Annotated in this window: 111 protein-coding genes, 1 tRNA gene and 1 pseudogene (1 of these 113 only partly in view); 62 read left to right on the top strand and 51 right to left on the bottom strand. The window is 56.9% G+C overall.

The annotated features are described in order from the left end of the window. From P0G09_RS08375 to P0G09_RS08360, 4 genes are all read right to left on the bottom strand, one after another. On the bottom strand, positions 1-796 hold the 5' portion of the coding sequence (locus tag P0G09_RS08375; RefSeq protein WP_156058907.1) for a DUF5685 family protein. Its footprint begins 44 nt before the window's first position; the window shows 796 of its 840 coding nt (coding positions 1-796); it begins with the start codon at positions 794-796; the stop codon falls past the left edge of the window. Positions 797-799: 3 nt separating this feature from the next. Further along, complete coding sequence (locus tag P0G09_RS08370; RefSeq protein ID WP_156058909.1) at positions 800-1,195, bottom strand: hypothetical protein; 396 nt, start codon at positions 1,193-1,195, stop codon at positions 800-802. A 150-nt stretch (positions 1,196-1,345) separates the two neighbouring features. Beyond that, complete coding sequence (locus P0G09_RS08365) at positions 1,346-3,751, bottom strand: glycoside hydrolase family 2 TIM barrel-domain containing protein (RefSeq protein WP_275252426.1); 2,406 nt, start codon at positions 3,749-3,751, stop codon at positions 1,346-1,348. 159 nt (positions 3,752-3,910) lie between these two features. Continuing rightward, a complete protein-coding gene (locus tag P0G09_RS08360; protein WP_035393384.1) occupies positions 3,911-4,531 on the bottom strand; it encodes a flavodoxin family protein in 621 nt (206 codons plus the stop codon). A 196-nt stretch (positions 4,532-4,727) separates the two neighbouring features. Here P0G09_RS08360 and rsmD point away from each other — a divergent pair, with 196 nt between their 5' ends. The 11 genes from rsmD to P0G09_RS08305 all read left to right on the top strand — a co-directional run bounded on the left by rsmD (position 4,728) and on the right by P0G09_RS08305 (position 18,169). Further along, the gene (gene rsmD, locus P0G09_RS08355; protein WP_005930078.1) at positions 4,728-5,297 is read left to right on the top strand and encodes a 16S rRNA (guanine(966)-N(2))-methyltransferase RsmD; all 570 of its coding nucleotides are present in this window, start codon (positions 4,728-4,730) and stop codon (positions 5,295-5,297) included. Continuing rightward, on the top strand, positions 5,294-5,755 hold the full coding sequence (locus P0G09_RS08350) for a hypothetical protein (protein ID WP_005930075.1): 462 nt from the start codon (positions 5,294-5,296) through the stop codon (positions 5,753-5,755). The genes rsmD and P0G09_RS08350 overlap by 4 nt, the downstream gene beginning before the upstream one ends. Before the next feature lie 274 nt (positions 5,756-6,029). Next, a complete protein-coding gene (rsmH, locus tag P0G09_RS08345; RefSeq protein WP_005930069.1) occupies positions 6,030-6,998 on the top strand; it encodes a 16S rRNA (cytosine(1402)-N(4))-methyltransferase RsmH in 969 nt (322 codons plus the stop codon). A gap of 38 nt (positions 6,999-7,036) precedes the next feature. After that, the gene (locus P0G09_RS08340; protein WP_005930066.1) at positions 7,037-7,525 is read left to right on the top strand and encodes a hypothetical protein; all 489 of its coding nucleotides are present in this window, start codon (positions 7,037-7,039) and stop codon (positions 7,523-7,525) included. A 60-nt stretch (positions 7,526-7,585) separates the two neighbouring features. After that, complete coding sequence (locus P0G09_RS08335) at positions 7,586-10,141, top strand: penicillin-binding transpeptidase domain-containing protein (RefSeq protein ID WP_275252425.1); 2,556 nt, start codon at positions 7,586-7,588, stop codon at positions 10,139-10,141. Positions 10,142-10,155: 14 nt separating this feature from the next. Next, positions 10,156-11,520, top strand: coding sequence for a UDP-N-acetylmuramoyl-tripeptide--D-alanyl-D-alanine ligase (gene murF / locus P0G09_RS08330; RefSeq protein ID WP_249259700.1), 1,365 nt, complete (start codon positions 10,156-10,158; stop codon positions 11,518-11,520). 9 nt (positions 11,521-11,529) lie between these two features. Beyond that, the gene (locus P0G09_RS08325) at positions 11,530-12,573 is read left to right on the top strand and encodes a glycosyl transferase family 4 (RefSeq protein ID WP_275252424.1); all 1,044 of its coding nucleotides are present in this window, start codon (positions 11,530-11,532) and stop codon (positions 12,571-12,573) included. A 13-nt stretch (positions 12,574-12,586) separates the two neighbouring features. Continuing rightward, positions 12,587-13,861, top strand: coding sequence for an FtsW/RodA/SpoVE family cell cycle protein (locus tag P0G09_RS08320; protein WP_275252423.1), 1,275 nt, complete (start codon positions 12,587-12,589; stop codon positions 13,859-13,861). Positions 13,862-13,873: 12 nt separating this feature from the next. Then, positions 13,874-15,001 carry an undecaprenyldiphospho-muramoylpentapeptide beta-N-acetylglucosaminyltransferase gene (murG, locus tag P0G09_RS08315; protein ID WP_156068967.1) on the top strand — a complete coding sequence of 376 codons (1,128 nt, stop codon included), beginning with the start codon at positions 13,874-13,876 and terminating at the stop codon, positions 14,999-15,001. Positions 15,002-15,037: 36 nt separating this feature from the next. After that, complete coding sequence (locus P0G09_RS08310) at positions 15,038-16,675, top strand: FtsQ-type POTRA domain-containing protein (protein WP_275252422.1); 1,638 nt, start codon at positions 15,038-15,040, stop codon at positions 16,673-16,675. 15 nt (positions 16,676-16,690) lie between these two features. Continuing rightward, complete coding sequence (locus P0G09_RS08305; RefSeq protein ID WP_098923478.1) at positions 16,691-18,169, top strand: UDP-N-acetylmuramoyl-L-alanyl-D-glutamate--2,6-diaminopimelate ligase; 1,479 nt, start codon at positions 16,691-16,693, stop codon at positions 18,167-18,169. Between the two features lie 123 nt (positions 18,170-18,292). Here the strand turns inward: P0G09_RS08305 and P0G09_RS08300 are convergent, their stop codons facing one another. The 3 genes from P0G09_RS08300 to P0G09_RS08290 are packed head-to-tail and all read right to left on the bottom strand — an operon-like array spanning position 18,293 to position 21,413. After that, positions 18,293-19,612 (bottom strand): SLC13 family permease, encoded by a 1,320-nt coding sequence (locus P0G09_RS08300; protein ID WP_156067403.1) that lies wholly within the window; start codon positions 19,610-19,612, stop codon positions 18,293-18,295. A gap of 9 nt (positions 19,613-19,621) precedes the next feature. Continuing rightward, a complete protein-coding gene (locus tag P0G09_RS08295; RefSeq protein WP_097770172.1) occupies positions 19,622-20,347 on the bottom strand; it encodes a response regulator transcription factor in 726 nt (241 codons plus the stop codon). After that, positions 20,337-21,413 (bottom strand): ATP-binding protein, encoded by a 1,077-nt coding sequence (locus P0G09_RS08290; RefSeq protein WP_275252421.1) that lies wholly within the window; start codon positions 21,411-21,413, stop codon positions 20,337-20,339. The genes P0G09_RS08295 and P0G09_RS08290 overlap by 11 nt, the downstream gene beginning before the upstream one ends. A 229-nt stretch (positions 21,414-21,642) precedes the next feature. Between P0G09_RS08290 and glmM the strand changes: the two genes are divergently transcribed. From glmM to P0G09_RS08275, 3 genes are read left to right on the top strand one after another with little or no spacing between them, the layout of a single operon-like run. Further along, on the top strand, positions 21,643-23,028 hold the full coding sequence (gene glmM / locus P0G09_RS08285) for a phosphoglucosamine mutase (protein WP_117476435.1): 1,386 nt from the start codon (positions 21,643-21,645) through the stop codon (positions 23,026-23,028). 25 nt (positions 23,029-23,053) lie between these two features. After that, positions 23,054-23,488 carry an InlB B-repeat-containing protein gene (locus P0G09_RS08280; protein WP_275252420.1) on the top strand — a complete coding sequence of 145 codons (435 nt, stop codon included), beginning with the start codon at positions 23,054-23,056 and terminating at the stop codon, positions 23,486-23,488. Between the two features lie 11 nt (positions 23,489-23,499). Further along, complete coding sequence (locus P0G09_RS08275) at positions 23,500-23,781, top strand: hypothetical protein (protein ID WP_117535611.1); 282 nt, start codon at positions 23,500-23,502, stop codon at positions 23,779-23,781. A 75-nt stretch (positions 23,782-23,856) separates the two neighbouring features. On the opposite strand, the gene lepA is transcribed toward P0G09_RS08275, so the two are convergent. Genes lepA through P0G09_RS08255 form a run of 4 tightly spaced genes read right to left on the bottom strand, consistent with a single transcriptional unit; the run spans position 23,857 to position 28,243 of the window. Next, complete coding sequence (gene lepA / locus P0G09_RS08270) at positions 23,857-25,668, bottom strand: translation elongation factor 4 (protein ID WP_097770166.1); 1,812 nt, start codon at positions 25,666-25,668, stop codon at positions 23,857-23,859. A 22-nt stretch (positions 25,669-25,690) separates the two neighbouring features. After that, a complete protein-coding gene (gene alr, locus P0G09_RS08265; RefSeq protein ID WP_275252419.1) occupies positions 25,691-26,896 on the bottom strand; it encodes an alanine racemase in 1,206 nt (401 codons plus the stop codon). After that, a complete protein-coding gene (locus P0G09_RS08260; protein ID WP_005930004.1) occupies positions 26,877-27,677 on the bottom strand; it encodes a tRNA 2-thiocytidine biosynthesis TtcA family protein in 801 nt (266 codons plus the stop codon). Before P0G09_RS08260 ends, alr begins: the two co-directional genes overlap by 20 nt. Beyond that, positions 27,674-28,243, bottom strand: coding sequence for a hypothetical protein (locus P0G09_RS08255; protein ID WP_275252418.1), 570 nt, complete (start codon positions 28,241-28,243; stop codon positions 27,674-27,676). Before P0G09_RS08255 ends, P0G09_RS08260 begins: the two co-directional genes overlap by 4 nt. Positions 28,244-28,530: 287 nt before the next feature. Between P0G09_RS08255 and rplM the strand changes: the two genes are divergently transcribed. After that, entirely contained in the window at positions 28,531-28,959 is a 429-nt protein-coding gene (gene rplM / locus P0G09_RS08250) for a 50S ribosomal protein L13 (protein ID WP_005929998.1), read from the top strand. 17 nt (positions 28,960-28,976) lie between these two features. Beyond that, positions 28,977-29,375, top strand: a complete 399-nt coding sequence (rpsI, locus tag P0G09_RS08245; protein ID WP_005929995.1) for a 30S ribosomal protein S9 — start codon at positions 28,977-28,979, stop codon at positions 29,373-29,375. 124 nt (positions 29,376-29,499) lie between these two features. Here rpsI and P0G09_RS08240 read toward each other — a convergent pair whose 3' ends face one another. From P0G09_RS08240 to asnS, 6 genes are all read right to left on the bottom strand, one after another. Continuing rightward, the gene (locus P0G09_RS08240; RefSeq protein ID WP_275252417.1) at positions 29,500-29,985 is read right to left on the bottom strand and encodes an RNA polymerase sigma factor; all 486 of its coding nucleotides are present in this window, start codon (positions 29,983-29,985) and stop codon (positions 29,500-29,502) included. 4 nt (positions 29,986-29,989) lie between these two features. Beyond that, complete coding sequence (locus P0G09_RS08235; RefSeq protein ID WP_275252416.1) at positions 29,990-30,676, bottom strand: zf-HC2 domain-containing protein; 687 nt, start codon at positions 30,674-30,676, stop codon at positions 29,990-29,992. Between the two features lie 89 nt (positions 30,677-30,765). Next, the gene (locus P0G09_RS08230) at positions 30,766-32,070 is read right to left on the bottom strand and encodes a M23 family metallopeptidase (protein WP_275252415.1); all 1,305 of its coding nucleotides are present in this window, start codon (positions 32,068-32,070) and stop codon (positions 30,766-30,768) included. 165 nt (positions 32,071-32,235) lie between these two features. Further along, entirely contained in the window at positions 32,236-32,442 is a 207-nt protein-coding gene (locus tag P0G09_RS08225; RefSeq protein ID WP_005929737.1) for a hypothetical protein, read from the bottom strand. 127 nt (positions 32,443-32,569) lie between these two features. Beyond that, positions 32,570-33,625, bottom strand: a complete 1,056-nt coding sequence (locus tag P0G09_RS08220) for an A/G-specific adenine glycosylase (protein WP_275252414.1) — start codon at positions 33,623-33,625, stop codon at positions 32,570-32,572. Positions 33,626-33,793: 168 nt separating this feature from the next. Next, positions 33,794-35,182: an asparagine--tRNA ligase gene (asnS, locus tag P0G09_RS08215; RefSeq protein WP_097772833.1), complete on the bottom strand. Its 1,389-nt coding sequence runs from the start codon at positions 35,180-35,182 to the stop codon at positions 33,794-33,796. 467 nt (positions 35,183-35,649) lie between these two features. Here asnS and P0G09_RS08210 point away from each other — a divergent pair, with 467 nt between their 5' ends. Further along, positions 35,650-37,134: a hypothetical protein gene (locus P0G09_RS08210; protein WP_275252413.1), complete on the top strand. Its 1,485-nt coding sequence runs from the start codon at positions 35,650-35,652 to the stop codon at positions 37,132-37,134. A gap of 20 nt (positions 37,135-37,154) precedes the next feature. Here P0G09_RS08210 and P0G09_RS08205 read toward each other — a convergent pair whose 3' ends face one another. After that, the gene (locus tag P0G09_RS08205; protein WP_275252412.1) at positions 37,155-38,273 is read right to left on the bottom strand and encodes a stage II sporulation protein P; all 1,119 of its coding nucleotides are present in this window, start codon (positions 38,271-38,273) and stop codon (positions 37,155-37,157) included. A gap of 153 nt (positions 38,274-38,426) precedes the next feature. Continuing rightward, positions 38,427-39,212 (bottom strand): GPR endopeptidase, encoded by a 786-nt coding sequence (gpr, locus tag P0G09_RS08200; RefSeq protein WP_275252411.1) that lies wholly within the window; start codon positions 39,210-39,212, stop codon positions 38,427-38,429. Between the two features lie 176 nt (positions 39,213-39,388). Between gpr and rpsT the strand changes: the two genes are divergently transcribed. Continuing rightward, positions 39,389-39,649, top strand: coding sequence for a 30S ribosomal protein S20 (gene rpsT / locus P0G09_RS08195; protein ID WP_005929709.1), 261 nt, complete (start codon positions 39,389-39,391; stop codon positions 39,647-39,649). A 1-nt stretch (position 39,650) separates the two neighbouring features. Here the strand turns inward: rpsT and P0G09_RS08190 are convergent, their stop codons facing one another. The 4 genes from P0G09_RS08190 to P0G09_RS08175 form a co-directional block, all read right to left on the bottom strand. After that, positions 39,651-39,932, bottom strand: coding sequence for a peptidoglycan synthetase (locus tag P0G09_RS08190; protein WP_275252410.1), 282 nt, complete (start codon positions 39,930-39,932; stop codon positions 39,651-39,653). Positions 39,933-40,038: 106 nt separating this feature from the next. Beyond that, a complete protein-coding gene (locus tag P0G09_RS08185) occupies positions 40,039-40,395 on the bottom strand; it encodes a SpoVA/SpoVAEb family sporulation membrane protein (protein ID WP_005929703.1) in 357 nt (118 codons plus the stop codon). Next, positions 40,392-41,420, bottom strand: a complete 1,029-nt coding sequence (locus tag P0G09_RS08180) for a stage V sporulation protein AD (RefSeq protein ID WP_207684400.1) — start codon at positions 41,418-41,420, stop codon at positions 40,392-40,394. The genes P0G09_RS08185 and P0G09_RS08180 overlap by 4 nt, the downstream gene beginning before the upstream one ends. A gap of 135 nt (positions 41,421-41,555) precedes the next feature. Beyond that, the gene (locus P0G09_RS08175) at positions 41,556-41,996 is read right to left on the bottom strand and encodes a SpoVA/SpoVAEb family sporulation membrane protein (RefSeq protein WP_275252409.1); all 441 of its coding nucleotides are present in this window, start codon (positions 41,994-41,996) and stop codon (positions 41,556-41,558) included. A gap of 75 nt (positions 41,997-42,071) precedes the next feature. On the opposite strand from P0G09_RS08175, the gene P0G09_RS08170 reads away from it, so the two are divergent. The 19 genes from P0G09_RS08170 (at position 42,072) to P0G09_RS08080 (ending at position 58,829) form a co-directional block, all read left to right on the top strand. After that, a complete protein-coding gene (locus tag P0G09_RS08170; RefSeq protein WP_275252408.1) occupies positions 42,072-42,992 on the top strand; it encodes a M15 family metallopeptidase in 921 nt (306 codons plus the stop codon). Positions 42,993-43,140: 148 nt separating this feature from the next. Continuing rightward, a complete protein-coding gene (locus tag P0G09_RS08165; RefSeq protein WP_238078062.1) occupies positions 43,141-43,713 on the top strand; it encodes a DUF4358 domain-containing protein in 573 nt (190 codons plus the stop codon). 139 nt (positions 43,714-43,852) lie between these two features. Next, positions 43,853-45,271 (top strand): MBOAT family O-acyltransferase, encoded by a 1,419-nt coding sequence (locus P0G09_RS08160; RefSeq protein ID WP_275252407.1) that lies wholly within the window; start codon positions 43,853-43,855, stop codon positions 45,269-45,271. 13 nt (positions 45,272-45,284) lie between these two features. Continuing rightward, positions 45,285-46,454, top strand: a complete 1,170-nt coding sequence (locus P0G09_RS08155) for a DHHW family protein (RefSeq protein ID WP_275252406.1) — start codon at positions 45,285-45,287, stop codon at positions 46,452-46,454. 192 nt (positions 46,455-46,646) lie between these two features. Next, positions 46,647-46,991, top strand: a complete 345-nt coding sequence (locus tag P0G09_RS08150; protein ID WP_275252405.1) for a hypothetical protein — start codon at positions 46,647-46,649, stop codon at positions 46,989-46,991. Positions 46,992-47,080: 89 nt separating this feature from the next. Further along, a complete protein-coding gene (locus P0G09_RS08145) occupies positions 47,081-47,425 on the top strand; it encodes a hypothetical protein (RefSeq protein ID WP_005929673.1) in 345 nt (114 codons plus the stop codon). A gap of 215 nt (positions 47,426-47,640) precedes the next feature. Continuing rightward, positions 47,641-47,949: a thioredoxin gene (trxA, locus tag P0G09_RS08140; protein WP_035393488.1), complete on the top strand. Its 309-nt coding sequence runs from the start codon at positions 47,641-47,643 to the stop codon at positions 47,947-47,949. A 121-nt stretch (positions 47,950-48,070) separates the two neighbouring features. Continuing rightward, positions 48,071-48,454, top strand: a complete 384-nt coding sequence (locus tag P0G09_RS08135) for a type II toxin-antitoxin system RelE/ParE family toxin (protein WP_097770093.1) — start codon at positions 48,071-48,073, stop codon at positions 48,452-48,454. Then, positions 48,426-48,731 carry a helix-turn-helix transcriptional regulator gene (locus P0G09_RS08130; RefSeq protein ID WP_035393348.1) on the top strand — a complete coding sequence of 102 codons (306 nt, stop codon included), beginning with the start codon at positions 48,426-48,428 and terminating at the stop codon, positions 48,729-48,731. The genes P0G09_RS08135 and P0G09_RS08130 overlap by 29 nt, the downstream gene beginning before the upstream one ends. Before the next feature lie 244 nt (positions 48,732-48,975). Further along, on the top strand, positions 48,976-50,568 hold the full coding sequence (hisG, locus tag P0G09_RS08125) for an ATP phosphoribosyltransferase (protein WP_275252404.1): 1,593 nt from the start codon (positions 48,976-48,978) through the stop codon (positions 50,566-50,568). Continuing rightward, positions 50,565-51,845, top strand: coding sequence for a histidinol dehydrogenase (hisD, locus tag P0G09_RS08120; RefSeq protein WP_156068346.1), 1,281 nt, complete (start codon positions 50,565-50,567; stop codon positions 51,843-51,845). Before hisG ends, hisD begins: the two co-directional genes overlap by 4 nt. Positions 51,846-52,011: 166 nt before the next feature. After that, entirely contained in the window at positions 52,012-53,073 is a 1,062-nt protein-coding gene (gene hisC / locus P0G09_RS08115; protein ID WP_275252403.1) for a histidinol-phosphate transaminase, read from the top strand. 3 nt (positions 53,074-53,076) lie between these two features. Beyond that, positions 53,077-53,667: an imidazoleglycerol-phosphate dehydratase HisB gene (hisB, locus tag P0G09_RS08110; protein WP_005929650.1), complete on the top strand. Its 591-nt coding sequence runs from the start codon at positions 53,077-53,079 to the stop codon at positions 53,665-53,667. Further along, positions 53,664-54,272 (top strand): imidazole glycerol phosphate synthase subunit HisH, encoded by a 609-nt coding sequence (gene hisH, locus P0G09_RS08105; RefSeq protein WP_275252402.1) that lies wholly within the window; start codon positions 53,664-53,666, stop codon positions 54,270-54,272. The genes hisB and hisH overlap by 4 nt, the downstream gene beginning before the upstream one ends. A gap of 79 nt (positions 54,273-54,351) precedes the next feature. Beyond that, the gene (gene hisA / locus P0G09_RS08100; protein ID WP_275252401.1) at positions 54,352-55,071 is read left to right on the top strand and encodes a 1-(5-phosphoribosyl)-5-[(5-phosphoribosylamino)methylideneamino]imidazole-4-carboxamide isomerase; all 720 of its coding nucleotides are present in this window, start codon (positions 54,352-54,354) and stop codon (positions 55,069-55,071) included. A gap of 16 nt (positions 55,072-55,087) precedes the next feature. After that, positions 55,088-55,843: an imidazole glycerol phosphate synthase subunit HisF gene (hisF, locus tag P0G09_RS08095; RefSeq protein WP_097772821.1), complete on the top strand. Its 756-nt coding sequence runs from the start codon at positions 55,088-55,090 to the stop codon at positions 55,841-55,843. A gap of 66 nt (positions 55,844-55,909) precedes the next feature. Beyond that, the gene (gene hisIE / locus P0G09_RS08090; protein ID WP_005929638.1) at positions 55,910-56,545 is read left to right on the top strand and encodes a bifunctional phosphoribosyl-AMP cyclohydrolase/phosphoribosyl-ATP diphosphatase HisIE; all 636 of its coding nucleotides are present in this window, start codon (positions 55,910-55,912) and stop codon (positions 56,543-56,545) included. A gap of 7 nt (positions 56,546-56,552) precedes the next feature. After that, on the top strand, positions 56,553-57,377 hold the full coding sequence (locus tag P0G09_RS08085; protein ID WP_097772820.1) for a histidinol-phosphatase HisJ family protein: 825 nt from the start codon (positions 56,553-56,555) through the stop codon (positions 57,375-57,377). An 81-nt stretch (positions 57,378-57,458) separates the two neighbouring features. Further along, entirely contained in the window at positions 57,459-58,829 is a 1,371-nt protein-coding gene (locus P0G09_RS08080; protein WP_275252399.1) for an MATE family efflux transporter, read from the top strand. A 77-nt stretch (positions 58,830-58,906) separates the two neighbouring features. On the opposite strand, the gene P0G09_RS08075 is transcribed toward P0G09_RS08080, so the two are convergent. The 4 genes from P0G09_RS08075 to P0G09_RS08060 form a co-directional block, all read right to left on the bottom strand. Beyond that, a complete protein-coding gene (locus P0G09_RS08075) occupies positions 58,907-59,542 on the bottom strand; it encodes a hypothetical protein (protein WP_005929631.1) in 636 nt (211 codons plus the stop codon). Positions 59,543-59,792: 250 nt separating this feature from the next. Continuing rightward, on the bottom strand, positions 59,793-60,326 hold the full coding sequence (locus P0G09_RS08070) for a twin-arginine translocation signal domain-containing protein (RefSeq protein ID WP_117534257.1): 534 nt from the start codon (positions 60,324-60,326) through the stop codon (positions 59,793-59,795). Between the two features lie 159 nt (positions 60,327-60,485). Then, on the bottom strand, positions 60,486-61,109 hold the full coding sequence (locus P0G09_RS08065; protein ID WP_275252398.1) for a twin-arginine translocation signal domain-containing protein: 624 nt from the start codon (positions 61,107-61,109) through the stop codon (positions 60,486-60,488). 119 nt (positions 61,110-61,228) lie between these two features. Next, positions 61,229-61,924: a helix-turn-helix transcriptional regulator gene (locus P0G09_RS08060; protein WP_005929618.1), complete on the bottom strand. Its 696-nt coding sequence runs from the start codon at positions 61,922-61,924 to the stop codon at positions 61,229-61,231. A gap of 282 nt (positions 61,925-62,206) precedes the next feature. Here P0G09_RS08060 and P0G09_RS08055 point away from each other — a divergent pair, with 282 nt between their 5' ends. Next, positions 62,207-62,881 (top strand): histidine phosphatase family protein, encoded by a 675-nt coding sequence (locus P0G09_RS08055; protein WP_005929611.1) that lies wholly within the window; start codon positions 62,207-62,209, stop codon positions 62,879-62,881. A gap of 146 nt (positions 62,882-63,027) precedes the next feature. Next, positions 63,028-63,633: a twin-arginine translocation signal domain-containing protein gene (locus P0G09_RS08050; RefSeq protein ID WP_097770080.1), complete on the top strand. Its 606-nt coding sequence runs from the start codon at positions 63,028-63,030 to the stop codon at positions 63,631-63,633. A gap of 57 nt (positions 63,634-63,690) precedes the next feature. Here P0G09_RS08050 and P0G09_RS08045 read toward each other — a convergent pair whose 3' ends face one another. Beyond that, positions 63,691-64,776, bottom strand: a complete 1,086-nt coding sequence (locus P0G09_RS08045; RefSeq protein WP_275252397.1) for a DUF3048 C-terminal domain-containing protein — start codon at positions 64,774-64,776, stop codon at positions 63,691-63,693. A 34-nt stretch (positions 64,777-64,810) separates the two neighbouring features. Further along, positions 64,811-66,070: a DUF3048 domain-containing protein gene (locus P0G09_RS08040; RefSeq protein WP_275252396.1), complete on the bottom strand. Its 1,260-nt coding sequence runs from the start codon at positions 66,068-66,070 to the stop codon at positions 64,811-64,813. Between the two features lie 245 nt (positions 66,071-66,315). Between P0G09_RS08040 and P0G09_RS08035 the strand changes: the two genes are divergently transcribed. Next, positions 66,316-66,391 (top strand) — tRNA-Lys (locus P0G09_RS08035). Positions 66,392-66,546: 155 nt separating this feature from the next. Here P0G09_RS08035 and P0G09_RS08030 read toward each other — a convergent pair. The 7 genes from P0G09_RS08030 to P0G09_RS08000 form a co-directional block, all read right to left on the bottom strand. Beyond that, positions 66,547-67,950, bottom strand: a complete 1,404-nt coding sequence (locus tag P0G09_RS08030) for a site-specific integrase (RefSeq protein ID WP_117530134.1) — start codon at positions 67,948-67,950, stop codon at positions 66,547-66,549. Positions 67,951-67,964: 14 nt separating this feature from the next. Then, positions 67,965-68,270, bottom strand: a complete 306-nt coding sequence (locus tag P0G09_RS08025) for a helix-turn-helix domain-containing protein (RefSeq protein ID WP_006735272.1) — start codon at positions 68,268-68,270, stop codon at positions 67,965-67,967. A gap of 371 nt (positions 68,271-68,641) precedes the next feature. Continuing rightward, the gene (locus tag P0G09_RS08020; protein ID WP_005928977.1) at positions 68,642-69,988 is read right to left on the bottom strand and encodes a phage/plasmid primase, P4 family; all 1,347 of its coding nucleotides are present in this window, start codon (positions 69,986-69,988) and stop codon (positions 68,642-68,644) included. After that, the gene (locus P0G09_RS08015) at positions 69,951-70,403 is read right to left on the bottom strand and encodes a CHC2 zinc finger domain-containing protein (RefSeq protein WP_256266048.1); all 453 of its coding nucleotides are present in this window, start codon (positions 70,401-70,403) and stop codon (positions 69,951-69,953) included. The genes P0G09_RS08020 and P0G09_RS08015 overlap by 38 nt, the downstream gene beginning before the upstream one ends. Before the next feature lie 192 nt (positions 70,404-70,595). Next, positions 70,596-72,158, bottom strand: coding sequence for a relaxase/mobilization nuclease domain-containing protein (locus P0G09_RS08010; RefSeq protein WP_275252395.1), 1,563 nt, complete (start codon positions 72,156-72,158; stop codon positions 70,596-70,598). After that, positions 72,121-72,567: a plasmid mobilization relaxosome protein MobC gene (mobC, locus tag P0G09_RS08005; RefSeq protein ID WP_117535524.1), complete on the bottom strand. Its 447-nt coding sequence runs from the start codon at positions 72,565-72,567 to the stop codon at positions 72,121-72,123. The genes P0G09_RS08010 and mobC overlap by 38 nt, the downstream gene beginning before the upstream one ends. A gap of 304 nt (positions 72,568-72,871) precedes the next feature. Continuing rightward, complete coding sequence (locus P0G09_RS08000; protein WP_154256067.1) at positions 72,872-73,021, bottom strand: hypothetical protein; 150 nt, start codon at positions 73,019-73,021, stop codon at positions 72,872-72,874. A 456-nt stretch (positions 73,022-73,477) separates the two neighbouring features. Between P0G09_RS08000 and P0G09_RS07995 the strand changes: the two genes are divergently transcribed. From P0G09_RS07995 to P0G09_RS07980, 4 genes are all read left to right on the top strand, one after another. Further along, positions 73,478-74,158 (top strand): response regulator transcription factor, encoded by a 681-nt coding sequence (locus tag P0G09_RS07995; RefSeq protein WP_275252394.1) that lies wholly within the window; start codon positions 73,478-73,480, stop codon positions 74,156-74,158. A 9-nt stretch (positions 74,159-74,167) separates the two neighbouring features. Next, positions 74,168-75,205, top strand: coding sequence for a HAMP domain-containing sensor histidine kinase (locus P0G09_RS07990; protein ID WP_275252393.1), 1,038 nt, complete (start codon positions 74,168-74,170; stop codon positions 75,203-75,205). A 101-nt stretch (positions 75,206-75,306) separates the two neighbouring features. Then, a complete protein-coding gene (locus tag P0G09_RS07985) occupies positions 75,307-75,990 on the top strand; it encodes an ABC transporter ATP-binding protein (RefSeq protein ID WP_097793055.1) in 684 nt (227 codons plus the stop codon). After that, positions 75,987-78,341, top strand: a complete 2,355-nt coding sequence (locus tag P0G09_RS07980) for an ABC transporter permease (RefSeq protein ID WP_275252392.1) — start codon at positions 75,987-75,989, stop codon at positions 78,339-78,341. Before P0G09_RS07985 ends, P0G09_RS07980 begins: the two co-directional genes overlap by 4 nt. Before the next feature lie 73 nt (positions 78,342-78,414). Here P0G09_RS07980 and P0G09_RS07975 read toward each other — a convergent pair whose 3' ends face one another. Continuing rightward, entirely contained in the window at positions 78,415-78,663 is a 249-nt protein-coding gene (locus P0G09_RS07975) for a DUF6061 family protein (protein WP_275252390.1), read from the bottom strand. Between the two features lie 377 nt (positions 78,664-79,040). Continuing rightward, a pseudogene (locus P0G09_RS07970) lies at positions 79,041-79,211 on the bottom strand (transposase); the annotation flags it as partial. Positions 79,212-79,562: 351 nt separating this feature from the next. On the opposite strand from P0G09_RS07970, the gene P0G09_RS07965 reads away from it, so the two are divergent. Further along, positions 79,563-80,153, top strand: coding sequence for a hypothetical protein (locus P0G09_RS07965; protein ID WP_275252389.1), 591 nt, complete (start codon positions 79,563-79,565; stop codon positions 80,151-80,153). A 73-nt stretch (positions 80,154-80,226) separates the two neighbouring features. On the opposite strand, the gene P0G09_RS07960 is transcribed toward P0G09_RS07965, so the two are convergent. Next, on the bottom strand, positions 80,227-81,183 hold the full coding sequence (locus tag P0G09_RS07960) for a glycerophosphodiester phosphodiesterase family protein (RefSeq protein WP_249259741.1): 957 nt from the start codon (positions 81,181-81,183) through the stop codon (positions 80,227-80,229). A 32-nt stretch (positions 81,184-81,215) separates the two neighbouring features. After that, positions 81,216-82,649: a 6-phospho-beta-glucosidase gene (locus tag P0G09_RS07955; RefSeq protein WP_275252388.1), complete on the bottom strand. Its 1,434-nt coding sequence runs from the start codon at positions 82,647-82,649 to the stop codon at positions 81,216-81,218. Positions 82,650-82,960: 311 nt separating this feature from the next. Between P0G09_RS07955 and P0G09_RS07950 the strand changes: the two genes are divergently transcribed. Then, positions 82,961-83,830 (top strand): phosphoribosylaminoimidazolesuccinocarboxamide synthase, encoded by an 870-nt coding sequence (locus P0G09_RS07950; protein WP_097770041.1) that lies wholly within the window; start codon positions 82,961-82,963, stop codon positions 83,828-83,830. A gap of 152 nt (positions 83,831-83,982) precedes the next feature. On the opposite strand, the gene P0G09_RS07945 is transcribed toward P0G09_RS07950, so the two are convergent. Further along, positions 83,983-85,143 carry a phosphoglycerate dehydrogenase gene (locus tag P0G09_RS07945; protein WP_275252387.1) on the bottom strand — a complete coding sequence of 387 codons (1,161 nt, stop codon included), beginning with the start codon at positions 85,141-85,143 and terminating at the stop codon, positions 83,983-83,985. Between the two features lie 24 nt (positions 85,144-85,167). Continuing rightward, positions 85,168-86,250 carry a 3-phosphoserine/phosphohydroxythreonine transaminase gene (gene serC / locus P0G09_RS07940; RefSeq protein ID WP_227611574.1) on the bottom strand — a complete coding sequence of 361 codons (1,083 nt, stop codon included), beginning with the start codon at positions 86,248-86,250 and terminating at the stop codon, positions 85,168-85,170. A gap of 316 nt (positions 86,251-86,566) precedes the next feature. Here serC and P0G09_RS07935 point away from each other — a divergent pair, with 316 nt between their 5' ends. From P0G09_RS07935 to P0G09_RS07925, 3 genes are all read left to right on the top strand, one after another. Beyond that, a complete protein-coding gene (locus P0G09_RS07935; RefSeq protein ID WP_275252386.1) occupies positions 86,567-86,989 on the top strand; it encodes a BlaI/MecI/CopY family transcriptional regulator in 423 nt (140 codons plus the stop codon). Positions 86,990-87,334: 345 nt separating this feature from the next. Beyond that, the gene (rlmD, locus tag P0G09_RS07930) at positions 87,335-88,750 is read left to right on the top strand and encodes a 23S rRNA (uracil(1939)-C(5))-methyltransferase RlmD (RefSeq protein WP_275252385.1); all 1,416 of its coding nucleotides are present in this window, start codon (positions 87,335-87,337) and stop codon (positions 88,748-88,750) included. A gap of 10 nt (positions 88,751-88,760) precedes the next feature. Beyond that, positions 88,761-89,006 (top strand): DUF6061 family protein, encoded by a 246-nt coding sequence (locus tag P0G09_RS07925; RefSeq protein ID WP_015538088.1) that lies wholly within the window; start codon positions 88,761-88,763, stop codon positions 89,004-89,006. 82 nt (positions 89,007-89,088) lie between these two features. Here P0G09_RS07925 and P0G09_RS07920 read toward each other — a convergent pair whose 3' ends face one another. The 7 genes from P0G09_RS07920 to P0G09_RS07890 all read right to left on the bottom strand — a co-directional run bounded on the left by P0G09_RS07920 (position 89,089) and on the right by P0G09_RS07890 (position 95,536). Beyond that, a complete protein-coding gene (locus P0G09_RS07920; protein ID WP_055149786.1) occupies positions 89,089-91,311 on the bottom strand; it encodes an ABC transporter permease in 2,223 nt (740 codons plus the stop codon). Further along, positions 91,301-92,068 carry an ABC transporter ATP-binding protein gene (locus P0G09_RS07915; RefSeq protein ID WP_015538086.1) on the bottom strand — a complete coding sequence of 256 codons (768 nt, stop codon included), beginning with the start codon at positions 92,066-92,068 and terminating at the stop codon, positions 91,301-91,303. The genes P0G09_RS07920 and P0G09_RS07915 overlap by 11 nt, the downstream gene beginning before the upstream one ends. 101 nt (positions 92,069-92,169) lie before the next feature. Next, the gene (locus tag P0G09_RS07910) at positions 92,170-93,183 is read right to left on the bottom strand and encodes a sensor histidine kinase (RefSeq protein WP_015538085.1); all 1,014 of its coding nucleotides are present in this window, start codon (positions 93,181-93,183) and stop codon (positions 92,170-92,172) included. Then, positions 93,180-93,851: a response regulator gene (locus P0G09_RS07905; protein WP_015538084.1), complete on the bottom strand. Its 672-nt coding sequence runs from the start codon at positions 93,849-93,851 to the stop codon at positions 93,180-93,182. The genes P0G09_RS07910 and P0G09_RS07905 overlap by 4 nt, the downstream gene beginning before the upstream one ends. Positions 93,852-93,877: 26 nt before the next feature. Next, positions 93,878-94,519 (bottom strand): sigma-70 family RNA polymerase sigma factor, encoded by a 642-nt coding sequence (locus P0G09_RS07900; protein ID WP_082419129.1) that lies wholly within the window; start codon positions 94,517-94,519, stop codon positions 93,878-93,880. Next, positions 94,500-95,327 carry a helix-turn-helix transcriptional regulator gene (locus P0G09_RS07895; RefSeq protein ID WP_055149782.1) on the bottom strand — a complete coding sequence of 276 codons (828 nt, stop codon included), beginning with the start codon at positions 95,325-95,327 and terminating at the stop codon, positions 94,500-94,502. The genes P0G09_RS07900 and P0G09_RS07895 overlap by 20 nt, the downstream gene beginning before the upstream one ends. After that, positions 95,327-95,536, bottom strand: a complete 210-nt coding sequence (locus P0G09_RS07890) for a helix-turn-helix domain-containing protein (RefSeq protein ID WP_015538080.1) — start codon at positions 95,534-95,536, stop codon at positions 95,327-95,329. The genes P0G09_RS07895 and P0G09_RS07890 overlap by 1 nt, the downstream gene beginning before the upstream one ends. A gap of 231 nt (positions 95,537-95,767) precedes the next feature. Between P0G09_RS07890 and P0G09_RS07885 the strand changes: the two genes are divergently transcribed. The 8 genes from P0G09_RS07885 to P0G09_RS07850 all read left to right on the top strand — a co-directional run bounded on the left by P0G09_RS07885 (position 95,768) and on the right by P0G09_RS07850 (position 103,667). Further along, positions 95,768-96,385, top strand: coding sequence for a CHC2 zinc finger domain-containing protein (locus P0G09_RS07885; protein WP_015538079.1), 618 nt, complete (start codon positions 95,768-95,770; stop codon positions 96,383-96,385). Next, complete coding sequence (locus P0G09_RS07880) at positions 96,360-97,733, top strand: phage/plasmid primase, P4 family (RefSeq protein WP_015538078.1); 1,374 nt, start codon at positions 96,360-96,362, stop codon at positions 97,731-97,733. The genes P0G09_RS07885 and P0G09_RS07880 overlap by 26 nt, the downstream gene beginning before the upstream one ends. Positions 97,734-98,082: 349 nt before the next feature. Then, positions 98,083-99,351, top strand: coding sequence for a plasmid recombination protein (locus P0G09_RS07875; protein ID WP_217285248.1), 1,269 nt, complete (start codon positions 98,083-98,085; stop codon positions 99,349-99,351). After that, positions 99,341-99,505 (top strand): hypothetical protein, encoded by a 165-nt coding sequence (locus tag P0G09_RS07870; protein WP_165852585.1) that lies wholly within the window; start codon positions 99,341-99,343, stop codon positions 99,503-99,505. Before P0G09_RS07875 ends, P0G09_RS07870 begins: the two co-directional genes overlap by 11 nt. A gap of 136 nt (positions 99,506-99,641) precedes the next feature. After that, positions 99,642-100,631 carry a virulence RhuM family protein gene (locus P0G09_RS07865; protein ID WP_155220044.1) on the top strand — a complete coding sequence of 330 codons (990 nt, stop codon included), beginning with the start codon at positions 99,642-99,644 and terminating at the stop codon, positions 100,629-100,631. A 55-nt stretch (positions 100,632-100,686) separates the two neighbouring features. Beyond that, positions 100,687-102,375, top strand: coding sequence for a recombinase family protein (locus P0G09_RS07860; protein ID WP_275252383.1), 1,689 nt, complete (start codon positions 100,687-100,689; stop codon positions 102,373-102,375). A gap of 11 nt (positions 102,376-102,386) precedes the next feature. After that, positions 102,387-103,481, top strand: a complete 1,095-nt coding sequence (locus P0G09_RS07855; RefSeq protein WP_275252382.1) for a GGDEF domain-containing protein — start codon at positions 102,387-102,389, stop codon at positions 103,479-103,481. Between the two features lie 30 nt (positions 103,482-103,511). After that, the gene (locus P0G09_RS07850; protein ID WP_275252381.1) at positions 103,512-103,667 is read left to right on the top strand and encodes a hypothetical protein; all 156 of its coding nucleotides are present in this window, start codon (positions 103,512-103,514) and stop codon (positions 103,665-103,667) included. A 57-nt stretch (positions 103,668-103,724) separates the two neighbouring features. Here P0G09_RS07850 and P0G09_RS07845 read toward each other — a convergent pair whose 3' ends face one another. Next, positions 103,725-104,045, bottom strand: a complete 321-nt coding sequence (locus P0G09_RS07845) for a type II toxin-antitoxin system RelE/ParE family toxin (protein ID WP_275252380.1) — start codon at positions 104,043-104,045, stop codon at positions 103,725-103,727. Continuing rightward, positions 104,042-104,347, bottom strand: a complete 306-nt coding sequence (locus P0G09_RS07840) for a type II toxin-antitoxin system RelB/DinJ family antitoxin (RefSeq protein WP_275252379.1) — start codon at positions 104,345-104,347, stop codon at positions 104,042-104,044. Before P0G09_RS07840 ends, P0G09_RS07845 begins: the two co-directional genes overlap by 4 nt. A gap of 210 nt (positions 104,348-104,557) precedes the next feature. Between P0G09_RS07840 and P0G09_RS07835 the strand changes: the two genes are divergently transcribed. From P0G09_RS07835 to P0G09_RS07815, 5 genes are all read left to right on the top strand, one after another. Beyond that, positions 104,558-106,504, top strand: a complete 1,947-nt coding sequence (locus P0G09_RS07835) for an AAA family ATPase (protein ID WP_275252377.1) — start codon at positions 104,558-104,560, stop codon at positions 106,502-106,504. Between the two features lie 28 nt (positions 106,505-106,532). Continuing rightward, positions 106,533-107,672 (top strand): hypothetical protein, encoded by a 1,140-nt coding sequence (locus P0G09_RS07830; RefSeq protein WP_275252376.1) that lies wholly within the window; start codon positions 106,533-106,535, stop codon positions 107,670-107,672. Positions 107,673-107,733: 61 nt separating this feature from the next. Next, positions 107,734-107,916, top strand: a complete 183-nt coding sequence (locus tag P0G09_RS07825) for a hypothetical protein (RefSeq protein ID WP_342760525.1) — start codon at positions 107,734-107,736, stop codon at positions 107,914-107,916. A gap of 169 nt (positions 107,917-108,085) precedes the next feature. Further along, positions 108,086-109,825, top strand: coding sequence for an ABC transporter ATP-binding protein (locus P0G09_RS07820; protein ID WP_317851076.1), 1,740 nt, complete (start codon positions 108,086-108,088; stop codon positions 109,823-109,825). After that, positions 109,822-111,597: an ABC transporter ATP-binding protein gene (locus P0G09_RS07815; protein WP_098923360.1), complete on the top strand. Its 1,776-nt coding sequence runs from the start codon at positions 109,822-109,824 to the stop codon at positions 111,595-111,597. The genes P0G09_RS07820 and P0G09_RS07815 overlap by 4 nt, the downstream gene beginning before the upstream one ends. The last annotated feature ends 318 nt before the right edge of the window (positions 111,598-111,915 follow it).

The raw sequence follows: 111,915 nt of genomic DNA, 5'->3' as shown, positions 1-111,915 counted from the left end.
TGAGCCACACGCCCGAATACAGGATGTTGCGCAGAAGGTCAACGTCCTCCACACAGGGCAGGCGCTCAAAGCTGCGGGCGCAGTTGGCCAGCAGCAGCTCAAAGATCTCCCGCATCTCTTCCTCGTACCCGGGCTCTCTGCTCAGGGTGCGCAGGGGATTGTATGCGCCCTTGCGCTCGTCCCGGGCCAAGTCGTCGTAGGCATCCAGCAGGTAGATATACTTGCCCAGATTGAAGCCGATGCTGCGCAGCTCCGGCGACCAGTGGTCCTGCCTGTAATCGAACAGCTCGGCCATCAGTTCCCCAAAGCAGCCGGAAACGGCATCCAGATCCTCGCTGCCCTCGGCTTCGTACCGGGCCAGCCGATCCAGACAGGTGCGGATGGCGCTGCACTGGCGGGGCCAGCGGGCGGCGGCCTGCTGCGTGGGGGCAGCAAGCAGCTTTTCAAAGCCCAGGCCCAGCAGGCTGTGGTCATCGTTCCACTTGTCCTGCGCGTTGTAGTAGTGCAAAGCCACGCTCAGGTCCGCGCAGTAATCGGTGGGGCCGCTGGAACGCCACTCCACCTTCCGGATGGGGTGGATGGGGCAGTGGTCACAGCCTGTCGCACAGGCGCTTTCGCCCTCATACAGGCTGCACAGCAGCAGATCCAGAAAGGTCAGGTCATAGCTCAGGGTCAGCCGCCCCCGGGTGCCGTGCAGCGCGCCAATGCGGCGGCAGAGCCCGCAGTAGGCCGCGCGGTACCGCGCCTGTGCCTCCGGGCTGAGTGCGGCCTGATTCGGGATAACATATCCGAACATGGCTCAGCTCTTCTTGATGAACTGGGTGCCGCAGCGGGGGCAGGAGATCTGGATGCGGCCGCGGCCGCGGGGCACGCGCAGCTTCTGGCGGCACTGGGGGCAGCGGTAGTAGTGATAGACCCTGCGGTTGGCCCACTGCTCTTTCCAGCCTTTGAACTTGTTGTCCACCCGGTCCTTCAGGGTGTAGAACTTGTAGTTCTCCTCGGTGCGCTTGGAGATGTTCCGGCTGAAGGTGCGGTAGTAGCAGAAGATCAGCAGGGCCGCGCCCAGATAGGTGAACAGGTTGACCCGGCTGATGATGGCGATGAGGAGCAGCACCAGCGAGGCAATGCTCAGGAATTGGTTCAGGCCATCGGTGCCATAGCGGCCGATCATAAACTGACGAAGTTTCTCTCTCATAGATTTCCGGTCCTTTGTCCTCAAGAATAACCCTCTCAGCCACGCGGACGCATGGACGGAGAGGGCGTTTGATTGTTCACAACAATAGAATATCAGCCAACCATGATAAAACTTTGAACAGATTGCAAATCTACCATGAAAGGACGAAATTTAATTGGCATTCTCTGCACCGGAGCGCTTGCGCACGGTCAGGGCGGCCTCCACATCCAGCGCGCCCTCCATCCGGCAGTGCAGCACGGCACGGCCTGCTTCACCGGTGGTGGCAAGGTAGGTGCCCGCCATGCCGCCCCGCAGGGGGACGATGGACGGGCCCAGGATCTTTACCGGGCCTTCCACGCTGAGCTGAACGGCTTCGCCGCAGTAGGGCAACAGGTTGCCGTTCTGGTCGATGGCCCGCAGGCTGACCGCCGCGCAGTCCCAGGTGGGGCCGTCGGTCAGGATGGGGTTGTGCACCACGCATTCCAGCCGGACCGACTGCACCGGCTCCTTGACCACGGTGCGGACGGTGCGCCCGTGCCAGACTGCCTCAAACCGGTAAACGCTGGACGGCCCGCCCAGCACGCCGATGTATTTGTAGTACATCCGGAGCAGGTCGTTTGCGCTCAGCCGCAGGGAGAGCATCCGCGCCCGGGAGAGAGGCGAAAGGTTCAGAGCGTCCCGGCGCATCTCGTTGAGGATGGCCGCCACCTGCGGGGCCGTGCTCTGGTCAAGGCCCTCATACTTTTCCAGCAGGGAGCCGACGAAATCCTGGATCTCGATGGGCGGGTGGGGCAGGGCGGCAAAGCGGCCCCGGCGGTCGGGGGTGAACTCGGCAATGAAATCGTTGCCCCGGTAGAGGCGGACGCTCTCGGCGTTGGTGAACACCCAGCAGGCCCCGGCAAAGCCGCCGGGGTGGTCGCCCAGCGCCATGCTGGAAGAGACCTCGAACACCACGTCCGAAGGGGAGCGGGGCGTTTTCTGGCTTGCGTAGACGGCGGCAGAGAGCTTCGGGTTGCGGAACAGGTCCGTCACGCCGTGGTAGCAGATGCGGTCGCCGCTGCCGAACTCGCGGTGGGTGTTGTAATCGGCCATGCACCAGCCAAGGGCACCGGCCACGCCCTGCTGGGCAATGGCATCGTTGAGGACGGCGGCGTGGCGCAGAGCCTGTGCCAGCCGGTGCGGTTCGTCGTCAAAGGCTTTGGCCGGGAACTGCTGGCCCCCGAACTCGCTGATGAGGTAACCCTTGCGCAGGTCAGGCGTAACGGCAGACCGGGGCTCGCAGCCCGGGCCCCGGCCGGAGTAGGAGTAATCGTTGTAGGCGTAAACATCCTCGAGCAGCTGGCTCTTGCGGGCAATCCGCACGCCGCCGGTGGGGCGGGTGGGGTCCAGCCGATGGACGGCTTCGTTGGTGCGCTTGTAAAAGGTCTCGTTGTCGGAACTGCCGTTCACCCGCACGCCCCACAGGAACACGCTGGGGTGGTTGCGGCACTGGCAGACCATCTCGCGGCAGTTCTGCAATGCCTGGGCCTGCCAGGCTTCATCCCCGATGTGCTGCCAGCCGGGCATCTCCACGAACACCAGCAGGCCCAGCTCATCGCAGGCATCCAGAAAAGCCGGGCTCTGGGGGTAGTGGCTGGTGCGCACTGCATTGCAGCCCAGCTGCTTTTTCAACAATTGGGCATCCAGCTGTTGAATGCTGTCCGGCATGGCATAGCCCTGATAGGCGTAGCTCTGATGCCGGTTCAGGCCCCGCAGCTCCACCCGCTGGCCGTTCAGATAAAAGCCCCCGGCCACGAACTGGATGGTGCGGAAGCCGAACCGGGTGCTCTTTTCGTCCAGCACCCGGTCGGGCAGGCCGCTGGTGCCGGGCCGGATGAGCCGGACGGTCAGGGTATAGAGGAAGGGGTGCTCCACGCTCCAGGGGTGCACGCCGTTCAGGGTGCCCACAATGGGCAGGCTGAGCTCACCGCTGTACAGGGCTCTGCTCCCGGCGGGGCTGCGGATCTCGGCCTGCAGGGTGCAGCCGATGGTCTCGCCCACTGTGGAGGAATAGATGCGGAAATCGCCCTCGGCCTGCGCCTCGATGAAGATGTCGCGCAGGTAGGCGGGCTCCTTCACGTCCAGACTGACGGCCCGGTAGATGCCGCCGTAGGTCAGAAAATCGATCTGCCCGCCGAAGGGAGGAATGTTCAGGTCCTCCCGGCTGTCGCACCGGACAGCCACCACATTTTTTTGGCCCAGCAGCAGCGATTCGGTCAGGTCCACAGTAAAGGCGGTGTAGCCGCACCCGTGGTGGAACACCCGCCGCCCGTTGCAGAACACGGTGGCATCGTGGGCCACGGCTCCAAAGGTCAGCAGCACCGTGCGGCCCTGCCACTCTTTGGGCGCAAAAAACTCCCGCCGGTAGCCGGACACCCGCTGGTATTCGTTCTCGTTGCAATAGTTGTAGGGCAGCGTTTTGACCGTGTGGGGCAAGCGCACCGGCTCCAGCTCCACCCCGGTGCATTCGGGGCGGACGATGGCGGGATCAAAGGTGGGGGCAAACAGCCAGCCGTCGTTCCAATCGTAGTGTTCCATAGCCTGTCTCCATCGCTCTGCACAAAAAAATTCTTGCCCTTATGCTACCACAAAGTTGTGAACGAAAAAAGCACTCGCTCCCTTATTTTTTCCGTTTTTGCAGAAAAAGCTGTTAAAATCAAAAAAGCCCCCGCCGGGCAGGCGGGGGTGACATGAAACTCAGCGGATGAAATTGGTCATGGGGCGGCGGGGATTTTCGGGGTGGGTGATGCCGTTTGCCTTGCCCAGTTCGATGCACTTGAGCAGCCAGGCCATGTTCCGGCCCAGCTCCCGCATCACGGCGCAGCCCTCTTCATCCTCCAGCACCTGCTCGGGCTTGGAGCCGTGAACCATGGGCCAGTAGGAACCGCTGACCAGCGGCATGTGGAAGAACTCGGGGTACTTCACCAGCTGGTCCAGCGTGGTGGTGGTGCCGGCGCGGCGGGCCGAAGCGCAGATGGCGGCAGGCTTGTAGGCCAGATACTTGCCGCCCGCGTAGGCCAGACGATCCATGAAGCTGGTCATGTTGCCGGAGGCGGACGCATAGTGGACAGGTGTGCCGAACACAAAGGCATCGGCAGTCTTGGCCTTTTCGATGGCCTCGTTGACCACGCCGCCGAACACGCAGCCCTTACCGGCGGCACAGCCGCCGCAGCCGATGCAGCCGCCCACCGGCTTTGTGCCGACGTTCAGGATCTCGGTCTCGATGCCGCTGGCGTTCAGCTCCCCGGCGATCAGGGACAGGGCGGTATAGGTGCAGCCCTTCTCGTGGGGGCTGCCGTTGATGAGCAGGACTTTCATAAGCAGATACTCTCCTTTTTTGGCAAAACGCGCCGCACATGGGGCGCTTTGCCCTGATTTTAGCACAATTGCACCCTGAGTGCAACGCGCGCCCTTGACAAAGAGTTGCGTTTTGACGATAATATGGAGATACGAAAACACGAAACAGCTGCTGGCCGGGCAGGGGGCCCGGACAGCGGGAGAAGGAGGCAGATACATGCGCGTTATTGCAGGAGAAGCACGGGGCCGCAGGCTGGAAGCCCTGCCCGGCACCGAGATCACCCGCCCGACGATGGATCAGGTCAAGGAGGCCATGTTCAGCATCGTCCAGTTCGACCTGCCCGGTGCCCGGGTGCTCGACCTCTACGCAGGCAGCGGCCAGCTGGGCATCGAGGCCCTGAGCCGGGGTGCGGCCCGGTGCGTGTTCCTGGACGAGAACCGGGAGGCCGTGAACATCGTGATGAAGAACTGCAAGAACTGCGGCGTGTTTGACCGCAGCCGGGTCAACATCGGCGAGGCAGCACGGTATCTCTCCGCCTGCCATGAGCAGTTCGACATCGTGCTGCTGGACCCGCCCTTCCACACCGGAACGCTGGAAAAGATCTTGCCCGGCGTGGACAAATGCCTGGCTCCGGGCGGCATCGTGATCTGCGAGAGTGAGACCGGCCTGGTGCTGCCTGCCGAGGTGGGCGGCATGACCCTGAAAAAACAGTATAAATACGGCAAAGTCCTGCTGTGGAAGTATGGTAAGCCCCGGCAGAGCACCGGAGAGGGAGATGCGGAATGAACGTAAACGAGCTTTTGGATACCATTGAGGATACGCTGGAGGAGAGCGCCGGAATGCCTCTTTCGGGCGGCAAGCGCATCGTGGATGTGGAGCAGATCCGGGATTATCTGGACGAGATCCGCCAGAACCTGCCTGTGGAGCTGCGGCAGGCCCAGTCCATTGTCAGCGACCGTGCCCAGCTCATCGAATCGGCCAACGCACAGGCGCAGGCCATTGTAAAAAAGGCCGAGGAGCGCGCCCGTGTGCTGGTGAGCGAGGCCGAGATCGTCAAGGCGGCCCAGCAGCGCGCCGGAGAGATCGTCTCCGCCGCTCAGACCGAGGCCCGCACTGTCCGCCAGACCGTGACCGACTACTGTGATAATATGCTCAAGACCACGGAAGAGACGATGGCGGAGAACGCCGCACAGGTCAAAAATGTCCGTGCAAACCTGCGCCAGAGCCCCAGGAAACAGCTCTGATGCGGGAATGTGAATTTTCCCGGTGAGAGCTTCCGGCCCCTGCAAGCAAAAACGACGGCTTGCAGGGGCTTTTTTTGGTACATTTTGAGAGAAAAAACAAAAGGGAAACTCTTGCAATCAGGGGCCTGTTTTGTTACAATAAAATTGTATCCTCAAGGCTGACCGGGCCACAAACTCCCGGCAGGCCGCAGGCCGCTTTCCCGGGCAGCAGCTCCGGGCAGAAAAGGGCGGCAGATGCAGGATCTTATCTGAGTTTTGAAAGGAGGCTGGGAACATGGACACAGAAAAAACAGCACAGCCCTTTGACCCGGCCTCGTTTGAGCATGTCCCGGTGCTGCTGAACGAGTGCCTGGACGGCCTGAAGATCGACCCGGCGGGCACCTATCTGGACGGCACGGCGGGCGGCGCGGGGCACTCCCGCCAGATCGCCCTGCGGCTGAACGGCGAGCAGGGCGGCAGGCTCATCTCGCTGGATCAGGACCCCGATGCCGTGCAGACGGCCCGGGCCCGGCTGGCGGGCCTGCCTGCCACCGTGGTGCAGATCAACTTCCGCTATGCCGGACAAGCTCTGGAGCAGCTGGGCATTGAAACGATCAACGGCGCGCTGCTGGATCTGGGCGTGTCCAGCCATCAGCTGGATGACGCGGCCCGGGGCTTTTCCTACCGGGCAGATGCCCCGCTGGACATGCGGATGAGCCAGGAGGGTGAGACGGCCGCCGATCTCGTGAACAGCGAGAGCCGGGAGGAGCTGGCCCGCATCCTGCGGGATTACGGCGAGGAGCCCTTCGCCTGGCAGATCGCGGGCAGGATTGTGGAAGCCCGGGAAACTGCCCCCATTGAAACGACATTGCAGCTGGCGGATATCGTGGCCAGCGCCATGCCCCCGGCGGAGCGCCGGAAAAACAAAAACCCCTCCCGCCGCACCTTCCAGGCACTGCGCATTGCGGTAAACCATGAGCTGGACGCACTGGAAGAGGGGCTGGACACCATTTTTGCGCATCTCGCACCGGGGGGAAGACTTTGCGTGATCACCTTCCACTCGCTGGAGGACCGGCTGGTCAAAAACAAGTTCCGCCGCTGGTCCACCGCCTGCACCTGCCCGCCGGAGTTCCCGGTGTGCGTCTGCGGCGGCAAGGCCAAGGCAAAGCTGATCACACGCAAACCCATTGAAGCCAACACGCAGGAGCTGGAAGAGAACCGGCGCAGCCGCTCGGCCCACCTGCGGGTTTTGGAAAAGATCTGAGGGCGGCAAAGCCCCGGAGATGTGAGGAGGAGATCACCATGGGTCAGGCAGCATACGATATGACAGAGGTTCGGCGCAGAAGAGCGCCGCAGGCACAGCCCAAAGTCCCGCTGCGGGTAGAAAAGGGCGGCAAAAAGCGGCTGAACCCCGTGCGGGCCGCCATGCAGCACGCGCTGCAGCTGGTGGGCGCGGCTTTGCTGGTGGGCTTTGCGGTAAGCCTGCTGTGGAGCGAGGCACAGCTGGTGGAGCTGAACTCTCAGATCCAGAGCGCCAAGGCAGAGCTTGTGAGCGAGCAGAGCCAGTATACATACTACAACAGTGCCCTGAACAGCCGCACCAACATCACAAGTGTTGAGGAGACCGCCACCCGCTTGGGGCTGATGAAGATCGACCAGAGCCAGATCACCTACATCCGGCTGGATGAGGGCAGCGTTCTGGTGCGCAAGGCATCCGCTGTGCGGCAGTGGTCGGATCTGCTCCACGATGGGGCAATGACCATTCTTGCCTCTGTCAGAACGGCAAAATAAACCAAACAACGAAAAGCGTGCGGCAGCGCACGCTTTTTCGGTTTTCTTCGGGAGTACGCAATGCAAACACCATCCTCCAATCCCAAAAAGAACAGTGCCCGCCGCCGCAGTGCGGACCCGCACGCACGGCTCAGTGCCCGGCTGCGTCATATCAGCTTTGGTGCCGCCGTGCTTCTTGTGGTGGTCGCCGCGCTGACCGTGATCTACAGCCTGTACAAGATTCAGATCCGCGACGGTGCCACCTACCGCCAGTACGCCGCCGAGCAGCAGCTGCTGGACAGCACCATTCAGGCCACCCGCGGTGAGATCTACGACACCAGCGGCATCACGCTGGCTTCCACCAGCGTGGTCTGGACCATCTGGGCCGACCCCTCTTACAGCACGGCCCTGTATACCACCACCACCGATCAGGATACCAAGGCGGAGACCCGCACCATCGATGAGGCCGCCATGAAGGAGGTCTGCACCCAGATCACCCTGCGCCTGCTTTCGGGCGATGGCGAGAGTCTGGACAGCGTGGACACCACTTCGGCAGAGTACCAGACCCAGTATCAGGCGGTCTGCGATGCCCTCTCCCAAAACGAAAGCTCCTATCAGGTGCTGGCCACCAAGGTCAACAACGCCATCAAGCTCTCCATTGAGGAATACGTCAAGACCTACAACAAGGCCCACAGCAAGAGCGGAAAATCCGCCGGTGCACTGGAAAAGATCCTGGCCAAGCTGGGCCTGGGCCAGCAGGAGAGCGACGACGGCACCCCCACTGTCCGCAAGGGGCGGGTGTCGGTGTCGGCCTCCAAGGGCTTCCAGCGGGATTACCCCTACGGCCGCTTTGCCGCCGCCGTGCTGGGTTTCTGCAATGCGGATGGTCAGGGCGTGTACGGTCTGGAAAACTCCTATGAGTCCACGCTGGCCGGTGTGAATGGCCGCACCATCACCCTGCGCAACGCCTACGGCAACGCCATTGCCGATGAAAACGCCACCACCTACGCCGCCAAGGACGGCTCCAATCTGGTGCTCTCGCTGGATGTGAACATTCAGGAGGTGGTGGAGCGCTACCTGAACGAGGCCGTGGCGGCCAACACCGTTGAGAACCGCGGCTGCGCCATTGTGATGAATGTCAAGACCGGTGCCATCCTTGCCATGGCCTCCAAGCCGGACTTTGATCCCAATGACCCGCAGGATTTCAGCGCCAATCTGGCCTACCTGACGGAGCAGGTGCAGGCCGAGCCGGAGCTGTACACCATCTACAAAAAAGATGAGAACGGCAACTACCTGAGGGACGAGAACGGCCAGAAGATCGCGGATGCGGAGGCCGACTACACCGGCACCTACCGGGATATCCAGTGGAAGAACAAGACCATCACCGAGCTGTACTACCCCGGAAGCGTGTTCAAGGTCATCACCGCCGCCATGGGTGTGGACAGCGGCAAGGCGACCTATTACACCACCCTGAACTGCTCCGGCGCGTACAGTGTGGCAAAGCAGACCTACCACTGCGCCGGCAGAAAGACGCACGGGGCCCAGAATCTGGCCGAGGCCCTGCGCAACAGCTGCAACATCTACTTCATCCAGCTGGGCCAGCGTGTGGGCTCCAGCCTGTTCTATGATTACTTTGATGCCTTCGGCTTTACCGAGCGCACCGGTGTGGACCTGCCCAATGAGACCAGCTTCATGCAGTATTACAGCAAGAGCCGTCTGGGCGAGGTGGAGCTGGCCTCCTCCGCCTTCGGTCAGGCCATGGCCGTGACCCCGCTGCAGGTGTGCACCGCCATCTCGGCGGCAGTCAACGGCGGCTATCTGGTCACCCCCCATGTGGTGGATAAGATCACGGACCAGAACGGCAATGTGGTGCAGGAGATCGGCACCAACATCCGCCGTCAGGTCATCAGCGAGAGCGCCAGCGAGACCATCCGCCAGATCATGGAGTTTGAGGTGGGCGACGGCACCCAGGGCGGCGGCGGCAACGCCTACGTTGCAGGCTACCGCATCGGCGGCAAGACCGGCACCACCGAGCAGCTGAACATGGACCGCCGCGCCGACGGCGACTACAAGAAGGTGGCATCCTTTGCGGCTGTCCTGCCCGCCAACGACCCGGAGATCCTGGTCTATGTCATGCTGGACGACCCCAACAATGCCCGCACCGACTATTCGTCCATTCTGGCTGCCCCTGTGGTGGGCAACATCATCAGTGAGATCGCGCCCTATCTGGGCATTGCCACCGATGGCGTGGACCGCAGCGGCACCACCGTCAAGGTGCCCAACCTGACGGGCAAGGAGTGGAGCAACGCGCAGGTGCAGCTGAACATCAAGGGTTTGAAGCATCAGCTGGCTGAGAGCGAATCCGACCAGACCGCCGCCCTTGTTACCTACCAGTACCCCCGCGCGGGGGCAGAGGTGCCCTACGGCACCACTGTTTATCTGTATACCGATACCTATGAGGGCAAGCACGCCGAGGTGCCGGACGTGACCGGCAAGAGCGCGGACTTTGCCCGGCAGATGCTGAACGCCGCAGGGTTCAACTGCACAGTCGAAGGCTCCGGCACGGTCCAGAGCCAGAGTGAGGCACCCGGCTCCAGCGTCCAGCAGGGAACCATCGTACATCTGATCTGTGGATAAAGGGGAATGAGAGTATGGAAGCAATTGCAGCAAACATCCTGTTGGAGGGCCTGGCGGTCAACGCGCTGGCCCAGTGCGAGACCCCGGTCACGCTGGTGACCACCGACAGCCGTGAGGTCTGCCCCGGGTGCATCTTTGTGGCGTTTCCGGGCGAAAAATTCGACGGCCATGATTTTGCCGCCAAGGCGCTGGAAAACGGCGCGCTCTGCGTGGTGCTGAACCACCCCGTGGAAGGCGTGCCGGAGGAGAAGAGTGTGATCTGCCCGGACAGCTACCACGCCATGATGGTGCTGGGTGCCAATTATCGCAGCCAGTTCCACCCCAAAGTGGTGGGTGTGACCGGCAGCGTGGGCAAGACCACCACCAAGCAGATGACCTACGCCGCCATTGCAGGCTTTGGCAGTACCATCAAGACCGAGGGCAACCAGAACAATGAGCTGGGCCTGCCCCGCACCATGTTCCGCATCGGCAAGGAGACCCAGTACGCCGTGGTGGAGATGGGAATGAGCCACGCCGGGGAGATCGAGCGCCTGAGCAAGTGTGCCCGCCCGGATGTGGGCATCATCACCTGCATCGGGGTGTCCCACATCGGCAATCTGGGCAGTCAGGAGAACATCTGCAAGGCAAAGCTGGAGATCTGCGCCGGTCTGCCGGAGGGTGCTCCGCTGGTGCTGAACGGGGACGACCCCTTCCTGCGCAAGGCCGTCCTGCCCGACCATGTCCGTCCGGTCTGGTTCAGCCTGGGCGATGAGAACGCTGATGTCTGTGCCCTGTCCATCCAGCAGGATGAAAAGGGTATGAGCTTTGTGCTGGAGGATCACGAGGAGGGGACTTTCCTCGTAAAGATCCCCGCCATGGGCCGGCACAACGTGGCCAACGCACTGGCTGCCTACTGCGCCGCCACCCGTCTGGGGCTGAATGCCCGCCGGGTCATTGCCGGTCTGGCCGACTTTGAGCAGACCGGAATGCGCCAGAAGGTGGTGCACGTCAGAGGTGTGGATGTCATTGAGGATTGTTACAACGCCAACCCCGACAGCATGAAGGCCGCGCTGGCCATGTTCAGGGAATATCCCTGCAAGCGCCGCTTTGCCCTGCTGGGCGATATGCTGGAGCTGGGCGATATCAGCCGCGCCGCTCACGAGGAGGTGGGCCGTCAGGCCGTGGAGAACAAGGTGGACTACCTCGTCACCTATGGCGAGCAGGCCAAGCGCATTGCCGTGGTGGCTGCTGCCAAGGGGCTGCCCACCCTCCATGCCGACACCTACGCCCAGGCCGCCGAGACCCTGCTGAACAAAATGCAGCCCGGCGATGCCCTGCTGGTCAAGGCCAGCCGCGGCATGGCACTGGAAAAAGTGCTGGAGATCTTTTACAAGGAGTAACATCGAGCTATGATTCGTTTCGCCTTGATCGCCGCCTCAACGCTGGGGTTCTTCCTCACGGCGGCGCTCGGGAATCTGATGGTGCCGCTGCTGCGGGCGTTCCAGGGACGCTGGGATGAGCCCAAGGCCCGGCAGGCACCATCACCCAAGCAGGAAGCGCCGGATGCCGAGCCGGAGCGCCCGCCGCAGGCTCCCACCATGGGCGGGCTCTGCCTGATGGTGGGGGTGCTGGCTGCTGTGGGCGTGGGCTGGACAGCCGCCTGTGTGGCTCAGCCTGAGCTGCTGGGGGCCGAGAACCTGTTCTCGGTCCGGCTGCTCACAGCGCTGCTGGGAGCTTTGCTCTTTGGCGGCGTGGGTCTGCTGGAGGATCTGGCCCGCATCCGCAGCCGTTCTGTGCTGGGCCTGCGGCGGCACACCCGCCTTGGGCTGGAAGCCGCTGCCGGTGCCGTGGTGCTGGTGCTGCTGGGAGCCAAAGGCTGCCTTGCAGCCGGGATCACCCTGCCGGGTGTGGGCTATGTCGATCTGGGCATTGCCGCCCCGCTGCTGTGGGAAGGACTGCTGGTCGCACTGGCCGAGTGTGCCCGCATTGCCGATGGCATGGACGGCATCGTCTGCGGTACATCCTTTGCGGCCATGCTGGGCCTGATGGGGGTGATGACCCTGCTGGGCTGGTTCCCGCTGGGCGTTCTGCCCGCTGCGCTGGCCGGTGCCCTGATGGCATTCCTGCTCTGGAACTTCCCTCCCGCAAAGCTGCGGCTGGGCAGCGTGGGCAGCCTGTTTCTGGCCGGGATGCTGGGGTGCGTGCCCCTGTGCATCGGCTGGCCTGACCTTACCCTGCCGCTGGCCCTGCCCTTCTGGCTGGAGGGCGGAATGGTGGCTCTGCAGATCCTGGTCTGCAAGGCCAGCCGGGGCCGCAGGCAGCTGTTCCGCTCGGCACCGCTCCACCGTTGGCTGGAGCTGCGGGGCCAGAGCGCGGAACAGATCTTTTATACCTTTTGTGTCATTGCCATGCTGGGCGTGGCGCTGACCGTTCAGCTGGCAAAAATCAGTTAAGGAGGGGTGCAGTTTGGCAACACTCCGCAGAAAAAAAGCAGAGCCGTTTTCCGTCTTTCAGCGGGATCCCGGCCCCTGGCCGCCCATCCTGCTCAACTGGATGGCGACCCTGGCCATCATCATGGTGTTCGGGCTGGTCATGCTGTTCAGTGCAAGCTATACCACGGGCTATCTCCGCTTTGGGGACAGCTTCCATTACATCAAATCCCAGCTGCTCTGCACGGTGCTGGGCCTGGGCATGATGTTCCTGTTCTCCTATTTTGACCACCGTTTCCTGCGCAGAATGGTCAAGCTGGGCTATGTTGTCTGCCTGATCCTGCTGGTGCTGGTGCTGTTCAGCAGCCCCATCAACGGCTGCCGCCGGTGGATCAGCTTCGGAGGCCTGACCTTACAGGCCTCCGAGGTGGCAAAGTTTGAGATGATCCTGCTCACGGCAGACATCGCCGCCAGGACCCCGCAGATCAAATTCGGCGAGGTGCCCCTGCGCAAGTGGGTCCACCACAGCATCGTGGTGGAGCTCATCCGGCCCATCCTGTGGCTGGTGCCTGTCCTGATCCTGCTGGTGCTGGAACCCCATATGTCGGGCATCCTGCTGACCACGGCCATCGTGGGCACCATCCTGCTGCTGGGCGGCAGCGGCGGCATCATTACCTGGGGCTGCGCCGGTGCCGCACTGTTCCTGCTGGAGACTTTGCTGAAGCATGTGGACTCCATCGACTACCTGCAGAGCCGTCTGGACGGCTGGACGCAGGATCTTGACCGGATGACCAGCCAGACCAAGCAGAGCCTGTACGCCATTGGCTCAGGCGGTGCCACGGGGCTGGGCCTTGGCAACAGCATCGAAAAGCAGCTCTGGCTGCCGGAGAGCACCAACGACTTTATCTTCAGTGTCGTGTGCGAGGAACTGGGCTTCGTCGGCGCGGTGATCGTCATCGTGCTGTTCGTCCTCTTTCTGGTGCAGGGCTTCTGGATCGCCTTCCATGCCGAAAACCGGTTCTGCACGCTGGTGGGCATCGGCATCATGGCGCAGATCGCCTGGCAGGTGTTCTGCAACATCGCCGTTGTCACCAACACCCTGCCCAACACCGGCATTTCGCTGCCCTTCTTCTCCTCCGGCGGCACCAGTCTGATCCTGCTGCTGGCCGAGATGGGCGTTATGGTCAATATCGGACGCAACGGCGAACGGGCCCGTCTGGAACGGGAGGAAGCCCACGCCGAGCGGGAGCGCCAGTGCAAGGCAAAGACCATTGTGCTGGATACCGCGCGCAGAACGCAGACAGAACAGTAAGGAGGAACCAAGATGCGTGTACTCATTGCAGCCGGCGGCACTGCCGGCCATATCAACCCGGCTCTGGCCATTGCGGGAGCCATCAAAAAGGCCGACCCCACCGCCGAGATCCATTTTGCGGGCCGGAAAGAGGGTATGGAGTACCGTCTGGTCACACAGGCGGGCTATCCCTTCCATCACATCGAGATCACCGGCTTTCAGCGGAAGCTGAGCCTGAACAATATCAAGCGGAATCTCATTACCCTGTGGAATCTGGCACTCTCCGGCCCCAAGGCCAAAAAGATGATGAAGGACATCCAGCCCGACCTGGTCATTGGCTGCGGCGGCTATGTGTCCGGCCCGGTGGTGCGCTGCGCCGCCAGACAGGGCATCAAGACCGCCCTGCATGAGCAGAACGCTTTTCCCGGCGTGACCAACAAGCTGCTGGCCCCGGATGTGGACATCGTGTTCGCCGCCGTGCCCGCCGCCGTGGAAAAGCTGGGCGCACCCGAAAAGACCATCGTGGTGGGCAATCCCGTCCGGCCTGAGGTGTTCACCCAGGCGAAGAACCGGGAAGCCATCCGTGCCGAACTGGGCGCGGGCGACCGCACCGTGATCCTCTCCTTCGGCGGCAGTCTGGGTGCCCGCCGCGTGAACGAGGTGGTGGCCGACCTCTGCGCATGGGAGCAGAAAAACCACAAGCCCGTCCTCCATCTCCATGCCACCGGCCAGTACGGCGTGCAGCTGTTTCAGGATCTGGAAAAGGAAAAGGGCTTTGCCCCCGGCGAGAGCCTTGTGGTGAAGGAATACATCAACAATATGCCCGAGCTGCTGGCTGCAGCGGACCTTGTCATCAGCCGCGCCGGTGCCCTGACACTGGCCGAGCTGGAGGCTGTGGGCCGTGCCGCCGTGCTCATCCCCAGCCCCAACGTGGCAGAGAACCACCAGTATTACAACGCCATGGAGCTGCAGAAGGCCGGTGCCGCTGTGGTCATTGAGGAAAAAGACCTGACCGGCGAAAAGCTGGTGCAGACCGTTTCCGGGATGCTGGCCCAGCCCGGCAAGCTGGCTGAGATGGGCCGCAATGCCCGGAGCCTGTCGGTGGACGACAGCCTGGACCGCATTGCGGATGCCCTGCTCAAGCTGGTCAAGACCCCGTAACGGAAGGAAAAAACAGAGGAAAGGAGGTGCAGCCGGATGCCGCAGAATGACCGGAACAGCCGGAACCGCAAGCGCCGCCGGGCCTACGATCAGGCCCGGGATGACCGGCGCGGCGGGCAGAGCACCCAGCGCCGCAGCAGCGCGGGTGCTGGCAGTGACCTGGGGTACAGCGGGTACGCAGGATATTCCTCCGGCGGCCACCCCATCACGAACCCCAATTATGATCCCGATGCGCCCCGCCCCAGCCGGTATACGGAGCGCACGGTGAACTACGGCTCCTACCCGGATAACAGCATCACCTTTCCCACCGGCGGGCGGAGCAGCCAGAGCGGCGCACAGCGCCCCCGCAGCGGGCAGAGCGGCCAGCGGCGCACCTCCGGGGGCAATCAGCGGAACCGCCGCCCGTCTGGCGGCCAGAACCGGAACGCCCAGCGCCGCCCGCAGAACGCCCAGAGCCGCAGCGGCCAGCGGATGCGGCCGGTGCAGGGGCAGAACGCCCGGCGTGACCCCGTCCGGCGGGAGGGCAGGAAAAAGCGGAAGCTGACCCGGGCCGCCATCCGGCGGCGCAGGCTCATGCGGCGGCTCACGGCCCTTGTCATGCTGCTCTGCGTCATCGGCGCGGGAGTCTACCTCACCGTGACGATGCTGTTCAAGATCAGCTCCATTCAGGTGCAGACAGCAGACGGTGTGGTGCAGGAGGCCGGCGGCTATACCAGCGACCAGATCCTGCAGGCGCTGGATGTCCATCCGGAAGAGAATATCTTCAGCTTTGACCCCGGCAGCAAAGCCGCCGCGCTGGAAAAGGTGTTCCCCATGCTGGAGGATATCCGGGTGGAGCGGGATTACCCCGGCACCGTGGTGGTGCGGGTAACAGAAGCCCAGCCTGCCTGGGCCATGCAGACCTCCTCCGGCTGGCTGACCCTCTCGGGCGGCCTGAAGATCCTGGAAAAGGATTCTGCCCAGCCTGCCGGTCTGCCCACCCTGTACGGCGGCGAACCGGTCTCTGCCGAGCCCGGCGAACAGCTGACCTTTGCGGCGGAGCCCAAGGCTGACAGCACCCCGGACAGCGCCGCCGACAGCAGCGCCTCCGGCACTGTTGAGGAGGAGGCGGACCAGCGGCTGGAAAGCCTGAACACCCTGCTGGCCGCACTGGATGCCGCAGGCATGAGCGCCGACGTGACCCGCATCGAGTTTGCGGATGTGGACGAGATGGCCTTCCTCTATCAGGACCGCATCAGCGTCTGGCTGGGCACCCTGAACGAGCTGGAATATAAGCTCAAGCTGGCAAAGCACGTCCTGCTGAATGAGGACGGCAAGGGCTGTGCCGCAACCGACACCGGAAAGCTGGACTTCACCCATATCAGCATGTCCAGCACCCGCAAGTTTACCTTTGCACAGGGCGAGCCGGAGCTGCCCTCCGGCTACATCTTGCCTGAACCGGTGGAGGAAACACCCGCCGAAGAAGGTGTGACCGGTGAGACGGCAGAAGGCACGGCCACAGACGACACCGCCCCGGCAGAGGGCGAAGCCGCTGCAGATGCCGCTGCCGAAACACCAACGGATACCGCCGCGGCCCCGGCAGAGCCCGAGGCCGGACCGACGGCACAGCCGACTCCCGACGAAGGAACGACCCCGGCGGCGGGCGATGCAAACCAAACCCAAACGACCCAATGAGGAGCGTGTAATGTTATGAAGCTGGAACAATTACTGGAAGGTGTGCCCTTTACGCTGGTGCAGGGCAGCCTGGATACCGAAGTGCAGGACATCATCTACGACAGCCGGAAGGCGGCCCCGGGCCTTGCCTTTGTCTGCATCGTGGGCACCCAGCGTGACAGCCACGAGTTTGCCGCGGACTGCGCCGCCAAGGGCGTGAGCGTGCTGGTCATCCAGCATGACATCGACCTTTCTGCCATGCCCGGTGTGACCGTGGTCAAGGTGGAGAGCAGCCGCTATGCCATGGCGCTGATGAGCGGCAACCTCTTTGGCAACCCCTCCCGCCAGATGACCATGATCGGCGTGACCGGTACCAAGGGCAAGACCACCACCACCCACATGATCAAGAGCGTGCTGGAAGCTGCCGGGAAAAAGGTCGGCATGATCGGCACCAACGGCATCTATTTCATGGGCCGTCATCAGGAGACCGCCAACACCACCCCTGAGAGCTACGAGCTGCAAAAGACCTTCCGCCAGTTTCTGGACGCAGGCTGCGATGTGGCCCTGATGGAGGTGTCCAGCCAGGGCCTGATGATGGACCGTGTGGCGGGGGTGCACTATGATATCGGCGTGTTCACCAACCTTTCCCCCGACCACATCGGCCCCGGTGAGCACAAGACCTTTGAGGAGTACCGCAGCTGGAAGGGGCAGCTCTTCCGGCGGTGTGATGTGGGCGTGGTGAACATCGATGACGAGAACACCGAAGCCCTGCTGGAAGGCCACACCTGCAAGCTGGTGACCTATGGCCGCAGTGAAAAGGCCGACTACCGCGCCGAGGGCTGTGAGCTGCTGCGCACCCACGATTTTCTTGGCGTGGCGTTCCACGTTTCCGGCAGAGACAATATGGATGTCAGGGTGAACATGCCCGGCGAGTTCAGCGTCTACAACGCGCTGGCTGCCCTGGCCGTGGGCAAGGTGCTGGGCCTGCCCGATGCCGCCATCCATGAGGGTCTGGGCAAGTGCGTGGTCAAGGGCCGCGTGGAGCTGGTGCCCATCAGCAAAAAGTTTACCATCCTGCTGGACTACGCCCACAACGAGGTCTCCACCGAGAGCCTGCTCACCACCCTGCGGGCTTATCACCCCCACCGGCTGGTGGTGGTGTTCGGCTGCGGCGGCAACCGCTCCAAGCTGCGCCGCTACGGCATGGGCGAGACCTGTGCCAAAATGGCGGATTTCTCCATCCTGACCGAGGACAACAACCGCTTTGAGAAGATCGAGGACATCCTCGCCGATATCCGGGTGGGCATGAACAAGGGCAACCCCGATGCCAAGTTTGTGGAGATCCCTGACCGTCTGGACGCGCTCCACTACGCCGTGGATCACGCCCAGGAGGGCGACCTGATCGCCGTCATCGGCAAGGGCCACGAGACCTACCGCGACCGTGAGGGCGTGAAAACCCCCTTCCTGGAACGGGAGCTGCTGGAAGAATACGCCCAGCAGATCGGGTTGGAATAAACAACAAAAACGCGCTGTGTCGTTGGACACGGCGCGTTTTTTGCTTCTGCTTTGGCACGCAGGCCTTCGGCTCAGCAGGATCGAATTTGCAGGCGGCCGGCACTCGCACGGCCATGGCAGCACTTACGCGCCCCACACCAGCCAGAGATACACATAGCCCGTCAGGACGGCTGCCAGTGTGAACGGGATGCCGATGCGCAGAAAATCACGGGTGCGCACCTGCTCACCCTGCTTGCGCAGGATGCCGATGGCTGCAATGTTGGCCGAAGCGCCAATGGGGGTCAGGTTGCCGCCCAGAGTTGCACCCGTGAGCAGGCCGAAATAAAACAGCTCGGGCGGGAAGCCTGCACCGCCGTTCATCAGCCCGGCAATGCCCTGCACCACCGGCAGCATGGTGGCCACATAGGGGATGTTGTCGATGAAGGCAGAAAGGCCCACCGAGACGAACACCAGCAGGGTATAGAGCCGGAAGGGATCATCACCGGAGAGGGTGTAGAACAGCTGGGCGGCGGCATCGATGACCCCGGCCTTGCGGATGCCCTCGATCAGGATGAACAGCCCGAACAACAGCAGCAGGGTGTCACAGTCCAGCTCCCGGGCCGCCAGCCGGAACGGCGCGAATGAGCGGCGGCGCAGGCAGGCGCGCAGGATGCCGAACAGGCAGACCCCTGCACAGATCAAACCGCTGCGCAGGCCATAGAGCGCCAGCGGCAGACCGCCCGCAGGCTGGGGCAGGAAGGAGGCCGCGATGAGCAGGCCCACCGTCAGCAGCATCAGGGCGGAGGGAACGGTGTCGGTGACCTCGGTCTCCACCGTGGCCGAGATGGGCTGGGTCTCGTGCCGGAAGGTGAACAGCAGCACGCCCAGAGAGGCCAGCGCCCCCAGCTCCACCCCGAAGAAGATGCCGGGCCTGCCCTCCATCCAGAAGAAATGGAAGAAGTTCATCCCCGCAAAGCCGCCCAGCAGGATGCTGGTGGTGTCGCCCACAAGGGTGGCAGCTCCCTGCAGGTTGGAGGAGACCGCAATGGAGATGAGGACGGGCACGGGGGAGATCTTGAGCTTGCGGGCAATGGCAAGGCCCACCGGGGCCACCATGAGCACTGTGGCAACATTGTCCACAAAGGCGCTGATGACCCCGGCAAAAAGGGCCAGCATACACACGGCCCATTTCACATTGGGCACCCGCACGATGAGCAGCTCGGCCAGCCGGGCGGGCATCCTGCTCTCAATGAAGAGGGAGACCGTGCCCATGGTGCCCGCCATCATCAGCAGGACATTGAAGTCCACAGCCCGGGCGGCATCCATCAGGGTGAAGTCCCACAGGCCCGCCGCGCCCAGAGCCAGAAACAGAGCGGCCCCGCCCAGCGCGGCAAAAGGCCGGTACTGCGGCAGGGCCAGCATCAGAAGATAGGTCAGCAGAAAAATGATCAGTGCAGGAAGCATACGCAGTCCTCAGCTTTCGGGCCTGGCATCGGTGTCCTCGTCGATCATCCGGTATCCCACGCCCAGTTCGTTCAGAATATAGGTGTTGCGGCCGGGCACGCTGCCCAGCTTTTTGCGGATGTTTGCCATGTTGACCTGCAGCTTTTTGGTGCTGCCGCAGTCGGTATCGCCCCAGATGGCCCGCACGATGGCGGCATAGGTCATCACCCGGCCTGCATGTTCCGAGAGGAAGGCCACGATGTTATATTCGGTCTGGGTCAGCTTGATCTCGGCACCGTCCACAAAGACCTTGCGGCGCTCGTAGTTGATCTCAAGCCCCTGTGCCCGGAACACGCCGCCGGGCATTCCGCCCAGCACGCCGAAGCGGTTGGTGCGCAGGGCGGCGCGCACCCGGGCCAGCAGCTCGCCGGTGCCAAAGGGTTTGGTGATGTAATCGTTGGCTCCCAGATCCAGCGCCTCGATCTTGTCCTGCTCGGTGGTGCGGGCCGAGAGCACGACGATGGGGGTCAGGAACTTCTGCCGCACAAAACGGATGAGCTCCAGACCGTCCCGGTCAGGCAGGCCCAGATCCAGGATGATAAGGTCCGGATTGTGGGAGGTGAACAGGGTCTGGCCCATGGCGCAGGTGTTGGCAACAAGGGCCTGATAGCCGTTGGTCTCCAGCAGCGTCTCAATAAAGCTGCAGATGTTGGCCTCATCTTCCACGACCAGAACCTTGAATTTGTTATTGCTCATCTTCGTTTTCCTCCGTCTCAATCGATTCGGTCTCCAGCCAGAAGCGGATGCTGGTGCCCTCGCCCACCTTGCTCTCGGCCTGGATCTCGCCGCCGTGTGCCTTGACGATGGCGGCACAGACCGAAAGGCCGATGCCCATGCCGTGCTTGCCGCTGTCGGCCGCGGCATCGGCGGGCAGCACACCGGTGAACAGGGTGCGCAGGCGCTCCTTCGGAATGCCGCAGCCGTTGTCCGATACTTCAAACACCGCCCGGCTGCCCAGCGTGAACACCCGCAGGGTCAGCTGGGTCATCCCCTCGGCGTGGACGGCGGCATTTTCCAAAAGGTTCGTCAGCACCTGCGAGATCAGCATCGAGTCCATGGGGATCACGATGAAGCTGTCGGGCAGGTAGGTGGTAACGGGCACCTTGGGGTAGCGCTTCTGGAACCGCACCAGCACGGTGTCGATCAGCTCGTCCAGCACGGTGGGGGTCTTTTGCACGGCTACCTGCCCGCCGTCAAAGCGGGTGACGGACAGCAGGTTCTCCACCATCCGGTTCAGCCACTGGGCATCGGAACAGGCTTCGCCAAGAAGTTTTAATTTTTGCTCTTTTTCCAGACTGTCATAATTTTCAATGACCGTGGAACAGGCCCCGTAAATGGAAGTAAGGGGCGTGCGCAGATCGTGGGAGACGGCCCGCAGCAGGGTGGCCCGCATCTTTTCGGTCTCGCTCTCCATCCGCAGCTGTTCCTGCTTTTTGATGCGGGTGGTCAGGGTGCTGGTCATAATGGACACCACCAGCATCGCCATGCCCGAGAACAGGTTTTCCGGCAGGGTGAAGTTGAAGGCAAAGTAAGGGGAGCGGAACGCAAAATTCACGGCCAGCACGCCGATCAGGGAAGCCACCACGCCCCACACATAACCATCCGTATAGATCGAGGTCAAAAAAACTGCCAGAACAAACACCATCGATGCAACGCCATCGATCCGGCCGGTGATCTGCTGTGTGCCGGTCACGATGAGAAAGGCGGCGCACAGCACAGCGGCCAGGACCAGCGCGTCGTGCCAGCGGGTCTTCTGCTTCATGGGGATCCCTCCATATCTATTCTACTCCAGATAAAAAGTATACCATACTTTTCCTAAAGATGCAGTAAAGGCTGAAAAAAGAGCTGTTGTTCCGGGGGTGGGCTGCACAGAATGCCCAAACCCATGGATTCTTTTCCGGTTTTATGCTATTATAAAGAGTAAGAGCAAGGAGAGAGCGCTCTCAGGGATAAGAGAAAACGTAACGTTGCAATAGAAGGAGAAGAGGACTATGGGAAAATATTTTGGCACCGACGGCTTCCGTGGCGAGGCCGGTGTGAACCTGACCGCCGACCACGCCTACAAGGTGGGCCGTTTTCTGGGCTGGTATTATAATGCACTGCGGGAGCGCAGCGGCAACAACGAGCCTGCCCGCATCGTCATTGGCAAGGACACCCGCCGCTCCAGCTATATGTTCGAGTACAGCCTGGTGGCGGGCCTGACCGCTTCCGGCGCAGATGCCTACCTGCTCCACGTCACCACCACCCCCAGTGTGGCCTACATTGCCCGTGTGGATGATTTTGACTGCGGCATTATGATCTCCGCCAGCCATAACCCGTTCTACGACAACGGCATCAAGCTGATCGACTGCTACGGCGAAAAGATGCCGGAGGAGACCCTGCTGCTGGTGGAGGACTACATCGACGGCAAGCTCCATGTCTTTGATCAGGACTGGCCGGAGCTGCCCTTTGCCCACCGGGAGCATATCGGCTGCACCGTGGACTACGTGGCAGGCCGCAACCGCTACATGGGCTACCTGATCAGCCTGGGTATCTACTCCTTCAAGGGCATCAAGGTGGGTCTGGACTGCGCCAACGGTGCCAGCTGGAACATTGCCAAGAGCGTGTTCGATGCGCTGGGCGCAGACACCTATGTCATCAACAACCAGCCCAACGGCCTGAACATCAACCTGAACGCAGGCTCCACCCACATCGAGGGTCTGCAGAAGTTTGTGGTGGAAAAGGGTCTGGACGTGGGCTTTGCCTATGACGGCGATGCAGACCGCTGCCTCTGCGTGGATGAAAAGGGCAATGTGATTACCGGTGACCACATCCTGTACATCTACGGCTGCTACATGAAGGAGCGCGGCAAGCTGCTGACCAACACCGTTGTCACCACAGTCATGTCCAACTTTGGCCTGTACAAGGCCTTTGACGAGCAGGGCATCGGCTACGCCAAGACTGCCGTGGGTGACAAGTATGTCTACGAGTATATGGCCAAGAACGGCTGCCGCATCGGCGGTGAGCAGAGCGGCCACATCATCTTCTCCAAGTACGCCAGCACCGGTGACGGCATCCTGACCAGCCTGAAGATGATGGAGGTCATGCTGGCCAAGAAGAAGCCTCTGAGTGCTCTGGCCGCTCCGCTGAAGATCTACCCGCAGGTGCTGGAGAACGTCCGTGTGACCGATAAGAAGGCCGCGCAGGACGATGCCGCCGTGCAGACCGCTGTCAAGGCGGTGGCTGAGGCACTGGGCGATACCGGCCGCATCCTTGTCCGGGAGTCCGGCACCGAGCCGGTGGTCCGTGTGATGGTGGAGGCCCCTGACCACGACACCTGCCAGAAGTACGTTTCTCAGGTGGTGGATGTCATCAAGGCACAGGGCTACAGCGTCTGACGCTGAGCCGGAAAGAGAGCGCAGGATGAAGAAGTTCAAACGGATGCTGGCGGGGCTGGCCTGTGTGCTGGCGGTCTGCCTGTGTACCCCCACCGCTTTTGCGGCAAAGGTCATCGTCTATTTTGATGCCAACGGCGGTATCTGTACCTCTGCCGCGGAGCGCACCAATGCCGACGGCCAGCTGACGAGCCTGCCCACCGCCACCATGGAGGGCTATACCTTCGATGGCTGGTACACCACCGGTACGGATGATGTCACCGGTTTTCCCATTGATGTGCAGGTCAAAGCCAACGATACGGCGTTTGGTGCGGATACCACCGTCTATGCCCACTGGTCGGCCAATGGCGGCAGTGCGGAAGTGGTGGAGGAGAAAGAGGTAGACCCAAACACCCTTCTTACAACGATGGGGCTGGCAGCCGGAAGCGTGGTTCTGGTGCTGCTGGCAAGCCTGGCACTTTGAGAGGAGCGGACATGCAGCAGAACTTAAAATTTCCGGCGCAGTGCACCGTTATTCCTGCTGAGGAGCTGGAGCAGATTTCCGGCGGCGCTCCTGCCTGGGTGGGGGAGCTGAAGGATCAGATCCGCCCCTACTGGCAGAAGGCAAAGCCTTATCTGGCTTTTGGCATCGAGTGCGGCAAGGCCTTTGTGCAGGTCGTTGCGGCGGCATACAGTATCTACATCTATGGCCGGATCATTCAGGACTCCATGCACGGCATCAAGGACAGCCTGAACTGGTTCAAGGGCCTGAACTGAAAATATCGGGATATGAAACGTCCCCCTGCGCCGTTCGTGGTTTGAACGGCGCAGGGGGACGTTTGACATCTTTATTTAATCATCCGTGCTGTCCAGCTTCAACACGGCGGTAAAGGCCTCACTGGGCAGGGAGACGCTGCCGAGCTGGCGCATCTTCTTCTTGCCCTCCTTCTGCTTTTCCAGCAGCTTCTTCTTGCGGGAGATATCGCCGCCGTAGCACTTGGCCAGCACGTCCTTGCGCATGGCCTTGACGGTCTCGCGGGCGATGATCTTGCCGCCGATGGCGGCCTGCACCGGGATCTCGAACAGGGTGCGGGGAATGTTGTCCCGCAGCTTTTCGCAGATGCGGCGGCCCTTGGCGTAGGCGTTGTCCCGGAACACGATCATGGAGAGTGCATCCACAGGGTCGCCGTTCAGCAGGAAGTCCAGCTTGACCAGATCGCTCTCGCGGTACTCTTTGAACTCGTAGTCGTAGCTGGCGTAACCGCGGCTACGGCTCTTGATGGCATCGAAGAAGTCGTAGACGATCTCGCCCAGAGGCAGGGCGTAGTGCAGGTCCACGCGGACATCGTCCAGATACTTCATGTCGATGAGCACGCCGCGCTTCTGCTGGCACAGATCCATCAGGGCACCCACGTAATCGTTGGGGGTGTAGAGGTGGACATCCACAAAGGGCTCCTCCTGCTTGACGATGTTGGAGGGGTCCGGGTAGCTGGACGGGTTGTCGATCATCTCCACAGTGCCGTCTGTCATGGTCAGGCGGTAGCGGACGCTGGGGGTCGTGGTGATGATATCCAGATCGAACTCCCGCTCGAGACGCTCGGTGATGATCTCCATGTGGAGCAGGCCCAGGAAGCCGCAGCGGAAGCCAAAGCCCAGCGCGGCACTGGTCTCGAGCTCAAAGGTCAGGGAAGCGTCGTTCAGCTGCAGCTTTTCCAGCGCGTCCTTCAGGTCGGGGTACTTGGCACCGTCGGCGGGGTAGATGCCGCAGAACACCATGGGCTTGACCTGGCGGTAGCCGGGCAGGGCCTCGGAGGTGGGGCGGTCTGCCAGTGTGACGGTATCGCCCACGCGGGTGTCCTGCACGGTCTTGATGCTGGCGGTCAGGTAGCCGACCTCGCCGGCCTGCAGCTGGCTGCAGGGGGTCAGGCTGGTGGCACCCATGTGGCCCACCTCTACCAGCGTGAACTCTGCTCCGGTGGCCATCATCTTGATGGTGTCGCCGGGCTTGACGGTGCCCTCGAACACGCGGATGTAGACGATAACGCCCTTGTAGCTGTCGTAGATGCTGTCAAAGATCAGGGCCTTGAGGGGAGCGTCCGGGTCGCCGGTGGGGGCGGGAATATCGCTGACCACCCGCTCCAGCACCTGATCGACGTTCAGGCCGGTCTTGGCGGAGACGCGGGGCGCATCCATGCAGGGCAGGCCGATCACATCCTCCACCTCCTGGGCCACCTCGTCCGGGTGGGCGCTGGGCAGGTCAATCTTGTTCAGGATGGGCACCAGCTCCAGATCGTGCTCCAGCGCCATGTAGGTGTTGGCCAGCGTCTGGGCCTCCACACCCTGGGTGGCATCCACCACCAGAATGGCACCCTCACAGGCGGCCAGACTGCGGCTGACCTCGTAGGCAAAGTCCACGTGGCCCGGGGTGTCGATGAGGTTGAACTCGTAGGTCTTGCCGTCCTTGGCAGTGTAGTTCAGGGTAACGGCGCGGGCCTTGATGGTGATGCCGCGCTCCCGCTCGATGTCCATGTTATCGAGGATCTGATCCTCCATGATGCGCTCGTCCACGCTCTTGGTCAGCTCCAGAATGCGGTCCGACAGGGTGGACTTGCCGTGGTCGATGTGTGCAATGATGCAGAAATTTCGGATGTTGTCTCTTGCCATGTAATTCCTCCGGGAGAGTGTGTTAGTCGTTCAGGATCCAGTCCTCCACGGCAGCGGTCGTGCCGTGTTCCAGATAAACACGGGGCACCCGGCGGGAAACGCCGCAGAGCACCTCGTAGGTGATGGTATCGGTCTTGCGGGCAATGTCCTCCGCACTGTCGCTGACAGTGCCGCCCCACAGGATGGCTTCGTCACCCTCCTGCACCGTACCCGGCACAGCAGAGACATCCACCATCATCTGATCCATACAGACCCGGCCCAGCACCGGGCAGGGCGTGCCGTGGATCTCCACGATGCCCTTGCCGCAGCTGAGCTGGCGGGGGTAGCCATCGGCGTAGCCGGTGCAGAGGGTGGCCACCGGCGTGGGCCGCTCTGCTGTGAACCGGCGGCCATAGCTGGTGGACTGGCCCGGCTGCAGTACCTTGACCATGCTGACCACGGTCTTGAGCTTCATCACCGGGCGGAACAGCCCGAAGCGGACTTCATCGCTGGGGTCAAAGCCGTACAGGATGATGCCGGGGCGGGCCATGCAGTGTGCCCGGGGCAGGCCCTCGGGCCAGTCCGGGTGGAGCATCACACCGGCCGAGTTGTCGCAGTGGACGATGCCGGGCTCGTGCCCGGCTGCCGTCAGGGCGCTGCAGGCCTGCACAAAGAGCCGGTGCTGCTCGGCGGTGTAGGCAATGTTTTCCTCAGCGGTGTCATCGGCCACCGAGAAGTGCTGGAACAGGCCGGTCATTTCCAGGCCGGGCAGGGTGCAGGCGGCGATGGCCTCGGCAATGGCGGCATCAAAATCGGTGCGCAGAGCAAAGCCGATGCGGCCCATGCCGGTATCCACAGCCAGATGCACTTTGACCCGGCCCCCGACGGCCTGTGCGGCCTCGCTCAGGGCTTGGGCCTGGGGCAGAGAATAGCAGGCCGCGGTGATATCGTCCCGGATGAGGGCGGCAGCGTATGTGGGCTGCACATGACCCAGAATGAGGATGGGCAGGGTCTGGCCGCTCCTGCGCAGCTGCAGGGCCTCGGCCAGGCAGCTGACAGCCAGCCAGGAAGCACCCTCCTGCGCAAAGACCCGGGCGCACTGGACGGCACCGTGGCCGTAGCTGTCGGCCTTGACCACGGCACACAGGGGCAGGCTGCCTGCCCGCTGCTTTACGGTGCGGAAGTTGGCCCGCAGGGCATCGAGATCGATCTCAGCCCAGACGTGTTTTTCAAAGTTCTGCATCTGCATGATGCATTCCCTCCTTTGGGGATGGATTGGATGTGCGTCCTGTATGGACCGGCCGCCAGCCGTCGATGCCGCTCTCCTGCAGAGCATGGAGCGTTTTCTGCCGGAAGGCGTGGTCGGTGCGGCAGCGCTCCCGGACAAAATCCTTGGTCTGCTCCCGCACGGTCACACCGTCGGCGGGGCAGCGGCTCTTGACGATGGGAAAGTCCTCCTCCTTTACCGCACAGCGCACCTCGTGTTCGGTGGCCAGCAGCATGGGGCGGATCAGGGTCAGGCCCCGGCGGTCCAGCTGGGTGACCGGGGAGAAGCAGCCAATGCGGCCCTCCCGCCAGAGATTCATGTAAAAGGTCTCGACAGCATCATCGAGGTGGTGGCCCAGTGCCACTTTATTGCAGCCAAGCTCCTGCGCCGCCGTGTGCAGCGCGCCCCGGCGCAGCCTGGCGCAGAGGGAACAGGGGTTCTTTTCCTGCCGGTATTCAAACACGATGGGGCCGATCTCGGTGCGGCGCACCTCGTAGGGGACCCCATACCGGGCGAACAGCGCCGCCAGCGGGCTGTAATCCACAGCCTGGTGGTCAAACTGCGGGTCAAGGGTAACGGCCACGACCTCATAATCAAAGCCGAGGTACCGGCGCAGCTGGGCCAACCCGATGGTCAGAGCCACGCTGTCCTTGCCGCCCGAAACGCCCACCATGATCTTATCACCGGGGGAGATCATCTCGTAATCCTGCACGGCCTTACGCATCAGGCCGCAGAGCCGCTGCATGGCGTGTGGATCGCTCATGTCAGGCTCACGCTTTCCACCAGATTGACGATATCGCTGATGGAGGCCAGCTTGGTCAGGCCGGAGACATAGACCACATCGCCGCTGTCGTATTCGATGGTGGCCAGCACGGCGTAGTAGGCCTGGATATCACAGCGCACGGCAGTGACAGTGGCACCCTCCACCTGCAGCTTGACCTTGCGGGGGCTGATGACACCGTAGGCTGCTTTCAGGTCGGCTTCCGACTGGCCGATGAAATCTTCGTAAGTGGCTTTGTCTTCCCGCTGGAACAGCACCACCTGATAGTTGGCGTTGGCACTGTCCTCACCGGAAGCCAGCTGCAGCGCATGGCCCAGCGCAGCATCCTCGGTCATCTGACAGACGGGCCAGACGGCACTTTCGTAATCCACCGAGATGCCATTCTCCGCATCAAAGTGGGTGTCGGGGTTGGCAGGAGTGCGGCGGTTGACGGCCAGCGTCAGCCCAAAGTAGGCCAGCGCACCCAAAAGCACGATCACGCCCATGGCGAGCAGCAGCCTGGAGGCCCGCTGCTGGGAGGAATCCTGCGTGTGAATGTCTTTCGGCATGGAAAAAATCTCCTTTATACAATATCTTATATAGTATAACACACTCGGCGGCAAAATTGTAGCGCCGCCGGGACAAATTTGCCCCCCGGAGGCTGAAAAACTTTTTGAAAATGCAATTTTAGAAAACACGAGATTTCAAGAGGATTCAAGAGATTTTGAGAGATATAAAAATTTCCACTGAAAAAATCGCAAAAAGATGTTGACAGGCGCTTTTTTGTGTTGTATACTGACACTCGCGCCCCAAAGGCGCCTGAATCGTACCAAACACTTATCAGGAGGAAATAGATATGAGCACTACTCTCGTAAAGCCCGCTGAAGTCGAGCGCAAGTGGTATCTGCTCGACGCAACCGGCAAGAGCCTGGGTCACGTCGCTGCTGAGGCCGCTGTTCTGCTGCGCGGCAAGCAGAAGGTCAACTACACCCCCAATGTCGATTGCGGCGATTACGTCGTTGTCGTCAACTGCGACAAGGCAGTTCTGACCGGCAAGAAGGCTGAGCAGAAGTTCCACATCACCCACAGCAAGTACATTGGCGGCCTGAAGAAGGTCCAGTACAGCAAGCTGATGGCTGAGAACAGCGACCTGGCTATGACCTACGCTATCAAGGGCATGATCCCTTCCAACACCATCGGTGCTAAGGCTCTGACCCGTCTGCACTGCTACCAGGGTGCCGAGCACGCTCACGCAGCTCAGAAGCCCGAGAAGATCGAGTTCTAAGAAGGAGGCAATCGAACATGTACGAAACCAAACCTTATTTCTACGGCACTGGTCGTCGTAAGGATTCCGTTGCCCGCGTTCGCGTTTACACCGGCACCGGCAAGATCACCATCAACGATCGTGATATCGACAACTACTTCGGTCTGGAGACCCTGAAGCTGATCGTCCGTTCTCCGCTGGTTCTGCTGGGCCTGGAGGGCAAGTACGATGTCGTCGTCCGCGTTTCCGGCGGCGGTGTTTCCGGCCAGGCTGGCGCTATCCGCCACGGCCTGTCCCGCGCCCTGCTGCAGCAGAGCGATGAGAATCGTTCTGTTCTGAAGAAGGCTGGCTTCCTGACCCGTGATCCTCGTATGAAGGAGCGTAAGAAGTACGGTCTGAAGGCTGCACGTCGTGCACCCCAGTTCTCCAAGCGCTGATTTGTTTCAGATGTATCTTTACGGCTCTGCTTCGGCAGAGCCGTTTTTGTTTGTTGCGCTCCTGCGCACAAAAAGAACACCCCCGCGCCTTTTGGCCGGGGGTGTTCTGCTGTGATAGGAAATGTCAGGTGGAAGAGGAAAGCATCTTTTGCAGCTGGGTCTTGGCCCGGTAGTAGGTCACCCGGGCCCATGCGGCATTGTGGCCGAAGATCAGCCCGATGCGCTCAAAGGGCAGCTCGCCGAATACCCGGAGGCTGAACACCTCTTTGTAAGGCTCGTCCAGCGTGTGCAGGCACTGATGTACAGTGAATGCCGCATCCTGATCGACCAGCAGCTGGGCAATGTCCGGAGTGGCGGCGGGGGCGGTTTCGGCATCTTCCAGCGGGGCAGTGCGCTTTGTCCGGCGGCAGTGGGAATAATAGGCGTTGCGGGCCACCGTGAACAGCCACGCCCGTACATCCTGCCGGTCGTCGTAGTCTTTTAGGCCGTCCAGTGCCTTGAAGAAAGTCTCCTGCGTCAGCTCCTCGGCCAGTGCCTCGTTGTGGGTCAGGCCCTGCAGGAACAGAAACACATCCCGGAAGTAGAGCCGGTAAATGCTGTCGATGTCCATAGGCTCAGCCCTTCTTATAGTCGGTGCCATATTCCTGGTCGGTGCCGTAGGCGTAGTCGAAGGTACCGTCCGGGTTTTCCTGCACGATGTAGCGGTCTACCTGCTGTCCATCGCGGTAGTACAGGGTTTGGTCTGCGCAGTCTACGGTCAGCAGCTGGGTAGGAGATACCATGACCCATACAGAGAATCGATCAGAACCCACCAGAGCTGTCAGTACCCGATGCACACCCGGAAAGCGGTAGCGCATGGCCCGCACAGTGATCTGCGGCTTGCCCCAGCTGAAGGTGTCCTCCATATCCAGCCAGACCCCCTCGCCCTGCGCTTCCAGAATGCAGATGTCTGCACCATTCTCTTTGCGGTTGTAGGTCCAGAACTGAGCCTGCTCTGTGGTGGCCGGGACGCGGGCAGTGCCCATCCAGAATATCAGTGCCAGAGCGCACAGGGCTGCCAGCACTGTGCCGATTGCTGCGCGGATGCTCCTTCTTTGCAGGGCGGCCCTGATCCTGCGCAGGGGCGCATCCGGCTGCGCTTCCGGCCGCACCGGCACCGGTTGCTCCATCTGTTCCAGCTCGGCGCGGCAGGCTTCACATTCGGCCAGATGCTCCTCTACCAGTGCATTGGTGGCCTCGCTGGTGATGTGCTCCGCATACAGCGGCAGCAGGTCACGGATGATATCACAATTCGTTTTCATCGTCTTTTGCCCTCCTTTTTCATGGCCTTTCACCCCAATAACGCAGAAAAGGAGAAAGCGTTACAGGTTTCTGCAAATTTTTTGCAGGATCAGCCCTTCTCCTGCCAGAATAACCCACCGCTGGTCTGGAACAGGGGCCAGGGGTTCACGCTCTTGCTGCCGAGCTTGAAGTCCATGGTCAGCTCCTCGCCCAGCACGCCGACAGCCTGCCCCCGCTCCACAGTCTGGCCGCGGGTCACGGAGAGCTCCTGCAGGCCATACAGATAACTGCGCACGCCGCAGCCGTGGTCGATGACCACGGTGCTGCCGGTGAGAGCCAGATCGCCTGCAAAGACCACTACGCCGCCTGCAGGGGCGCGGCAGGGCTCACCGGGGATGGTGTAGAGCCGGGTGGAGTTGGATCGGCTGCCCTGCTGGCCGCCGGTCACCTTGACCTGACCGAAATCCACCAGCGTCATGTAGTTTTCTGCCGGGCAGAGGAAGGCACCGGCCCAGAGCTTTTCCCGCACGGGCTGCTCGTACAGAGGCCAGATGTTGTTCCGGAACTCGGCGTTGGCGGCCTCGGTGGATGCAGGTTCCGGCTCCACCTCCACGGTGCCGAAATCCTTGGGCAGAACGGTCAGCGTCCGGGCAAAGGTCTCGCCGTTGACGGTAACGTTGACCGTGTGCCCGCCCGCCGAAGCGTTGTAGGCGGCGGGGATGTAGGCGCGCCAGCCGCTGCCCAGCCGGACACACTGAACGCTGCCCAGGTCGGTCTCCACGGTGGGGGCGGTCTCGCCGGTCAGGCCGGTGATGGAAAGCGCCGCCACACCGCCCTGCTCCAGCCGCTCGGTGGAAAGGGCGACCTCCGCGCTGGCCTGCAGGGTGAACCGGAAGGAGTAGCTGTACCAGCCCGTGGGCTTGGCCGGGTGCTCTACGCCCAGGTTCTTGCGGATGGCACCGGTGGAACCGCCCTCAAACTGGGTGGCGAGATAATCCTGTGGCAGCCGCCAGACCGTCAGCTTTGCCTTGTAATCCCCGTTGGCAGGGAAGAGAAAGTCCTCGTACTGAGAGGCTGACCCCGCAAACACGATGCTGCCGATGTCGGTCTCGATGGTCAGGGTGGTGTAGCTGGCCCAATCGGGCAGGGCGAGGGCCGGGTGTGCGTCATACAGCACGCCCAGTTTCTGCACGGTGAGCGTTTCGGGGCTGGTGAACACCTTATCGAACACGCCGCCCAGCAACGGTACCTGCCAGCAGGAGCCGTTCACTTCCAGCGCCTGCCCGCCGAACTGCGTGTCTGCCGCCGGGCGGGAACCCTTGCCGGTAAAGGAATAGCTCACGGTCATCACCGCGCCCAGCAGCACGGCAACGCCCAGAATGACACCAACGACCCACAACAAAAATCGTTTCATGGATATGTACTCCTGTTACAAAGCCGCATCCCTGCACTTGGCTCCCCTGCCAGGGGAGCTGGCCGCGCCGGAGCGGGGACTGAGAGGTTGATTAATCAATGCGGCGTATAAAAAAGCGCACCACAGCTTGCAGGGACAAGCCGGGTGCGTTTTTCGGTGTTTGGTTTATTCTGCGGCATCCTCGGCAGAAGGATCTTCTGCGGGCTGCTCTGCGGCAGGCTCAACGGTCTCAGCCTTATCCTCGCCAAACAGCAGACGCTCGTACTCGTCCAGCTCCTTCTCACGGCGGTGCAGATAGACAGCCACGGCGGCCAGCGCACCGGCCACAGCGGCCAGCGTGGCGATAACAGCGATCAGACAGGATTTCTTCATAGGACACACTCCTTTTCTGGTGGGGAACGGTGGTTCATGGAACCGGAGTTCATTTTGATAAGGCTATTATACCCGGAAAAGCAAAAAATTACAATCCGAAATGCAGAAATTTCATCAATCCGGGCAATCACAGCAATTTGGTCAGCAGCAGCTTTTTGTAGACCTTGAAGGCACCGGGCAGGGTGTACGCGGCCTCCAGCTGCTCCTTTCCGGCCCAGACGCAGCCTGCGGGGGCGGGCTGCTCCGGCACAGGGAGAAAATAGCCGCTCTGGTGCCATTCGATGTGGGTGAAAATGTGCTTGGCAGCAGGCAGGGGCGTGAAATGTGCCCCTGTGCAGTCCAGCCCCAAGGCAGCAAGGCGGGCGGCGGTCTCTGCGGCGGTAAGGGTGGTATCCTCCCACAGCACCGGCTGCCACAGCCCGGCCAGCAGGCCCTTGGCCGGCCGCTGCTGGAGCAGCACCCGGCCCTCGTTCAGCACCAGCGCCACCGTGACCGGTGTGATGCGCCGGGCCTTGGGGGGCGTTTTCTGGGGCAGGGAGAGGGCGGTGCCTGCGGCCCGGGCCCGGCAGAGCGTGCCCAGCGGGCACTGCTCACACAGAGGTGCGCCGTTGGGCAGGCAGACCAGCGCGCCCAGCTCCATCAGGGCCTGATTGTAGTCTCCGGCTTTTGCGGGCGGCTGGTGTTCCATGACCCGTGCCGTGAACTCCCGCTTCACCTGCGGGTCGGTGACCAGCCGGGGGTCGTTGTAGAGCCGGGCAAACACCCGCAGAACGTTGCCGTCCACGGCGGGAACCGGGAGACCGAAACTGATGGAGGCAATGGCCCCCGCCGTGTACTCTCCGATGCCGGGCAGGGCCAGCAGGGCGTTGTAATCGGCAGGCAGCTGCCCGCCGTACTGGGCGCAGACGATCTTCGCTGCCTTCTGCAAATTGCGCACCCGGCTGTAATAACCCAGCCCCTCCCACAGCTTGTGCAGCTTTTCCTCCTCACATCCGGCCAGCGCGGGGATATCCGGCAGGGCGGCAAGGAAGCGCTCGTAGTAGGGCAGCGCCGCCGAGACCCGGGTCTGCTGCAGCATGATCTCGCTCAGCCAGACATGGTAGGGCGTGGGGTCCTCCCGGAAGGGGAGGATGCGGCGGTTGGCGTAGAACCAGTCCAACAGGGCAGGAGCGATATTTTCCACTTGTATTTATCTCCTTGTTGAAAACAACCCTCTCCGTCATTGCTCCGCAATGCCACCTCTCCCGAGGGGAGAGGCTATGCTGCCTTTATCCAAGAGCCGCAATAGGCTCCCCCTTCGGGGGAGCTGGCAAAGCCGACAGGCTTTGACTGAGAGGGTTGAATTTAATCCTTAGAAACCGTAAGCGGTGCGGGGGAAGGGCAGCACGTCACGGATGTTCTGGATGCCCGTGAGGTACATGATCATCCGCTCGAAGCCCAGGCCGTAACCGGCGTGCTCCACGCCGCCGAACTTGCGCAGGTTCAGGTACCACTCGTAGTTGGTCTTGTCCATGCCCAGCTCGTCCATGCGGGCCACCAACTTGTCGTAGTTCTCCTCGCGCTGGCTGCCGCCGATCAGCTCGCCGATGCCGGGCACCAGCATATCAGCTGCGGCCACGGTCTTGCCGTCCGCGTTCATCTTCATGTAGAAGCTCTTGATCTCCTTGGGGTAATCGGTGACAAAGACGGGCTTCTTGAACACGACCTCGGTCAGGTAGCGCTCGTGCTCGGTCTGGATATCCACGCCCCACTCCACGGGGAACTGGAACTTCTTGTTGTTCTTCTTCAGGATCTCAATGGCCTCAGTGTAGGTGATGCGGCCGAACTCGCTGTTTGCCACCAGCTCCAGGCGCTCGATCAAGCCCTTGTCGATGAACTGGTTGAAGAAGGCCATCTCATCGGGGCAGTTGTCCAGCACGTAGCGGATGACGAACTTGGTCATGGCCTCGGCGGTGTCCATGTAGCCCTTCAGATCGCAGAAGGCCATCTCAGGCTCGATCATCCAGAACTCGGCGGCGTGGCGGGTGGTAAAGCTTTTCTCCGCACGGAAGGTGGGGCCGAAGGTGTACACCTTGCCAAAGGCCATGGCCATGGCCTCGGCCTCCAGCTGGCCGGAAACGGTCAGGTTGACGGGCTTCTCAAAGAAGTCCTGGCTGTAATCCACGGTGCCGTCCTCGTTCTTTGGCACATTCTGCAGGTCCAGCGTGGTGACCTGGAACATCTCACCGGCACCCTCGCAGTCGGAAGCGGTCAGCAGGGGAGAGTGGGAGTAGATGAAGCCGTTCTCCTGGAAGAACTTGTGGATGGCGTAGGCAGCCACGCTGCGCACGCGGAATGCGGCGTTGAAGGTGTTGGTGCGGGGGCGCAGGGTGGGCATGGTGCGCAGATACTCCATGCTCATCTTCTTCTTCTGCAGGGGGTACTCGTCTGCGGGGCAGTCGCCCAGGATCTCCACGCTGTCGGCGTTCAGCTCAAAGGGCTGCTTTGCCTGCGGGGTCAGGACAATGCGGCCTACGATGCGCAGGCTGCTGTACAGGCCGGTGTGGATGACCTCCTCGTAGTTTGCCAGCTTGCCTGCCTCCAGCACGACCTGCAGGGTCTTGAAGCAGCCGCCGTCCGACAGGGCGATGAAGCCGATGTTCTTGGAATCACGGATGTTCTTGGCCCAGCCGCACACGGTGACCACCGTGCCGTCGGCGGGAGTGTTCTTGTACAGCGAGACGATCTCAGTACGTTCCATCTTTCTTTCCTCCGATATAAAAATAAAAAGACAGCTTTGCCCTGAATTTTCAGGGCGAACAAGCTGTCTTGTAATGTCCGCGGTGCCACCTGAATTACCGGAAGTGTCCGGTCGCTCGCGCGCTCCAATAAGCGCTGCCCTGGTAACGCTGGGCTTTGCGGCGCACCTACTGGCGGCGGAATGCCGTGTTCAGTTTGCAGCTCCCGGGTGTTCGTTCGCGCACTGGCCCGCACGCGGCTCTCAGCTGCTGCCGCGCTCTCTGTAGCGTCCGGAATGCGTTACTTTTCCCGATCTTTGCTTTTCAGTGATTCTAAAAATAGCACAGCAGCACCGGTTTGTCAATCGGCTTTTTGTGGAAAAACGGTTGAATTCTGACGGAAAGAATGCTATTATTTATTCTGTTATAATATGTGCATTGCACAAAACGGAACAAACATGAAGATTGGCTTTGTCCTGAGGAGTAGAGCATGAACGAAAATCAAACCACTTACCCCACCGGCGCACAGGATGAGGAAGAGATCGACCTCGTCGCGCTCATGGTGACCCTTCTGCACAAGCTCAAGCCCATCCTGCTGACCGCGGTTGTCTGTGCTGTGATCGCTGGCGGCCTTGCCGGGGTAAAAATCCTGCGCGGCGGCGCTGTTTCGGCAGAAGATCAGGTTGCTTATGAAGAGGCTCTGGCTGAGTATCAGCAGAAAGAGAAGGATTATGAGTTTGCTGTGCAGCAGTACGAGCTGACGGCGAAGAGCAACGAGGATGCGCAGTCTAGTGTGCAGGAAGCACTGAAACAGGCACAGGACTATGCAGAAAAGTCGCTGCTAAAAAATCTGGACGTTTATAATGTCTGGACGGCGCAGGCTGACCTTTATATTGACAGCGGCTACAAAATCCAGCCGGGTTCTGCGTATCAGAATGTTGACCCGACCGGTGCGTTGCTGGCTGTATATCAGAAACAGCTGGTCAGCGGTGACTCCATGAATGCTGCCGCTGATGCCGTAGGGGTGGATGTGCGCTACCTGAAGGGCGTGGTCACGGCAGAACTTTCCCAGAACGACAGTGGCGAGTATAACGGCGTGATGACCTTGCAGGCGTATGCTGCAGATCAGCAGACCGCAGAGAAAATTCTGAACGCGCTGCTGGGTCGTCTGGATCTGATCCATGATAAAGCGGCAGCTGCTGTGTGCAGCCACAGTGTACGCGTGATTGATCAGAGTGTGACACAGGGGGTCTCCACGGAACTGCGTGCGCTGCAGCAGACGAGCGATGAAGATGTTCAGAATCTGCAGAGCCAGCTGGTGGAACTGCAGAGTGCCCGTCAGGCGCTGGATGACAATCTGGCTTCTGCTAAGAGTACTTGGGAGAGTGCGGAGGAGCCCGCACTGGACGGCGGCGCTGCCTCCTCGGTGGCAAAGTACCTGCTTATTGGCTTCCTGCTGGGCGGTGTGCTTGCCTGCGGCGTGGTCGTGGTCAAGTTCCTGCTGGACGGCATGGTCTACTCGGCCAGCGAGCTGAACCGTTCCACCGGCCTGCCTGTGCTGGGCGCGCTGGCCAGCGACCGCACCAAGAAAGCCGGAAAGCTGGATGCAAAGCTCTATCAGATGGAGGGCCGCCCCGATGGCAGCGCGGACGCTGAGATGCTCTGCCTGATGGCTCAGACCATCCGCAGCCGCGCCCCGGAGGCGAAGAATATTCTGGTTACAGGCGATCTGCCTGCGGACCAGCTGGAAGCACTGGCCGCTGCCCTGCAGGCCACGGAACCCCTGCGCGGCCAGAGCGTGACCGCCGCCGAGAGCATCCTCAAGGCCGCTGCCACCGTGCCCCATGTGGTGGCTGCCGATGCCATTGTGCTGGCTGCCGACTGCACGGTCACCCGCACCGATGCCGTGCGGGAGCAGAACGAGAAGATCGTTCGGCTGGGCAAGCAGATCCTGGGCTGCATCGTATACGAATAAACAATCAAAAATGCCGCTGGTCAGCCAGCGGCATTTTTGATTGCCTGGATCAGCCCATTGGCCGCCAGCTGCCCGGCATAGAGGGCCTCGTTCAGGTTGTTGCCGTGTCCGCCGATCTCTATGAGCAGGCTGCCGGGGGTCAGATCCTGATTGTAGAACCGGTAGCTGAACAGGACCGGGCGGGTGAAGCCGGGGTACAGGCCCTCCATGGCGGTTTCCCAGGCGGCGGCAAAGCGGAGGTTGAGCCGGTAGTTGGGCAGGCTGACCGTGGTGCCGTTGTCGCACCCGCAGATGATCATCACCTGCGCCGCCTGCCGCCCGTTGACGGTGCACACCGGGGCCATGCGGGAGCCGTTCTCAGTCTCGATGGCATCCCGGTGGACATCCAGCACGATCTTGATGCTGGGATACTGCGATAAGTATTGCTGCACCACCGCGCGGCTGTTGGCGTAGCTGCCGGTGTAGCTGGGGTAATCGTTCAGGGTCTCATCGTGCAGGGTATTGAGCCCGGCGGCGTTGAGGGTGTCCGCCATCACCCGGCCCACAGCGCACATGTTGAGGTCCCGGTCGGTGGTGCGGGAGCCGTCCCCCGGGCGGTACCACAGCCCTGCTGAGAGCCGGTAGTCCTCAGTGGCATGGGTGTGCATGATGAGGATCTGCGGGTCGGGGCTGTTCCACTCCACCGCAAAGGGGAGCGGGCTGGTGATCTCGGCGGCGACATCTGTGTTGGAGACGTTGGTGTTGTTCTTGATGCTGCCGCTGCCGCAGGGAATGTATTTCTCCCCGCTGCCCTGCGGATAGTTCTTTTCCAGGATGGCACCGGCTCCCTCCGGGCGGGCCTCATCGCCTTCCAGCGGGACAAGGTAGGCTTCAATGTCACCGGCAGGCAGGGCGGGAGCCTCCTGTGCGGGCTCTGCCTGTGTTTCCTGCGCAGATTCGCTCACGGCCTGTGAGGCATTCTCGGAGAGGTCTTTCCGGCTCAGGTAAAGGGCGGTCTGCACGGCTGGCAGCGGCCCGATGACCACTGCTGCCAGCGTGAGGAGCAGCTGGTGCGCAAACAGTGCCAGCCCCAGTGCAAGGCCTGCCGCCGCTGCAAAAGGCAGGGGATGCCCGCACCCTGCCATTTCCCGCCTGCGCATGGAACCTCACCCCCTTCTGCAAAATAGATATGAGAGAACCGCTCCGTCAATGCGAACGGATTGCTGCCTCTCCCAGTAGGAGCAGCAGGCCGGCAGCAGCATAAAACTGGCCCCTATCAGGGGAGCAGGCGAGCGAAGGCGAGACCGAGAGGGTTACCCCACCAGCCAGCACAGCTGCGCCACACTCAGCTTTGGCTGCAGGGCCCGGTTGATGGCAGCCCCCAGCAGGGCCGCGCCGTGGGCGATGACTCCGTCCAGATCCCGGGGCGTGACGACCAGATCCCGGCCCTCCTCGGCCTGCATCAGGGTGGGGATGCCCGCCGCAAGGACAGGCACACCCAGCCGGGCGGCATCCAGATGCCGGGAGTGGTCGGGCTGGGCCGGGTGGAGCCCGGTGTCTGAAAACTGGAGCGTTCGGCCCAGCCGCTCCGGCTCAGCAGAGCAAAGGCTGTCCACACAGAGCAGGGCGGCGGGGTGCAGCTCCCGCACCAGCGCCCCGGCCAGCTGCTGTAAACTCAGGCCCGTGGCCGCCGATACCCCCGGAGCCACAGCCGCCACCGGCCGGATGCCCTGCACCGGTACGGTGCGCGGCCCCATGGTCACGAACACCTTCTGCACCGTGCGGGGACCCAGAGCATCCGCCGTGACCCGGCGGTTGCCCACCCCCAGCACCAGCACCGGGCCTTCGGGCGGCAGCAGGGGCCGCAGCTCTGCGGCGGCGGCTTCGATCACGGCGCTGTCCCGCTCGTCCAGCAGGCTCACGCTGGGGACCTCCAGCGTCACATACCGGCCCCGCGGCCGCGCCAGCCCCTCCCGCGCGATCTCTACCCGGGTGATCGTCACGCCGCCCTGACGGGCCGTTGCCACGCGCACCCCGGCGGGCAGGGCAGTTTTGCCCGGCTGACCGAACAGTTCATCGGCAAGGTCAGTTTCCCGCATTTTGCATCCCCCATCCGTCTGAATTTCCGTATTTGGGCGCTTTTCCCGCCCAAACGGTACCAGAAGTATGGGAAAATGAAAAAATTCTAAACAAAAATTCAAAAAAGGCTTGCGCTGGTACGGCAAATATGGTATCATAAGGTGCGCTGTTATAGGTAGCCAAGGAGGTGGAACGAATGCCTAACATCAAATCTCAGAAGGACCGCGTCGTGCAGGCTGCTGCAGAGCAGGCTCACAACAAGGCCATTAAGACCAACCTGAAAACAGTCGTCAAGAAGGCAGACGCTGCCATCGATGCTAAAGCCGCTGACAAGGACGCAACTGTCCTGGCTGCTGTTTCCGCGATCGACAAGGCTCGCGCTAAGGGTGTCATCAAGAAGAACACCGCTTCTCGCAAGATCAGCCGTATGGCCAAGCGTGCAAACAAGAACGCCTGATTTACGACAGATCAAGTGATCGACTGACGAACAAAACCTCTGTATCGGGAACCCGATACGGGGGTTTTTGTTTTTCCAGCAGCTGTTCCGGGGGCAGGGGCGCGGGCTGCTCTGCCAGCGCCCAGAACGCCCAGCCTGCAGGCACAGCAGCCGCCAGCACCAGCCCGGGCCAGAGCACGGCGGGATATGTAAGGGCCTCGCTGCCGGGCAGGAACACCGCCGCCGCGCAGAGCACGAGGGCAGTCCAGCCCTCCCATAAGATCGTTGCAAGAGTCTCGCACATGACTATCATCTCCTTTTCTGGAAAAGTATACCATGCAGAGGACGCGAATGGGCGCAGAAAAGGACGATACACGAAAAAAGAGTATCGTCCCAGGAAGAGTTCTGCTTCAGTTCTGGTCGTGGCTGCGGCCCACCAGCGAACAGACCACGCCGCAGACAAGGCTGGTGGTGATGCCTGCAGCCGCGGCGGTCAGCCCGCCGGTCAGGATGCCGATGGCTCCCTCTTCGGCAAGGGCGGTGCGCACGCCTTTGGCAAGCAGATGCCCGAAGCCCAGCAGGGGAACGGTGGCACCGCAGCCTGCAAACTCGGCCAGCGGCGCATACCACCCAAGGGCCGAAAGCACCACGCCTGCCACCACATAGCCTGTCAGGATGCGGGCGGGGGTCAGGGCGGTCAGGTCGAGAAAGAGCTGGCCCACCACGCAGATGGCCCCGCCTGTAACGAATGCCCAGAAATAGTTCATGTGTTTCCTCCGTTCTGTTCCTCCGGGGCAGCAAGCTCCACCAGGTGCGAGATGGCGGGGATGCTCTCCTTCTGCAAAAAGGTGGTCTGGCTCATCAGCGCGCCTGTTGCCAGAAAGAGCACCCGGCGCTGCCCCCGCCGCTCCAGCCGGGGCAGGAGATGCCCGCAGAGCACTGCTGCACAGCACCCCGGCCCAGAAGCGCCGCTGTGCACCGACTGGCCCTCGGCATCATAGAGGAGGGAACCGCAGTCCACATGGTTCTTGAGGAGCAGGCCCTCGGCGGCCAGCAGCTCCCGGAACAGCTGACTGCCCACATGGCCCAGGTCGCCGGTGCAGATGGCATCGAACTCCTGCGGCTGGGTGTTGGTATCGGTGAGGTAGCGCAGGAGCGTTGCCGCCGCAGCCGGAGCCATGGCGGCCCCCATGTTGTTGATGTCCCGGATGCCCAGATCCTGCACCCGGCCAAAGGTCACGGCCCGGATGCCGACCCCCTGCCCGGCGGGGCGGAGCAGGCAGGCCCCTGCCGCCGTGGCAGTCCATTGGGCGGTGGGGGTGCGCACGGCTCCGTAGGAAAGCGGGGTGCGGAACTGCCGCTCGGCGGTGCAGAAGTGGCTGGAGGTCATGGCCAGCAGGCCGTCTGCCATTCCGGCGCTGCACAGGCAGGCCCCAACACCCAGCGCCTCGGCCATGGTGCTGCAGGCCCCGAACAGCCCCGCAAAGGGCAGGCCCAGCGCCCGGGCCGCATAGCCCGAAGCCGTGCACTGGGCCTGCAGGTCTCCGGCCAGCAGGAGGCTCACATCCTTTTCGGTGGCGTGGGCTTTTTTCAGGCAGAGCCGTGCCGCCTGCAATTGCAGCTGCGTTTCAGCGGCCTCCCAGCTGGCCTGCCCGAGGCGGTTGTCACTGTGCAGCTCATCGAACTCTGCCGCCAGCGGGCTTTCGCCCTCCTTTTTGCCGCCGATGCAGGCGTGTGCAGCGATGACAGGCGGTTTTGGAAAGATCAGGGTGTCACCCCGGCGGGTCGCCATGAAAAAATCCCCCTTTCAGGGCTGTTTTTCTTTGGGATTTGTGCTATAATAGCGCTCGTGCGATATTCTGCTCCATCCGCTCTGCCGGAAAACTGCAATTTTTGCATCCCGGCAGGCGTATTGTAGACAGAGTGGTCAGCCGCCCAGCAGCCAGAGCACCCCACCGTAGACCACAGCGGCCAGCGTGCCGTACACGATGACCGGCCCTGCAATGGTGAACATCTTGGCTCCGGTGCCGCAGACCCTGCCCTCGGGCTTGAACTCGATGGCGGCGCTAACCACGGCGTTGGCAAAGCCCGTGATGGGCACCAGCGAGCCTGCCCCGGCTTTGGCGGCAAGCTTCTGGTAGAGCCCCAGCGTGGTCAGCAGGGCCGACAGCACGATGAGGGTGCAGCTGGTCAGGGTACCGGCAAGCTGGGTTTCCAGCCCCATGCCAAGATACCACCCGCGCAGCACCTCGCCCAGCAGGCAGATGCCGCCGCCCACGCAGAAGGCCCACAGGCAGTCGGAGCCCAGAGGGGAGCGGGGGCCGACCTGTTTCACCCGCCGCGCGTATTCTTCCGCTGTCATCTTCATGGCTGTCACCTCGGGCTTAGGATGCCCCCGGAGAAACATAATATACAGAAAACGAACCGAGAAAGAAGGTCTCTTATGAATCAGCAGCAACCCATCCACCGCCGCCGCCTGACCCGGGCAGAGATCCGGCGGCGGCGACGCAACCGCGCCATCCGCCGCATCGCCGGGCTGACCCTTGTGGTCTGCGTGGCCGTGGGCGGTGTGTCCTTCCTGCTTTCCCACCGCAAGGCCCCGGTGCCCACGGCAGATGCCGCCGGGAGCGCCGCCAATAGTGCGGCCAGCAGTCTGCCGTCGGCTGCGCCGAGCAGCAAGGCGGAGAGCAGTGCCGCGAGCGGAGCCGCCGCCGAGAGCGTGGAGAGCCGGGACAACCTGCTGGGCCTGACCGCCGCCGAGGCGAAGGTCATGCTGGCCGACCCGCTGATGATCCTTGTGAACCACACCAATAAGATGCCGGAAAACTACACCTTTGAGACCGCCGAGTGCGGCTCCAAGACCGCAGTGAACAAGACCCTGCAGACCGTGGCCTGCAATGCCTTTCTGGAGCTGCAGAAGGCTGCTGCTGCGGAGAACGTGACCGTTTGGATGCAGAGCGGCTACCGCAGCGTGTCCTACCAGACCAATCTCTACGAGAAAAAGACCAACTATTATAAGCAGCAGGGCTATGACGATGCAAAAGCGAAGGAAATGGCTGCTGCCATCGTCAACCCGCCGGGCTATTCTGAGCACAACTGCGGCCTGGCTGCAGACCTGAACAGCCCCGAGCACACCGGCCTGGACGAGGGCTTTGAGAACACGGCTGCCTTCCGCTGGCTCTGCCAGCACGCCGGGGAGTATGGGTTCATCCTGCGCTACCCCAAGGGGGCCGAGGAGAAGACCGAGATCACCTACGAGCCCTGGCACTGGCGCTATGTGGGCGTGGAAAATGCCGCAAAGATCAACGCCAGCGGCCTGTGCTTTGAGGACTATATCGTCGCCCTGCAGCAGATCGCGGGCTGAGCGGCAAAGCACTGGTGAAGAAACCGTAAAATCTTCTGCCTGCCGTTTGCAATTCGGGCTTTGATATGGTAAGATAGCAATGGTTCGTTGTCGGAAACTCTTCCGCGTGGGCGAACCGGTGTAAAACAGATAAAAGAGGGAATAATCCATGAAACTTCGTGCTAAAATCATTCTGACCGCTGCTTCTCTGGCCCTGAGCTGTGCTCTGCTGGCCGGCTGCGGTTCTTCTTCCGGTTCTACCGCTTCTTCTGCCGCATCCTCTGAGCCTGCCTCCACTGTGCTGAGCCAGGCCTCCAGCATCTCGCTGGGCGAGGACAACAGCACCGATGCCCTGAACGCACCGTTCGAGACCCTGCTGGATGCCAACCCCATCTCCAACCAGTTTGAGATCGCTGCCATGAACATTGAGTACGATTTCAACCTGCCCGCTGAGGATGTGGTGAGCTACAAGGGCGTGAAGAGCAACGACAACGGCGATGCCGGTATGGTGCTGGTCGTGGAAGCTGCTGACGGCAAGGCTGAGGAGGTTGCAAACCAGCTGACTGCTTACCAGCAGGATCAGGTGGCGTTCTACGGCAACTACGCTGAGTTCGCACAGGCCCAGGAAAATGTGGAGAACGCCGTGATCGCCTTCAAGGACAACACCGTGGTCATGGTCATCGCTTCCAACGAGTGCACTGCCGATCTGGACAGCGCGGTGGACAGCGCACTGGGAGAGTAAAATAAAACTGAATGGGGCTGCTGCAGGCCCTCTCCGTCAATGCTCCGCACTGCCGCCTCTCCCAAAGGGAGAGCTGACGAGCGCAGCGAGTGTGAGAGGGCATTTGCAGCAGCTCTTTTTTTAAAAGGAGGTCGAAGCCTTGGTTTTCAGCACCATCATCTTTCTGTTCCGGTTTCTTCCCATTACGCTGGCGCTGTATTACCTTGCGCCCGCAAAGCTCAAGAATACGGTGCTCTTTGTGTGCAGCCTGGTGTTCTACTGCTGGGGTGAGGTCCGGTTCTTCCCGGTCATGCTGGCCCTGATCCTCATCAACTATCTCTGCGGCCTGGGGTTGGAAGCGTTTGACGCAAAGCCCGGCGTGCGCAAGGTGCTGCTGCTGGTCGCCCTTGCAGCCAGCCTGGGGATGCTGTTCTACTTCAAGTACGCAAACTTTGTCCTGCGCAGCATCAACAGCCTGCTGGGCACCGGATTTGCGGCCATTCAGGGCATCAGCGTCCTGCCGCTGGGCATCAGCTTTTATACCTTCCAGACCCTTTCCTACACCATTGATGTCTACCGCCGGGAGGTAAAGACTGAGCACAACATCATCGACTTCGGCGCTTATGTTGTCATGTTCCCCCAGCTCATCGCGGGCCCCATCGTCAAGTATCGGGATGTCTCGGCCCAGCTGCACGTTTACAAGCATCGTTACAGCTTGCAGCAGATCGAGGAAGGCATGACCCTGTTCACCTTCGGTCTGGCAAAAAAGGTCCTGCTGGCGGATGCTGTCGGCGCGCTCTGGACGGATATCATCGGCATTGCCGACAGCCCTTCCACCACTTTTGTGGGCCTTGCCAATGCGTCCACGCCGCTGGTCTGGCTGGGTGTCATCGCCTATTCGCTCCAGCTCTACTTTGATTTTTCCGGTTACTCCCTGATGGCCATCGGCATGGGCAAGATGTTGGGCTTCGATTTCCCCCAGAACTTCAACTTCCCCTATATCTCCCGTTCCATCACCGAGTTCTGGCGGCGCTGGCACATGACCCTTTCCGGCTGGTTCCGCGAGTATGTCTATATCCCGCTGGGCGGCAACCGCAAGGGCCTGAAGCGGCAGATCCTCAACCTGTTCGTGGTGGAGCTGCTCACCGGCATCTGGCACGGTGCAGACTGGAACTTTATCTGCTGGGGCCTGTACTACTTTGTTTTGCTGGCCCTTGAAAAGCTGTTCCTGCTCAAGTATCTGGAAAAAGGCAGGATCTGGCCCCACATCTACACCATGTTCCTTGTGGTGGTGGGCTGGGCCATGTTTGTGGGCAACGAGGCCGGGGTGGGCTTCGGGCTGCTGTTCCGCAAGCTCTTCCTCCCCTCGGGCGGTGCATCTCCGGTCTACTTCCTGCGCAACTACGGCGTGCTGCTGGCGGTCAGCATCCTGTGCTGCACCCCGCTCATTGAGAAGCTCTGGAACGCCCTGCGCAAACACACCGTGACCCGTGTGGCTGCGGTGCTGGTGCTGCTGGTGCTCTCCACGGCGTATGTGGTGGGCAGCACCAACAGCCCGTTCCTGTATTTCAACTTCTGAGGAGGGGACCTGAATGGACAAGCATACAAAGAAAACTCCCTCTCTGTTCCAGTATCCGGTGCTGGTGGCCTTCGGGCTGTTCTTTATCGGGCTGTTCGTGCTGGATATGGCCACGCCCGACCGCGCATACAGTGAACTGGAAAACACCACCCTGACCCAGCGGCCCAGACTGACCGCTGTTTCCGCCGACGGGTTGAACAACTACTTCACCAGCTACACCCGATACGTCAAGGATCAGGTGTTTGGCCGCGACCAGTGGATCAGCCTGCAGAGCGCGGCGGAGACCACCCTCTTCCAAAAGACCCAGAGCGGCGGCATCCTGCTGGGCCGGGAGCACATGATGTTCGCCCGGCATTACAGCATCCTGAAAAATGAGGAAAAGGGGATGGCCAAGAACCTTGCCGCCGTCCAGAGCCTTGCCCAGCGCTACCCGGGCAGGGTGAACCTCATGCTGGTGCCGTCGGCCTCGGTGGTCTACCCTGAGAATGTCCCGGCGGGGGCACCTCAGATCGATGAGAAGGGCATTCTGGAAGGCGTTGCCGCACAGGGGGAGGCCTACGGGCGGTTTATTGATGTCCTGCCCGCCCTGACGGAGCACAAAGGGGAATACCTCTACTACCGCACCGACCACCACTGGACGACGCTGGGGGCCTACTACGCCTACCAGCAGTTCTGTGAGACGCTGGGCCTGACCCCCTTTGACCGGGATGCCCATACGGCCGAGACCTGTGAGGATTTCTACGGCACTCACTACTCCAAGACCCGCACCTGGAACGCAGAACCCGACACCATTACCTGGTACGACCTGCAGAACAGCCTGACGATCTGGAACGTCACCGGCCCGGGCCAGCCCACCGAGGGCACCACCACCGGCCTGTACGATCTGGACAAGCTGGAGGTGTATGATAAGTACGCCATGTTCCTGCACGGCAACAACGGCCTGAGCCGGGTGAAGGGTGACGGCGAGGGAAAGATCCTGGTCATCAAGGATAGCTATGCCAACAGCTTTGTGCCCTACCTGACAGCCAACTATGCGGCCATCGACGTGGTGGATTTCCGCAACTATAACTATGGGCTGGACCAGCTCATTGCGGCCAACGACTACGACCAGATCCTTGTGCTGTACAGTTATGCCAGCTTTACCACCGACCCGTATCTCTACCGTGCAGGCGTGGCAGGCTGAGTGGGAAATTATTGCAGTGCTTTTCACCAAACTTTCGTTTGTTTTTTCATGCGACTTTCCGATTTTTGATGGTTTTTCACAAAATCCATTGCATGAAACTGTGTGATGTAGTAATATAAGGCTGGAAACCAGATGGTAAATTGGGAAAGAACACCATCGGTTCAAGCTGCTCAAAAAAGGAGTATGAGACCTATGAACAAGAACATGAATCTGCCTGCTGAATACGCAGTGCTTTCCGAAGAAGAGATGACCTATACCCAGGGCGGTTCCGATATTGGCGGCTTTGCAACCACTGCCGCTACGGTCGTGGGTGCTGTGGTGCTGGGTGCCAGCTATATCTGGGGCATTTCCGCTTCCAAGGACTGGCTGAACAAGAAGAGCAACCGTGAGGGCAACCTCTTCACCGTTCTGGGCCGTGCCGCAGATGCTGTCAGTGAGGATATGTCCAAGTCCGCAGCCAACTTTGTCCGGGATGCCGTTTCCAGCACCATGGTGGTGGCTCTGGCTCCCCTGAGCGCTGTTCTGCTGATCCTGTAAGCCGGGATAGTGGGATATCGGGTCTGTTTTCTGTAACTTGCGGTGTACGATGCACCGTGCAATAAATGCTTTTGTAAAGGAGTATTATTATGGAAAAGAAGCTCATGCTGCCCGCGAACTACAACGTGATGAACGAAGAAGAAATGACCTATACCAGCGGCGGCGACGGTTTTACCGCTCCGTTTGCTGTGGGTTGGACGATTGGCGCAGTCATTTCTGTTGCAAACCTGATCTGGGGTCTGGATCAGACCCGTACCTGGATCAAGAACAACAAGAAGAACGGCGAGAATATCACCGATCTGGCAGCAAAGGGCATCAATGCCGCTGCTGATTACATGGGTAAGTCCATCGGCAATGCGATCGTTGGCGTTTACACCGCTCTGAACCTGACCGGCTGGTGGCCCGTTACCGCAATCGCCTGGGTCACGGCCTGATCGTTCTGACCAGACAGCCCGGAGAACTCCAAAGAACAACACAGGGCGGCGGCTCTCCCCAAGCGGGCGGGCCGCCGCCTTTTTTGTTCACAGATTGTTTCTGGAAAAATCCTGTCGTTTGGGGTATACTAGAGCCATAAGTAAGAATCACTCCTTCTTTTGAGGGAACTGACCGCCCCCGCAGAGGGTGCGGATAAAAAATGGAGGGAACCGATATGGCTGTTGTTACCATTACCAAAGAAAATTTTGAAGCCGAGGTGCTGCACAGCACAAAGCCTGTTCTGCTGGACTTCTGGGCCACCTGGTGCGGCCCCTGCCGGATGCTGAGCCCCATCGTGGACGAGGTGGCCGAGGAGCGCACCGATGTCAAGGTGGGCAAGGTCAATGTGGATGAACAGCCCGAGCTGGCCTCTCAGTTCGGCGTGATGAGCATCCCCACCCTGCTGGTGTTCCGCGACGGCAAGCTTGTGAATCAGGCTGTGGGTGCCCGCCCCAAGGCCGGTGTGCTGGCGCTGCTGGGCTAAAAGAAAGAATCGAGCTGTATGGCCGCTGCCTGTTTTCGAATGGGCGGCGGCCTTTTTGCACTTGACAATATGGCATATCTGCCATATACTGAAAGGGGAAAAGTGTAGGGAGGATTTTGAAATGGGACCGTTCGTGGTGGAATTTTATGAAACAAGAGATGGCCAGCGCCCTGCGGAAGATTTTTTGGATGAACTGGATATCAAAATGCGGAGCAAGCTGGTAATGACCCTGAAGGTTTTACAGGAACAGGGAAACCGTCTGAGGGAGCCATACAGCAAGCATCTGGATGATGGGATTTTTGAGATCCGCGGAAAAGTTGGAACGGATATTTCGCGGGTCATGTATTTCTTCTATTATGGGGGAAGGATCATTCTGACGAACGGCTTTATCAAAAAGACCCAGAAAACACCCAAGAGTGAAATTGAACGGGCAAAACAGTATCGGAAAGATTTTTTGGAAAGAGAGGGTGAATCAGATGAAAACACTGGATCTGTATTTGAATGAACAGCTGAAAAATGAGGAGTTCCGCAAGGAGTGGGAAGAGAACCAGCCGGAAATGGACATCATCCGGGCGATGGCAGATGCACGCATTTCTCAGAACCTGACCCAGAAGGAGCTGGCCGAACGCACCGGCATCAATCAGGCGGATATCAGCAAGCTGGAAAATGGAACACGCAACCCATCTTTGAAGCTGCTGAAGCGTCTGGCAGACGGAATGGGAATGGACCTGAAGCTTGTGTTCACACCCAAAGAGCCGCAGAATCTGAAGCTTGCAAAATAAGAAAGATGCCGGGTCGGTTTCCAATGCAGGAGACTGGCCCGGCCTTTTTTTATCCCCGGTTTTCGCTCTCCATCATCTGTTTTGGTGCTGGGGTGAAATGATTTCGCCTTTCTGTACAAACGCACAGAAAAACGGTAAGATAGGGCTGAAAAGCTGTCACTTTCATACTTTACAACTTTATCTTGATAAAGTAAAATAAACAAAAGAAGTGGGAAATACGCAGAGAGGGAACGAGGAGATCGAGATGGAATTCAGTCTGGACAGTTTGCAGCCCAAGGAGCGGGCCTCCTTTGCGCTGCGGGCGCTGTATGAGGCGGCGGGCTGCCGCAAATATCACATGGGCCGCTTTGAGGAGTACGGGCTTTATCAGGAGAACCGGAGCTTTTTGTCCTCAGAGCAGGTCATCACCTTCACCGACCTGGATGGCCGTCTGCTGGCGCTCAAGCCGGACGTGACCCTGTCCATTGCCAAGACGGCCCAGCCCGCCCCCGGCGAGACCCTGCGGTATTACTACCATGAGAACGTCTACCGTCCCTCAGCAGAGAGCCACACTTTCCAGGAGATCTCCCAGATGGGCCTTGAGATGCTGGGCGCGGTGGGGGAGGCACAGGTGCAGCAGGCGGTCCGGCTGGCGGCGCAGAGCCTGGCCCAGCTGGGGGCCGCGTGGGTGCTGGAAGTCAGCCACATGGGCTATCTGTTCGGCCTGTTCGACGCACTGGGCGTGCCGGAAAATGCCCGCCCCGGCCTGCTGGAAAAGCTGCGGGAAAAGAATGCGCACGAGCTGCGCCGCGCCGCGCAGGCCGCCGGGGTGGATGCCGCCGGGGCCGCTGCCCTGACCGGCCTGCTGGAGCTTTCCGGCAGCTGCGAGGAGACGCTGGCAAAGGCAGAGAGTGCCTGCCGCAACGACCGGATGCGCGCTGCCGCCGCCGAGCTGCGGGCACTGGCCAAAACGCTGGAGGCCTCCGGCGGGGCGGTCCGCCTTGACCTGAGCCTTGCCGGTGAGATGGAATACTACAACGGGCTGGTCTTTCAGGGCTACCTGCAGGGCCTGCCGCGGCCCCTGCTCAAGGGCGGCCGCTACGACCTGCTGATGCAGAAGTTCACCCCCGGGGCCGGGGCCATCGGCTTTGCGGTCTATCTGGACGAGCTCGACCGCCTGAGCGCCCCCACCCCGCCGGTGCAGAGGAACAGCGCGGGCCGGGTCATGCTGAATGTGGCCCTGCCCAAGGGCCGTCTGGGCGACAGGATGTATGACCTGCTGACCCGCATCGGCTACGGCTGCACCGAGGACTACAACGCCACCCGAAAGCTGGTGGTGGAGAACCCTGCAGCGGGCATCCGCTACTTCCTTGTAAAGCCCAGCGATGTGGCTATCTACGTTGAGCACGGCGCGGCAGATGTGGGCATCGTGGGCAAGGATATCCTCACCGAAGCCTCTGCCGATGCCTACGAGCTGCTGGATACCGGCCTTGGCAGGTGCCGGATGTGCGTGGCTGCCCCGGCGGATTACAAGGATGATCCCAGCCGCCCGGTGCGGGTGGCGACCAAATTCGTCAACATTGCAAAGAGCTACTATGCGTCCATCGGGCGGGATATCGATATCATCAAGCTGAACGGCTCCATTGAGCTGGCTCCCATTCTGGGCCTTTCCGATGTCATTGTGGATATCGTGGAGACCGGCACCACCCTGCGGGAGAACGGCCTGCGGGTGGTCACCGAATTCATGCCCATCTCGGCCCGGTTCATTGCCAATAAGGCCAGCTACCAGTTCAAGCACAACGAGATGGATGCCATGCTGGAAGCGCTGCGCAAGACCTTGCAGGAGGAAACAAAATGATCAAGCTGTATAATTTTGATGAGCTCAGGCCCGAGGAGATCCTGAACCGGGATATCCGCGCGGAAAAAAACGTGGAGGATGTGGTGGACGGCATCATTGCCGAGGTCCGTGCCCGGGGCGATGAGGCGCTGAAGGAGTACGCGCTGAAATTTGACGGGGCAAAGATCGACGACCTGCAGGTGACGCAGGCGGAGATCGATGAGGCCTTTGCCAATATGGACCCCTATTTCCTTGAGACCCTGCGGGAGGCTGCCGCCAACATTGAGAGCTTCCACCGCCAGCAGGTGCACAAGAACTTTGTGATCAACGAGAAGCCCGGCATCGTGCTGGGCCAGAAATATACCCCCATTGAAAAGGCGGGCGTATATGTGCCCGGCGGCACGGCGGCCTATCCCTCCACCGTGCTGATGGATGTCATCCCGGCCAAGGTCGCGGGCGTGTCAGAGATCGTGATGACCACCCCCGCCGGAAAGGACGGTCGGGTGAATCCGGTCATCCTTGCCGCCGCCGCCACCGCCGGTGTGACCAAGATCTTCAAGACCGGCGGTGCACAGGCCGTGGCCGCGCTGGCCTACGGCACCCAGAGCATCCCGGCGGTGGACAAGATCGTCGGCCCCGGCAACATCTACGTTGCCACCGCCAAGCGGAAAGTGTTCGGCAAGGTGGGCATTGATATGATCGCCGGCCCCAGCGAGATCCTGGTGCTGGCCGACGGCGGCTGCAACCCCGCCTGGGTGGCGGCAGATCTGCTGAGCCAGGCCGAGCACGACAAGCTGGCCAGCCCTGTTCTTGTCACTGACAGTCCGGCGCTGGCCAGGGCCGTGCAGGCAGAGCTGGAGGTGCAGATCCCCCAGCTGCCCCGTGCCGCCATTGCCCGCGCCAGCGTGGACGACAACGGGAAGATCATCGTCTGCACCGACCTGCACAAGGCCATTGAGGCCTGCAACATCATTGCGCCGGAGCATCTGGAGGTCTGCGTGGAGGACCCCTTCGGCGTGCTGAACGAGATCAAAAACGCGGGCAGCATCTTCCTGGGCCGCAATGTGCCCGAGGCCCTGGGCGATTACTTTGCAGGCCCCAACCACACCCTGCCCACCAGCGGCACGGCCCGCTTCTCCAGCCCGCTGGGTGTGGACGACTTTGTGAAGAAGTCCAGCTTTCTCTACTACACCCGCGAGGCGCTGGGCGAGGTGGCACCCCGCATTGCCGATTTTGCCGAGCGCGAGGGCCTGCACGCCCATGCGAAGAGTGTGACGATAAGATATGAAGAGGACTAAAGGCGGCTCGCCCTCTCCGTCATTGCTTTGCAATGCCACCTCTCCCAAAGGGAGAGGCTTTGGCAATTTCCCGCAAGGTTACGGAAAACCGCCAGAGGCTCCCCCTTTGGGGGAGCTGGCGCGAAGCGCCTGAGAGGGCGAGGACGCTGACAGTGAGGAAATTGCTATGAGTAAATATCTCTCTCCGAAACTTGAAACAGTCACCCCCTACACCCCAGGGGAGCAGCCGCAGGACCAGCAATACATCAAGCTGAACACCAATGAAAGCCCCTATCGGCCCAGCCCGGCGGTGGTGGCGGCGGTGAGCGAGCATGAGGTGGAAAAGCTCCGTCTCTACTCCGACCCTGCCTGCACCGACCTGCTGAAAACGGCGGCGGCGCACTTTGGCCTGCAGCCGGATCAGATCATGCCCGGCAATGGCAGTGACGAGAACCTTTTCTTTGCCCTGCGGGCCTTCTGCGACGAGACCCACCCCTTGGCCTATGCCGACATCACCTATGGCTGTTACAGCGTCTGGTGCGGGCTGATGCACATCCCAAGCCATATCATCCCGCTGAAGGAGAATTTCACCCTTGACCCCGCCGATTACTACGGCCTGAACGAGACCATCGTCATCGCAAACCCCAACGCCCCCACCGGCTTGGCCCTGCCCCGCAGTGCCATCGAGGGCATCCTGAAAGCGAACCCTGACAATGTGGTCATTGTGGATGAGGCCTATGTGGACTTTGGCGGCGAGAGCTGCGTGCCGCTCATTGACCGGTACGACAACCTGCTGGTGGTGCAGACCTTCTCGAAATCCCGCCAGCTGGCAGGAGCGCGGCTGGGCCTTGCCATGGGCAGCGCCAGCCTCATCGCGGACCTGAACCGGGTCAAGTTCAGCCTGAACCCCTATAACATCAACCGCCTGACCTTGAAAGCAGGGCAGGCCGCGCTGGAAGATACCGTTTATTTTGAAAAGACCCGTGCCGCCATCGTGGACATCCGCACATGGACAAAACAGCAGCTGGAAGCCCGGGGCTTTGCGGTGCTGGACAGCCGCTCCAACTTCCTGTTTGCCTCTACCCAAGAGAAAAACGGCGGCGAATTGTACCGGAAGTTGAAGGAAAAGGGCGTTCTGGTGCGCCACTTTGATGCCCCACGCATTGAAAACTGGCTGCGCATCACGATCGGCACGCCGGAGCAGATGCAGATCTTCCTGAACACCCTTGACAAAATAATGGAGGAATGACCCATGCGGGAAGTGACACTGGAACGCAACACCAACGAGACCCAGATCGAGCTGACCCTGAATCTGGACGGTGCGGGCCGCTATGAGGTGGACACCGGCTGTGGGTTCCTGAACCACATGCTGGAGCTGTTTGCCCGCCATGGCCGGTTTGACCTGGTGCTCACCTGCCACGGGGATGTGGAGGTGGATTACCACCACACGGCTGAGGATATCGGCATTGCACTGGGGCAGGCCTTTGCCCGGGCGCTGGGCGAGATGCGGGGCATCCAGCGGTATGGCAGCTTCTACCTGCCCATGGATGAGGCGCTGGTGCTCTGCGCGGTAGACCTTTCGGGCCGGTGCACCCTGAACTGGGATGTCCACTGCAAGACCGAAAAGGTGGGCGATTTCGATGTGGAATGCGCCTCGGAGTTCTGGCTGGGCTTTGCCCGCAATGTGCCCGCTACGCTCCACTTTGTACAATTTGCAGGGGAAAATACCCACCACATTCTCGAAGCCTGCTTCAAGGGGGCAGGCCACGCGCTGGCTGCGGCAGTCGCCATTGATGCCGCCCACCGGGACGAGATCCCCTCCACGAAAGGACTGCTGGTATGATCGCGATCATCGATTACGGCGTGGGCAACCTGTTCAGCCTGCGCTCCAGCCTGACGCATCTGGGGCTGGAGGCCGTTGTGACCGCCGATGCACAGACCATCCGCAAGGCCGACCGGCTCGTCCTGCCGGGGGTGGGGGCCTTTGGCGATGCCATGGACAAGCTCTCGGCCACCGGTCTGGTGCCGGTCATCCGGGAGCAGGTGGCGCAAAAGCCCCTGCTGGGCATCTGCCTGGGAATGCAGCTGCTCTTTGAAAAAAGCTATGAGTACGGTGAGCATGGGGGCCTGGGCTTTGTCAAAGGTGAGGTCTGCCCGCTGGAGCCTGACCTGAAAGACAAATCCCTCAAGGTACCGCAGATCGGCTGGAACGCCCTGCACATCGTACGGGATGACCCGCTTTTCCGATACATCCGTGAGGGCGAGTATGTCTATTACGTCCACAGCTACTACGGCAAAAATTGTACCGAGAGTACACTTGCTGTCAGCGATTACTCCATCCCCGTGACCGGCGTGGTCAGGGCGGGCAGGGTGTACGGCACCCAGTTCCACCCCGAAAAGAGCGGGGAGACGGGGCTGCGCATTTTGAGAGCGTTTGCAGAATTGTAAACTGGCTCGCCCTCTCAGTCAAAGCCTGGCGGCTTTGCGAAGCAAAGACGGAGAGGGTAAGGCCGCTAAAGGAGAAACTATGAATCTATTCCCAGCCATTGACTTGCGGGGCGGCAAAGTTGTCCGCCTGACGCAGGGAGATTATGACCGTATGACCGTTTACGGGGAGGACCCCTGCGCACAGGCCCGGCAGTTTGTGGAGGCCGGGGCCAGGTATCTCCACGTTGTGGATCTGGACGGTGCAAAGGACGGCACCCTTTCCAACTACGGATCCATTGCCGCGCTGGCAGAGCAGGGGGGCTTGTACATTGAGGTGGGCGGCGGCATCCGCACGGAGGAGCGCATTGAAAAATACCTTTCTCTTGGCGTGGATCGCTGCATCCTGGGCAGTGTGGCTGTGACGGATTTTGATTTCACGGCCCGGATGCTGAAACGCTACGGCGAACGGATCGCCGTGGGGGTGGATGCCAAAGATGGATTTGTTGCCATCCACGGGTGGAAGGAGGTCAGCGCCGAAAAGGGTGTGGACTTCTGCAGGCGGCTGGCAGATGCCGGATGCACGGCCATCATCTACACCGACATTGCCTGTGATGGTGCCATGCAGGGCACGAATCTGGCGCTGTACCGCCAGCTGGCGGCAGAGGTGCCGGGCGTGGCCTTCACGGCCAGCGGCGGCATCTCGTCGGAAGCCGAGCTGTTGGAGCTGAAAAAGATGGGCACCGCTGCCGCGATCCTGGGCAAAAGCCTGTATACCGGCGCGCTGAATCTGAAACGTTGTGTAGAACTAGTGCAGAATTAAACGGAGGGGAACGAAAATGATCACAAAACGCATCATTCCCTGTCTGGATGTCCGGAATGGCCGGGTGGTCAAGGGCACGAACTTTGAGGGCATCCGGGATGTGGCCGACCCGGTGGAGATGGCCCGGATGTACAACGCTGCCGGTGCCGACGAGCTGGTGTTCTACGATATCACCGCCAGCTTTGAGGGCCGTGCTCTGTTCACCGATATCCTGACCCGGGTGGCAAGCGAGATCTTCATCCCGCTGACCGTAGGCGGCGGCATCAACACGCTGGAGGATTTTGACCGGGTGCTGAAATGCGGCGCCGATAAGGTCAGCGTCAACTCGGGCGCTCTGCGGGACCCCGGCCTCATCCCGGCGGCGGCCCAGAAATACGGCGACCAGTGCGTGGTACTCTCGGCGGACGTGAAGCGGGTGAACGGCCAGTTCCGGGTGTTCGCCAAGGGTGGGCGCGAGGATACCGGCCGGGACGCGCTGGAGTGGATCAGCTGGTGCGTGGCGCATGGCGCGGGGGAGATCTGCCTGAACAGCATTGACACCGATGGTGTCCGCACCGGCTTCGATCTCGAGATGCTGGACGCGGTCGCTGCCCGGGTGAATGTGCCCATCATCGCCAGCGGCGGCGCGGGCAAAAAGGAAGATTTCCTTGAGCTGTTCCACCACAAGGGCATCGACGCTGGCCTTGCGGCGGGCATTTTCCACCAGAAACTGCTGACCATCCACGATCTGAAAACCTATCTGAATGAAAATGGTGTCGAAATGCGGCTGTAAGCTCTTGCGTTTCGGGCAACTTTAGGATAAACTGTAAGTATCCCCTTTGGGGAGGGAGTATGGACCATGGAACTGAAATTTGATGAAAAGGGCCTCATTCCTGCCATCGTGCAGGATCACTACACCAAAGAGGTGCTCACCCTTGCCTACATGAACGCCGAGACGCTGGCACTGACCATTGCCGAGGGGCGTACGGTGTTCTGGAGCCGGAGCCGTCAGGAAATCTGGCGCAAGGGTGATACCAGCGGCAATGTCCAGCATGTGGTGTCCATCACTGCAGACTGCGACAAGGACGCACTGGTGGTGGAGGTGGTCAAGGATGGCCCTGCCTGCCATACCGGTGCCGAGAGCTGCTTCTTCAACGAAGTGTATGTCTCGCCGGAGCTCAAGCAGTTCAGCTGGCAGGGGCTTTACGAACTCATCCAGGGCCGCAGGGATCATCCCCAGGAAGGCAGCTACACCACCTACCTGTTCGAGAAGGGCAAGGAGAAGATCCTGAAAAAGGTGGGTGAGGAGTGCACCGAGGTCATCATTGCGGGAGAAAAAGAGGACAAGGCCGAGACCATCTATGAGATCAGCGACCTGGCTTACCATGTGCTGGTGCTGATGGTGCAGGCAGGCATCACGGTGGAAGAGATCACCCGTGAGCTGGAAAAACGACACGTCATTGACCACAAGGTCAAACAGGAAAGGATGCAGTGATTTAGTTATGGCAGATTATAAGAAGTCCAGTGTTCATTGCCACTCGACGATGTGCGATGGCAAAAATACCTTGCAGGAAATGGCCAGTGCCGCCTGTGCACAGGGCCTGACGACCCTGGGCTTCTCCGGCCATAGCTATACTCAGCGGGACCGTGAGTACTGCATGAGCCCCAGCCGCACCGCCCAGTACAAGGCCACCATTGCAAAGCTCAAGGCAGAGTATAAGGGCAAGGTGGACATCCTCTGCGGCATCGAGTGGGACAGCCTGAGCGAGGACAAGCCCGAGAACTACGATTACTGGATCGGTGCGGCCCATCACCTGTACGGCAAGAACACCGGCAAGTACTACGAGATCGACTTCCGCCCGCAGGATCTGCACGACTGCATCTTTGATGATTTCGACGGTGACCCGCTGGCCGCGGTGGAGGCTTACTTTGCAGAGGTGGAGAAGGTTGCCGCCAAGGGACCGGACATTCTGGCCCACATCGACCTCATCAAGAAGCTGAACGGCGAGGGTGAGTTCTTTGATGAAGAGGCTCCCCGCTACCGGGCCGCTGCCCTCAAAGCCCTGAGCGCAGCCAAAGAGCACAACTGCCTGCTGGAAGTGAACACCGGCGGCGTTTACCGCGGCTACCGCAAGGACTTCTACCCCAGTGCATGGATGCTGGAGGAGTGGAACAAGATGGGCGGCAAGGTCATCATCACCTCCGACTCCCACGATGTTTCCAGCCTGACCTTCGGTTTTGAGGAAGCTGCCGCCGCCATCAAGGCAGCTGGTTTCACCAGCGTGGAGGTGCTGACCGGCCACGGCTTTGAGACCCAGGAGCTGTAAAAGAAAAATAAAGCACAACCCTCTCCGTTTTTGCTGCGCAATGCCGGGGAGGGTTGTTTTCCGTAAACTGTGAGGAACCTTATGACCCAAACTGCGAAAAAATCCCCCTTCAGCATGAATGTGGACCTGATGCACGGGCCCATTTTCAAAAACCTGCTGTTGTTCATGCTGCCTATCTTCATCTCCAACCTGTTCCAGCAGCTCTATAACACCGTGGACACCATGATCGTGGGCAATGTGCTGGGCGATACCGCCCTTGCCGCCATTGGCTCCTGCGGCTCGATCTACGAGCTTCTGGTTGGCTTTGGCCTTGGTATCGGCAACGGCCTTGCAATCGTTGCAGCGCGCTCCTACGGGGCGCAGGATCACGATCTGCTCAAAAAGACCGTGGCAGGCTCACTGGTCATCGGTCTGGTGGCTTCCCTCTGCATTACGCTGGCGGGTGTGCTGGGCCTGCACCCGCTGCTCCTCATGCTGGACACCCCGGCGGAGATCCTGGACGATGCGTACCGCTACATTTTGACCATCGATCTGGGCGTGCTGGTCATGTTCGCCTATAACCTCTGCGCGGGCCTGCTGCGCGCCATTGGCAACAGCGTGATGCCGCTGGTGTTCCTGCTCATCTCCTCGGGCCTGAATGTGGTGCTGGATCTCCTGTTCATTGCAAGGATGGGCATGGGCGTGCAGGGAGCGGCTGTGGCAACGGTCATCTCGCAGGGCGTTTCGGTGGTGCTCTGCATCCTGTACATCTTCCTCAGAGTGAAGATCCTGCTTCCGGAAAAACAGCATTTCAGGGTGGGCAGCCACCTTTACTGGGAGCTGTTCAGCCAGAGCATCTCCATGGGCCTGATGAGCAGCATCGTCTCGGCTGGCTCGGTGGTGCTGCAGTATGGCATCAACGGGCTGGGCACGCTGGTCATTGCCGGTCACACCGCCGCCCGGAAGCTGTTCTCCTTTACCAGCATGCCGGTCATGGCCATGGCATCGGCATGCTCTACGTTTGTTTCCCAGAACTGCGGCGCAAACCAGCCGGAACGTGTCCGCAAGGGCATGAAGGAGATCGCCCTGTACAGCGTGGTGGTGGCCGTGCTGGCAATCTTTCTGATGCAGCTGGGCGCGGAGTGGATGGTGCGGCTCATCTCCGGCTCCAGCGAGTCTGTGGTGCTGGAAAACGGCGCACGGTATCTGCTCTGGAACGCGCCCTTCTACTCGGTGCTGGGTGTTCTGCTGGCCACCCGCTACGCCCTGCAGAGCCTGGGGCAGAAGGTCCTGCCCCTCTTCTCCAGTGTCATTGAGCTGGTGGGCAAGGTGGTGTTCGTGCTCTTCTTCATCCCGAAGTTTGCCTATAACGCCGTCATCCTCTGTGAGCCCATCATCTGGTGCTTCATGGCGGCGTACCTCGTGCTGGTCTACCTGCACGACCCGTTTGTGTTCCCGAAAAAAGCAGAATAAGGAAAAGACCCGGCTGCCGATGACAGCCGGGTCTTTGTGTCTGCGGGAAGTGGATGAAACGGATCGGGCAAGGAGGCTTACAGCGCCGAATAGCCGAAGCTATTGACCAGTGCATCGATATGCTGGCCCGCCTTGCACATGGGGCACTCGCGGGAATCGAAGCTGGCGTAATCGGGCAGGTTGGAGGGGTCAAAAATAGAGGTGACCGGGATGCCCAGGCACTCGGTGGCGGTGGCGAAGATGGCGCTCAGGCCCGCCACAGTGCCGCCGTAGTAGTTGATCGCCTCGATCGCAGCCTGCACGGTGTAGCCGGTGGTGATGGAAGCAGCCAGGATCAGCACATGCTTGCCCTTGACCATGGGGGCTAGATTGTCGCGCAGGATGATCTGGCTACCGGTGGTGTACTCCGGGGTGATGACATAGATGGTCTGGTGGGCATTCATGTTGGCAAAGCCGTCCTTGGTCAGCTCGTTGGCAAGGCAGGTGCCGATGACCTGCGTGCCGTCCAGGCAGAGAACGGTATCCACGATGGTGTTGTGCTGGTAGGCAGCCACCAGCTCTTTTGCCACGGCCTTTGCCTCGGAAAGGCGGGACTTCTGGGTGGTGACATCGATATAGTAATTGATGTGGCTGTGGCTGGTTGCGAAATGGCCCTTTGCCACACGCAGGAACAGATTGCTCTTGTTGGTGGGAAGCTTTACCATGTTGATCATAACTGCAACACTCCTGTTCTGTCAAACTACGGCCCATGGCCTTTTTGAGCGGAAACACAAACAGCGCGGCGGCCCCTGCCGCTGCGCTCCCATTCTTTTCCATGAACCTATGGTATCAGAAAATGCGGGTGTGCACAAGATACAGAATTGCTGAAAATTTAAAGAAAAATTGAGATACTTTGCCAATGCAACGGCGCAAAAAAGCCGCCCGGCTTTCCCGGACGGCTTGGGATGCAGTGAAAAGGGGACATTACTCCACGGTAACGAACTTCCAGTTTACAGAATACTCTGCGTAAACGGGATCGGGTGTATAGGTCAGAAGCACGACATCGCCCTTGGCCAGCGAAGGCAGATCGGAGACGGTGACATTGCCGGAGACGGAGGAACCCTTCTTCAGGTTGGTCTCACGCAGGGAGTTATCAACAACCAGATCGGTGCCGATGTACTTCTTCACGGTCTTACCATCCGCACTGGTGAATGTGACTTTGAAGTTGCCGGGATTGACGGGCAACGCATTGGTGCGGCCATTGGTGATCTTCAGGGGGAAGACAAAGCTGGTAGCGCCCACCTTGGGAGCATCTAGAACGAACTTCTTGTCCTTATCAGAATAAGTGCCCAGATCGGTCTGGATCTGCAGAATGGTCAGAGTGCCGGCACCATCACGAACCAGATTGTAGCTGTCGCCCGTGGACTCACAACCGGTAAAGAGGCTGGCACCCGCAACGGCCACAGCTGCAACAGCGGAGTATTTCAGGAAAGAGCGGCGAGAAAATGCTAACGACATAATCGTTCCTCCTTATAATGTGCAAAGCGCACGAAAATGCCAAAAGGCTCTGCCTATACAATAGGCGAAACGGGGGCGAATGTCAATGGTTTTCACAAATATTTTGTGAAATTTTCCCACCGCCGCCGTGCAAATCATACGAAATTTCGTCCTGCTTGATCAGGCTTTGGTCAGGTCAGAGGCGTTGATGGTAAAGTTCAGGGTCTTGCCGGAAACAAAGGTCGGGGTGTAGGTCACACCGATCTGCTGCCAGGTGGTGGGCACCATGCAGACCAGCTCAATGTAGCCTGCACCCTGCGGGGGAATGGCAGAGGCCGTGGTAAAGCTCTCGGTGGTGCTGTCGTACAGCTGGACATAAGCGCCGCCCTCGGTTGCCTGACCGTCGCAGGTGAAGGAGAAGTCGGTGGTGGAAGCGGACAGAGCGTGGAAGTAACCGGCAGTGTTGGCTGCGATCTGCTCCGGGGTATCCAGAGGATAGGCCTCGCCGATCTCCTGAATGTTCTGTGCGCCGATGGCAAAGGTGTCGCGGCTGGAACGGTTTGCAGAGGTGATCAGCATGGCAATGTACTCATAGCCCTCGGCATCGGGGGCACTTGCCAGAGTAAAGACACTGGTCAGCTGGACCGCCAGATTGTTCCAGTTGCTGATCTTATCGCCGACCTTGACCTCGATGGAAGAGTTGTCGCCGGCCTGGCAGCCGCCCAGCACAGCAGCAGCGCCCAGAGCAGCGGCAGAAGCACCGGTGACCTTGAGGAAGGTGCGGCGGGAAATCTTGTTCGACATAAAGCTTGCCTCCTTAATCAATGGCAGAAATCTTTTTCTTCACTGATTCGTTTATAGCATTTTTTACCGGAAATTGCAAGGCCCTGGGCACAGAATTAACAGGAGTTTCACACAGAAGCTCACTGGTTGGGGTCCAGGCCGCGCACATGGGTCTCGCTGGTCTTGACCAGATTCAGCAGGCTGGGGGTGTACAGCGGGTATTCCCGGGTCAGGCTCTCGGTGGTCATGGCAAGGCAGGAGGGGTCTTTCACGCCCTCGGCACCGTTCAGGTCCTCACCGGCCAGCAGGTCCTCCACATTGCTCTCGCTCATCCGCATCACGGCATCAGAGTAGCCGGGCCAGCGGCGGGCCTCCACGCTGAACAGGCTCTGGGCGTTGTGGGGTTCGGCGGAATAGAGCAGGCGGAACATCTTGGCCACGGCCATCATCAGATAGGTGCTGACCTCGGTGGTCAGGGCCTTGCTGTGGCACTCGGCGATCTTGGCATACAGCACGTTCAGGCTGTTGGAGATCAGCTTTTTGTTCATGGTGGGCAGAACGCTGCCGTGGTAGACGTTGTCCTTCATCTTATCGGGGTTGGGCAGGTCATCGGCGTTCAGCATCATGCCATTGCGCTCCGCCGAGCGGCCCAGCAGGTAATCGCAGGACACATTATAGTAATCCGCTACCCGGACAACAAAGTCCAGGCCGCACTCGCGGATGCCCTTTTCGTAGTGGGAGAGCAGTGCCTGGGACACCCCAAGGTCCTCCGCGGCCTGCTTCTGGGTGATGCCGCGCTCCTTGCGCAGCAGCTTGATGATACGGTTGAATTCCATGATTTTGGACTCCTCAGTAGTGGAAATTGAACTTCTTTGAGTTTTGGTTTACAACATGTTGATTATACACAGTGGAAAACAAAAAGTAAAGCAAGAAAAGTGACGGAAATTCTCGTCGTTTTTCGTCATTTTTGTCAAAAGGCTTGCCCCGGATACCATATCTATGCTAAACTAAAGACAATCAACGCATATTTTGTGGCGCACGGCCCGGGCAGGATGCCCACTGCCGGTGCGAAATTTTACAGCAAAGAGGAACTCTTTGCCAGATAGAGGTGTTTTTCCATGAAAACGTTCAAACTTCATCTCATCCGCCACGGCATGACGGCCGGTAATCTGCAGGGCCTGTACATCGGCAGCGGTACGGACATCCCCCTGTGTGATGAGGGACGCGCCCAGCTGAAGGAGCTGAAGGAGCGGTTCGAGTATCCGCAGGTGGACACGGTGTTCTCCTCCCCGCTGGTGCGCGCTGTGGAGACAGCGAACATTCTGTTCCCCAATGCAGGCCACCAGTTCACAGTGCACGACCTGCGGGAAGCGGGCTTCGGTGTGTTTGAGAACCGCCCCGTGAAGGATCTGGTCAAGGAAGAGGATTTCAAGAAGTGGATCACCCCTGGCTCCGGCTTTGTGCCCGAGGGAGCAGAGCCCACCGAGCAGTTCCACGCCCGCTGCGCCGAGACCCTGCTCAAGCTGTTTGAGTATATGATCCGGATGGATGTGACCGAGGCTGCCTGCGTGACCCATGGCGGCGTGATCATGAGTATGCTGAGTCAGCGCGCGCTGCCCTCCCGCCACCCGGAACAGTGGATGGCCGACCCCGGCTGCGGCTATACCGTCCAGACCGACGTGCAGCTCTGGATGCGCGACCGTCTGGTGGAGGCCATCGACATCGTGCCCTTTGGCTACGCCGATACCCTGCGCGGGCAGGCAGAAGCCGAGGAAAACGAGGCATTTGAGTAAGAATCTTTGCCGCGCCGCCCTGAAAATATCCAAAACACGTAAAACCGCGGAAGAACAGGTAAAATTCCGGGCAAATCTCTTGACAGAAAGCCCGGAATTTACTATTGTATAAAGAGAACTTATTTTCCCGTTAGGAGGAATCCCCGATGTCACAATCCCTGTCCCGCCGCTCGTTCCTGAAATATGCCGGTTCCGGCGCAGTCAGTCTGGCTGCCGCCCTGCTCACCGGTGTTTCGGGCGCGGCTCTGGCCCCCTGCTATGAGGGCGAACCTGCTCTGCTGGACGGCAAAGCAGCAGTGGAGCTGCTGGGCTATGCACCGGCCCCGGAGCTGGACAGCACGCTGGTCTATCTGTCGGTGGAGAACCTCTCGGCCCGGCCGCTGGCTGTGGGGGCCAGCTACCTGCAGAGCCGTGGGCTGGACAGCAGGAATGCCCTGTACAGCCTGGGCACCGGCCTGACTGCCCTGTGTGACGGCAGACAGGTGCGGGTGGGCAGCTTTGCAGCTCCCCTCTACGGTGAGAATGCGGCAGATGCCTCTGCCTTTACCCTGAATCTTTCCGCAGGGCGCGGGGCGATGCTCCACTGCTTCTGCGAGACCCCGGCGGACTGGCAGACGCTGGAGCTGATCTATCAGCCTGACTTTGCCGCAGGCCAGACCGTCCATTTTGTGGTGCGCCGGGATGCCGATGAAGTCCATCTGGGTGCGGTGCCTGCCACCCTTGCCGAGGTGGGCAGCGTGGTCGATCTGTAAATAGCATAGCATAAAAAGAGACGGTTCTGCATTGGATTGCAGGACTGTCTCTTTTGCTTATAACAGGTTTTCCCCGGTGGAGTTCTGCACGGTGAGCTCCTGTCCGGTCAGGCTGGACACCAGCGCCAGATAGCTGCGGCCTGCCGTCAGGGTCAGGGGGCGGCCGTTGGAATCATACAGGAAGAAGGTGGTCTCGCTGCCCTGCGTCCAGGTGATGTTCCACAGGTGGCCTTCGTTGAGCCAGACCCCGCCGCCCATGGTTAGGTCGTAATCCAGCGTCACATCATCGTCACGCAGGGTGGATGCACTGAACAGAATGAGCAGGTTGTCGAAATCTGTCTGCTGGCCATTGTTGGCATCCAGCTGCGGTGTGCCGTCTGCGTGGAGCATCCGGTAGGTTTTGCTGTCGGCATCGTAGGTGAAGCCGGTGGCGTTCTGCGCATCAAACTGGACTCGGACACTCATGGCGTCCGAAGCATCTGCATCGGGCAGCTTGCCGTTTTCCTGCATAGGCAGCAGATTGGGCACGGAGAGGAGGGCTCCGCTCTCGCTGTCGGAGCTGCTGGAAGAGGTGTCCGTGACGCGGGATTCTGTCAAGGCCGGGGAGATGTTCAGGCTGCCCAGCACACCCGAAAGTGCTGCACCGCTGGTATGCCACAGCGGGACATTCTGCCAGTCGGTCTCACAGGAAAAGGCATTGGTGCCCACCTCCAGTGCGTCTACTGCGCGCAGAGAGTAGTAATCAAGGTAGTTCTGGTCAAACTGTCCGCCGCCCCGCTGCACCGGCAGTACCTGCTGGCCCACCAGCAGCCGCCAGTAAAGATCCTGCCCGGCAGAAACAGGCCCGACCTGCGGCACGGCCCCCACGGCAGGGTAGACCAGGCAGAGCCTGGTGGCCTGCTGCTGTGCGGTCAGGGCTTCCAGCACCAGCGAGGCTGTGGAAAGCCCCCACTGGGTGGTGCTGGCGGCTGCGTTGTCAATGGTGATGGCGACCGGCCGCTGGCCTGGCCAGACAAGTTCCTGCCCGGTGAGCGGGTCAGTGGGACTTTCGGCGGGCTGGGAGCTGGGGCTGAGCGCACAGCCTGTCAGCAGTGCGGCGCTGAGCGCAAAACAGAGCAAAGCGCGCATCCAAAAGCGTTTCATCGGTTTCCCTCTTCTGCCCCGGAGGGCGGGTGATTTAGTAGCTGAAATTGCTCCACTCATCATTGTCCACCAGTGCCAGATAGGTCCTGCCCCGGTTCAGGGTCATCTCCTCGCCGGTTTCGGTGTAGAGCTTGAGCGGATGGGTGGGATGCGGCTTCTCCCAGCGGCCCACCTGCACGCCGCCCCGTGTGAAGAGGTACGCCTGCCCACCGGCCACATAGTTGACCGACTGGACATCGTGAGAATCGCCCGCATAGGCGGCGATCTCGGCAAAGCAGACCACCACGTTGTCAAAGGTCAGCTGCTTGCCGGTCAGCTCGTCCACCGTGTTCTCATAGGCTTTTTTGGAGCGGTTGTACATTTCCAGCTTGTAGCTGCGGCCCCAGCTGTTGTAGGTCAGGCGGGTCCTGTAGCTCTCGGAGTGGGTGATGCTGATGGTTTTGGCCGCAGGGGCACCGGGAAGGTCGTTGGAGGCCGCGGTGCGGTAGTCGGCAAAGTGGAAGAAAGGCGTTTCGTTGGCGTAGGTCAGGCCGATGCCGGCATTACCGGCTGCCTGTTTGATCTCCTTGCCGGAGGTGAACTCGGTGTGTTCGTAGGCTACATTGCGGCCGCGGCTGTCACGGTGGGCAACGTGGGGGTGGACCGGCGTGTTGAAGTAACTCTTGCCGCCGATGTTCAGGCCGGAGTAATCGTATACATTGATGAACTGGGTGCAGAAAATGCTCTCGCCATCGTGGTAATAGAGGGCCTGATGGGGCATGAGCAGCTGCAGGAACTGGTCGCGGCCGGAGCGCAGCGGCCCGACCTCCGGGATGGTGTCCGCATCCCGGAACACGGCACACAGGCGGGTGATGCCGCCCTCCACCTTGCTCTCGATGAGCAGGTCTGCCGAGCCGATGCCGCGCTGGGGGCGGGCGTTCTGCCTTTCGGAGTTGGCGATGTTGTTGACCATCACACCCACCATCCGGCCGGTGCTCCTGCGGGCTTCGCCGGTCAGAGGGTCAGCGTCGTAGGCAGGCAGAAGGCTGAACGCAGAGCTTGCGGCTTCGCTGGCCGCTGCCGAGGAGGCGGCTGCCTCACCAGCTGCGGCCTCACCGGCTGCGACCACAGAGGATGCAGCGGCCTCAGAAGAAGCGGAAGAGGATGCCGCCGAGCCGCAGAACAGGCTCTTCATCCAGTCGGGCAGGTCACCGCCCAGAATGGCACTGCCGGGGCTTGCAGAGCAGCCGGTGAGCGCCAGCAGCGCCGCCGTCAGCCCGGAATAGCGAAGTACGGACCGTCGAGAAATTTTCATGGAAAAAGCCCTCCTATCGGATCGGCTTGCCCGGCGCGGAAGTGCGCCCGGCAGGTCGGTTGCAGTTTTGTAATGAACTGCTTTGATTGTACTGGTTCTTGCCCGGTTTGTAAAGGGGCAGTTCGTGGCAAAATCTGCCCGATGACGGCTTTGGGAAAGTTTTTTGTGCAGAAAGCTTGCTTTTTGCCCGGGAGTATGGTAATATTATTCGGCAGTATCGTGTTATACTGCGCTTTATAATGTATGCGCTCGTAGCTCAGCCGGTAGAGCATCTGACTTTTAATCAGAGGGCCAGGGATTCGAGTTCCCTCGAGCGCACCAAAATCCCACGAAGAATCGCAAGATTCCTCGTGGGATTTTTCATTTTCTGGGGTTTTGCACACTTTTGCACACTTTTTGCACACCGGCGGGAAAGCCGTGTTTTTCCTTGCATTGTCTGCATTCTGTGCATCGTGAGCGTTTTTTCCATACTTTTTTCAGGCGAACAGCAGGCGAGTGAACTCACGCCGCTGCTCGGGGTTCATCTGTCGGACAACTTTCAGCATCCCTTCCGGGGTGATCTGGATGCTGTCCGGCAGATTTTCTTTTACCGGCACAGAGCCGGACTTGGGGGAGCCGATGTCCTGTGAATAGAAGTCTGCTTCCAGCTTCTCAGCCAGCTCCAACCGGGGCTTGTCCTGCGTGTGGGCGTAGGTGTCCATCAGGATGCCGGTGGTGGCGTGACCGGTGTTGCCCTGCACGGCCTTGATGTTGCCGCCGGATTCAATCAACTGGTAAGTGGCACTGGAGTGGCGCAGACCGTGGAACACGATCTTCTCAAACTCCGGGTGCTCTGCACGCCAAGTGCGGTACCATTTAGAAAGGGCTTCCGGGGCAACAGGCATACCGTTGGGCAGGCGGAAGAGCTGACCGCAGTTGCGATACCTGCCATCCATGGCAAGCTCATCCTGCCGGAGCTTTTCCAGCCAAGCCAGCAGTTCCTCTTTCAAGGGTCTCGTCAGATAAAGGGTACGGCTGGATTTCTTGGTTTTCGGCTTCTTCAGCACCAGTGCGGAGCTGCTGCCCTCACGCTGGTCGGGGAAGATGTGGTAGATCTGATTCGGGTCGGTCTTTTCCAGTGCAGCCTTTTCGGTGCGCTGTAAGCTCCTGCCGACCGTGATGGTCCCACGTCCATCCGCTGCATCGAAGTCGATGTCTCCCGGTTGCAAGCCAAGGATCTCTCCGACACGCAGCGAGAGAATCATGCTCAGATGAACAGCAAGGTGGAGCGTAGGGTCGGTCATGGTCTGCAACGCAGCAAGCATGGTCTTTTCGTCCCAGATGGCACGTTCTTCCGAGGTCGATTTCGGGGCTTCTCTCGGAATCGGTGACTTGAGGAGCAGGCCCCACTCAACGGCATAGGAAAAAGCAGTCTTGAGCATGGCGTGGACTTCCCGGATGGAAGCACCCGTCAGAAACTGCCGCTTCTGCTTGTCGGTGAGCGTTTGCTTGACACCCTGCTTATACAGCCCGCGCGGTGTCCGGCTCAGCGTGGCGTAGAACTGTTCAAGGTCATACGTCTGAACCTTCTGAATCTGTTTCTTGCCAAGATAGGGCACGACAAGATTCTGAATCATGGCTACCGTGTGGGTGTAGGTTTTGGGTGCCCACTTGTGCTTGCTGGACTGGATGGGGAGCCACTTGTACAGCATTTCCGCTACCGTCATTGCATCGGGTATGAGGAACGTACCGTCCAAGAGTTCTTTCTCTACCGAGATCTTGCGGTCTTGCGCTTCCTTCTTGGTTTTGAAGCTCTCCCAGCCTTCACAGATCCGGCCAGCATGGTCTTTGTATTTGAAACGAACGGAGTAGGAATCTCCGCGCCTGAGAATAGATGCCATAGATGTTCCCTCCCTCAGACCGCTGCAAACCAATCGTCGAAGCTCTGCTTGCTTACCCGGATGCTGGTACCGAGGCGGATCACCTTGAAGTCTTTCGTGGTGTTGCACAGATTGTACGCAGCACGGTTGGAGATCGCCAACAGTTGGGCGATCTCCTCCACCCGGTAGACAAGCGGGGCGTGTCGGACGGTTTTGCTGGTCTGGTCAGAAGGTTCTACGGCAGGGGTTTCGGACAATTTCATTGTAGGGGATTCGGGCGCGATTTTCAAGTCCTCACGGGTCAGTTTAGCGGAATTTTTGCGGACATTCGTCATAGGCATGTCTCCTTTGCACTTCTCCAGACCCGGCGCAGTTCCGGTTGAGCTGCACCCTGTGGGCCGGTAAATATGTAAGGGCCTGCCGCTCCTGACCCGAAGCAGCAGCCCAAAAAAGTGCGAGAACTTGAATTTACGCGCCCTACGCGCCCCAAACCACACAAAAGTACCTTTCTGTGTTGATTTTACAGGGCGCATGGCTGAATCGTATGCGCCCTTTTGGGGCGCATCTTGCCTTCTCTCCCGCCCCGAAGGGTGTGCTGCCGCCCTGTATCCGCCCGGAAAGGGTAGATACGCGCCCGGAGAAAACAGCGATAACAAGTAAAAACTTCTAATTTTGGGCGCGTGGGGCGGGAAAATTTCACTTTTCGTGTGTTTTATGCCGCAGCAAAGGCGGGGTGGACGCATACGCCCCGGAAGCCGCGATACTTTCCCTCGATGTGCTTGGAAAAGGTCAGGCCGTACTTCCCTGCATTTTTCAGCAGGAACTGGCTGAACTTCTTTTGCGGAACAGGTGATTCCAGATTATCCTCGCACCACTTGGTGTAGGCGCGGTAGAGGTAGGTGGAGCGTTCCTCGGTGTCGGGCTTGAAGCGGACATACGCACTGGCCTGCATGAACTGGGTCAGGTTGTCGCTATCCGCCATGGCTGCTTCGAGGTTCTGGATGGAGCGCTCGCTGATGGTGAACTGATAGCGGTTCGCCAGCAAACGGTGCAGACCTTCCAGCATCCACAGCAGAATGCCGGGACGCTCCTCGGACAGCTCTTCGATGAGGAAGGGGTTATCCACCCGGGCAGGGTCACGGTCTTTCACCGTGATGAGGATCTGTCTACGCCAGAAGCCGTCGCTGTCATCGTGAGCAGCCACAAGGTTGCCATTGCCGAAGCAGATGAAACGAACGTACAGCAGGCCTTGGACAGCCTGCTTGTTCTTCCGCTCGATGCACAAACGGTCTTCAGCGGTAACGATGGACTTGATGTTCCGTGTTTCGGGCAAAGCCACCATGTTCAGATCGTCATCGACCATGACCAGCTTATACTCCAGATTTGCACTGGCAAAGCGGTTCGTTTCGATGCGGAGGATGGATTCGGAGTGAGAGGCTTCCCCGAACAGCTTCTTCAGCAGCAAGCCGATGCGGGACTTACCTTCGCCGCCCTTGCCGGTCATGACCAGCATCTTCTGCGCCTTGGTAGACGGGATCAGGAGATAGCCAAGGTATTCCTGCAAGGTCAGAATATCCTCCGGGATGAGCAGACCGTCCAGAAATTCCAGCCACTTGGTCGGTGCGGGGGCATCGGGCTGGTATTCCACGGGGAGCCGGTTCAGGCAGAGTTCCTTTTCCGGCACAAAGCCCCGCTCGTCCAGAAAGTAGGTTCCGTTCTGGAGATGGATGCGGTCAAGCTGGGGTTTCCATTCAGGGGTATAGGTTTCGATACGGAGTGCGTCCAGAACCTGCTTTTCCTTCTTGGCAAGGTTGTCGAGCACAAAGTCACGGAGGTCGCTGTGGACTTCGTAGAGCAGTGCGTCCTCGTCTACCTCGCCGTTCTGGTCGAACAGCTTCTGTTTCAGGCACATCATGGGGTGTTTCTCTAAAAGGTATTGGCAGTAAGCGGTTTCACGCACTTTGCCCTTGCTGTCTACCCAAGGGCATTCGCATTCTTCCTCTTCTTCCAGTTCGTCCTCATCACGCCAATCGTCGTTCCTCTTTTTCCAGTCGCTCATGCAATCCCTCCCAATACTTCCGTAGCTCGTTTTCGGTCTGCGGGTCCGGGAGCACCGAACAGTCCAGATAATATTCAACGATGTCAAGGTTCTTTATCGCTTCAAGGAAGCAGGGGTGAAGTTCTTCTGTGGGTGACTGCGGTGCGTATCGGACCCGCCAACGCTGCAGACAGCGGTAATAGTCCAGCAGCTGCTGCCGGACGGTGGGCGGTCTGCGGGGAGCAAGCCGCACCTTGCCGTCGGCAAGTGCCATGCCGAAATCGTTCTTCAACTTTTCCACAGCCTTATAGGGAGAAAGTTGAAAAAGTCTGCCGACAAAATCGATCACATCGCCATCTGCCTGACAGGCGAAACAGTGGAAACGGCTGTCCACCTTCATGCTGGGGTGTTTATCCCCGTGGAAGGGACAGCACATCATGCCGTTCCGGTTTACGGCGAAGCCGTATAGCTCCGCTGCCTGCCGGGTCGAGATGGCGTTCTTTACGTCCGAAAAGACAGAGGTGCTACCCTCCGTCCCAATGGGCGGGGTACAGGCGAAAGGACGAAGCCCGGTGAGGGGCGTGGGTGAGGTTGGGTTTATTCACACATCGATCCGTCAGAGTGTTGTTCATTTGACCTCCTGCTGCGGTACGGCGTGGCTGCGCTCCTCCTTGCGGAAGAAGGCTTCCACGTTCTGTTGTGCGGTGCGGAGTTCACGCAGTTCGATCTGCGCTTTCTTGTAGCGGGTGTAGAACCCGTTTTTCTCCGAGGAAAGGGTCTGATATTCGGCATCCAGCTTTTTGAGGTCCGGCAGCGTCCTGAGACCGTTGGCCTTGAAATAGGCGCAAGCGACCTCGTACACGGCAAACTCTGCACGGTGCTGCTCCTTGAACTTGGCGGGGTTCCGCACCGTCTGGAGCTTCTGTGCAAGGGGCTTGTACTGCCGATAGACCACAAGATGCCCGCGCAGCTCCTTGAGGGAGACCATGCGGGCATCCAAGTCTTTGACCACCGCCAGTGCATCGTCGTGCTGGGTTTTCAGTTCGGCAATGCGCTGGTGCAGGGCATCTTCGCTGAGCAGCTTTTTCTCCTGCAGGAGACACAGGGTCTGCGACCAGCGTTTGAGGTTGAACTTTTTCACCCAACGCTCATAGCCGATGCCCTTGCCTGCAGCAACGTTCGCCTGAATGTCAACCAGTTTCCTGATCTTATCCGGCTTCTGTTCGCAGGCGGGCTGGATGATGACGGCAAGCTGGATGTTCTGGGAGAGGGCGGTCAGCACCTGCTCCTTTTCCAGCTTCTTGCTCAGTTTCTTGGCGGTGATGAACTTTGTCCGGCCGGGTGGGCAGTAGCTCAACCGGCCTCGGCTCTCCTTCACGGCGATGCCGTGTTCCTGCATGAGCAATGCAGAAAATTCCTCGAAGGTGGTGGTCTTGTTCAGCACAGCGTAGATCTGCTTTCGCAGCTTATCCAGCTCGGTCTGGTAGACGGTCTGGGTGGGCTGCTGCCCTTCGGCGGCAAGTTTGGCGTTGGCATGGTCGAGGCGGCGTTGTCCGCGCCGCTGCGCCCAATACTCCCGCTCCGAAACATGGTCGCCTTGGGCTTCCAGCAGGTTGATCTGGTTCAGGTCGGCTTGCTCGCACATCTCCATGACTGCGACACGGAGGTGCCGGAGCATGGCAGAAGTGCAGCGGTGCTTCTTGCCCGCTTCCCAGTCGCACGGCTTGTCCATGAAGGGCTGCCGTTCCACGGTGCGGACGCGCAAGCTGCCGATGACGATGTGGACGTGGATGTTCCCGGCACTGTTGTGACCGTCCGGGTGGGTGCAGACGATGGCGGGATGACCGGGGAAGTTGTCCTTGCAGAACTGCAAGCCAAGGGCTTGCGCCCGCTCCATGGTCAGGTCGTTCTCTACTGCGTCCTTCGGGTCGAAGCTGATGATATAATGGTGGGTCTTCACGTCCTCCCGCCCGCCGTTCTTGCCGTACTTGCGATTGGCAATCAGGCAGGCCATAGCGAACGAGGATTCGCCGCACTCAAGAGTGTCGAGCAGGTACGAATCCCGCAGCTTGGGTCTGCCCTTCTCGTCCAGAATGGGTAGACCGGTGTATTCGTTGTGCTGAAAGGTGAGATAGCTTTCGGCGGCGGCATAGTTAGAGTTTTTCGAGGTCAAATGCTTGATGGTTGCCATACAGTTCACCAACCGTTTCTTCGGCTTTCAGCCGAAAGTTCGTGAGTGCGGACAGTTCCTCCAGAATCTGTGCCCGGAGCTGCTCGGTGTCTTTGCCGCCGGAGTTGAAGTGCCGTGCAAGCTGGTTGAGGTTGCTGCCTACCTTGCTGCACTGGGCAGACAAGGCGGCAAGCGCCGCCAGTGCATCCTCGCCGCCCTGCGCCACCACAACGGTGTGCTTGACGTTCACGCCGTACAGGACGCGGCGGACGAGTTCGGACTGGGTGAGGTGGAGTTCTTTGCAGGCGTATGCGATCCGCAGTTTTTCTTCTGCGGTCACCCTGACTTTGATGATGTGTGTCTTTCGTTTTCGCGGCGTGTCATTGCGGTTCTTCTTTGCGTGTACGTTCGGACTTTTCATTTCAGCCATATTCGACCTCCTGTGAAAATGATAAATGCCCGCTCCGGGATGGAGAGGGCTATGTAATGCGACACGCCGCATTCGCACCAATGGTGCGAAGCTAGAGCAGGGTTTGGGGAAGGCACTCCCCAACAAGTGGCAGACCATGTGACAGAACATTTTCAAGCATTGAAAATTTGTGGCCACAGGTCGATACTTGCTTTCGCCCTTTCCGTGCAACACTGAAAATTTCAGAAGTCGAACCGCAATGCACGTTGAAAATTTTGCAGAGCAAAACGTGTGAAAAGGCAAAGCCCCTGCTCATGGTCACCGTTCACACCGAACGCAGTTCCTGCCCCTGTTTTGCAGCGGCGTTGTCCGGCTCGCCCACAGAAAGCGTGAGGTCATGGCGCAGTATCTCGTTCAGACGGCTTATGTAAGATTCAAGGTACAGTATGAAGAAAGCCGGGCGCAGTGCGGACACTACAACCTGCTTCTTTCAAGCATCAGAATAACACTTTGCGGTTGTGCGGTCAACAACTAAAAACAAATTTTGGAAGATTGAACAACTACATAAGATTTTATTTGTGAAAAAGAAAAATACCGCCCACGCAGCGCAGCGATGATTTTGTCGGATGAAGTAAGCGGCAAAATAGATCGGGTGTGTTGCGGGGCGGTAAAAATCTTCATGGGGAATAAATCCTCGCCGTTCTGTACTTTTCTACAAAATTGGTGGGATTTGCGATAAAGGGTATCATGGATTGCAGGGCACGTCAAGATGGTTTTGCAAATTTTATTGCAGTAAAGCGGTGATAGTAGGACTTATATTTAACACACGGCAAGAAACGATTTCCATTTCGCACATTGTAATGTTCGCAGAAAAAACTTATAATGCTTTTGAACCTGTAGGACACACAAAACGCAGAAAAGAGAGGGAATCATGAGAAAACTGTTCCTTTTGGAAGATGATCTGAGCCTGATCAGTGGGCTGACTTTTGCATTCAAGAAACAGGGCTTTGCACTGGATACAGCCCGGACACTGGCAGAAGCCGAGGTGTTGTGGTCAGACAGAAAATATGACCTGCTGGTGCTGGATGTTTCCCTGCCGGATGGCTCTGGCTTCGATTTCTGCCAGAAGGTGCGGCGCACATCCAACGTGCCGATTCTGTTCCTGACCGCTTCGGATGAGGAAATGAATATCATCATGGGACTGGAACTGGGCGGGGATGATTACCTGACCAAGCCGTTCAAGCTGGGTGTCCTGTTGTCGCGGGTCAATGCACTGCTTCGCCGTGCAAATGCGTCCAGCGCAGGAGAACCTGTGCTGGAATCCAATGGCATCACCGTCCGATTGTTGCAGGGGCAGGCATACAAAAACGGAGTATTGCTGGAACTGACCGGTGCAGAGTACAAGCTGCTCTGCTTCTTTATGCAGCATCCGAATGCCGTGCTATCCAAGGAACAAATTCTGGATGCACTGTGGGACTGCGATGGGGATTACATTGACAGCAGTGCCTTAACAGTGTATATCCGGCGGCTGCGGATGAAGATCGAGGACGACCCCGGCAAACCGCAGATGTTGCTGACTGTCCGCGGCATGGGCTATAAATGGAATGGGTAAAGGTGCCGTATGAAAGTATTCGCAAACCGGGAGATCCGAAATTTGTTCCAAGCCGTGCTGGCGGTCTGGGCGGTGGCATTGGCTCTCACGCAGGGCATCGTATGGCATACGACGCATGTATTTTCTTTCGGGTTACTATTGGTTTTTCTGCTTCTGGGCGGCTGTCTCTGGGGCGTGCTTTTTCGCTATTTCCAAAGGCAGAGCGCGCTTCTGGAACAGGCAGTCCAGCAAATCCAAAACTGTCTGGATGGCAACCCGGATGCACGACTGGACTGCGACCGGGAGGGAGAATTTTACCGTCTGTTTCACTCCGTTAATGCATTGGCGGCAGTTCTGAGCGCACACGCAGACAACGAGCAGCGGGAGAAGCGTTTTTTGAAAAATACCATTGCAGATATTTCGCACCAGCTCAAAACACCGCTGGCGGCGTTGAATATCTACAACGGTCTGCTTCAGGACGAAGCTGTTTCGCCGTCGGAGGTCAAAGAGTTTGCAGACCTGTCCGAACAGGAGTTGGACCGCATCGAAACGCTGGTGCAGAATCTGCTCAAAATCACCCGGCTGGATGCCGGTTCGGTCGTCTTGGAGAAGAAAAACGAAAATGTTGCTGAAATGGTGCAGGACATCGCGCGGCAGTATCACTATCGTGCAGAGCAGGAACAGAAAAAGCTTGTTCTGTCCGGCTCAGAGGCGGTTACACTTTGGTGTGACCGTGACTGGATGCAGGAAGCTGTGGACAATCTTGTAAAGAATGCCCTTGACCACACAAAGAGCGGAGATACGATTCAGGTAGAGTGGAATGCACTGCCGTCCATGGTTCAGATCAAAGTGCGCGACAACGGCAGCGGCATCCACCCGGAAGATTTGTACCATATCTTCAAACGGTTTTATCGCAGCCGCTTTTCACAGGATACACAGGGCATCGGGCTGGGTCTGCCGCTGGCAAAAGCCGTTGTGGAAGCCCATCACGGCACCATTGAAGTAGACAGTGAGCTGGGAAAGGGCACGACCTTTACTCTGAATTTTCCGATTCCTACAAAATTGTAGGCTGAGTGTAGGCTTGCAGTAAGGTTGACGTGTTATCCTTTTCTGCACAGACAGAGATCATCCGTCTGAATCGAAGGAACCTGCAAAGTGAGGGATACACTATGGAACTATTAGAAGTCAACCATCTCTGCAAGACCTACGGCAGCGGAGAAACCGCTGTCCATGCGCTGAAAGATGTTAGTTTTTCAGTGCCGAAAGGCGAATATGTGGCGGTCGTTGGCGAATCCGGCTCTGGCAAAAGCACCCTGCTCAATCTGATTGGCGGACTGGATACGCCGACTTCCGGCAAGGTGCTGATTGATGGCAAGGATGTTTTTGCCATGAAAGACCGGGAGCTGACGATCTTCCGCCGCCGCAATATCGGTTTTATCTTTCAGGCATTCAACCTCATCCCGGAACTGACCGTAGAACAGAACATCCTGTTCCCGGTGCTGCTGGACTACCAAAAGCCGGACAGGGCATATCTGGAAGAACTGCTGACCGTGCTGAATCTGAAAGACCGTCGGAAGCATCTGCCAAGCCAGCTTTCCGGTGGGCAGCAGCAACGGGTAGCCATTGGCCGCGCCCTGATGACCCGCCCTTCACTGATTTTGGCGGATGAGCCGACCGGCAATCTGGACACCCAGAACAGCAGCGAGGTCATTGCCCTGCTAAAAGAAACATCCCGGAAATACGAGCAGACCATCCTGATGATCACCCACAACCGCAGCATTGCGCAGACGGCAGACCGGGTGCTGCAGGTATCGGACGGCTGCCTGACCGATTTTGGGAGGTGCCGGGAATGAGCAGCACAGAAATGAAAAGCTATCTGAGCCTGATCCCGATTTCTGCCAAGGTACGCAGACGGCAGAACCGCATGACGATTTTGTGCATCGTCCTTGCGGTGTTTCTGGTCACGGCGGTGTTCAGTATGGCAGATATGGCGATTCGGATGGAAACCTCAAACCAGCTGAACAAAAACGGAAACTGGCATATCATGGTAAAGGACATCTCCCCTGAAACAGCCGCAGAGCTTGCCGCACAGGAGGATGTTGCTGCATTTTCGGCGTATAGCGACATCAACGCTTCCCTTACGGAAAACTACTTTGCCGGAGATAAACATGCCGCACTGGTAGGAGCAGATGATGCAATCCTTCAAATCTTTCCGGGAATGCAGTGTAGCACTGCCCCGGCGGATGGCGAAGTGCTCGTGACAGCAAACATCCGGGATTGGCTGGATGTTACGGTCGGTACAGCGATTCCGCTGACGCTCCCGGATGGACAGACCATTTCGCTTACTGTCGCAGGTTTCAATGAGGATACCTCCGATGCGAACCAGTATGATGCTGTTGTGCTGGTGATGAACCGCAGTACATTTTCTCAGATTGCCGCACAGGTAGAAGAATCCTTTGAAACACAGTATTTCATCCAGTTCAAGCCATGTACCAATTTGCGGCAGTCCATTGTGAACATCGAAAACAAGTACGGAATTTCAGAAGAAAAAATCTCCGAAAATACTTACCTGATGGCGTTGAACGCAAGCAGCAACAACGATTATATTGTAGGCTTATATGCGGTAGCGGCTGTGTTGGCTGGCATGGTCGTCCTTGCCGGAATTTTTATGATCACAGGCAGCATCAACAGCAATGTAGCGCAGCGTACCAGCTATTATGGAATGCTGCGTTGTCTTGGGGCAGGAAAAAATCAGGTTCGGATGCTTGTCCGGCTGGAAGCTCTTTTCTGGTGTAAAACTGCTGTTCCAGCAGGATGTGTGCTGGGAATCGTTTCCACATGGGGATTGTGTTCCTTTCTGCGTGGATTTATCGGCGAGGAGTTCAGCTCTTTACCAGTGCTTGGCATCAGCCCGGTCGGTATTATCTGTGGTTCCGTGCTAGGACTTATCACGGTTTGGTTCGCGGCATCTTCTCCGGCACGGCGGGCGGCAAAAGCTTCTCCGATCACAGCAGCAACTGGGAATGCGGTGGAAAATGCAGCGGATTCTCCGTGTCATGCTCGGTTGTTTGGAAGTCGTGCAGAGCTTTCTTTGGGCGTGAGCCATGCAACCTCGTCCAAAAAGAACTTGCTTTTGATGACAGGTTCCTTTGCGTTAAGCATTCTCCTGTTTTTGAGCTTTTCGGTTTTGCTTCGATGGGTTGGATTTGCGCTGAATCCGTTGCAGCCCTACACACCGGACTTATCGGTGGCTGAAACATCCGGGCAAAATGTCCTTGACCCGGTACTGGTGGAGCAGCTGGAAGCTCTGCCGGAAGTCAAACACGCATTCGGGCGGATGTATTGCCCGCTCCCGGCGGAATATCAGGGAAAACAGGGGTTCATCGACCTGATTTCATACGATACGATACAGTTTGGCTGGGCGAAAAAAGACCTGATTGGCGGAACCCTTCCGCAGGAGCCGGAGGATGGCACATACCCTGTGCTGACGGTATTCGACAAAAGCAACTCCCTGACCGTGGGTGATACCATTCAGCTGGAGGATGCAAAGCTCACAGTCGTGGGTGTATTGAACGACAGCCCGTTCAGTAGTACCGATTCCCCGATTGTTATCTGCACCGAAGAAACCTTCCATCAGCTGACCGGGCAAAACCGCTATGCGGTGATCGATATTCAACTAAAAGATACCACAGCAGACGCAGCCATTGCACAAATACACACCCTGCTGAGCGACACGTTAAACAAGCAGGTTGTTTTTTCCAACCGAATCGAAGGAAATCGGATGATACAAAGCACCTACTGGGCGTTCCATCTGGTGGTCTATGCGTTTCTCATCGTGATTGCAGGAATCACCATTCTGAACATCGTCAACAGCATTTCCATGAGCGTGTCGGCACGAATGAAGCAGTATGGCATCCTGCGTGCCATCGGGATGGATGATGCACAGCTGAAACGCATGATCTCTGCCGAAGCTGGCACCTATGCGGTGTCCGGTCTTGTGGTGGGCATTGCGCTGGGTCTTGTGCTGAATCGGAAGCTGTATATCCTGCTCATCACCCATTATTTCGGTGCAACGTGGCAGATGCCGTGGGGCTGTCTTGCCGTGATCGTCGTAGTCGTGCTGGCGGCTGTGGTGCTGGCAGTATATAACCCGGTCAGGCAAATCCTCATGCAGCCCATTACTGCAACCATCAGTGAATTATAAGCCAGAATAACAGATGCCCACCAGCTTATGGCGAAAACCATAGGTCGGTGGGCATCGTGTTCTTTATAAGGGCTTAATCTTCCAGTCTGCCGTGGTCACAGCCGAGAGAAAGATAATGCTCAATCTCTTCGCCCAGAACAAGCTGGGCGTATTCCAAGGGCTTGTTGTAGAGCAGCCAGTCCAGCTCTGCCTGCTGTGCCGGGGTGTTGCCGTACTCGTCCTCCACGGCGATGCAGTCAATGGCAAGAGTGGTGCCATCCTCGAACCGGGCTTCCACCCGGTTGGTGTCCATGTTGTAGCGGCAGGAAAGCAGTTTGTTCATGGTGAACCTCATTTCTATATCAAACGGTGTCTGTTCGGATGTCCTAAACCCTGCCATAAAACCGGTGGTTGATTTGTCCATTGGGCTTTGTTTTGCCCGTCTGCACATTTTTGCACACTTTTTGCACACCTGAATAGCTGGATAACGGTTGCAAAGCATTACACTGTATGCAAACAATGCGGTGTGTGCAAAGGTGCGTTTTGCGATGATACGATAAAAATAACGGTTCTTCGAACTTTTGAAATTTGACGAATGATGCACATTGGATTCTTTTAATCAAAGGGCCAGGGAATCGAGTTCCCTCGAGCGCACCAAAGAAAATTTGTAATTAACCGTTAAAAGACCATAACAAAGCTGCACGGGGGAGCTTTGTTATGTCAGAATGCGGAAAGCTGGATATAATCTCTGGGCACAAGGCTGTTTGCCTTTGCAGTTTCCACAATGCTGTAGATCACTGCGCTGGCCTTTGCACCGGCAGGCGTGTCGCTGAACAGCCAGTTCTTTCTGCCGACAGTAAAGGGACGTATCTGGTTTTCTGCACGGTTGGAGGGCTGCTTCTCCATGGAGTTCTGCTTGCTGCGTCTCTGTATTTTTCAGACTGCTCTCAAAAATACATTTTTATGGTACTATTTTCTCACTTTGGAGAGAGCAGGGAAAGACATGGTTTCATTAGGCGGTTCAGAACGGATTGCAGAGGAGTATCTTATTAAAATTTTTGAGGCACTTTTTTGTGCAATCACGATTTTATTGTGAGCTTTTTCCTGTCGAAAAAGAGAAAATGATGTCTGAAATGATCTGGTTGTTGACAAATCGACAAAATAACCGGTATTATGAGCATATAGCATCCCCTTGGAGAAGCCGTTTCGTTAGATTGAAAATGCCGGTGACAGGAGAAGACTATGATGAAACAGATGTCGAAATGTACTACAACGATTTTTGCCAGCATCCTGATTGCGCTTTGTCTGACGAGTTGTACGCCTGAAAAGGTTGTGGAAGTGGTTCGGGAAGTTGAGACAGTGCGCGAAGTAGTCATAAGGGAAGAACCGAGAGAGAATATAATCCTGGAAGATGAACTGGTCGCCATGATGAATGATCATTTCTATGGGATAAATAGCCTGATCCAACGCTTTGAAACGAACAGAGAAGTGGCTGCGATGGCGGAAAACGTTGCAAAAATGAACGGTATTCGGACTGCGATTCGAGGCGGTGCGCATTTGGATACCGTGTCAGACGAGTTGAGCCAGGAACTGGTGAAAAACGGCGATACGAATGCCTATTATGTTTCATATTTCAAAAACGTTGCGTATGAAAGTGAGTATTTTGAATCGATAAAAAGACGGTTGATTCTGGAAGAAATTAACGATCATGTGGCTCTGTTAGAACCGACTGAGTGTACGTTTGGAAGTGCAAAAGTTCAGGTCGGATTTGCGAGCGTACAGATCGACGAAATGACCTATGGAATCATTGTATTTCAGATACCGACAGTATGATTTTTGCATTCTGACATAACAAAACGTCCCCGTGCAGTTTGGATATCCTGCACGGGGACGTTTTGTGATCTTTTTATTTCCTCATTTCCGCATTCACCCATTCCCGCACGCGGTCAGGCCGGTTGGTGACGATGCAGTCAGGGCCAAGGGGCAGCAGGGAACGGACAGCGTCCTGAGTGTCCACGGTCCAGAACGCGGCCTGGATGCCCATGGCGTGGAGCTGGTTCACGAGATCGGGGTTGGAGTAGGCGGTGTGGTATTCGCAGCTGACGATATCCACGGGGAAATCCAGCGTTTTGATGTAGGCAGCCACATCTGCCTGCTCCTCCAGATGGCCGATCACCTGCTCCACGGTCTCGCCGGGGAAGTTGGCGCGGAGCATATCGACCTTGTCGGCCACAGTGCGGTAGATGAGATTATTCCGCAGGTCGATGCAGTTTTCCTCGCTGAAGGGCTCGTCCATGCTGTTCACAAGACCCAGATCCTTCCACACCACCGGCGGAGGCAGCACCATGCTGAGGAAAGCGCCGTAGGTCAGCGCACCGACCTTCAGCTCAGGCATCAGCTGCTTTGCCTGCCGCAGCTGGGAGTGGTGGAAGGAGATGAGGGTGAGCCGGTCGGTGAGCCCGGCGGCGCGGACCGCATCCAGCACCCGGGGCACAAAGTCGGGGTCGTCCTCCAGTGGGCTTTTCAGTTCCAGCTGTACCTGCGTGCCCTCCATGCCGGCGCAGAGCTCCAGCGCTTCCTGCAGCGTGGCGATCCTCTCGTTGGCGTAGATGGCATCTTTCCAGCTGCCGAAATCCAGAGCCTTCAGCTCGCCCATGGTCAGGTCGTAGATCTGGCCGGAGATGTCGGTGTGCATGTCCACCATATAGTCGTGGTGGATGACCAGCTCGTTGTCATAGGTCTTCTGTACATCCATTTCCACGCCATCTGCGCCGATCTCCATCGCCTTGCGGAAGGCGACCAGCGTGTTCTCAGGGGCCAGATAGGATGCACCGCGGTGCGCAATGATTTGGGGTGTCGTCATCTTGTGCTATGATTCCTTTCCTCACAGTTGGCTCAGGCCAGATCTTCACCGTCGGAGGCAATGACCTTTTTATACCAGTAGAAACTATCCTTCCGGCTGCGGGCCAGCGTGCCCTTGCCTTCGTTGTCCTTGTCCACATAGATGAAGCCGTACCGCTTCTTCATCTCGCCGGTGGAAGCACTGACCAGGTCGATGGGGCCCCAGGTGGTGTAGCCCAGCAGGGGCAGGCCATCCTCGTTGATGGCCTTTTCCATCTGCTCGATGTGGGCCCGCAGGTAGTCGATGCGGTAAGTGTCGTGGATGGAACCATCTGCTTCCACCTTGTCCACCGCACCCAGACCGTTCTCCACGATGAAGAGCGGTTTCTGGTAGCGGTCATACAGGCTGTTCATGGTGATGCGCAGACCCACCGGGTCGATGGCCCAGCCCCAATCGCTGGCCTTGAGGTAGGGGTTCTTGACGGCATCCATGATGGCATTGCCGCTGGCCTTGTTCATCAGTTCGGGGTCCACAGTGGTGCAGCGGCTGGAATAGTAGCTGAAGGAGATGAAGTCCACAGTGCCCTCTTTCAGCAGCTGCTCGTCGCCCGGCTCCGTCTGCAGGGCAATGCCTGCACGCTCCATCCGCTTTTTGGCCCAGACAGGGTATTCGCCGCGGGACTGGACATCAATGAAGAAGTAGTTGTCGCGGTCAGCCTCGGCAGCGGCCTGCACATCGGCAGGGGCGCAGGTGCGGGGGTAGAACTGACCGGCGGCCAGCATACAGCCCACCATGGCATCGGGCATGATGGCATGGGCCAGCTTGACGGCCTTTGCGCTGGCCACCAACTCGTGGTGAGCGGCCTGATATTTAACCTGCTGCACGTTCTCGCCGGGCGCAAAGAGCAGACCGGCTCCCATAAAGGGCATGTGGAGCAGCATGTTGATCTCGTTGAAGGTCAGCCAGTACTTGACCTTGCCCCGGAAGCGCTGGAACAGCACCTCACAGTAGTGGGCGTAGGCATCCACCATCCGGCGGTCTTTCCAGCCGCCGTACTTTTTGATCAGGGCAATGGGGGTATCAAAGTGGCACAGGGTCACCAGCGGCTCAATGCCGTACTTGTGGCACTCATCAAAGAGTTCCTCATAGAAGCGCAGGCCCTCTTCGTTGGGCTGCGCGTCATCGCCGTTGGGCAGGATGCGGGTCCAGGCAATGGACAGGCGGTAGCAGCGGAAGCCCATCTCGGCAAAGAGCTTGATGTCCTCCTTGAAGTGGTGGTACATGTCAATGGCTTCGTGGGAGGGGTAGAAGTGCTCGGCATCGCAGTCCAGCATCTTCAGCCGGCCCAGCGCCACGGGGAAGCGGTCGGGGCCAAAGGGTACCACGTCCACACTGGACAGGCCGCGCCCGCCCTCGTTGTAAGCGCCCTCGCACTGGTTGGCGGCAGTGGCACCGCCCCACAAAAAGTCTTTCGGGAATTTGCCCATAGGTCTTACCTCCTGATGCAGTTGAATTCTGATACTTCAATGATACCATGTTCTGAGCCGCTGTCAACCGGGAAAGTACGACTTTAGCCGTCAATTCGACGAAAAATGTTGCTGATTTTTGACACTTTTCACGAAGAAATCGAAAATTGCGGGCGATTTTCCTTGGAATCTGTTTCTTCCAAACGGACAGTAAGTGTGATAGACTGAATAGGTAAACGGAAAACGGCTCACCCTGCCCTCCATTGCTTTGCAATGCCGGAGCGGGCGAGGACGTTGATGAAAGAGCTATCAGGAAAAATGGAGTGTTTGCTATGACTGAATTCAAGCCCATCAAGGAAGGCAAAGTCCGCGAGATCTATGACAATGGCGACAGCCTCATTATGGTTGCCACCGATCGTATCTCTGCATTTGATGTGATCCTGAAAAATAAAGTGACCAACAAGGGCAAGGTGCTGACCCAGATGAGCAGATTCTGGTTCGACTACACCAAGGATGTTCTGCCCAACCACATGCTGAGCGTGGATACCGCCGATATGCCCGAGTTCTTCCGCACGCCTGCCTTTGAGGGCCGGAGCATGAAGTGCCGCAAGCTGACCATGCTGCCCATCGAGTGCATCGTGCGCGGCTACATCACCGGCAGCGGCTGGGCCAGCTACCAGCAGAACGGCACCGTCTGCGGCATCCGCCTGCCCGAGGGCCTGCAGGAATCCCAGCAGCTGCCCGAGCCCATCTACACTCCTTCCACCAAGGCTGAGATCGGCGACCACGATGAGAACATCAGCTACGAAAAGAGCATTGAGGTGCTGGAAAAGCAGTTCCCCGGCCACGGCGAGGACTACGCCACCAAGCTGCGGGACTACACCATTGCCCTGTACAAGAAGTGCGCCGCGTATGCCCTGAGCCGCGGCATCATCATTGCCGATACCAAGTTCGAGTTTGGTCTGGATGAGAACGGCAACGTGGTGCTGGGCGATGAGATGCTCACCCCCGATTCCAGCCGCTTCTGGCCGCTGGAGGGTTATGAGGCCGGCCACGGTCAGCCCTCTTTCGATAAGCAGTTCGTCCGCAACTGGCTCAAGGCCAATCCCGACAGCAACTACGATCTGCCTCAGGATGTCATCGACAAGACCATTGCCAAGTACGAGGAGGCTTATGAGCTCCTGACTGGCAAGAAACTGTAAACACTCTGATCTTCTTTCTCCCCTCTGCTGTATGACGGCAGGGGGGATTTTTATATCAGCAGACCTGCCCGGAGGGACGGCGGGGTGTTCCACAAAAAAATCCCCCCGCCCATGAACAGATGGGGCGAGGGGAAAGCTAAGGGCTGGCAGTGTTACAGGATGCGCACCCGGATGACAGCAGGGATGGCGGCCAGCTTCTCAGCCAGCCTGCCGTCTACGGCACCGGTCGCGTCCAGCATGGTGTAAGCCATGTTCTTTTTGCTCTTGTTCACCATGTTTTCAATGTTCAGGCCCGCTTCGGTGGTCAGGGCGGTGATCTGGCTGATCATGCCGGGCTCGTTCTTGTGGATGATGCAGATGCGCTTGCCGCCTGCACGGGGCTGATGCACCTCGGGCATGTTCACCGAGTGGGCGATGTTGCCGTTCTTGAGGTAATCGCTGATCTCCTGCACGGCCATTGCGGCACAGTTGTCCTCGGCCTCCGGCGTGGAAGCACCCAGATGCGGGGTGCAGACGATGCCGGGCTTGCCCAGAATGGCCTCAGTGGGGAAGTCGGTCATGTAGCCGGAGACCTTGCCCGTCTCCATGGCCTCCAGCAGGGCTGCGGTGTTCACCAGCTCACCGCGGGCGTAGTTCAGGATCTTCACGCCGTCCTTGCACAGGGCCAGGGTCTGGGCGTTGATGGTATCCTTGGTGGTGGGCAGGTAGGGAACATGGATGGTGATGTAGTCGCACAGAGGGAGCATGTCGTTCAGGTTCACGCAGTGGTGTACCTGGCTGGAAAGGTTCCAGGCGGCATCAATGGAGATGTAGGGATCGTAGCCGTAGACCTCCATGCCCAGCTCAATGGCGCAGTTGGCCACCCGGGAACCGATGGCACCCAGACCGATGACACCCAGCGTCTTGCCCTTGATCTCGTTGCCCACAAACTTTTTCTTGCCCTTTTCCACGGTCTTGGCCATGGCGGGGTCGCCGGTCAGGCCCTGGCACCACTGGGCGGCGGCGGCCACATTGCGGCTGCCTGCGATCAGCATCCCAATGACCAGCTCAGCCACGGCGTTGGCGTTGGCACCGGGGGTATTGAACACCACGATGCCCTGCTCCGAGCAGCGATCCAGCGGGATGTTATTCACACCGGCACCGGCACGGGCGATGGCCAGCAGGTTGTCGTTGAAGGTGGTGTTCAGCAGGTCGGCGCTGCGCACCAGAATGCCATCGGGGGCATCGGTGCCAACCGAAACATCAAACAGATTCTTGTTCAGCTTTGCCAGGCCCACCGGGCTGATGGCGTTCAGGGTCTTGATCGTAAACATACTTTCCTATCTCCTATACACAAATCAGGCATTTGCCTTGCGGAATTTCTCCATGAAGTCCACCAGCTTCTCTACGCCTTCGGTGGGCATTGCATTATAAATGGAAGCGCGCATACCGCCCACCAGACGGTGGCCCTTCAGGTTGACAAAACCGGCTTCGGCGGCTTCGGCGCAGAACTTCTTGTCCATGTCAGGGTCAGGGCTGGTAAAGGTGACATTCATCGTGCTGCGGTAGCGGTGCTCCACAGGGTTGTGGAAGAACTCCTGACCGTCCAGATAATCGTACAGGATCCTGGCCTTGGCTTCGTTGATCTTCTGCATGTTTTCCAGACCGCCGATGTCGTTTTCCAGATACTTGAGCACCAGACCGGTCATGTAGATGCACCAGCAGGGGGGCGTGTTGTACATGCTGTCCTTGGCCAGCAGGGTGGTGTAGTTCATCATGGTGGGCACGGTGTCGGCGGCGTGGCCCAGTAGGTCGTCCCGGACAATGGCAATGGCCATGCCGGCGGGGGCTACGTTCTTCTGCACGCCAAAGTAGATGCAGCCATACTTGCTCACGTCCACAGGTTTGGAGAGGATCATCGAGCTCATGTCCGCCACCAGCGGCACACCCTCCACCTGAGGTACCTCAACGTACTGGGTGCCGAAGATGGTGTTGTTCTGGCAGATGTGAATGTAGCTTGCGTCCTTGTCGTAGTCGATGGCGTTGACATCGGGGATGTAGGTGAAGTTCTTGTCCTTGCTGGAAGCAACGATCTTCACCTCGCCGAACTTGGCGGCCTCCTTGGCAGCCAGGTTCGAGAAATTGCCGGTGACCAGATAATCGGCCTTGCCTGTGGTCATAAAGTTCAGGGGCACCATGGCAAACTGCTGGGTGGCACCGCCCTGGAAGAAACCGACCTTGTAGTTGTCAGGGATGTTCATCACCCGGCGCAGGGTGGCTTCGGTTTCAGTGATGATGGCATCGAACCACTTGCTGCGGTGGCTCATTTCCATCACGCTCTGGCCGGAATCGCCGTATTCCAGCAGCTCTGCCTGTGCCTGACGAAGCACCTTTTCCGGTAACATGCTGGGGCCTGCGCTGAAGTTGTATACTCGTGCCATATGGAACTCTCCCTTTCCTATCCGTACCGCCGCTCTCATCTGCGGCAGGTGTGTGCTTGATTTGTCCGTAGTATACCGGTTCCGGGGGTGCAAAAACAAGAGCATCTTTGCACAAAGATGGGACTGCTCTGCCTGCCTTGAGCGCGCAAAACAAACAACTGTCCTTGAATGAAGAACACTTTTTAAGACAAATGTAAAAATATGCTGGTTTTACCGCATGGCTCCTTACTTTTACTGCTTGCCTGTTTGTGCCGGGTATGGTATAATCCTGTTGAAATGAGACAAATGTAAAAGCAAAAAATCGGAGGTGAAACCGGTGTACGGACTTTCAGACAGACTGAAACCACTCTCTGCCGCCGAGGAGCAGGTGCTGCTGGCGGTCTGGGACTGCACCGCCCCGGCCACCCGGCGGGATATCAGCGAAAAGCTGACCGCCACCGGCTGGGCTCCGGCCACAGTGCTCAACTTTTTGTACCGTCTGGAGGAAAAGGGCTGGGTCAAGGGCGGCAAGGCGGGGAGCCAGAACACCTATCTGCCCACGGTCACCCGCCGGGCCTATTGCGTTGCGGCCATGCGCCAGCGGATGGTCACCCTGTTCGGCGGCAGCCTGCCCGAAGCGGTCCGCGCCCTTGCCAGCGAGAGCGGCGCTTCCCAGAGCCAGCTGGAACAGGCCATCCGGGTGCTGGAGGAGCAGCATCAGGAGGCAGAAGAATACGACCTGTACGATCCCTATGGGTAACGGAAAAACGAAAAAGCTCCCATCACGGGAGCTTTTTCGTTGCATTCGGTCGAAAGATGTGTTAAAATTAAATGCGAAAAGGTACTGCACATAACGGCAGGCGGTTAGCCCACACTTCCGGAAGGAGGTGAGAGCGATGCCTATTACTTTGACGTTCCATATTTTTGGACTGGTATTTACCATCAAGGTGAAAAGCGAAAACCGCCACCCTGGCCGGTGACGGTTTTCTAGTTAAACCTCAAACCTAAAAGGGCTAACCGCTTGTCGCAGTGCCTTTTCTATTTGTAGTATAGTGATTTTTTCTTGTTTTGTCAAGAGGCGGAAGGATATACGATGGAGTGCAGATTGAAAGCAAAAAAGTGCGGCGGCTGTCCGATGCTGGGGCTGGATTATGCCGAGCAGCTCAAACAAAAAGAAGCCGCTGTCCGTAAGCTGGTGGGAAAATACGGCCCGGTGGCTCCCATCCGGGGCGCGGAAAACCCCTGCCATTACCGCAATAAGGTGATCTCTACCTTTGCAGTGGGCCCCGGCGGGAAACTGGTGTCCGGCATCTATGCGGCAGGTACGCATAAAGTGCTGCCCGTGGAAAGCTGCCTGCTGCAGGACGAAGTGCTGGACACCGTGATGCAGGCGGTGCGGGCGGCGGCCAGCACCTGCCGCTACCAGCCTTACAATGAGGACAAGGGCACCGGCTTGCTCCGCCACTGCCTGCTGCGGCGCGGTGTGGTGTCCGGGCAGGTGATGGTGGTATTGGTGACCGCCCAGCCGGTTCTGCCCGGGGCGAAAAACTTTGTCCGCGCTCTGCTGGCCGAAGCCGAAAAGCGCCATGTCCCTGTGACCACCGTGGTGCAGAACTACAACCCCCGCTGCACCAGCGTGGTGCTGGGCGAAGAGGAAAAGGTGCTCTACGGCAAGGGATTCATTCTGGATACCCTCTGCGGCAAGACCTATGCCCTGAGCCCCCGGAGTTTCTACCAGATCAACCATGACCAGACCGAGGTGCTGTATGGTCTGGCCGTGGAAGCCGCCCGCCTGACTGGCAAAGAGGTGGTGCTGGATGCCTACTGCGGCATTGGCACCATCGGCCTGACCGCCAGCGGCAGGGCAAAGCAGGTGGTGGGCGTGGAGCTGAACCGGGACGCTGTCCGGGATGCCATCGGCAACGCAAGGCACAACAACGTGAAAAACGCCCGCTTCTTTGCCGCCGATGCCACCCAGTGGATCACAGAAGCGGCGGCCGCCGGGCAGAGAGCAGATGTCATTTTCATGGACCCGCCCCGCGAAGGCTCCACCCCCCAGTTCATCGAGAGCGTGGTCCGCATGGCCCCCAAACGGGTGGTCTATGTCAGCTGCAATCCTGAGACCATGGCCCGTGATCTTGCCCTCCTGACCGCCAAAGGATACCGCGCCGAGGGCTTTACCCCTGTTGATCTCTTCCCCCAGACCGCCCATTGTGAGACGGTATGTTTATTGTCCAAACTTAATGCAAAGCAACATATCGAGGTAGACATCCACATGGACGAACTTGATCTCACCGATGCAGAGAAGAAAGCCACCTATTCGGAAATCAAGGAATATGTGCTGGAGCATACCGGACTCAAGGTCAGCAGCTTGTATATCGCTCAGGTGAAGCAGAAATGCGGTATCATCGAGCGAGAAAATTACAACAAACCGAAGTCCGATGATGCAAAACAGCCCCAATGCCCGCCCGATAAGGAAAAAGCAATCAAGGAGGCGCTCAAGCACTTCGGCATGATCTAAGGAGGGCAAAATGAAGCGTTTACTTTCTTGTGAGTTCAATATGGATACTGCCTGTGTGGAGCTGAAATTTGCAAATGGCAGCATGATTGCCATTGATACGATTGCGGTAGAGAATGAGGTTGCCGATAATATATATCAGCGGTCAGAGCTGGACTGGCTGATTTACAACGATCCGGCAGCCTATGCAGATTTAGTTCTCAACGGCGACCCGGAAACATACCTGAAAACTGTTACAGAATATAAACCTTTGGACTGATTACCAGAGATAAAGCAAGCCGCCTGTGCGGGCATATCAAATGCTCATACAGGCGGCTTTTCCTTTTTGTACTGTGACTTTATCAGTTCTCCGAAATGGACCGCTTAAACAATATCCATGTACTTATGAAGTAGCATATCAGCAGTAAGAAAAGAATACCAATGATAATCCCTACTTGTACCATCAAGGCTCCGCAGCCAATATAAGCTGAGATTTCAGCAGAAACACTTTGAAGAAAATAGCCAATCACAATAATTGCTACAACGATTGCCGCTGTGATCGGCATCCCAAACCAAACACCAAGCTGTTTTAGAACCAAAGTATGCAGGTCCTTCTCTTCCACTCCCATTTTTCGCAGAACCGAAAATCTGTAGTTGTTTTTTTCTGCATCCAGGAGCTGCTGAAGAGCCAGCACGGTAAGACACATCACCATCAGAACAATTGCACCATAGATCAAGGACGCTTTTAGGATAAAGTTAAGGGCGATTATACGGTTCACTTCCGTAGTATGGACAGTTGTACTGTATCCTGCCAGATTGTCTTTATCAGGATCTTCTGGATAAGAACGCCCAAGAAGCTGTTCCAGCATTTCTGCCGTTTTGAAGGGAAGCGGATATTGGGTCATCACAAATCGGTTGCGCTGTACCGGAAGCAAGACTTGCGCTATTTCGTCAGGTATGATATACACCACATCTGTATAAAGATTATAGATGGATTCCCCCACAGGCTCCTGAAACACGGCGTTCTCACTGAGTTTCAGGGTGCCTGCGTCAGTTTCCAATAAGGTATGCTCAGCAATGTAGTTTTCAATATCCTTGTCCTCTGCTGCACGATGCCAGTGGGTAGCAAATTCATCCGTTTGTAAGATAATAGGTTCATATCCCAACATTTTCCGAACAGCGTTATAATCCTTCAGTGCGATCGCCAAGGGAGGAAAATTGTACTTTACTCGCTGGTGAAAGTCGCTTTGCTTGGGAAGATATTCCGAAAAAGTCAAATCGTCCTTTATCGCTATTTTGTTTTGTTCTATGAACGCAGTAATTTCTCCATAGTCTGTATCCGGAAGATTTTCCACTTCATAAACATCGTTGTAGCGGCTTGAAATTTGAATATCATAGACAGCCCGACTGTCCAAATAGCCCAGACTCCATCCCGTTAAAACCGGCGCAATGACAAACAAGCAGATAGAAAAAGTCAGGGTCACACAAATGATCGTCATCGTTTTCGTATTGGTAGCCAGCTTAGAGGAAAGCTGTCCAAACAGAAATAAACTCGTATTATGATATTTGCGGGACACTTTAGACTCCTTCCAGTATAGGAGCGCCGCATTCGATAAATACATGACTGCGGAAATGATAAACAAAATATCCGCAACCCCAAACAGCAAATATTGATTCAGAGTTGGAGCGTCAAATCCAAGGAAGTAGGCTTTTTCCAGTTCTGCGATGGAAAAAATCGGGATAGCGGTCAATACAGCACCAGCCAGAAGTCCGCAAAGATATCGGGAAAACCCTATTTTTCTGTGTAAAACAGCACCTGCGATTGCCCAAAGCAGCGTCAGTGCAGGGAAAAGGACATTCCCCCAATACATGAGCTTTACAGGAAGCGGATGTCTGGAATCGAAGTAAAAATGATATTTTACAGTACCTACCTCCAGCATCCACAGCAGCAGAATGCCATAGAAAATACAGATCATCGGCATCCATCTGCTTTTATGAAGCGGTTTTTCATTCTGACGGTTTGCCGTCATAAGCTCAATAATCCTGCTTTTGTTGAGAATTCTGACATTCCCGACTCCAACCAGAATCTGGCAAACAACAAAGAAGCCCACGGTCAACAGCACAGTATCCGGGAAAAACGACCAAGAAAAAGCGTAGGGTTCCCCAAAAGAAGCAAGCAGCATAGCCGTAATGACCTGAGAAACGACCATCCCCAGAAGGATTCCCACCGACACAGAGAATATGAGCAGGAAAAAAGTCTCTCCAAAAAAGAGCAGGCCTATGGTTTTTTGCTCCATTCCCAAGGTTGCCTCAACGGCAAACTCCTTTTGCTTTTTTCTCAGCATGAAACGATTGACATAGTGGATCAGAAACAACAAAAGCAAACTAATCCCGCAAATTGCCAGTTTCATACCTCCAGCCAGCAGGGAAATATTATATTCCGCACCAATGGTCGGATGATAATGGGTGCTGCTGATAGACAAAAACGCATAGAACAGGGTGACACAGAGTGTCATGGTCACAATATAAATCAAATAGTCCTTCACAGACCGCTTTGCATTTTTGAAAATAAGTTTAGCGTACATCGCTCATGCCCCCTCCCATCATGGTAAGGACATCCAGGATTTTTTCAAAGAAAGTCCTGCGGGAATCACCCCCCTTACGGATTTCCGTAAAGATTGCCCCGTCCCTCATAAAGAGAATACGATTGGCATAGCTTGCCGAGAAAGCATCGTGTGTCACCATCAGAATCGTGGCTCCGAGATCTTCATTGATACTCTGGATCGTCGAGAGCAGCATCTGGGACGAGTGACTGTCTAACGCACCGGTGGGTTCATCCGCTAAAATCAGCTTAGGCTGATTGATAATGGCTCTGGCACAGGCGCACCGCTGCTTCTGGCCGCCGGACACCTGATAGGGGTATTTGTCCAGAATATCCGTGATATTCAGCTTTCCGGCCATTTCCCGCACCCGCCCATCAATCTCGCCTGCTGGAACCTTGTTGATGGTCAGCGCCAGGGCTATGTTTTCCGAAATGGTCAGCGTGTCCAGCAGGTTAAAATCCTGAAATACAAATCCAAGATTCTCCCGACGAAACCGGGCAATCTGTTTTTCGTTGATTTCCGTCACATCGGTTCCGTCCAGATAGATATGTCCCGCACTGACGGTATCAATGGTGGAAATACAGTTGAGCAGGGTAGTCTTGCCGGAGCCAGATGCTCCCATGATTCCTACAAATTCTCCCTCTTGAACGGAAAAGCTGATGTCCTGAATTGCTTTTGTAACATTTCCGCCATTTCCGTAATATTTTTGGATATGATCCAGTTTCAAAATTTCTTTCATTGTTATCACCTCTGATCTCTATTGTAAAATAAGAGTGGCTTCGTTTGTATCAAGTTTTCTTACAAAGTTCTAACAAAAATGTAAGAAGTGCAGAACGCTTTTCAGTTCTGCACTTCATGAATCAGACAGTTAATGTGAAAAGAAAGGGAAATGGCTGTGCCATGTTCCGACGACTCCGCCGTAATGCCAATGCCCAGCTTTTCACAGAGCCGTTTGCACAGATACAGACCAATGCCCGTGGACTGCTGAATCAGACGACCATTCTGACCGGTAAATCCCTTTTCAAAGATACGGGGCAGATCGGACGCAGCAATCCCGATTCCATTGTCCTCCACGACAAGGACAACCTGATCCTGCCATTTATGAGTAGAAATGCGGAGAACCGGCTGCTTCGTACGATACTTGACCGCATTGACAATCAGTTGATTTAGGATAAAACGCACCCACTTTTCATCTGAATAAACCGTATCCTGCATTTCCTCCACTTCCAGGCGCATACCACTTTGGAGCAGCAGATATTTGTTATCTGCAATCGCCTGATGCACCACTTGGGACAGTGCCATTTCCCGGACAGAATAATCTTTCTCTGTATGCTCACTGCGGGCATAATAAAGAGCCTGTTCCGTAAAGCGGTTGGTCTTTTCCAGTTCCAGCAGAAGTTCTTTTGTCCAGTTCGTCCGATGGTTTTCACATAGGAGTTTCATGGCAGTAATGGGCGTTTTGATTTCGTGAATCCATTGTTCAATGTATTCCTTGTACTCCAGGCGTTCCCGCTCGACCTCCCCAATCTGCTCCAACATGGATTTTCCAGCCATTTTCAAAATCTGATAGTAAACCTGATCCTCGGCCTGTTCCGGCAGTTCCATCACTTCAGAAATAAGGTATCTCTCGGAGAGCTGCTTCGCCATATCCAGAAGTTTTTTCATCTGCCGCTTTCGTTTCCAGTAAGTGAGGACAAGTCCCATCAGCAAAATCAATGCCCATACGATCAGGATCAATACTACTGCGGAAGCCGAATTGCCGCACACCAGCAAAAATACAGTGAGCGCAGCCATGCAAACAAGGTTCGTCAGCAGAAATGGAAGCCTGTTTTTCCAATACCGTTTGCTGTTCATATCGTGTACCCCTGGCGATGCTTTGTCTTGATAAAATCCGTCAGGCCAATGCCCGCCAGTTTTTCCCGGATGCGGTTGATATTGACGCTCAAAGCATTGTCATCCACATATAGCTGATTGTCCCATAGATAATCTACAATATCATTACGGGAACAAATCTTTCCTGCGTGTTTGAAAAGATAATATAATATTTTCAATTCATTCTTTGTCAGTTCTGCTTGGTTACCGTCATATTCAATCGTGCTACTTTCTAAGTGAAGAATCGCTCCTTGCCAATTCAGACGCTCAATTTGTTCTATCGGGTAAGCTCGTTTCATCAAGGATGAAATCTTTGCCAGCAGAATTGCTGTGTTATAAGGCTTGGTGATAAAAGCATCTCCACCCAGCAAAATACTGTTCAATTCATCCATGTCCGTATTGCAGCTTGTTACAAAGATAATCGGTACATTGGAAAAACTGCGGATTTGAGAACAGATTGAGTAGCCGCTTTCTTGTGGCAGCTTTATGTCCAGCAAAATCAAATAGGGATGAGTATTTTTGACCGCTTGCATAACTGATGTAAAGTCAGTAACTGCGGATGCCTCATATCCGTTTCCGTTTAACAGAACTTGTAATTCAGTTTGAATGATTGGGTCATCTTCGATGATGAGTATTTTATATTTTTCCATGATTACATGTCCCTTTCTTTGAATATTTAGTACCACCAAGGCAGTTCCAGCCAGAAGTTATCCAGAGCCAATTTCTCCGTGGACTTTGCTCTGCTCTCTGACAGATGGAAGTGCTTCGCCGTTTCGCTCAGAGGATGGAGGACATCGTCCTCAAAGCCAAAGCGATACCAGAGATAGGCTTTCTCTCGCTCATCAATCATTTCCAGAGCCGTATGGATTTCTTCGTGGGTTTCCTTTGCAATGAAAATCTGCTCTGGGTTCTGTACTCTGGAATCTGCTATAAATTCATGTTGTCCCTTATTCTCGCCCTTTTTGACCTCATCCAGACGAATGATACAGTCCAGATTTTTGGCTTCAAAGGTAGGATTCAGCCTGCGGATGTAGTCCAGCATGGCATTATGAATAGCCGGGGCAGCATAGGTCAAAAACTTGTTCCCGTAGTCGGGTTGAAAGCTGCTTATGCAGCCCAGAAGCCCCAATGAACCCTCCTGCACCAAATCGTTCAGTTCAATGCCGAGGGCAACGTTCAGCTCCCGCTGTGCGCTCCATATCTCGTATGCCGTCTTTCGGATAAACCGCAGATTGTTCTCTACAAGGGCGTTTTCTGCCCATTTGTCACCGCTCTGCGCCGCAATACAGAGCTGCTCGTTAGTTATCTTGTCCATCATCTTCCGGCAGCACCATCGTCTGCATCAGCCCCAGCAAGGCTTTGTTAAAGTTGTCCAGAGCTTCCTGATTGACTCCATCGACACCGGAAATGCTGCCTGTAATAGCATCAACAACTGCTTCCGGCGTGATGGTCGGATTCTGCATATCCTGCCCCTTGGTCAGCTCGGCAAACATCTTTTCGGTGGCTTCCTTGCTGATTGCCTTGGCTGCGACCAAATCGCTGCCTGCTTCTTTCTTGATTTCCTTAACCACCGTCATAAAGGTGTTTTGAATCGTGGTCTGGTCTGCCTGATAAGCGGGAATTTTCATGGCATTAGCGGTTCGGGCTGCCTGTACTGCTTCGGGAGCTTGGTTCTGTCCCAACAGCAGAGAGCCAACGGTAGCAAACATCTGGTTTTGTGCGGCATATCCTCTTGCAAGGGTATCATCCATATACTGTGCAATCATATAAGTAACCATGGCAAAGCGGGGATTTTCCAGCAGACGGTTGACTACATCATTGTTGACCTTTCCGGTATAAAGATTCTTTGCAGCTTCAACAGATAATCCCAGTTCTGAAATATCGTAGTTCTTTTTATCCGGGATTACGGTCGTACCCAAGATAAAGTCCGTGGACACATTGAACACTCTGGCGATGCGGATAACGCTTTCTTCGCTCAGCTTTTCGGTCTTTCCGCTAAGGAAGCGGCTGATGGTGCTTTCATTCACATCAATCCGAAGTGCCAGTTCTCGCTGGGTCATCTTGCGTTCTCTCATTACATCAACGATTCTTTTCCGAACATCGGCGGGTAAATAAGTATCAGCCATTATGCTTCCTCCCCTCTGTCTGTTTTCTGTTTGATATATTTTCCGCTTTTAATGCGGGCATCTGTCGGCTTTTCAGCGTCCTCCGGGATGATCCAGCGGCTTCCTGCCCGCTGTGCGCCCGGTATGCGGTCATTGTTGCAGAGGATACCAACTCTTCGGGGAGAGATACCCCATTTCTCGGCAACTTCAAATGTAGACAGGTATTTCATTTCTGTATCATCCCTCCTGATTCATATTAACTTCAATTATATTCTATTTACGGAACAATATCAACCAACTTTGTGTGAACACTGCCGTCTCGAAACTTGCATTTTTTCAAGTTTTCGGGGCGGCTTTTTGCTTTGCTTGCGGAAGTGCCTGATTTTTCGGTTGAAAGCGTTTTTCTGCGTATATTCAGGCAGATGAAAAAATCATCGAGAAAAATCAAGGAGGTTATGCAAATGAACATTTTTGAAACAGTCAAGGCGGCGGTCACGGTTAGGCAAGCCGCCGAACACTACGGGCTGAAAATCAATCGCTCCGGGATGATTTGCTGCCCTTTCCACGATGACAGACACCCCAGCTTGAAGCTGAACGAGGATTACTTCTATTGCTTCGGCTGCGGTGCCAAGGGAGATGTGATTGACTTTGTGGCAAGGCTGCTTGACCTGTCTGCCTATGAAGCAGCGCAGAGACTGGCTGCGGATTTCGGACTGGACAGGCCGCCGTCCGTGGTGGCACAGGTAAAGAAGTACCGTCCCCGTGTGAATCAGTCGAAACAGGACGAGCTTTTCTGCATGAATGTGCTGTCCGGGTATCTTCATCTTTTGGAGGACTGGAAAGAGCGATATGCTCCCGAAGCACCGGAGGACGAGCCGGATGAGAGGTTCGTGGAAGCTTGCCACAAGCTGGAATATGTGGAGTATCTGAACGATTTGCTCCTTATGAGCGATCAGGAAGAAAGGACTGATACCGTCAAGGAACTTTTGACAGACGGAACGATTGCAAGAATGCAAACACGACTGGACGAGCAGAAAAAGGAGGTGCGCTGCCATGTCAGAGAACAGGAAATTGCTTGAGATGAATGTGCCGATGTGGTTTGACGGCAAGAGTATCAATGAAGCTCTGTTTTGTGAAGATTTTCTGAGAACCCGTCAGATTATCTTTGCAAACGGAGCTTTTTTCACACCTGATGGTCGAGTGACGGACGACCTGCCGCTTCGTGGCGAAATCTTTGAAGAATTGAAATATTGTGCCGTGAACAACATTCCCCGCAAAATCAGCAACATCATTGAGATTATGAAGCTGGCGGCTCATGTGGAGGACTTCCCGCCGGAGCAGGACAGGATTCATCTGGCAAACGGTACGCTCATGCTGGACGGCACTTTTACAGAGGGGAAGCCGGATATTGTGAGAAACAGGCTCCCGGTTTTCTATCGCCCGGATACTCCGAAACCTGTGCTGTGGCTTTCCTTTCTGAATGGTCTGCTTTACCCGGAGGACATCCCTACCTTGCAGGAATTTATCGGCTATTGCCTGATTCCCTCCAATAAAGGACAGAGGATGATGGTCATTAAGGGCAATGGCGGCGAGGGTAAATCCCAAATCGGTGCGGTGCTGGGGCAAATGCTGGGCAGTTCCATGAAGGACGGAAGCATTGGTAAAATCTCTGAGAACCGATTTGCCCGTGCCGATCTGGAGCATATCCTCCTATGCGTGGATGATGATATGCGAATGGAAGCCTTGCGCCAGACCAATTATGTGAAATCCATTGTGACAGCTCAAGGGAAAATGGATTTGGAGCGCAAGGGCAAACAGAGCTATCAGGGCTGGATGTTCGCCCGTCTGCTGGCTTTCTCCAACGGAGATTTACAGGCATTGTATGACCGAAGTGACGGTTTCTACCGCAGACAGCTTGTGCTGACCACAAAGGAAAAGCCTGCCGGAAGAATGGATGACCCTGACCTCGCCCAGAAGATGAAAGCTGAGGTGGAGGGCATTTTCCTCTGGGCGTTTGAGGGATTGCAGCGTCTGGTTGCCAACAATTTCAAATTCACGGAAAGTGAGCGCACCAAAACCAACCGAGAGTCCGTCAAGCGTGACAACAACAATATTTTCGACTTCATGGAGTCTGAGGGCTATATCCGGCTGAAAGCGGATGCTTCCATCAGCTCCAAGGAGCTGTACGAAATTTATCGGATGTGGTGTGAGGAAAATTCTCTGCCGCCCCTGAAATCCCGCAGCTTTAGTGACAGTGTGGTGGCAAATTTAAGTCGCTACAATCTGGAACACACCAACAAAATCACAAACTCTGCCGGGCGCAGGGTGTGGGGATTCATGGGAATTGAAGCCGTAGCCCGTCCGAATATAAATGGGTTTTACGACGTTTCGCCGTGTACGTACGTACCGGAGGAATGGCGGGATTGATTTTTTGGTACGTACGTACACAGCGTACGAGCGTAAATCACTCCTGTATAAAACCTTCGTGACGTACCCAAATGACAGGAAAAAGTCAGTCTTTTTTCTGTCAACGGACGGGGCGGTTTCGCAAAACAGCAGCCGTCCGTGCCGGACATTGGAAAGAGGAGCAGACAACTTTCTGATGTTCGGCAGAGGTCGCCGCAGCGACCGCATTACCCTCGGAGAGCCCCTCGGGAGAGCCCACGGCACTTTGCAGCCAGTATGGATGAAAGTGTCATAGTGGGTTATTACACTTCCGCAGAAGTGCCTCTCCAAAGCTACCTGTCTGCAAATCCCAAAGAAAGGAAGGAAAAATATGGCAAGAAATGACGGAGTTGACCGTACCTGTGCAAGAAATATGGATGTCACAGATAATGACATCGGAGATGCACAGGCACACAATGAGCGTGAAAAAGAAATATACAGTAACGAAGATATTATCCCGGAAAGAAGTTCCCTCAACGTACACTTCAAAGAACCTACCGGGAGCTACGCTGAAATGTTTGAGCAGATGAAAGCTGACAACATCATTTCCACCAGAGGTCTGAAGGCGGATGCCGTCCATTTCAACGAAATGGTCTTTGATGTGAACTCTGCGTACTTCGACAATCACGGCGGTTATGAATACGCCAGACAGTTTTATGAGGAAGCCTATAAATCCGCTGTGGAGATTGTTGGCGGTGAACAGTATATCCTCTCGGCAGTCATGCACGCTGACGAGATTAACCGGGCGATGTCCGAAGCACTTGGCAAGGACGTGTTCCATTATCATCTTCATGTGGTCTATGTCCCTGTGGTGGAGAAACAGATTTTGTGGTCGAAACGCTGCAAGGATGAAGCTCTCAGAGGAACGGTAAAGGAAACCATTATGCAGGTCAGCCGCAGTAAAAAGTGGCTGTCCAAACCTGCTGTGGACAAAGATGGAAAACCAATTCTGCAAGTCAATGGTAAGCCTGTTCTCCGAAAATCCTATTCTGTTTTACAGGATGATTTTTTTCAGCACATGAGAGCTGCCGGATATACCGATGTGGAACGTGGAGAGCGTGACAGCACCGAGGAACATCTGACTGTGACCCAGTTTAAGGTGGCAAAGGAAAAGCAGCGACTGGAAGCTGTGACGGCGGAACTGAACCAGAAAGAAGCACAGCTTGACGATACTACACAGGCTGCGGAGAAGAAAAAGCAGGAGCTTAAATCCCTGCAAGCACAGACTAAGGCGGCAACCGGAATAGCGGTGACGGTTCAGGAGCTGGAGTCGATGGGTAAGAAATCTTTTACCGGGAACGTCGTCTTGACACCCGATGAATGCCGTACTCTCAAAAATTATGCTGTCAGCAGCTTTGCTGAAAAAGCGGAGAAATTAAAATACCAGCAGAAATATGAAACAGCCAAGAAAGATGCTGGGGTATGGAAAAAACGATATGAGAAACTTCTGGAACAGGCTCAGCCGTATCTGGATGCTGTCAAGCTCGCACCTGAAAGGGTACGGGCTTTTCTTAATGCCGTTTTGACCAGAGGAAAAGAGAAACAGGACATTCCGCAGGAACGTGGACGAAAAAGAAAGGAGAGCACTATTGACAGATAAATGGAATGGTTTTGCCGATTTACTTGCAAATTTAATAGAAAAATATGCGGCGGTTCTGGATATTGATAATCTTCCAGAGCCGCCGTCTTGTTTGGAGGAAGAAAACACATCTGAAGAACCCAGTGACACTATTGAATTGATGGAAAAGCAATGATATAATAGTCGTGGAATAAGTGTCCAAACTCTATGCGAGAGCTACTGTTCTCAACGCATAGAGCTACATAGAATAAAAGCGCAATACCCCGTTGCACAATTAGAAATGAGGTGTTCCGGTGAACAATTATGATGATATGAATCAAAAATCCAATATGATTATTTACACAACAGAAGATGGATTGACAAAAATTGAAACCACATTTGATGAGGATACCGTGTGGTTATCCATTGACCAGATGGCAGAGTTGTTCCAGAGAGATAAATCTACTATTTCAAGACATATAAAAAATGTATTTTCCGAAGGCGAGCTGCAGCGAGAGTCAGTTGTTGCAAATTTTGCAACAACTGCGGCAGATGGAAAAACCTATCAGGTTGACTACTATAATCTTGATGTTATCATTTCTGTCGGCTATCGTGTAAAATCCAAGCGTGGCACACAGTTCAGAATCTGGGCAACTAACATTCTCAAAGAATACATGAAAAAAGGTTTTGCTTTGGATGATGAACGATTGAAAAATCTGGGCGGCGGTGGATATTTCAAGGAACTGCTTGAAAGAATCAGAGACATCCGTGCATCGGAAAAGGTGTTTTATCGTCAGGTGCTTGAAATCTATGCCACCAGCATTGACTACGACCCGAAAGCGGAAATCTCTATCCGTTTTTTCAAAAAGGTTCAGAATAAAATTCATTATGCCATTCACGGACAGACTGCGGCAGAAGTGATTTATACAAGAGCGGATGCGGAAAAAGAGTTCATGGGACTTACCACCTTTGCCGGTAATCAGCCGACACTCAAAGAAGCGATTGTTGCGAAAAACTATCTGAATGAGAAAGAGCTTCGTGCTATGGGACAACTTGTATCCGGGTATCTGGATTTTGCGGAACGTCAGGCAGAGCGTGAACAGGCAATGACGATGCAGGACTGGGCAGAGCATCTGGATCGCATTCTTACCATGAGTGGAGAGCAGCTTTTAATTGGAAATGGAAGCATTACTCATAAGCAGGCTGTTGATAAAGCGACTGGAGAATATCGAAAATATAAGACAAGAACGCTCAGCGACGTGGAAAATGATTATTTAAATTCGATAAAGATGTTGGAACAGAAAACTGACGGCAAAAAATAACAGACGATGAAAGCTGAATTATGCCACAGGCTGTGGCACAAATGAGGATGGCGATATGAAAGAAAAAACAAAAGTATATATTTATACGAGAGTATCTACTGCCGTTCAGGTAGACGGTTACTCCTTGGATGCTCAGAAATCAAGAATGAAAGCCTATGCTGAGTTCAACGATTTTGAAATCGTCGGTGAATATGAGGATGCCGGTAAATCGGGAAAGTCCATTGAGGGCAGATTGGAATTTAACCGCATGATGGAGGATATCAAGTCCGGTAAAGATGGCGTGTCCTATGTGCTGGTGTTCAAGTTATCACGTTTTGGCAGAAATGCGGCAGATGTGCTGTCTACCTTACAGGTGATGCAAGATTTCGATGTCAATCTGATTTGTGTGGAGGATGGCATTGATTCTTCCAAAGATGCCGGTAAGCTGATGATTTCCGTGCTTTCTGCGGTTGCCGAGATTGAGCGTGAGAATATCCGTGTTCAGACGATGGAAGGCAGAATCCAGAAAGCTCGTGAGGGTAAATGGAACGGTGGTTTTGCTCCCTACGGATACAAATTGGAAAAAGGTATGCTGTATATCAACGAGGAAGAAGCCGAGGCAATCCGCATTATCTTTGACCAGTATGTGCATACCGATATAGGAGCTAACGGACTTGCGAAATACCTTGCCAATCACGGTATCAACAAAATTCAGCGGCAGAATGGAAAAAATCCTCTGTTTGATGCAGCCCTGATTCGCAGAATTTTGAAAAATCCCGTTTACTGTGGTAAAATTGCTTACGGCAGGAGAAGAACAGAAAAGGTACATGGAACTCGCAATGATTACCGACTTGTGGAGCAGGAAAATTATCTGTTAGTTGACGGTCTGCATGAAGCCATTGTATCAGAAGGACTCTGGCATGAAGCCCAAGTAAAACTTCTTGCTCAGGCGAAGAAGTATGAAAAGGTCAACAACGGTAAAGACAACAAGGTACACCTGCTGACCGGATTACTTAAATGTCCTATTTGCGGAGCCGGAATGTACGGCAACAAAAGCATCAAGCACAAGCCGGACGGCACGAAATATAAGGATTTCTTCTATTATGGCTGCAAACACCGCACTATGACCCGTGGTCATAAGTGTGAATACAAGAAGCAAATCAATGAGGAATTGCTGGACGGTGCTGTTGCAGAGGTTATTATCAAACTGGTCAGCAATCCGAAGTTTGCGGCGATGATGCAGCAAAAAATCAATATGAAGATAGATACATCCGCCATTGAACAGGAGATTGCCAATTATGAAAAACAGCTTCGTCAGAGCTATGCTACGAAGTCCCGTTTGATTGATGAGATTGATACCCTTGACCCAGATGATAAGCACTACATCAAGCGTAAAGCAGACCTTGATGATCGCCTTTATAAAATGTATGATAAGATAGAGGATACGGAGAATCTGTTGATTGAAGCCAGAGCAAAGAAAATGGCAATAGAAGCAGAAAAACTCACTGCTGACAATATCTACAAAGTGCTGATTTATTTTGAAAAGCTGTACGCTGTCATGGACGAGCAGGAGAAGCGACAGATTATGGAATCGCTGATTTCTGAAATCCATATCTATGAGGAACGACAGCCAAACGGTCAGTGGCTCAAATCCATCAAATTCAAGCTTCCGATTATTGAGGAAGATATGGAAATGAGTTTGGACAGTGATACACATGTCGAGGTGGTCGGCGCGCTGACCAGATCACAGAAGTCCAAAGGGTGAAACAAGCCACAATGAATGGATATTTTTATGTATTAACGGCCATTGACCTTTTTGTGCTGAGCTTCATGTGCATCCTCACAAAGCTCAGCGAGTCCCTGAACAAAAAGCAGAAGCAGGGATTTTTCTTTGCCTTTGCGCTGATCGCGGTGATCTCGGTGCTGGAGGTGGTGACACTGGCGGTGGATGGCACCCCGGCGGGCTACCGCTGGCTGAACATCCTGTCCAACTATCTGGGGTTCGGCCTGTCCCCGGCAGTGTGTCTCTGCCTTGTGTATGTCATGGACCGGAAAAAGAGGATGAACCGCTGGTTCAGGGCGGCGGTGTGCTGCGAGGCGTGCTACCTGCTGTTCCTTGCTCTGTCCATCCCCGCCGGGCTGGTGTTCTCCGTCAGCGCCGACAACGTTTATTCCCGCGGGCAATACTTCTATATTTATATCATCATGTACTTTGCGGCCATCGTGTATCTTTCGGTGTCCACCTTCGTCACGGCGCGGGAATTCCAGAACCGCAGCCGGGCGCTGATCTACCCTCTGATGTTCTTTCTGCTCATTGAGACCATCATTCAGGTGACACTGCCGAAGCTACATGTTACATGGCTGTGCGTTACCCTGTTGTCGGTGCTGTACTTTATCTACTGCAGCGAGATGTGGAACCAATTGGATGCCCTTACCGGGCTGCTGAATCAGAACAGCTATCTGAACCGCACTGCTGAGATGCGCCGCCGCGGTGGGGTGCTGGTGGTGTTCGATGTGGACGACTTCAAGCAGATCAACGACCGCTACGGCCATCTGCAGGGAGATATCTGTCTGGCCGAGATCGGCCGCTGCATCAAAAAAGCCTATGCCCGCAGCGGCTACTGCTACCGCACCGGCGGTGACGAGTTTTGTGTGCTGATGGAAAACGCAGACCGGGAGACCCAGTGCGCGCAGGAGTTTGTACGCCAGCTGGAACAGCGGCGAAAAGCCGTGGACTTTCTGCCCACGGTGTCCTTTGGTTCAGCTCCCTTTTTGGGGGAGGATGTGCTGGCTGTGAAGAACCGGGCCGACCGGGAGATGTACCGCTACAAAAAGGCCCGGAAGCCCGATGCCGCAGGCGAAATGGCCTAGTCCAGGCGCTTTTCAAAAGGGGAGGATACCATGAGCGAATTTTCACATCTGAGAAACAAACTGCTGGCCGAGCAGGTGGAGGATCAGATCTACCACTACATTCTGGATACCCCCAAGCAGCTCAAGTGCCCACCGGAGAAGGAAAAGGCTATCCGGGAAGCACTGAAGCATTTTAAGATGATATAAGAAAACGTGGGACAGTATCTGCAAAAGGTACTGCCCCACATTTTTGGTTGTTGGGATTCATTTCATTCTCCGCAGGCGGCGCACAAGGTCGGATGCACTGTACAGCACACGAGCCACCGACACGGCATCCTCGCCCGCGATGTAGAACACCGAGTAGTTGTCTACCAGCATCTGCCGCAGTCCTTGGGTGTGCTCCGGCTCGCTTTCCACCAGCGCACAGCGTTCCGGCAGAATGTTCAGCGACTGAATGGCTTCTGCAATGCGGTTGTACTGCCCCATGGCCGTGTCAGGCTCCAGCAGACGGTCAGCAATATAGCTGTAAATCTGCTCCATATCGCTGAGGGCTGCATGGGAAATTTTTACGTCATACTGCTTCATCTGTGCTGTTCCCTGAACTGTGCGAATGCGCTTGCAGCATCCACGGTATCACCGTTCTGAATCTCCTTAATGCCCACCTGCAAGGCTGCATGAAGCTGGTCATCGGTCATGGTGTCAGCGTTCAGAGCTGCAGGAGCTTTCGGCAGGGACAGCGAGAAGGGAATGCTGCCAGTCAGGGTGATCTGGCGCAGGTACATATCAATGGCGGTTGCCATTGGGATACCAAGTTGCTTCAGCACATCCTCGGCTTGCTGCTTGACGGTAGGGTTCACACGAAGATTCAGCGTCATCGTTTTTTCCATAGTTATCACCTCGACTTTATTGTAACGTATTTTGCGTTGCATTTCAACAGCGCGCAGCTAAAAAAGATAATTCTCCAATTTGCATAATCGATTGCCTTCAAAATGTCTAATATGTTCAAAAAGAACGTTTGAGAGGTTTGATGTATTGATTTGAACGAATGCATCGTGTATCATTGTTACTGAACTATAATCAAAAAGTGAGGCGATTTTATGTGCTTGGAATCCTTAAGGGAAGCTGCGCAAAACGGTGATGCTAATTCACAATTTACATATGGGTACCGATATTTCAAAGGTATGGATGTCGAGCAGAATCAAGAATACGGATTATCATGGATAATGAAAGCTGCTTCCCAAAATCATGCGTGCGCGCAAGCATGGCTTTCCATGTGCTATCGACATGGGACTGGTGTTGATAAAGACGAGCAAAAATCTTTTTACTGGTTGGAGAAAGCGGCTATCAATGGACATGCCATCTCACAGTCTAGTTTAGGAAATGTTTACTATTATGGTGATGAATCGCATGAGCCAAACTATGAAAAAGCCGTTGAATGGTACGCAAAAGCTTCTCAACAAGACGATGAGGGAGCACAAGTTCAGCTCGCGATTTGCTATGCACTTGGAAAAGGTGTAATTACTAATGATTCCAGAGCCATGCGTTTGTTTTCAAAAGCCGCCCAAAAGGGTAATGCAAAAGCTCAATTTTGGTTAGGATTGTATTATTTTAATGCATGGGCTGTTCAGCAGGATTACCAACAAGCAGCGTACTGGTTCAATCAAAGCGCCAAACAGGATTATCCGGATGCCCAATATGAACTTGGTAAGTGCTATAAATTGGGTAATGGGGTAGAGAAAAACGATGATATATCTTTTGAGTGGTTTATGAAGGCTGCCCAAAATGGTTTATCTAAAGCTCAAGTCGAGGTGGGCGATTATTATCTTTTCTCAAATCCGTTTTCAGAATCAAATCACTATAATCCTACAGAAGCAGTTAAATGGTATAGAGCAGCCGTTGAAAATGATAATAATCCCGATGCACAGAACGGGCTTGGACAATGCTATGAAGAGGGGCTAGGCGTTTCTCCTAGTTATGAAAAAGCGTCTCAATGGTATTTAAAATCTGCGCTTCAGGGATCCCTCTACGGAAAATTGAATTTGGTTTCTCTTTATAAGGAATCCTGCGATGTCCTAGCCGACTATTCTGATGAACTTTTTGAAGAAGCAAAAGCATGGTGTGAAAACCAGAATCTCCAGCCTAAAGAAGAGCCTAATACTGCGTTTGAGTCTCACACAGCTGCCATATTGCCTTTATCAGCTGAAAAACCTATCGAAAAAGATAATGAACTTAAAGGCTTTTTAAACCAATTGTCAGAATTAGTAGGCCTAGATGAAGTAAAAAATGAAGTCAATTCAATTATCAATCTTTTAAAACTGCAGCAGATTCGGAAGGAATATAATCTTCCTACAGTTCCTATGTCTCTTCATCTTGTATTTAGTGGAAATCCCGGCACAGGAAAAACCACCGTTGCTCGCCTTCTTGCAAAGATATATCATAAACTCGGGGTGCTTTCACAAGGACAGCTTATAGAAGTGGATCGTTCTGGATTGGTCGGAGGGTATGTTGGGCAAACTGCTATAAAGACACAAGCCGTCATACAGTCTGCGCTTGGTGGGATTCTATTTATTGATGAAGCATATACGTTAGTGCGTGGAAATACATCAAATGATTTTGGGCAAGAAGCTATTGACACAATTCTCAAATCAATGGAAGATTATCGTGATGATTTGGTGATAATTGTTGCGGGTTATCCGGATTTAATGGAGAAATTTATAAATTCAAATCCCGGCCTTAAATCGCGTTTTAACAAATATATTCAGTTTGATGATTATACGCCCCACGAACTCTTGTGTATTTTTAAAACTCTTTGCAGCCATGCACACCTAACAGCATCAGATGAAGTTAATGATAGTGCATTAGCTTATTTTCAGAAAATCTATGAAACTCGCGATGAAAAATTTGCAAACGCGCGCGGTGTACGCAATTATTTTGAAAAGGCAGTAGCAAATCAGGCTAATAGAGTGGCCACCTATACTAATATTTCGGAGAATGATATTAGCACATTGATTCTTCAAGATGTCGAAAATATCACCTTAAATTAGGAAAAATCAAAATACTCAAGGAATTTATATGGAATTAGGCAAAATGTTTTCCTATGAGCAGTTGCTGAAAAGCGCTCGCAATAACGATCCAACCGCAATGTACCTACTTGCAGTGGGCTATGACTCTGGACGATTTCAAGATTCATCTAACAAATTATATATTTTTTGGCTTTCTAAATTTTTTGAATCCGATGAAGTAGAAAAAGTTATCAACTATTTCGATGATGATTCTCCGACGATTCTTGCCGAAGAACAAGCGATTTTGGGAGAACTAATCGTAGATGCCGGAATACGTCTTGGCTTGCTTTTAAAAAATAGCGTGGACTATTCAGAACTGAAGATGGCCTACGATGGAGTTTATGCCGCCTATGTTGTAAGCAAACTTTCCTATATTGAAGTTGGAGACGATTCCCAAAGTCTACAGTCACTTTTAGTAGAGCTTCATCAGAAAATCAAAGATTTCTCGAAAAATTATCTGTCCGAGCATAGGGGAAATGTTTCGATTTCCACTGGAATGCCACAACATATATGGAATGCATTTCAACCAAGCACACACATTGAAATATCAACCTGTGAAATGTGTTTGAGATTATTAGACGAACAGACTATAGACGTTGACTATTCCTCTGCAATTATTCCAATTATGAAAGGTCTCGAATGTGAACTGAAAAAGCATCTATATGTTCCATATATTTGTTACCTTCGTGACAATATTTCTCCTCAACGTTACTTTAAAGAGCTTCAACATAAATATCCGAACATTACAAGACCCAAAAGCCTAATAAATCTTCGGCGAAAAATTTTAGGAGGAGCTTCCATTAAGGATTGCTTTTACGAACAAAATCCAGATACCCAAAATCTTATGATTGGAGAATTCAAATATGCTATAGGTGCCACATCATTCGGAGGCAACTTTTCTGTTGATTCTGCTTTTCTTGACTTTTGCAAGAACAAATTATTTTCTGGCTCAAATACTGGTGCTACAGAAATCCAAAATTGGCTAAAGCATTTGCTAATGGGGTTAGAATCCTTGCGAGAAATTCGCAATCAAAGTGCTCATGGGAACGCTTTACAGGGAAAACGAGAGGCGTACTCTACAGTTGATGAACTTTTCCTAAAAAACAAATTGCTGTTGCAAATTGTTTCACCTTCTTTGAACTGGGATTAGTTTTTGAGCGGAGAATCCAAAGGCGCGCAGACGCTGGCTGTGACCATGGTGCGGAAGTTCGGTGACGAAAAAAGCTGCATGGGCACTGGGCATCACCGGCCTTGTGGTGGCCATGCCGGTGTTTTTCGATGCCGGTCTGATCATCCTCATCCCGCTGGCCTTCTCGCTGGCAAAGCGCACCAAACGCTCTGTGCTGTACTACCTGTCTGCCGCTCATTGTTCTCCGAATCATTACCTCCTATGAAAAGGGACTGCTGCACTGGGATCTCCCCCTGTGCGGCAGTCCCTTTCCTTGTTCTGGCAGGGCACGGTGCGCAATGGCGTGATTTGAACTGGCTTTTTTGCATTTCCTGTACTATAATAAAGAACTGTGAAGTTTACACCCGCTATCACTGGGAAAGGAGAATCACCCCTTGAATAAAATGCTTACCCACCTGAACGGCTACAAGCGCGAGGCTGTGCTTGCACCGCTGTTCAAGATGCTGGAAGCCACGTTCGACCTGTTTGTGCCGCTGGTCATGGCAGACATCGTCAACGTGGGCATTACAGCACATGATTTCCACTATATCCTTGTGCGGTGCGGCATCCTGCTGCTGCTGGCCGTTGTGGGCCTTGCCTGCAGCCTGACGGCCCAGTATTTCTCGGCCAAGGCGGCGGTGGGCTATTCCACCTCCCTGCGCCATGCCCTGTTTGAGCACATCCAGAGGCTTGGCTTTACCGAGATGGATACCATGGGCACCAGCACCCTCATCACCCGCATGACCAGTGACATCAATCAGGTGCAGAGCGGTCTGAACCTCTTCCTGCGCCTGTTCCTGCGCAGCCCGTTCGTGGTGGTTGGTGCCATGGTCATGGCGTTCACCGTGAATGTGCGGGCCGCCTGGATCTTTGTGGTCGCCATCCCGCTGTTGAGCGTGGTGGTGTTCGGGGTCATGGTCATCACCAACCCGCTGTACAAAACGGCCCAGGCCCGGCTGGACCGTGTGCTGGGTCTGACCCGCGAGAACCTGACCGGTGTGCGCGTGGTCCGCGCCTTTGATAAGGAGCAGAGCGAGATCGACCGCTTTGAGTCGGCCAACGACCTGCTGACCCGGATGCAGCTCCATGTGGGCCACATCTCCTCCCTGATGAGCCCGCTGACCTACGTCATCATCAATCTGGCCATCGTGGCTCTGCTCTATGTGGGCAGCATCGAGATCAATGTGGGCGGCATGGCCTCCGGCGATGTGATCGCGCTGGTGAACTACATGAACCAGATCCTGGTGGAGCTGGTCAAACTGGCAAACCTCATCGTGCAGGTGAGCAAGGCGCTGGCCTGCGCGGGCCGTGTGCAGGCTGTGCTGGACACCGAGCCCGGCATGGAGTTCCCCGCGGCCCTCAAGGGCGAGGCACCTGCGGATAAGGCCGGGGATGCTGTGCGGTTCGACCATGTCAGCCTGACCTACGCCGGTGCCGGTGCCCCCAGCCTGACCGATATCAGTTTTACCGCAAAGCGCGGCCAGACCATTGGTGTCATCGGCGGCACGGGCAGCGGCAAATCCAGCCTCATCAACCTGATCCCCCGCTTCTACGATGCCACGGAGGGCACCGTGGAGATCCTGGGCCGTCCGGCGCAGGAGTACCCCCGCGCGGCTCTGCGCGGCAGTGTGGCGGTCGTGATGCAGAAAGCCCAGCTGTTTGGCGGCACCATCCGCTCCAACCTGCTGTGGGGCAACAAGAACGCGGCGGACGCTGACCTGTGGGCCGCACTGGAGACCGCACAGGCTGCGGATTTTGTCAGGGCAAAGCCCCTTGGGCTGGACGAGCCTGTGGAGCAGGGCGGCCGGAACCTGTCCGGCGGCCAGAAGCAGCGCCTGACCATTGCCCGTGCGCTGGTGGGCAAGCCGGAGATCCTGATCCTGGACGACAGCGCCAGCGCGCTGGACTACGCCACCGATGCGGCCCTGCGCAAGGCACTGGCCGCTCTGCCCGGTGACCTGACCGTGTTCATCGTGAGCCAGCGTGCCGCCAGCCTGCAGCACGCCGACCAGATCATCGTGCTGGATGACGGCAGGATGGTGGGTCTGGGCAGGCACGCCGACCTGCTGAAGACCTGCCCCGTTTACGAGGAGATCTACGCCAGCCAGTTCAAGAAAGGGGATGCGCAGAAATGAGTGCGAAAGCAAAGAGTAAGCTGACCCCGGAACAGCGCAACGCAACGCTTCGGCGTGTGCTGGAAAAGATCCGCCCCTACGGCTTTTTTGTGGTGTGCAGTCTGATCGTGGCCGCTGTGAGCGTGGCTGCCCAGCTGTATATCCCCATCCTCTGCGGCAGCGCCATTGATATGATGCTGGGCAAGGGGAATGTGGACTTCAACGGTGTTCTGCGCATCGTGGTGGAGATCGTGATCGTGGCCGTGGTGGCTGCATTGGCCCAGTGGCTGCTGAGTGTCTGCAACAACCGCATCACCTTCTCGGTCAGCCGGGATCTGCGCAACGCCGCGCTCCGTAAGATCCAGACCCTGCCGCTCTCTTATCTGGACAGCCATCCCTCCGGCGATATCGTCAGCCGCATGGTCGCCGATGTGGACACCTTTGCGGACGGCCTGCTCATGGGCTTTACCCAGCTGTTCAGCGGCGTGCTGACCATCCTTGGTACCCTGCTGTTCATGCTCAGTGAGAATGTGCCCATCACGCTGGTGGTGGTCTGCATCACCCCGCTGAGCCTGGTGGTGGCAAGCTTCCTTGCCAAGCGCAGCTACAAGTATTTCCAGGGCCAGAGCACCGTGCGCGGTGAGCAGACCGCCCTGGTCAACGAGATGATCGAGGGCCAGAAGGTCGTGCAGGCCTTTGGCCATGAGGCCGAGAGCCTTGCCGCCTTTGACGAGGTGAATGGCCGCCTGCAGAGCGTGAGCCTGAAGGCCATCTTCTTCTCCAGCATGACCAACCCCGCCACCCGCTTTGTGAACAACATCGTTTATGCAGGTGTCGGTCTGGTGGGTGCCGTTTACGCTGTGGCGGGCGGCATCACCATCGGCCAGCTGAGCATCTTCCTGAACTATGCCAACCAGTACACCAAGCCCTTCAACGAGATCTCCGGCGTGGTCACCGAGCTGCAGAACGCACTGGCCTGTGCGGCCCGTGTGTTCGAGCTGCTGGATGCCGAGGACCAGGTGCCCGAGGCGGAGAACGCCAAGGTGCTGGAGACCGACGGCCATGTGGAGCTGAAGGACGTTTCCTTCCGCTACCTGCCGGACCGCCCCCTCATCGAGGGCCTGAATCTGGATGTGAAGCCCGGCCAGCGCATCGCCATCGTCGGCCCCACCGGCTGCGGCAAGACCACCCTCATCAACCTGCTCATGCGGTTCTACGATGTCAACGGCGGCTCCATTGAGGTGGCCGGAAACGATATCCGCAGCCTGACCCGCGCCTCCCTGCGCGGCAGCTACGGCATGGTGCTGCAGGAGACCTGGCTGCGTGCCGGTACCGTGCGGGAGAACATTGCCTACGGCAAGCCCGATGCCACTGAGGAAGAGATCGTTGCCGCCGCCAAAGCGGCCCACGCCGACAGCTTCATCCGCCGCCTGCCCAAGGGTTACGATACCGTCATTGCTGAGGACGGCGGCAACATCAGTCAGGGTCAGAAGCAGCTGCTCTGCATCGCCCGCGTGATGCTCTGCCTGCCCCCCATGCTGATTCTGGACGAGGCGACCTCCTCCATCGACACCCGCACCGAGGTGCGCATCCAGGCTGCCTTTGCCCGGATGATGCAGGGCCGCACCAGCTTTATCGTGGCCCACCGCCTGTCCACCATCCGTGAGGCAGATGTCATCCTTGTGATGAAGGATGGCCACATCGTGGAGCAGGGCGACCACGACACCCTGCTGGCGCAGGGCGGCTTCTATGCCAAGCTCTATAACAGCCAGTTCGAGGGCGTGGAGACCTGAAAAAACCAAAATGGGAGATGTCGGCACTGCTGGGTATCCGTAAAACAGTTTTCGAAAAATGACACGGCAACTGCCTGTCAGGATTGGTTACGGAGTACCCGGCTAGGCCGAGGAAGCATCAAGTCCCATGTCCGCACCGTCAAGGTGTTGGGTATGGGGCTTTTTGCATTTCAGGAACGTGTACATCTCTGGAAAGGTGTAACACACTAGACTTTGTACCAAAGTCGTGTGCCAAGGGTGCTGCGCCCCTTTGGAATCCCTGCTCACATCGCCTGTGGGCGATGTGGATTCGCCGGACAGAAAGCTCTCACAAAGGTG

The sequence above is a fragment of the Faecalibacterium sp. DFI.5.82 genome, assembly GCF_029076575.1.
Taxonomy (GTDB): domain Bacteria; phylum Bacillota; class Clostridia; order Oscillospirales; family Ruminococcaceae; genus Faecalibacterium; species Faecalibacterium duncaniae.
The sequence above is the reverse complement of the archived record's forward strand: the minus strand, read 5'-3'. Positions and strand labels throughout refer to the sequence as shown.

Excerpts from the sequence above, each read along its gene's own strand:
- P0G09_RS08370 (WP_156058909.1), bottom strand. The coding sequence starts at position 1,195 with ATGAGAGAGAAACTTCGTCAGTTTATGATCGGCCGCTATGGCACCGAT.
- P0G09_RS08365 (WP_275252426.1), bottom strand. The coding sequence starts at position 3,751 with ATGGAACACTACGATTGGAACGACGGCTGGCTGTTTGCCCCCACCTTT.
- P0G09_RS08360 (WP_035393384.1), bottom strand. The coding sequence starts at position 4,531 with ATGAAAGTCCTGCTCATCAACGGCAGCCCCCACGAGAAGGGCTGCACC.
- rsmD (WP_005930078.1), top strand. The coding sequence starts at position 4,728 with ATGCGCGTTATTGCAGGAGAAGCACGGGGCCGCAGGCTGGAAGCCCTG.
- P0G09_RS08350 (WP_005930075.1), top strand. The coding sequence starts at position 5,294 with ATGAACGTAAACGAGCTTTTGGATACCATTGAGGATACGCTGGAGGAG.
- rsmH (WP_005930069.1), top strand. The coding sequence starts at position 6,030 with ATGGACACAGAAAAAACAGCACAGCCCTTTGACCCGGCCTCGTTTGAG.
- P0G09_RS08340 (WP_005930066.1), top strand. The coding sequence starts at position 7,037 with ATGGGTCAGGCAGCATACGATATGACAGAGGTTCGGCGCAGAAGAGCG.
- P0G09_RS08335 (WP_275252425.1), top strand. The coding sequence starts at position 7,586 with ATGCAAACACCATCCTCCAATCCCAAAAAGAACAGTGCCCGCCGCCGC.
- murF (WP_249259700.1), top strand. The coding sequence starts at position 10,156 with ATGGAAGCAATTGCAGCAAACATCCTGTTGGAGGGCCTGGCGGTCAAC.
- P0G09_RS08325 (WP_275252424.1), top strand. The coding sequence starts at position 11,530 with ATGATTCGTTTCGCCTTGATCGCCGCCTCAACGCTGGGGTTCTTCCTC.
- murG (WP_156068967.1), top strand. The coding sequence starts at position 13,874 with ATGCGTGTACTCATTGCAGCCGGCGGCACTGCCGGCCATATCAACCCG.
- P0G09_RS08310 (WP_275252422.1), top strand. The coding sequence starts at position 15,038 with ATGCCGCAGAATGACCGGAACAGCCGGAACCGCAAGCGCCGCCGGGCC.
- P0G09_RS08305 (WP_098923478.1), top strand. The coding sequence starts at position 16,691 with ATGAAGCTGGAACAATTACTGGAAGGTGTGCCCTTTACGCTGGTGCAG.
- P0G09_RS08300 (WP_156067403.1), bottom strand. The coding sequence starts at position 19,612 with ATGCTTCCTGCACTGATCATTTTTCTGCTGACCTATCTTCTGATGCTG.
- P0G09_RS08295 (WP_097770172.1), bottom strand. The coding sequence starts at position 20,347 with ATGAGCAATAACAAATTCAAGGTTCTGGTCGTGGAAGATGAGGCCAAC.
- P0G09_RS08290 (WP_275252421.1), bottom strand. The coding sequence starts at position 21,413 with ATGAAGCAGAAGACCCGCTGGCACGACGCGCTGGTCCTGGCCGCTGTG.
- glmM (WP_117476435.1), top strand. The coding sequence starts at position 21,643 with ATGGGAAAATATTTTGGCACCGACGGCTTCCGTGGCGAGGCCGGTGTG.
- P0G09_RS08280 (WP_275252420.1), top strand. The coding sequence starts at position 23,054 with ATGAAGAAGTTCAAACGGATGCTGGCGGGGCTGGCCTGTGTGCTGGCG.
- P0G09_RS08275 (WP_117535611.1), top strand. The coding sequence starts at position 23,500 with ATGCAGCAGAACTTAAAATTTCCGGCGCAGTGCACCGTTATTCCTGCT.
- lepA (WP_097770166.1), bottom strand. The coding sequence starts at position 25,668 with ATGGCAAGAGACAACATCCGAAATTTCTGCATCATTGCACACATCGAC.
- alr (WP_275252419.1), bottom strand. The coding sequence starts at position 26,896 with ATGCAGATGCAGAACTTTGAAAAACACGTCTGGGCTGAGATCGATCTC.
- P0G09_RS08260 (WP_005930004.1), bottom strand. The coding sequence starts at position 27,677 with ATGAGCGATCCACACGCCATGCAGCGGCTCTGCGGCCTGATGCGTAAG.
- P0G09_RS08255 (WP_275252418.1), bottom strand. The coding sequence starts at position 28,243 with ATGCCGAAAGACATTCACACGCAGGATTCCTCCCAGCAGCGGGCCTCC.
- rplM (WP_005929998.1), top strand. The coding sequence starts at position 28,531 with ATGAGCACTACTCTCGTAAAGCCCGCTGAAGTCGAGCGCAAGTGGTAT.
- rpsI (WP_005929995.1), top strand. The coding sequence starts at position 28,977 with ATGTACGAAACCAAACCTTATTTCTACGGCACTGGTCGTCGTAAGGAT.
- P0G09_RS08240 (WP_275252417.1), bottom strand. The coding sequence starts at position 29,985 with ATGGACATCGACAGCATTTACCGGCTCTACTTCCGGGATGTGTTTCTG.
- P0G09_RS08235 (WP_275252416.1), bottom strand. The coding sequence starts at position 30,676 with ATGAAAACGAATTGTGATATCATCCGTGACCTGCTGCCGCTGTATGCG.
- P0G09_RS08230 (WP_275252415.1), bottom strand. The coding sequence starts at position 32,070 with ATGAAACGATTTTTGTTGTGGGTCGTTGGTGTCATTCTGGGCGTTGCC.
- P0G09_RS08225 (WP_005929737.1), bottom strand. The coding sequence starts at position 32,442 with ATGAAGAAATCCTGTCTGATCGCTGTTATCGCCACGCTGGCCGCTGTG.
- asnS (WP_097772833.1), bottom strand. The coding sequence starts at position 35,182 with ATGGAACGTACTGAGATCGTCTCGCTGTACAAGAACACTCCCGCCGAC.
- P0G09_RS08210 (WP_275252413.1), top strand. The coding sequence starts at position 35,650 with ATGAACGAAAATCAAACCACTTACCCCACCGGCGCACAGGATGAGGAA.
- P0G09_RS08205 (WP_275252412.1), bottom strand. The coding sequence starts at position 38,273 with ATGCGCAGGCGGGAAATGGCAGGGTGCGGGCATCCCCTGCCTTTTGCA.
- gpr (WP_275252411.1), bottom strand. The coding sequence starts at position 39,212 with ATGCGGGAAACTGACCTTGCCGATGAACTGTTCGGTCAGCCGGGCAAA.
- rpsT (WP_005929709.1), top strand. The coding sequence starts at position 39,389 with ATGCCTAACATCAAATCTCAGAAGGACCGCGTCGTGCAGGCTGCTGCA.
- P0G09_RS08190 (WP_275252410.1), bottom strand. The coding sequence starts at position 39,932 with ATGTGCGAGACTCTTGCAACGATCTTATGGGAGGGCTGGACTGCCCTC.
- P0G09_RS08185 (WP_005929703.1), bottom strand. The coding sequence starts at position 40,395 with ATGAACTATTTCTGGGCATTCGTTACAGGCGGGGCCATCTGCGTGGTG.
- P0G09_RS08180 (WP_207684400.1), bottom strand. The coding sequence starts at position 41,420 with ATGGCGACCCGCCGGGGTGACACCCTGATCTTTCCAAAACCGCCTGTC.
- P0G09_RS08175 (WP_275252409.1), bottom strand. The coding sequence starts at position 41,996 with ATGAAGATGACAGCGGAAGAATACGCGCGGCGGGTGAAACAGGTCGGC.
- P0G09_RS08170 (WP_275252408.1), top strand. The coding sequence starts at position 42,072 with ATGAATCAGCAGCAACCCATCCACCGCCGCCGCCTGACCCGGGCAGAG.
- P0G09_RS08165 (WP_238078062.1), top strand. The coding sequence starts at position 43,141 with ATGAAACTTCGTGCTAAAATCATTCTGACCGCTGCTTCTCTGGCCCTG.
- P0G09_RS08155 (WP_275252406.1), top strand. The coding sequence starts at position 45,285 with ATGGACAAGCATACAAAGAAAACTCCCTCTCTGTTCCAGTATCCGGTG.
- P0G09_RS08150 (WP_275252405.1), top strand. The coding sequence starts at position 46,647 with ATGAACAAGAACATGAATCTGCCTGCTGAATACGCAGTGCTTTCCGAA.
- P0G09_RS08145 (WP_005929673.1), top strand. The coding sequence starts at position 47,081 with ATGGAAAAGAAGCTCATGCTGCCCGCGAACTACAACGTGATGAACGAA.
- trxA (WP_035393488.1), top strand. The coding sequence starts at position 47,641 with ATGGCTGTTGTTACCATTACCAAAGAAAATTTTGAAGCCGAGGTGCTG.
- P0G09_RS08135 (WP_097770093.1), top strand. The coding sequence starts at position 48,071 with ATGGGACCGTTCGTGGTGGAATTTTATGAAACAAGAGATGGCCAGCGC.
- P0G09_RS08130 (WP_035393348.1), top strand. The coding sequence starts at position 48,426 with ATGAAAACACTGGATCTGTATTTGAATGAACAGCTGAAAAATGAGGAG.
- hisG (WP_275252404.1), top strand. The coding sequence starts at position 48,976 with ATGGAATTCAGTCTGGACAGTTTGCAGCCCAAGGAGCGGGCCTCCTTT.
- hisD (WP_156068346.1), top strand. The coding sequence starts at position 50,565 with ATGATCAAGCTGTATAATTTTGATGAGCTCAGGCCCGAGGAGATCCTG.
- hisC (WP_275252403.1), top strand. The coding sequence starts at position 52,012 with ATGAGTAAATATCTCTCTCCGAAACTTGAAACAGTCACCCCCTACACC.
- hisB (WP_005929650.1), top strand. The coding sequence starts at position 53,077 with ATGCGGGAAGTGACACTGGAACGCAACACCAACGAGACCCAGATCGAG.
- hisH (WP_275252402.1), top strand. The coding sequence starts at position 53,664 with ATGATCGCGATCATCGATTACGGCGTGGGCAACCTGTTCAGCCTGCGC.
- hisA (WP_275252401.1), top strand. The coding sequence starts at position 54,352 with ATGAATCTATTCCCAGCCATTGACTTGCGGGGCGGCAAAGTTGTCCGC.
- hisF (WP_097772821.1), top strand. The coding sequence starts at position 55,088 with ATGATCACAAAACGCATCATTCCCTGTCTGGATGTCCGGAATGGCCGG.
- hisIE (WP_005929638.1), top strand. The coding sequence starts at position 55,910 with ATGGAACTGAAATTTGATGAAAAGGGCCTCATTCCTGCCATCGTGCAG.
- P0G09_RS08085 (WP_097772820.1), top strand. The coding sequence starts at position 56,553 with ATGGCAGATTATAAGAAGTCCAGTGTTCATTGCCACTCGACGATGTGC.
- P0G09_RS08080 (WP_275252399.1), top strand. The coding sequence starts at position 57,459 with ATGACCCAAACTGCGAAAAAATCCCCCTTCAGCATGAATGTGGACCTG.
- P0G09_RS08075 (WP_005929631.1), bottom strand. The coding sequence starts at position 59,542 with ATGATCAACATGGTAAAGCTTCCCACCAACAAGAGCAATCTGTTCCTG.
- P0G09_RS08070 (WP_117534257.1), bottom strand. The coding sequence starts at position 60,326 with ATGTCGTTAGCATTTTCTCGCCGCTCTTTCCTGAAATACTCCGCTGTT.
- P0G09_RS08065 (WP_275252398.1), bottom strand. The coding sequence starts at position 61,109 with ATGTCGAACAAGATTTCCCGCCGCACCTTCCTCAAGGTCACCGGTGCT.
- P0G09_RS08060 (WP_005929618.1), bottom strand. The coding sequence starts at position 61,924 with ATGGAATTCAACCGTATCATCAAGCTGCTGCGCAAGGAGCGCGGCATC.
- P0G09_RS08055 (WP_005929611.1), top strand. The coding sequence starts at position 62,207 with ATGAAAACGTTCAAACTTCATCTCATCCGCCACGGCATGACGGCCGGT.
- P0G09_RS08050 (WP_097770080.1), top strand. The coding sequence starts at position 63,028 with ATGTCACAATCCCTGTCCCGCCGCTCGTTCCTGAAATATGCCGGTTCC.
- P0G09_RS08045 (WP_275252397.1), bottom strand. The coding sequence starts at position 64,776 with ATGAAACGCTTTTGGATGCGCGCTTTGCTCTGTTTTGCGCTCAGCGCC.
- P0G09_RS08040 (WP_275252396.1), bottom strand. The coding sequence starts at position 66,070 with ATGAAAATTTCTCGACGGTCCGTACTTCGCTATTCCGGGCTGACGGCG.
- P0G09_RS08030 (WP_117530134.1), bottom strand. The coding sequence starts at position 67,950 with ATGGCATCTATTCTCAGGCGCGGAGATTCCTACTCCGTTCGTTTCAAA.
- P0G09_RS08025 (WP_006735272.1), bottom strand. The coding sequence starts at position 68,270 with ATGCCTATGACGAATGTCCGCAAAAATTCCGCTAAACTGACCCGTGAG.
- P0G09_RS08020 (WP_005928977.1), bottom strand. The coding sequence starts at position 69,988 with ATGAGCGACTGGAAAAAGAGGAACGACGATTGGCGTGATGAGGACGAA.
- P0G09_RS08015 (WP_256266048.1), bottom strand. The coding sequence starts at position 70,403 with ATGTGCTGTCCCTTCCACGGGGATAAACACCCCAGCATGAAGGTGGAC.
- P0G09_RS08010 (WP_275252395.1), bottom strand. The coding sequence starts at position 72,158 with ATGGCAACCATCAAGCATTTGACCTCGAAAAACTCTAACTATGCCGCC.
- mobC (WP_117535524.1), bottom strand. The coding sequence starts at position 72,567 with ATGGCTGAAATGAAAAGTCCGAACGTACACGCAAAGAAGAACCGCAAT.
- P0G09_RS07995 (WP_275252394.1), top strand. The coding sequence starts at position 73,478 with ATGAGAAAACTGTTCCTTTTGGAAGATGATCTGAGCCTGATCAGTGGG.
- P0G09_RS07990 (WP_275252393.1), top strand. The coding sequence starts at position 74,168 with ATGAAAGTATTCGCAAACCGGGAGATCCGAAATTTGTTCCAAGCCGTG.
- P0G09_RS07985 (WP_097793055.1), top strand. The coding sequence starts at position 75,307 with ATGGAACTATTAGAAGTCAACCATCTCTGCAAGACCTACGGCAGCGGA.
- P0G09_RS07980 (WP_275252392.1), top strand. The coding sequence starts at position 75,987 with ATGAGCAGCACAGAAATGAAAAGCTATCTGAGCCTGATCCCGATTTCT.
- P0G09_RS07975 (WP_275252390.1), bottom strand. The coding sequence starts at position 78,663 with ATGAACAAACTGCTTTCCTGCCGCTACAACATGGACACCAACCGGGTG.
- P0G09_RS07965 (WP_275252389.1), top strand. The coding sequence starts at position 79,563 with ATGATGAAACAGATGTCGAAATGTACTACAACGATTTTTGCCAGCATC.
- P0G09_RS07960 (WP_249259741.1), bottom strand. The coding sequence starts at position 81,183 with ATGACGACACCCCAAATCATTGCGCACCGCGGTGCATCCTATCTGGCC.
- P0G09_RS07955 (WP_275252388.1), bottom strand. The coding sequence starts at position 82,649 with ATGGGCAAATTCCCGAAAGACTTTTTGTGGGGCGGTGCCACTGCCGCC.
- P0G09_RS07950 (WP_097770041.1), top strand. The coding sequence starts at position 82,961 with ATGACTGAATTCAAGCCCATCAAGGAAGGCAAAGTCCGCGAGATCTAT.
- P0G09_RS07945 (WP_275252387.1), bottom strand. The coding sequence starts at position 85,143 with ATGTTTACGATCAAGACCCTGAACGCCATCAGCCCGGTGGGCCTGGCA.
- serC (WP_227611574.1), bottom strand. The coding sequence starts at position 86,250 with ATGGCACGAGTATACAACTTCAGCGCAGGCCCCAGCATGTTACCGGAA.
- P0G09_RS07925 (WP_015538088.1), top strand. The coding sequence starts at position 88,761 with ATGAAGCGTTTACTTTCTTGTGAGTTCAATATGGATACTGCCTGTGTG.
- P0G09_RS07920 (WP_055149786.1), bottom strand. The coding sequence starts at position 91,311 with ATGTACGCTAAACTTATTTTCAAAAATGCAAAGCGGTCTGTGAAGGAC.
- P0G09_RS07915 (WP_015538086.1), bottom strand. The coding sequence starts at position 92,068 with ATGAAAGAAATTTTGAAACTGGATCATATCCAAAAATATTACGGAAAT.
- P0G09_RS07910 (WP_015538085.1), bottom strand. The coding sequence starts at position 93,183 with ATGAACAGCAAACGGTATTGGAAAAACAGGCTTCCATTTCTGCTGACG.
- P0G09_RS07905 (WP_015538084.1), bottom strand. The coding sequence starts at position 93,851 with ATGGAAAAATATAAAATACTCATCATCGAAGATGACCCAATCATTCAA.
- P0G09_RS07900 (WP_082419129.1), bottom strand. The coding sequence starts at position 94,519 with ATGATGGACAAGATAACTAACGAGCAGCTCTGTATTGCGGCGCAGAGC.
- P0G09_RS07895 (WP_055149782.1), bottom strand. The coding sequence starts at position 95,327 with ATGGCTGATACTTATTTACCCGCCGATGTTCGGAAAAGAATCGTTGAT.
- P0G09_RS07890 (WP_015538080.1), bottom strand. The coding sequence starts at position 95,536 with ATGAAATACCTGTCTACATTTGAAGTTGCCGAGAAATGGGGTATCTCT.
- P0G09_RS07885 (WP_015538079.1), top strand. The coding sequence starts at position 95,768 with ATGAACATTTTTGAAACAGTCAAGGCGGCGGTCACGGTTAGGCAAGCC.
- P0G09_RS07880 (WP_015538078.1), top strand. The coding sequence starts at position 96,360 with ATGTCAGAGAACAGGAAATTGCTTGAGATGAATGTGCCGATGTGGTTT.
- P0G09_RS07875 (WP_217285248.1), top strand. The coding sequence starts at position 98,083 with ATGGCAAGAAATGACGGAGTTGACCGTACCTGTGCAAGAAATATGGAT.
- P0G09_RS07865 (WP_155220044.1), top strand. The coding sequence starts at position 99,642 with ATGAATCAAAAATCCAATATGATTATTTACACAACAGAAGATGGATTG.
- P0G09_RS07860 (WP_275252383.1), top strand. The coding sequence starts at position 100,687 with ATGAAAGAAAAAACAAAAGTATATATTTATACGAGAGTATCTACTGCC.
- P0G09_RS07855 (WP_275252382.1), top strand. The coding sequence starts at position 102,387 with ATGAATGGATATTTTTATGTATTAACGGCCATTGACCTTTTTGTGCTG.
- P0G09_RS07850 (WP_275252381.1), top strand. The coding sequence starts at position 103,512 with ATGAGCGAATTTTCACATCTGAGAAACAAACTGCTGGCCGAGCAGGTG.
- P0G09_RS07845 (WP_275252380.1), bottom strand. The coding sequence starts at position 104,045 with ATGAAGCAGTATGACGTAAAAATTTCCCATGCAGCCCTCAGCGATATG.
- P0G09_RS07840 (WP_275252379.1), bottom strand. The coding sequence starts at position 104,347 with ATGGAAAAAACGATGACGCTGAATCTTCGTGTGAACCCTACCGTCAAG.
- P0G09_RS07835 (WP_275252377.1), top strand. The coding sequence starts at position 104,558 with ATGTGCTTGGAATCCTTAAGGGAAGCTGCGCAAAACGGTGATGCTAAT.
- P0G09_RS07830 (WP_275252376.1), top strand. The coding sequence starts at position 106,533 with ATGGAATTAGGCAAAATGTTTTCCTATGAGCAGTTGCTGAAAAGCGCT.
- P0G09_RS07815 (WP_098923360.1), top strand. The coding sequence starts at position 109,822 with ATGAGTGCGAAAGCAAAGAGTAAGCTGACCCCGGAACAGCGCAACGCA.